Raw genomic sequence first — 105,636 nt, 5'->3', positions numbered from 1 at the left:
CAGTAGTGAAACGCAATCGCGCCGATGATAGTGTGGGGTCTCCCCATGTGAAAGTAGGTCATCGCCAAGCGCCTAATACTGATAAAGCCCTAACACAATGTGTTAGGGCTTTTTCTTTGCCTAAAAAAAGTTCAACCGCGGGTTTAGACACATCAACAGTTGATAGTGCGAGCGATATGCCCATGTACCCTTACAAGGATAGTAAAAAATAGGTCATTGCTAAGCGCCTAATTTCTCTTAAATGAGAGCAGATAGCCCGTTACTTACGTAGCGGGCTTTTTTGTGTCTGGAATTTGAGTGAGTTCGTTAACGGCTAAAGCTAATAAACAATATGGCTAGAATGCCCATGAGCTCTTACAAGGAAATGTAGGTTATCGTCATGCGCCTAATTTTTAAAGAATAAATAGCTCAGTTAGTGATTTTGTGAGTGTATTTGTCTCTGTGATTTGAAGTTCGAAGATAGTAATTATTATTTAAAACCTTACTATTATGAATTATTCCCTATTAATCGTTGATGTTTAATATAGGTCAGCTATCTTGATAGGCAATTCAAAGGTTTTATATATTTGGCTTAGTTTTCAAGTCAGCATTTTAGGGAAAAAAATGAAATTAGAAATGATTTGTACTGGTGAAGAAGTTTTATCTGGCCAGATTATTGATACCAATGCTGCGTGGGTTGCAAACACCATGATGGAGTTGGGAATTGAGACTCAACATAGAATCACGGTGGGTGATCGACTTGAAGATCTTAAGAACGCCTTTATTGAACGAAGCCATCATGCGGACGTAATCATTGTTAATGGTGGCTTAGGACCTACTAGTGACGACATGTCTGCAGAAGCTATGGCTTTGGCTAAGAGTGAAGAATTAGTTGAAAATATCGAGTGGCGTGAGACGCTCGTTAACTGGTTTGCTCGTAATAATAGAACAATGGCTAAGAGCAATTTAAAACAAGCTTGGTTGCCTGAGTCGGCTGTGATGGTAGATAACCCCGTGGGAACGGCCTGTGGCTTCAGAGTTAAGCTCAATAAGGCCTGGTTGTTCTTTACTCCAGGCGTGCCTTTCGAATTAAAGCACATGATTAAAGAGCAATTCATCCCTTTTATCAAAGAAGAGTATGGCATCAGCGAGAATACGTCGCTTAAAAAATTACTCACAATTGGTCATGGAGAATCCTCACTAGAGGATAGTTTGTCACCATTAAATCTTCCAGATGGGATTACGTTAGGTTATCGCTCTTCAATGCCGCACATTGAAATCAAGATTTTTGCACGTGGGGACAAAGCAATAAGCAAACTCCCTAGTGTGACTAAAAAAGTTAAATCAATTCTTGGAATCGCGGTTGTAGCAGAAGACAGGCCTACTTTAGCCGCTGAGATCCATAATAGATTATATCAGTCTGGTTTCAGCTTAAGCATTGCTGAATCTTGTACTGGAGGGTTGATCACCAGTCAATTAATTGATTTTGCAGGCAGCTCTTCTTATCTTCATCATGGATTGGTGACCTACAGTAATGAATCTAAGGTAAAAATATTGGGCGTAAATCCGCAAATACTTGATGATTATGGGGCTGTTTCTATTGCCACTGTGGAAGCGATGGCGAGAGGAGCAAGAGATATTCTAGACAGTGATTTTGCATTATCTACCAGCGGAATAGCAGGTCCAGATGGCGGTTCTGATGATAAGCCTGTTGGCACTGTTGCAATAGCTTTAGCCACTAAGCACGCAGTATATAGTCAGATGATTAAGTTACCGAGCCGATCTAGGCAACTGGTGCGAAGTATCAGTGCCGCAATTGCCTATGATATGTTACGCCGTGCTTTGCTTGGTGAAGCTGTCATTGTTGATTACCCATCAATATCTCGATTTGCAAAGTAAATTACACCGATAAATGATCTAGTTCGCTAGATCGTTTATCTAATAGTTAAAAACTGGTTGTTGTGACGACATCGTATAAATCTACTTGGTGTTGATTTATGCCATTAACGTCTTCATTTTCTGGTGCTTTGAGCAAGCTAATTTTATTGCTCACTTGAATCACTTCCAATAACGTTGGTTCATCTGGTGGCATTAGAGTGGACATCACGGTATTTCTTAACGGTATATTTTTAAGCTTGATATGTTGAAAGATATCGCCTTTTTTAACGCCATGCATAGTGCCGATATTTATAGTGATAAACTCATCATCTCGATTTATTACCGTTGCTTTAGTTGCCTCACAACTCAATGTTTGGTTAATGTCTTGCGAGACTTTAAACAGAGTATCAACGATGGCTTTACCGTATTCACTTCGCCAAAATAAACTATTTGATAAATCAACTTTAGAGTAAGAGTCGAAGCTCCAACCTCCCTCACCATGGTATTCATCTTCTAGAAGTATGCTGTCGCTAATTCTATCGTACATAAACACTTTAATAGTGAAGTTACGCTTTGGGTAAATCGTATTGGTTAATAAAGCAGACTTTATTTCATTATATAAACCTATATCGCGTATATAACCAAAGACTAAATATTGGCTTTGAAATTGGCTATTCAACCTATGTGAGATACTTTGAATGGTCTTTAGATTTATGCTGTCAAAGCTGGTCACAGGCTTAAACACCATCTGAGGTATCAGTTCTTCAACAAAGACGCTTGGTTGGTTGCTGAGTTCGTTTTTGAATCTAGAGGCTACATGAAATGGCAAAGTGTATATATCACCAGGCGCAGCCTGTTCAGGGGTCATCAAAGGAAACTGGGCAATGATTAGCTGTTTGGAATAAGCATCTTTAATGCAATTCGATTTAGAATGAAGATTCACCTTGAGATTAACGGTTAACTTACCTGCGGTTATCGTTTCATTAAGAATGACAATCTCACTGATTTGCTGTTTCGATACAATATTGCTTTTACTACTCGTAAGAATGCCATCTCTTACCGTATTTTCGATACTAATGTAACTACTTGCTTGAAGTGAGGCGTTTTCAATTGCTTGTTCAATAGCTAATTTACGCACGTCATTATAATCATCACCGTCATAGGGAATTGATGCTTGGCCTAAATACCACTGTGCATAGGACATTGATGGTAAGCAGAGCATTAATATTGCACATAGTATTTGCTTCATTGATTAGCCAAACACATTAAGCAGTTTAGAAATTAGCGATGGATCTTGATTGTCTTGTTGCTCTCCCTTGCCACTGACTTCAATCACTGTATTTCCGACCATGCTTGAATCAATTGAATGATCCGAGCCAATATCTGTCACTCTAATTTCACCTGAAAAGCGCACATATTCGTCGCCTTTATTCAGTTTTAGCCACTTTTCCCCAGCAACGACTAAGTTACCGTTAGGGAGTTTTTCTCTTACTGCAACAGTAATGGTACCAGAGAGAGAGTTATTGTGATTACTTGCAGAGGAGCTATCAAAGCTTTTATCTTGAGAGTAATCGGCGCTGAGATTGTTCTCATCGATGTTGATATTACCAGCGGTAATATTGGGGGATAACTCGAAATCATTGGAGCTATCTCTGGTATAGCTAACTGATTTTTTCGACGTCATCTCTTCATTTAATCTGATTAAGATCATATCACCAATATCATAACGATTATTGTTTTGATAAATATCATATACGCTGTCAGGGTTAAATATTGAGCCAGTAATTTGCTGCGCCTGTTGAATATTATTATTTCTGACAGGGCGATATTGAGGATCCCCTTTCATCACTTCGTCATCCGTTTCAATAACATTAACTGTGGTGTTTTCTTTAGTCGGTACTTTTATTTCAGCGACTTCAGTCGTTGTACAAGCTGACATACTTAATAGAATGAATGCTGCAAACGTGATTGTTAATTTCATTTCTGAACAACTGTGTTGAGGGTTTTATAAATTTTAACGTCAATTGAACTATGATATCTATCTTCTACACAGTAACTTCATTATCTTTACGCTTATTTACTAATATTAATGTTATTTGTTACTAACTATTGATATATATTGTTTGTGTGAGGTGTTGCATCTGTTTTAAAGTTTTTATATTTGAAAAGTAATATATGGATTTGTTGTGGATATATATTGTTTGGTGGGGTTTATACTTGCTTGCTATTAACTGTGTCATTTGTATTGGCTTTGTATTATTAATTGTATACTATAAATTTGCATGTGTATTTATATTTAAGCATGTTTTTGATGAATGAAATATTTTAAAAGTCTATTCTAACTTTACTTGGTTAAATACTATTATGACTCAGCAAGAATCTTTGTCTGCACTCTCTAGATCAACTGAATTAATCAAATCTGATACAATAATTCAATCCCAATCGAGTAGTGACTCCGATACATTTGCTGATATTCTGACAAGTGTCTCTAAAGTTAAGAGTGTCGGCAGTGCTGTGCTTGACTCTAGTTCAACCTCTGAAATATTTTCGGTAGACTCTTTGCAGCAACAAATACTGGCTGAGACTGGGCTAGGTAATTCAAGTATCTTATCGCTAAATATGAATAGCAGTATGATTACGGAGTTACAACAAGGCTTATTATCATCATTACAAACCAGTATGCTCAAAACTGCTGTCACCAATGCAGTAGGCGAAAATACATTAGTTTCAGCTAAGGTCAGTTCCGAAGAAGTAAGCTCGCTAAAAAGTAATGCGACACCAGAAGAATCTAATATTGGTGAGGATATTTATAAATTCTCTTTTGGTGAAGACGGTTTTGATCAAAAAGATGTTATCGATTCAGTGAATATCTTAAATCATACCCCAATATTATCTTATATTTATCAAGAAACCACCGATACTGAAATAAGCCCAGCTTCGACATTAGCAGGTAGTTTAATTTATTCTGATTATGTTGGTGCAGGTTCTACAGCGATTAAATTAATTATGGATTATTTTACAGAAACTAATGCTGGGGGTATTGCAGCAGGAGTTAGTTCTTTTCTTTCAGATGATAATGATAAAGGTGCTTAATATCTTTATTGCGTAGAATCGTGCAGTGTTTAATTCACGGGTTAAGTATATTCTATTTGTTTTTTTGATTTATTTATGAAATATTCTATTGGTAATTAATATGAAAATAATACTTCTTATGACTTGGTTTATATTAAGTGGTTGTGAAGCTTTAAATAGTCAACCAGCGCAATATCAGCCAACTGATTTTCCTGTTTTAAATGCTGTAGGTTATGCACCTATTGAGAAGCAACCTGCAGAAATGCGTTCAGAGCAGATTTTAATGGCTATGGAAGCGTCAAAAATCTTGGCATATAGAGAATTAGCCGAACAGGTCTACGGACTGCAGCTTAATTCGCAAACAGCAATACAAGGTCATTCGCTGAATAATATCGCCACCAAGATTAAAGTTTCTGGTGTGATCAAGGGAGCCAAAGTGGTCAAGACTTATCCGATAGACGGCTTTTATGTCACCGAATTGGAGCTAGATTTTAAGCTAGTGCGAGATTTGTATATGCAGTCAGAAAACCCTGTGCACACTAGCACCTTGGTGGTTGAGCCGGTCAAAAACTTTTAATCCTTTCGATCTTTGATTAATGTGGCTAGTTTTTATTGAAAGTAGACGATGTTTTGTTAATAGAACTTAGCTGCTTACTTTGAGTTTTCATGTTACCGGCGTTTTAGTTGCAGGTGTACTTTGTCACTTAGTTGCTCATTTTTAACATGGTTTTCTCTTCCTTTATGGGATTACTGACATAAAAAAGCGCCAGTTGGCGCTTTTAAAATAACGTAGGTTAGTTCAAATTAAAATGTTAGAACTTAATCACGATTTTACCTTTTTGTACTTCAATGGCTTTAGTCATCGAAGCCATTAGTGCTTGATTGGAGTCATTGGTGTCGAGCACATAGACGGGCTGTGATTCCAAAAACGTTCGCAAAAATATCATTAATTGTGGCGTAATCGGTTTAAGCATCTGTTCAATATCTGCAGGCTCAGATTTAACGCTAACCAAGTCGAGCTTCTTTAGAAAGATGCTTTTACTTTCTACGTCATACCATGGCTCTGCTTCAAAAGTGATTTCCATATCTGCTGAGATTGACTTAAAGGGATTTTTTACCCCCATCTCAGTTAATGCAGTAACAGAAATAGTATTTGGTTTATGACCTAATTCTACTTCCATATCATTGAGCTTAAGTTGTAATCCGAAGATTTGATTACCTTGAGAGACCTCATAATGCATTTCATTATTAAGATAATCTTCTACTTCCGACTCAGTGATACTGTACTGACTAGCACAGCCAGTCAGTAACAACATGCAACAGATTAGTATTGTTTTGAACAATGTCATTATCCTGTGTTTCTCATTCCTGCTGCTACACCAGCAATGGTGAGCATTAGTGCTAACTCCACTTGCTTTGAAGCTTGTTCTTCATTACGAGTACGGCTTAGCAGTTCTGCTTGTAAAAAGTTTAGCGGGTCAATGTAAGGGTTACGAAGCTTAACTGACTCTCTATTCCACGGAGTATGCGACATTAACTCTTCTGATTCCGTTAAAGATAATACTGCTTCAGTACCTAATTGTAGACTCGTACGGAGCTTTTTACCTAAATGATGTAAATCTTCTGGGACCAGCGTGCTTTCATAGTATCGTGCTAGGTTAGGCTCTGCTTTCATATAAACCATTTCTAGCATTGATATGCGGGTTTCAAAGAATGGCCATTGTTGTTCCATTTCTTTTAAAAGCTCAGTTTCACCACGCTCATTTGCCGCAGTTAATGCCTCGCCAGAGCCAAGCCAAGCAGGTAACATCAATCGGTTTTGTGACCATGCGAATATCCAAGGAATAGCGCGAAGGCTTTCAATCCCGCCATCAACTCTTCTTTTAGCTGGTCGGCTACCAAGAGGCAGTTTACCTAGCTCCACTTCAGGGGTTGCAGCTCTGAAGTAAGCCACAAAATCAGGCTCCTCACGAACGATTCCGCGATAAGCTTTAACTGAGTCATCCGCAATACGCTGCATGCAATCACGCCATTCTTGTTTTGGCTCTGGAGGAGGTAATAAAGTCGCCTCCATTACAGCTGATGTGTAAAGCGCTAAACTTTGTACGGCAACTTTGGGTAAGCCGAATTTAAAGCGGATCATCTCACCTTGTTCAGTAACTCGGATACGACCGTCAACTGAGCCCGGAGGTTGAGACAAAATTGCTTTGTGAGCTGGCCCGCCGCCACGACCAATAGAGCCACCGCGGCCATGGAAAAGCATTAGTTTAACGTCAGCTTTTTTACACACAGCGACGAGTTGTTCCTGAGCATGGTATTGCGCCCAAGCTGCTGCCATGACACCAGCATCTTTCGCTGAGTCTGAATAACCAATCATTACTTCTTGCATACCTTTGGTGTAACCACGGTACCAATCAATATCGAGTAATTTTGTCATACAGTCAGCGGCAGTGTTTAAATCGCTTAATGTTTCAAACAATGGCACTACACGCATTGGATGCTGGCAGCCCGTTTCTTTTAATAGCAATAATACAGCTAGCACGTCAGAAGGTTTACTCGCCATTGAGATAACGTACGAGCCCAGTGCCGTAGCTGGTTGAGTTGCGACTAGCTGACACGTTTTAATGACTTCTTGAACGTCAGCAGAAGGCTGCCAAGCAGAAGGGATCAATGGGCGACGACTGGTGAGCTCTCTGAGCAAGAAGGCTTGTTTTTCATTTTCGTCCCAATGGTCATAATCACCCATGCCTAAGTAGCGAGTTAGCTCAGCGATGACATCGCTATGACGTTCGGCATCTTGGCGAATGTCTAGTCGCAGCATATGAATGCCAAAACAGGCTAAACGGCGCAACATATCGAGTAATAAGCCATTGGCTATTAAACGCATGCCTGACTCTGACAAACTGCGATAAAGCAATTCAAGTGGCTGTTTTAAATCATCTAGTTCCCATACCAAATCATTATAGTTTACGTCGACTTGATGGCCTTCAAGGCGCGCATTTAGGTAGTCAATCGTGTTACGGAGTTTATGACGTAGGTGCCTTAATACATCGCGGTATGGCTCTTTACTGTTTGGAACGAGTGCCATTAACTCAGCGTTGGCATCTTCCATGGAGAGTTCATTAACCAATGAAACTACATCCTTTAAATATAATCTTGCCGCTGCATGGCGGTTCCGTAAAAGGACTTCCTCAGTCACGACGGAGGTGACAAATGGGTTACCATCTCTATCGCCACCCATCCAACTTGAGAATCTAACAGGGCAAATATCTGCTGGAATTTGTTGACCTGTTTTAGCTTCTACGTGATCATTTAATTGGCGTAAAAAGTCAGGTACTGCCTGCCATAGAGAAGCTTCAATAGTGCTTAACCCCCAGCGAGCTTCATCGACAGGTGTTGGTCGCTCATTACGAATTTCATTGGTATGCCAAATTTGGGCAATCAATTGACGTAATCTTAAATGAGATTGATTTCTTTCTCGCTCTGTTAATTGCTTATTTTCTTGCTCAGTTAGGCAATCGACAACGGCCGAATACTTTTGAATTAATGTTCGGCGGGAGATTTCTGTTGGATGCGCGGTTAACACCAAATCAATATCAAGTGTCTTTAAGCAATTGATAACATCTTGTTCATTGGCATTACTATTAAGCATTCTTCCAAGCAACTGCTCTACTGGGTCGGGCACACAAACTAGCTCGTCACAGTTACGGCTTATGGTGTGAAATTGTTCTGCAATATTGGCTAGATTTAAGAATTGGTTAAAGGCTTTCGCAAAAGGAACCAGTTCTTCGTCTGGTAAGGAATTCAATAAAGTGAGCATTTGCTGTCTTGAGTCAGCGTCGCCTTGGCGGGACTCTTTTGCAAGAATACGGATTTGCTCTACTTTTTCGAGAAATGCTTCGCCAAGGTGATCACGCATCGTATCACCCAGAATCTGCCCTAAGCTACTCACATTCGAACGCAAAGAAGCGTACATGTCGGCGGTTTGCTCTGCCATAATTACTCCATAAGTTAACTTAATTAGCCGTTACAATATCAGACTTTAGCTAGCACAATAGCGAGGTGCGAGGGTATCGGTCAATGGCTTCTTCTATTAATTAAAATACATAATCGATTAACGCTGATGTTCATCACAACTATTTAATACAAGCCTGATAAATAAGCTTTTTCATTAACTCAACAGTTGGCGTTAAATACTCTAAGCCAATGTATTCATCTGGCTGGTGGGCTTGATTAATACTGCCTGGTCCCATCACCAAAGTTTGACAGCCAAGCTGTTTAATATAGGGTGCTTCGGTGGCATAATTGACGACTTCAGCTTGAGTGTTAGATATTTCAGCGACTAACTCTGTCCAGTAGCTATCAACTTTGCCAGCGAATGACTCAGAACCAGGATATAAAGTCGATATTTCGATACTGCCTGGATACTGCTTATTAATTTCAGATAAATAGTTAATCACCATTAATTCTAAATCGGCTAATTCCATCCCAGGAAGAGGGCGAATATCTAAGTGTAAATCGCAGCAACCACATATACGGTTGGCGGCATCACCACCATGTATATGACCAAAATTCATGGTTGGATAAGGCACACTAAAAGCATCTTCGCGATAATTCTCACTTAAATGCTGTTTAAGCTTCATTAGTTGGCCAACCACTTGATGCATGATTTCGATGGCGTTTAAACCACGAGCAGGATCAGAAGAATGGCCGCTGCGGCCAATCACTCGGATCCCTTGAGCTAAATGCCCTTTATGCATATATACCGGTTTTAAACTGGTGGGCTCCCCAATGATGGCGTAGTCAGGCGCAATACTTTTAGCATCCGCAAATGCTTTAGCACCATTCATCGTTGTTTCTTCATCGGCGCTTGCAAAAATATGTAGCGGACGTTTTAACTCATGCAAAGGTATGCTTTTGAGTGCTTCCATAATGAGTGCAAAAAAACCTTTCATATCGCAGGTACCTAACCCATACCAGCGATTATCTTTTTCGGTTAGCTCAAATGGGCTTTGACTCCATCGGCCTTCATCGAAAGGTACTGTATCAGTGTGTCCAGCCAGCAATAACCCACCTTTACCTGAACCAATGGTCGCGACCAAATTTTGCTTACCACGACTGTCAGCAACAGTATGTACCGTGCAGTCAAAACCCATCTCTGAAAACCAAGATTGCAGAAGTTCAATAACTGCATGGTTACTCATATCCTGTTCTGCTTCTAATGCACTAATAGATGGTAGTGCAATCAGCTTTTTAAAAGCATCTTTTAGTTCTGGCAATGAATTCATAGGAACCTTTTTAGCTATCGCAATAAAATATGTATTCATTATTATTGCATAAGTAATAATTTGTGTTAGTCTAGCAAACAGCTAAGGTATTCACCATAACTTGATAACGATTTAAGAATTATAGATATGTATTTAATTGCGATTCAACTCACTGTAACAGATCCCAAGGTAAACTATCTTCGACGATAGTTTTATTCTCGAGCGCCCTGCTCACGTATTGATTCATCTTCAACATTTTACTTACTTAAAGACGACAAAATAATGAAAAATATCGCAATTATTGGTGCAAGTGGTTATACCGGCGCACAAATCACCGCTCTTATTGATGCTGACGCGTCATTATCAATTCAAGGCTTGTACGTGTCAGAGAACAGTCTTGATAAAGGTCGTTTACTTGCGGACTTGTATCCGACTTATCAACATATTCAAATTCCTTTGTCTCCATTATCTGCTGCTGAAAAACAGACCATTGTCGAGCAAGCTGATGCTGTGGTACTTGCCACTGAACATTCTGTTAGCTTAGAACTTGCTGCTTTCTTTTATCAACAGGGCTTAGCGGTATTTGATTTAAGTGGTGCGTATCGTTTTGCTGATGTTGAGCAGTACCCTAAATGGTATGGCTTTGAGCACACACAAGCTGCTGTACTCGCTGATGCGGTTTACGGTTTAGCTGAATGGAATCATGAGCAAATTGCACAAAGTAAAATGATTGCGGTTCCTGGTTGTTATCCAACAGCATCATTAACGGCGCTTAAACCTTTAAAACCAATGTTAACTGACGCATATCCAGTGATTAATGCCGTCAGTGGTGTGACTGGCGCGGGCAGAAAAGCACAGTTGCATACCAGTTTTTGTGAGGTGAGCTTAACGCCATATGGCGTTTTAGGTCATAGGCATCAACCTGAAATTGCCACGCAATTAGGGCAAGAAGTTATTTTTACGCCGCATTTAGGTAATTTTAAACGTGGGATTTTAGCTACGATTACTGTGCAATTAGCCAAAGGGACAACCGAAGCTGATATTGCTGCAGCATATCAAATCTATGACGATTGCCCGTTAGTCAGTGTGAAGCATAATCAATTTCCTAAAGTTGATGATGTCGTTAACACACCCAATTGTATCGTCGGTTGGAAATATGATCCGCAAAGCAATTACCTTGTGGTTGCCAGTGCAATCGATAACTTAATGAAAGGTGCTGCTAGCCAAGGCTTACAGTGCATTAAAATTCACTTTGGTCTTTAACAGGAAGTAACAATATGTCAAATAACAAGCCTGTTATTGTGCTTAAAGTGGGCGGCGCATTATTACAATCAGCTTCAGGCATGGCAGAGTTAATGTCTGTTGTCGCAGAAATGATGTCACAGAAGCAAAAGGTTATTTTTGTTCATGGTGGTGGTTGCTTGGTGGATGAGCAATTAACTGCAAACGGAAAAGAAACGATTAAGCTTGATGGCTTACGGGTAACACCTGCCGATCAAATCCCAATTGTTGTTGGTGCACTAGCTGGAACAGCTAACAAGTTATTACAAGCTGCAGCCATTGAGGCTGGCATTGTTTCAGTGGGTATGAGTTTAGCGGACGGTAATACTGTTCATGCATCAATAAAAAATGAAAACCTAGGCTTAGTAGGTGAAGTATCCCCGAACGACCCTAGTTATTTAAATTATTTACTATCACAGGGCTGGCTGCCGATTTGTAGCTCGATTGCTGTCTCTTCGCAAGGTGAAATGCTCAATGTCAATGCAGATCAAGCTGCGACAGCACTTGCCAAATTAGTTGAAGGTCAATTAGTGCTGTTATCTGATGTACCAGGTGTATTAGATGGCAATAAAGAGTTAATTACTGAGCTAAATCAACAACAGATTTCAGATTTAGTTCAGCAAGGCGTGATAGAAAAAGGAATGAAGGTCAAAGTAGAAGCGGCATTAGAAGTTGCTCAGTGGATGGGTAAACCAGTGCAAGTTGCATCTTGGAAACAACCTCAACAATTAATTGCCTTAACGAACGGACAGTCCGTTGGCACCCAAATTAAGCCATAGGAGTACAACACTCATGGAACATTTACTATCAATAAAAGATCTGTCGCAAACAGAACTGCTCGATTTATTAGCGTTAGCGAAAAAAATTAAAGCTAATCCAGCAGATTACAACCAAGCATTAGCAGGCAAAAGTGTCGTAATGCTGTTTGAAAAACCTTCGCTGCGAACCCGCGTTAGCTTTGACATTGGTATTAATAAACTCGGTGGCCATGCTGTTTATCTTGATCAGCAAAATGGCGCATTAGGTAAACGTGAACCTGTTTCAGATTTTGCGACTAATATTTCTTGTTGGGCAGACGCGATAGTCGCGAGAACCTTTTCGCATACTACCATTGCGGGCTTAGCCGAACATGCTTCAGTTCCTGTTATTAATGCCTTATGTAACTTATACCACCCGTGCCAAGGTTTAGCTGATTTTCTGACCTTATCTGAAAAGTTTGATGATGTAAGCAAAGTAAAACTCGCTTACTTAGGTGATGGTAATAATGTCACTCACTCTTTGATGTATGGCGCAGCGATTCTGGGCGCGACGATGACAGTCGTGTGTCCTCCAGGGCATTTCCCTGATGGCCAAGTAGTTTGTGAAGTTCAAGCATTAGCGGCTAAACATGGCGGTCAGCTTATTTTGACCTCAGACGTTAATGAAATGGGGCCGCAAGATGCGATTTATACTGATACTTGGATCTCTATGGGTGATGACACTTCAATGGCAGAGATTGAAGCTAAATTTAAACCATACCAAGTAAACATTGGGCTGATGACAAAAGTGGGCGCTAACTTCTTTATGCATTGTTTACCAGCATACAGAGAAGTAGAAGCAACTGCGGAAGTGGTTGATGGTGAAGGCTCACTCATTCTGCAACAAGCTGAAAATAGAATGCATGCGCAAAATGCAGTGCTAGTGACCTTGTTGGGTTAATTGAAAATTTCGTTGGTTGGCTAAAAGCGAACCTACTTTACACAGTTTATGTTAGGAAAAATTAAAGATGTCAATTGAAACACAAACCAGTATTAAGAAAGTTGTATTAGCGTATTCAGGTGGTTTAGATACCTCAGCCATTATCCCATGGTTGAAGGAGACCTACGATAACTGCGAAATTATCGCATTTTGTGCTGATGTCGGTCAGGGGGCAGAAGAGCTTGAAGGTTTGCATGAAAAAGCTATCGAGTCTGGTGCTTCTGAATGTTATATCGTCGACTTAAAAGAAGAGCTGGTGGCTGATTACATCTACCCAACGATTGCAACGGGCGCAATTTACGAAGGGACTTATTTACTAGGAACGTCAATGGCGCGTCCTATTATTGCTAAAGCACAAGTCGAAGTGGCTCGTAAAGTGGGTGCTGATGCAGTTTGTCATGGTTGTACTGGTAAAGGTAATGACCAAGTTCGTTTTGAAGGCTGTTTTGCTGCGCTTGCTCCAGATTTAAAAGTCATTGCACCTTGGCGTGAGTGGTCAATGGTGAGCCGTGAAGATTTATTAGATTACTTAGCTGAAAGAAACATTGAAACCACAGCTTCGGCGACCAAAATCTATAGTCGTGATGCTAATGCTTGGCATATCTCGCATGAAGGTGGCGAGCTAGAAGACCCATGGAACGAGCCAAGCAAAGAAGTGTGGACCATGACGGTTGCACCAGAAGATGCACCGAATACGCCAGAGTATGTTGCGTTAAACATTGAAAATGGCCGTGTGACTCATGTTGACGGTGTGGCTTTATCTCCATACGCAGCATTAATGCAGTTAAACGAACTTGCTGCCGCACATGGTGTAGGCCGTATCGACATTACTGAGAACCGTTTGGTTGGCATGAAGTCTCGTGGTTGTTATGAAACGCCAGGCGGCACTGTGATGTTTGCTGGCCTTCGTGCCATTGAAGAGTTAGTGCTTGATAAAACAAGTCGTGAGTGGCGTGAACAGGTTGGCGCTCAAATGGCTCATTTGGTCTATGACGGTCGTTGGTTTACACCGCTGTGTAATTCATTGATTGCTGCGTCAGAAGCATTAGCTGGGCTGGTTAACGGTGAAGTTGTGGTTAAGCTTTACAAAGGTCAAGCAAGTGTTGTTAAAAAGCGTTCTCCAAATAGCTTATATTCAGAAGAGTTTGCGACGTTTGGTGACGATAATGTTTACGACCAAAAAGATGCTGAAGGCTTTATTCGCCTTTATTCTTTATCAAGCCGTATCAGAGCACTTAACAGCAAATAAGCTCAACTGTTAAGAGTAAACAAACGGGGCTGATATAAGCCCCGTTTTTGTCAGATTAATGTAATTGAATTAAAGAATTTAAAGAGGGTATCGACATGGCGTTATGGGGCGGAAGATTCAGTCAAGAAAGCAGCGCATTATTTAAGTTATTTAATGACTCACTGCCAGTAGATTATCGTTTAATTGAAGAAGATATTGTCGGCTCGATTGCTTGGGCTACGGCGATTACTTCAGTGGGTATTTTAACCCAACAGGAATGTGAGCAATTACATGCAGCATTAAACGAGCTACTTGCTGAAGTTGCTGATAAGCCAGAAGCCATTATTGCTTCAGGTGCTGAAGATATTCATAGTTTTGTGGAACAATCTTTGATTGCTAAAGTGGGCGATTTAGGTAAAAAACTGCACACAGGACGCTCTCGTAATGACCAAGTGGCGACAGATTTAAAGCTATGGTGTAGAAAAGAGGGTGAGCAATCACTTGCGCTGCTGCAAAAGCTTAGAGGTGCATTAATTGACCTTGCTGCACGTGAAATAGATGCTGTTATGCCAGGTTACACCCATTTACAAAGAGCTCAGCCAGTATTATTTGGTCACTGGTGTTTAGCTTATGTAGAAATGTTTGAACGTGATATTAGTCGTTTAGAAGATGCATTAAAGCGTGCTGACACGTGTCCTTTAGGTTCAGGCGCATTAGCTGGTACAGCTTATCCTATGGATAGACATGCCATTGCTGAATCTCTCGGGTTTGCGACGCCAACATTAAATAGCCTTGATACCGTATCAGATCGCGACCATGTGATTGAGTTATGCAGTGATGCATCTATCAGCATGATGCACTTAAGCCGTATGGCTGAAGATTTAATTTTCTTTAACAGCGGTGAAGCGGGTTTTATTGATTTAGATGATGAAGTGACATCTGGTTCATCATTAATGCCACAAAAGAAAAACCCTGATGCACTTGAGCTTATTAGAGGTAAAACTGGCCGTGTTTATGGCAGCTTAATGGGCATTTTAACCACCATGAAAGCATTACCTTTGGCTTATAACAAAGACATGCAGGAAGATAAAGAAGGCTTATTCGATGTGATGGATAGCTGGTCTATCTGTCTTGAGATGGCTGCACTTGTGTTAAGCGGCCTACAAGTTAATCGTGAAAGAACCTTAGCTGCAGCGCAACAGGGTTACGCTAACTCTACAGAATTAGCTGATTATCTTGTTGCTAAAGGAATGCCATTCAGAGAAGCGCATCATGTAGTGGGCGAGGTGGTAGTGGTTGCTATTGGTAAGCAAACACCGTTAGAAGAATTACCACTTGCTGAATTAAAGCAATTTAGCGACGTCATTGAAGATGATGTATATGCCTGTTTAACTATTGAATCTTGTTTGGAAAAACGTGAAGCATTAGGTGGTACATCTATTCTTCAAGTGAAACAAGCATTGGCTGTAAAGCAAGGTCAGTAATCACCAGTGTTAGCTGAATAGGTAACGCTTAAAATTATAAAAGCCCTGAGTTAATCATTAACTCAGGGCTTTTTGTTATGTCAGATTAACTTTTAGAATAAAGCGATTACTGAAATAAATCATCTGTTGGGTTTTCGATGAAAATATTTTCATCTGTTATCTCTTCTTTTGCGTATTCTTTTGGCTCAGTGCCCTCAACAAAATACTCAAAAGAGGTGGTATGATCCGTCTTACGGGTCAGTAGACCCGTTGCCAAATCGATACGTGCGGAGATAATGCCTTTAGGCGGAATCGTTGTCTTTTCCTCAGTGCCTTTGAGCGCCTGATTCATAAAGTCATTCCAACCCGGCCCTGCGGTTTTCGCACCCGCTTCAGCACCTGATATTTGGTTTTCTGGCCCATCAGCTACCCAACTTGTGCGACCGAGTCTGCGGCTATGATCATCAAATCCAACCCAGAACGTAGAGGTTAATGTTGGATTAAATCCACTAAACCAAGTGTCACGAGATTCATTGGTTGTGCCAGTTTTACCCGCAATATCACGGCGCTTTATCAAGCGAGATGCACGCCATGCTGTACCATTCCAGCCTGTACCTTTACTCCAGTCGCCACCACCCCAAATTACACTTTTAAGAGCTTCAGTCACTAAGAACGCAGTTTGCTCAGTAATAATTCTTGGGGCAAAGCGGCTATTTTCATCACCACACAGTGGTAATGTGTTGTTGCTACTTTCAGTCTCAATGCTCTCCTCAAGTTCAGCGCCTTGAGAGCGTGCAAATTCAGCCGCCATAGCCGCAAAAGGGTCATTCTCATCACTTGCTACTTCAGCCATTTTATCAAGGACAGCAGGCGTGCAAGCTAATAGTGGATTGGCTTCCTCGATGACATTATCAAATGAATCGGTTACTTGTGTAATGAAATATGGCTCAACTAAGTAGCCGCCATTAGTAAATACATTGAATGCAGTAACCACTTGCAAAGGTGTAACCGAAGGTGAACCTAGCGCGACAGATTCATTACGAGGTAAGTCGTCAGGATCAAAACCAAACTCAACTAACTTGGCTATGGTGTTATCTAAACCAATATGTCTCATTGTACGTACAGACATGACATTAACTGACTGGGCCAGACCTACACGTAAACGAGTTGGGCCACCATAAATATCCGGCGAGTTTTTAGGACGCCAAGCTGTACCTTGTCGAGTATCTGGTTTATTGATTGGCGCATTATTAATTAATGTTGCCAAAGTATAGTCGTCTTCAAGTGCAGCAGAGTATATGAAAGGTTTAATATTAGAACCTAACTGACGTTTGGCTTGAGTGACACGGTTATACTGACTTTGGGTAAAGCTAAAACCGCCTACAAGAGTTTTAATCGCACCATCACTTGGTTCAAGTGAAACTGTGGCACTAGAGACTTGAGGAATTTGAGAGAGTTGCCAATATTCGCCATTATTTCTAATCCACACTTTTTGACCAACAGCTAAAATATCTTCCGCTTTCTTTGGTGGTTTTCCTTGGCGTCTATCTGATATAAATTTACGAGCCCACTTTAAGCCATTCCATTCCAACAGAATTTCTTCGCCTGCGGCATTCAATACAGTTGCTTGTTGCTCATTTATCGCAATAACAGCAGCCGGCATAATGCCTTGCATAGGGCGCGTTTTCTTCAAATTAGCGATAATATCGCTGGTGGCCATACTTTCAACTGTAGGTTCTGAAGGCCATAATTCGGCGATAGACCCTCGGTAACCGTGACGCTGATCGTAAGCAAATACATTATCTCGTAATGCACTTTGGGCTTTTAATTGTAAATCAGAAGATATGGTGGTGTAGACGTTATAGCCATTGGTATAGGCTTCTTCTTCACCGTATTGACTTACCATATACTCACGAGCCATTTCAGAAATATAGGGTGCATATAAATCAATTTCAGCACCGTGATATTTTGCTGTGATCGGTGAATTAATGGCTTCTTGATATTGCGACTCAGTGATATTGCGTTTTTCAAGCATTCTACTGAGTACCCAATTACGACGTGTTTTAGCTCGCTCTGGGTTACGAATAGGGTTTGCTGCAGAAGGCGCTTGGGGTAAGCCTGCAATCATTGCCATTTCTGGTAATGTCAGTTGAATTAAATCTTTACCGTAATAAACTTGAGCAGCAGCACCGACACCATATGCGCGGTTACCTAAGAATGAACGATTCAAATAGAGTGTTAAGATTTCTTCTTTAGTAAGTGCTTTTTCAATTTTTAATGCTAAGAAAATTTCTTTGGTTTTTCGAATATAGGTTTTTTCACGTGATAAAAAGAACCCTCGGGCTACCTGTTGAGTAATCGTACTCGCACCTTGGCTTTTTTTACCCGTGGTAATTAAAATGACCGCAGCACGAACAATACCGATAGGATCGATGCCTTTATGTTCAAAAAAACGAGCATCTTCGGTATCCAAAACAGCATTTATTAATTGCTCAGGTACATCCTGATATTCAATTGGGATTCTTCTTTTTTCACCAAACTGAGAAATAAGCAGCCCGTCACTGCTGTATATTCTTAATGGTGTCTGTAATTTTACCGTTTTGAGTGTATTTACATCCGGTAATTCAGGCAAAAGATAATAATAAGCTGCGACAATAGTGCCGACGCCTAATAAAGTTAAGCTAAATATAGCAATAAGTATTCGTTTTAACCACTTCACCGAAATATTCCAAAAATCATAAATATGCTCGCTAGTATATAAGCGGGAGGGTTTTTGGTGAAGTAAAAACATGAAAACAAAAAAAAACAAGTTGTAAAATTTAGAAACATTTAATACAAATACTTATAACGAGTTGATTTTGTGCTAATCTATTTTAAAATATAAAAAAATAAATGCGATGACGGAATATGCTTTCTAAATTTTGGAAGCGTCAGGCTCCGCAAATGGTTGGAATCGATATTGGTTCTCATGAAGTAAAAGCCATTTTGCTTAGCAAGACCGCTGATGGATATAAAATTCTAAACTATATATCTGCTCCTTTGAGAAAAGGTGCAGTTGTCGATCATGAGATCCGTGATGCTGAAGCGGTAATTGAATCATTAAGGCATATAAGGCGTGGACTGCCAAAAGGAATTAAGTCTGCTGCTGTTGCGGTCTCTGGCTCTGCTGTAATGACGAAAGTGATTTACATGGACGCTTCACTAAATGAAGAAGAAATGGAAGCACAAATTGAAATTGAAGCAGATAACCTTATCCCTTATTCACTCGATGAAGTGAGTATCGATTTTGAAACACTCAATGCCAACACAACTGACCCGACGAAAGTTGATGTGCTATTAAGTGCTTGTCGTACCGATAATATTGATTCCAGAATGGATTCTTTGGATGCAATTGAACTTGATACTAAGGTTGTCGATGTTGAAGCTTATGCTTTAGGTCGGTCATCTGAGTTGATTCTTGCTCAGCTACCTGAAGGTGCTAACGAAAAATCTGTGGTTTTGGTGGATATTGGTGCCAATATGACTACCTTTGCAGTGGTTGAGCATGGTGAAACAACCTTTATTCGTGAGCAAGCATTTGGTGGTGAACTATTTACCCAATCAATTCTATCGTTTTACGGCATGTCTTATGATGAAGCTGAAAATGCCAAAATAACCGGTGAGTTACCACGCAATTATATGTTTGAGGTGTTATCACCTTTCCAAACACAGTTATTGCAGCAAATTAAACGAACGCTTCAAATTTATTGTACAGCCAGTGGTAAAGATAAAGTTGATTATATTGTCTTAAGTGGCGGAACGGCAAAACTTGAAGGCATGACAGCATTATTAACTAATGAATTAGGGGTGCATTCAATTGTTGCAGACCCATTCCAAGGTTGTTTACATGCTGATGTTGATATTAAAAACCAGCTAGAGCCTAGTATTAGTAAATATATGGTTGCCTGTGGTTTAGCGCTTAGGAGTTACGCTCAATGGCGAACATAAACTTACTTCCATGGCGTGAAGAGGCCAGAGAAAAACAAAAACGAGATTATATAGGTATATTAGCGTTAGTTTTCTTAGTGACGTGTTTAATTGTATTTTTAGCATTAAGCTTTATTGAGGTTGTGACTGATGATCAACGTCAACGAAATGCATATCTTCAGACTGAAATATCTTTTCTTGATAGCCAAATCGCAGAAATAAGAAAAATTACTGCACGCAAGAAAGATATTGAAAGACGTACTAAGATTATATTAAACCTACAGCAATCTCGTAATTTGCCGACACATGTTTTAGATGAACTCGTGCGTATCGTTCCACCAGGAATATATCTTTCAAGTATTGAAAAGAAAGGTAGCTTACTTTGGATTGAAGGTCGCAGTGAATCAAATAACAACGTTGCGAATATGATGAGAAAAGTCAAAACATCGCAATATTTAAATGATCCAAGCATGCAGTCGATCATTAGCCAAAACGAAAATTTAAGACAATTACAGAAGTTCAGATTAAGAGTGACCATTTTTGATGACACTCTACCAATGGATTCAACTGAAGGAGGTCGAAAATGAATCTCGACTTAGAGCAGTTTAATGATATTGATTTTGAAAACATTGGTGGTTGGCCTACTTTAGTCAAAGTTGTTTTTGCCGTTTTTCTTTCATTGACAGTGATGGGAGCGAGTTATTACTTGTTCGTATCTGATGCATTAGATGTACTCGATACAGAAGAAAGAAAAGAAATTACCTTAAGGGAAGACTTTCAAAGTAAATATCGTCTAGCTGCAAATTTGAAATTATATCGTGAGCAGTTAGTGGTAATGGAAGCGCAATTTGCAGAATTGCTAAAAATGCTACCTTCTGAAAATGAAATGCCAGGCCTATTGGATGACACCACCTTTGTTGCGACCGATGCAGGTTTACGTATTAACAGTCTGGATTGGGATACTGAAATCGAACGCGACTTCTATTTGGAGTTCCCAATTAAGCTGGCCGTAGTCGGTGATTATCACCAACTAGGTAATATGGTCAGCGGTGTAGCAAAATTACCTCGTATCGTTAGCTTGCATGACTTTGTTATCAAGCGTGATGAAAGTGGAAGTTTATCGATGGATATTCTCGCGAAAACCTATCGATTTAAAGAAGGTGCACAATTACCAGCAGATCAAAATAAGGGGAAGAAATAATGAAATTCTTGCCTTTGATGTTGGTGGTATTGATGTTAACTGGCTGTATTGGTGATCGCAGTGATTTAGAGTTGTTTGTGACAACAACTAAAGCGCAGCATATTGCTCGTATTCCTCCGTTAAAAGAAACACCTAAGTTTGAACACTTTGCCTATCAAGCAGAGTTAATGCGCAGTCCTTTTGTACCACCTTCACGAGAGCTTACCGAAGAAGTGGTGGATACCAGTAGAAATTGTCTACAACCTGATTTGAAACGCCGTAAGGGGCGCTTAGAAACATATGCGATAGACAATTTAAGAATGCGCGGTACGTTAAGTGAAGATGGCACGACTTGGGCTTTAGTAGAGTCATCTGATGCAAACGTATATCGCTTAGGGGTCGGTGAGTATCTTGGACTTTATCATGGGAAAATCGATAAAGTGACACCGCAATATATTGAAATTATAGAATTAATTCCTGATGGTTCTGGTTGCTGGGCTGAAAGAGCAAGTAACTTAGAATTAACAGGCAAATAATGTGCGAAGGATGAGGGAATAATGAAATCTTCTGCCGCGATGCAAACATCGACAAACAAAGTCTCACTATTTAAAGCAGTATTAAGTGTTGTTTTAATGATGGGCGCACTTCCAAGTGCAATAGCCGCCAATAAGTTAATGGATGTAAAATACCATTCTGTTGTCGATCACCAATTAGAATTAGAACTTGTATTCGAGTCAGCGCTCGATAAACCTGAGGTTGATTTATCAGGATCACCAGCACAAATCATTTTAAGTTTTGAAGACAGTATTTCAAACCTTGAAAAAGATGACATCACTATTGATAGAGTCGGTGTTGAGGGGTTAAAAACAACTCAAGTTGATGGGTCTTTAAATGTTGTTGTCGATTTAACAGAAGTGAAACCCTATCAAGGGAAAGTGGTTGGCAATACCTACCGCTTAACTGTCAATGATACGGCTTCAGGCCCTGATAATGCTGATAACCCTTTTGTTAATGGCATTGATACTATTGATTTTCGCCGTAACAAAGCGGGTGGTGGAGACTTACTGATACATTTGAATAATCGCTCGGTTGCAGCCAATGTTGCCCAAGTGGGTTCGAAGTTAGAAGTGAAGCTTTATAATACAGATATTAAAAATGAGCATCTGTATGTCATGGATGTACAAGACTTTAATACTCCAGTGACCAGTTTTGAAACGTTTAAAGATGATTTAACTTCTCGTATTATGGTTGATGTCGATGGCAACTACGATTACAACTACAAACAAGAAGGCAATGTTTTTAAAGTTAGTATTAATAAAGTTGAGCGCGCTGCAGTAGCTAAAGAAGATAAAAAATATAATGGCCGCTCATTATCGCTGAACTTTCAAAATATCTCGGTGAGAACCGTTTTACAGATTATTGCTGATTATAATGATTTTAACTTAGTTACAAGTGACACTGTCGAGGGCAACATTACCCTTCGTTTAGATGATGTACCTTGGGATCAGGCGCTAGACTTAATTTTACAAACAAAAGGTCTTGATAAGCGTATTGAAGGTAATATCTTGATGGTTGCGCCAAGTGAAGAGTTGGCAATACGAGAAAGACAAGATTTAGCAAATCAACAAGAAGTTAAAGAGTTAGCTCCGCTTTATTCTGAATACATTCAAGTAAACTATGCAAAAGCAGTTGATATTGCTGAATTGATGAAGAGTGCAGATTCAAGCTTGCTATCGAATCGGGGCAGCGTTGCTGTTGATGAGCGAACCAATACTTTGTTAGTTAAAGATACTGCCGAGTCTTTAGAGACAATTCATCGTCTAGTTGAAGTCCTTGATATACCGATTAAGCAGGTGTTGATTGAAGCCCGTATGGTGACTGTTAAGGATAACGTTTCAGAAGATTTAGGAATACGTTGGGGCATCACAGATCAGCAAGGTGATAAAGGGACTTCAGGCTCACTGGAAGGTGCAAATGATATTGTAACAGGTGTTATTCCTGCATTGAGCGATCGCTTAAATGTGAATTTACCTTCTTCAGCGACTAATGCGGCAAGTATTGCATTTAGTGTTGCGAAAATGGCAGATGGTACGGTACTTGATTTAGAGTTAAGTGCATTAGAACAGGAAAACAAAGGCGAGATTATTGCTAGCCCGCGTATTACAACGTCAAATCAAAAGTCAGCCTATATCGAACAAGGTGTTGAGATCCCATATGTTGAGTCAGCATCAAGTGGCGCAACAACGGTAACCTTTAAGAAAGCGGTATTATCCCTAAAAGTTACACCACAAATTACCCCTGATGACCGTGTCATTCTTGATTTAGAGATTACTCAAGATACTCGAGGTGAAACCGTTCAGACAGGTACAGGTGAAGCTGTATCGATTGATACACAACGTATCGGAACCCAGGTATTAGTTGATAATGGGGAAACGATTGTGCTTGGTGGTATTTATCAGCAAAGTTTGATTAGCCGAGTCAGTAAAGTCCCAGTTTTAGGCGATATTCCTCTAGTGGGTTTCTTATTCAGAAATACGTCTGATAGTAATGAGCGTCAAGAACTACTTATTTTTGTAACACCAAAAATTGTAACTGAAAAACTTTAAAATTAGTTTGATAAAAATACCAGCTTTTGCTGGTATTTTTTTGTCTGAAATTTAGGTAGCTGATTAATTTTATTAGTAAAAGCTTAATCTTCTCATTCTGTGCTGTTGAGGGTTTTAACTTGCATGATGGATTTATTTTGAAGAATCTGTGTTTAATTCATCAACATGACTTGCAACAATAGCCCTATAACTGAGATAATCCGTCGTCAAGTCTCATTAGAGCAAGGTTAAATTATAGGTCGGCTTGAGTTTAAGTCGATAAGGCATACATTTCATATAAGATTCAGACGTATATATAATGGCTGAAAAACGCAATATTTTTCTGGTAGGCCCAATGGGCGCAGGCAAAAGCACAATTGGTCGCCATTTGGCCCAAATGCTGCATTTAGATTTCCACGATTCAGATCACGAGATTGAGCAACGCACAGGTGCAGATATTGCCTGGGTGTTTGACGTAGAAGGCGAAGAAGGCTTTCGTGTACGTGAAGCTCAAGTCATCGCCGACCTGTCGGAAAAGCAGGGCATTGTCCTAGCTACTGGCGGCGGATCTGTACAAAGTAAAGACATTCGTAATCATTTGTCGGCTCGAGGTATTGTTGTATACCTAGAGACTACAATCGATAAGCAAGTGGCTCGTACTCAACGTGATAAACGTCGACCGTTACTACAGGTTGATGATCCACGGGAAGTACTTGAAAATCTTGCTGATGTTCGTAATCCTTTATACGAAGAGATTGCAGACGTTATCGTTAAGACAGATGAGCAAAGTGCGAAAATAGTCGCAAATCAAATCATTGAGCAACTCGGTTTTTAGGTAGGTTTATGCAACAAGTTCAGGTTGAATTAGGTATAAGAAGTTATCCCATTTTTATTGGCCAGAATTTATTGCAGCAAAATACTTATCTCTCCGATTACCTTTCTGGTAAAAAAGCACTCATAGTCACCAATGACACTATAGCTCCGTTGTACTTAGAACAAGTCCAACAAGCTATGGTCAGTTGTGGTGAACTGGGTGTTGTTGTGCTTCCAGATGGTGAGAAATATAAAGATCTCACGCATTTGGATTTAATATTTTCTGCGTTACTAGAAAATAATTTTGCACGTGATTGTGTGATAGTTGCATTAGGTGGCGGTGTCGTTGGTGACATGGCTGGCTTTGCTGCATCTTGCTATCAGCGAGGTGTGGAGTTTATACAGCTCCCCACAACACTGCTGTCCCAGGTTGACTCTTCTGTTGGCGGTAAAACCGCTGTGAATCATCCTTTGGGGAAAAATATGATTGGGGCATTTTATCAACCTCAATCAGTACTAATTGACACCAATTGTTTATCAACTTTACCTGCAAAAGAGTTTGCTGCGGGAATGGCTGAAGTCATTAAGTACGGTATCATTTGGGATGCTGACTTTTTTAGCTGGCTAGAGCAAAATGTTGAGCCGCTTAAGGCGCTTGATAAAGATGCGTTAACCTATGCCATTGCTAGATGTTGTCAAATTAAAGCGGATGTCGTTGCTGAAGATGAAACTGAACGTGGTGTTAGAGCGTTATTGAACCTCGGGCATACATTTGGTCATGCGATTGAAGCTGAAATGGGCTATGGCGTATGGTTGCATGGTGAAGCTGTGGCAACGGGCACGATTATGGCCGCTTTAACATCATTAAAGTTAGGCTTAATTCAGCAAACCGACTTTGATAGAGTCACTCGCATAATGCAAGCGTTTGACTTACCAATAACTTCGCCTGAAAACATGACGTTTGATAGTTATATCAAACACATGCGACGAGATAAAAAAGTGTTAGCGGGCCAAATTCGTTTGGTGTTACCGACTTCAATAGGCACTGCTGAAGTATTCTCTGATGTAAAAGAGTCACTGCTCGCAGAAGTCATCAGTCAAGTTTAAGTTGTAGCGCAGTTTAAACGTTAGTGTAAGTCTAATGGTGGGCTTGTGGATATCCAACAAACGCTTTTGTTACCTTCGCAAGAATCATTAGTTCAGCGACTAGAGCATATCGCGAGTTATAGTGAGCAACTTGTGCTTGTTTCAGGGGTAAGAGGTTCAGGTAAAACAACCTTAGTGACAGCCCTCGCAAGTGAGCTTGATAACTATAATTCAGCATTAGTTATCTGTCCTATGCATGCTGAAAGTGCTGAAATTCGTCGAAAAATCCTCATTCAATTGATCTCATCGCCCATTTTCGATGACGCATTACCCTTGGCAGATACTTTGCTGAGGATCCAGTCGAGTTTAACTAAACCGTTACACATTATTATTGACGATGCGCAATATATGCCGCGAGAGTTATGGGCAGAATGTTTAGTGCTAACGCAATTGAAATGTGCGGGTAAACCTATTTCAATTACTTTTACGATTGAGCCAGATTCTTTAACTGAACTCAATCTTGAGCTCACAGATTCGATGCAATCATTGCTATTGAATGTAGAAGTGGAACCGTTATCGCTTGCAGAACGTGAAGGGCTTTATCGGACATTATTAATTAGAAGTCATAAAACCCCCTTTATTCCTCGTGAAATAATACAAGCACAAATTGAAAAGCAACTTGGCACACCTGCAGAAGTTCTCGATTTATTGAAAAAAGCTTTGGAAGATAAGCCCGAAGAAATAAAGTCATGGCCCAAATACTTGCATTGGTTAGTCTCACTTTTTGTATTTATGGCAATGGCAGGAATAGGCATTGCCATCTATTTAACTCAAAACGATCAACAAGCTGAAAATGAGCCAAAAATCGTATTTGCAGAGTATCAGCTACCAACGAGCCGCGCTCAATGGTTCATACATCATTATGGCCTGTCATTAATATCTGCTGCTATTAAGATCCAGCCTGAAGAAATACCATCCAAGCAAGGCTCTAATTTAGTGGGTGATAAAGTTATTGAATCAATGCTTCCTATTAATCCCTCGCTGGATGATGAGGGGAGTGAGCCAGTTGACAAAATGGGTTTATCTTCACAAGAGGATAGCGCGAGCAATAATATACATCTCTCAATGAGTGATGCTGACGTGGACAGTAACGTAAATCATGATGTTCAAGTTGCTGATGTTGATGAAGATATCACTATTGTTGAACGAGATAAGCTTGAAGTCAGTAGCATTGATGTGGCAGTACAACAAGATTCAGCTTTATTAACTGGCAGAGCAGGATATACCTTACAAATTGCCAGTGTGCGTGATGAAAAATCGTTAGAAGCTATCGTGTCAAAACTAAGTCAGATACAGCAAAACGAACTGCAATTAGTACAAGCAAACTTCAAGCAGCGCCATATTGTCCTGTTTGGTCAATTTGATAGTGTTATAGAGGCTCAAAAACAATCTGACAATTTACAACAGGATCTGGGTTTGAGTGCACCATGGATAAGGAAGTGGAGCGATCTTAAGGGATATGAAATCAAATCGAATTAATCGCTTAAAAAGCCATTCGTTTCTATGATTCAAACAATGATTATTCTTATTAAAAAGAGTACAATCATCAGCTTTAATTTTGCTAGTAACTGGTATTCATGACTAAAAAGCATAGAGCCTTTCTTAAGTGGGCGGGTGGAAAATTTAAACTCGTTGACGAGCTAGCAAAACACTTGCCGCAAGGTAAGAGGTTAATAGAGCCCTTTGTTGGTGCAGGATCTGTATTTTTAAATACGGAATATGAAGAGTATCTGCTGTGCGATATTAATCATGACCTGATTAATCTTTATAATATTGTCAAAAATGAACCGGAAACCTACATTGCAGCAGCGAAAGCGATGTTTGTACCGGAAATGAATGACAAAGAACAATATTACCGCATTCGAACTGAGTTTAATCAAACCAAAGATCCCTTTAAGCGTTCAGTTTACTTTCTTTATATGAACCGACATGGTTTTAATGGCTTATGCCGCTATAACAGAAAAGGCGGTTTTAATGTTCCTTTTGGTTCTTATAAAAAACCGTATTTCCCAGAAGATGAACTTCGCTACTTTTCCATTAAAGCGCAAAAGGCAACATTTCACTGTGTGAGTTATGAACAAGCATTTGAGATGTCTACAACAGGTGATGTGATTTATTGCGACCCGCCATATGCGCCTTTATCAACAACTGCTAGCTTTACAACATACGTAGGGCCAGGCTTTAGTCTTGATGACCAAGCGCTTTTAGCGAGACAATCTCGTCATACAGCTCTTGAACGTGATATTCCTGTGTTGATCAGTAATCATGACATTCCGCTTACTCGCGAGCTTTATCGCGGCGCAAAGTTAGCCTCGATTGCAGTGCAGCGTAATATCAGTCAAAAAGGCAGTTCGCGTAAGAAAGTCGATGAAATCATGGCGCTATATGATCATCACTATCAAGAAGTGATAGATTAATCTCGTTCAAGCTTTGAGAATAATGAATGGTTAACTTTGGCTTACTTTCTTTGGCTTATGGTCTTTAGCTTAATACTTGATTGACGATAAAGATTAACGACAAGATCATTAGTGCGGCTAAAGCGATTCCCATAAAGATAAAAGGCAGTGGCGAATTATTTTTCTGAAAATCACGCTGGCGATTATCTTCAGTTTGCACCCCAAAAAATGCGGCTACAGTGCTGGTAAATACTCGCCAAATAGACATTAAATGGTGTTTGGATTATTTGCAGGTATATCACTGATAGGTTTGCTTTTTTCGCTACCATGTAGGAGTTCGAGCAAGTCTAAAAAATGGAATTGACTTGAGCGGCTATTACCTGTCACCCAGCTTCCCCAGCTGACATTATCAGATTGAGTTGCACAACGGTTGTTAGGGTGGCTGCTCGGGAGACTTGAGTTGTAGGTTGCAGTGTCTGAACATGCGCAGTTTTCAGCTAGTAGCTGGTCGCGACTATCTGATGCTGCAAAGTATGCAACGAACATTAATGCACTAGCAGAAAAAATACTTAACACAGGCTTTAACGTCACCTTACCTGTTTGGTGGGTGTTCATTTTTCGCTGACTGCACATCATAAGGGCTATCCTTGTCTCATACTTTCAGAATCAATAAATAAACATGTCTCGAATAACGGTATACGATCCAACAAGATGTAGAGATCAGAAACTATATATTCATAAAAGACACAGTGACGTAAGTCGCATTATAGCAAATTTGTCTAGTTAATGAACATCCATTGAGTGTGATCTAGATCAATTTAATACTTACAGATTATTAATATTTACATTTATTGGACTTAGCAAAGTTTTATTACTGTTTGTGACTAGAGCGTTTTCTCTGCAGAGGGTAAAATAATGCCACTTTTAATCGCTTCGAGAAGACTATGCGTCCATTTCTGATTGCCCCATCTATTTTATCAGCCGATTTCGCCCGTTTAGGTGATGATGTTCAAGCCGTATTAGATGCAGGGGCTGACGTTGTTCACTTTGATGTTATGGATAACCATTATGTGCCTAACTTAACGATTGGGCCTATGGTTTGTCAGGCGCTACGTGATTTCGGCATAACTGCTGATATTGATGTGCATTTAATGGTGAAGCCAGTTGATCGTATTATTCCTGATTTTGCCAAAGCCGGCGCTTCTATCATCACTTTCCATCCTGAAGCATCAGAGCATGTAGACCGCAGTCTACAACTTATTAAAGAATCAGGTTGTAAAGCTGGTTTAGTATTTAACCCAGGTACACCACTGCATTATCTTGACCATGTCATGGACAAACTAGATGTCATCCTATTGATGTCAGTTAATCCAGGTTTTGGCGGACAATCATTTATTCCATCAACGCTAGATAAGCTTAAACAAGTTCGCGCCAAAATCGATGCGAGTGGTTTTGATATTCGTCTTGAAGTTGATGGCGGTGTTAAAGTTGATAATATTGCAAAAATCGCAGCTGCAGGTGCAGATATGTTTGTAGCAGGTTCGGCTATTTTCAATCAACCAGATTATAAAACTGTGGTTGATGAAATGCGCAGTGAACTGGCTAAAGTTGACGCGTAATTATGGCTGACTTCTCTAAAATTAAAGCCATCGCTTTTGATTTAGATGGCACGCTTATCGATAGCGTGCCAGATTTGGCTGCGGCAACGCAGGCCACATTGGCCGAGCTCAATCTTTCCACTTGTACTGAACAACAAGTTAGAAACTGGGTTGGCAATGGCGCTCGGGTATTAATGCTGCGTGCATTACATCATGCCTATACTGCAGGTGAGATACTATCGCCTTCTGTTGCAGAGTCTACATCAGTTTCTGAAGACGCGCTTGATGCTGCAATGCCTGTTTTTATGAAGCATTACCAGCTGCACTTGCAAAAGCATAGTCAGCTTTATGTGGGTGTACTAGAGACATTAAGCACCCTTAAAGTTTCAGGTTACCCGCTAGCAATCGTGACCAATAAGCCTTATCGATTTACCGTTCCGCTATTAACGGCGTTTGAAATAGATAAATTATTTAGTTTGGTTTTGGGAGGGGATTCGCTGGATAAAATGAAACCAGACCCTCTGCCATTAACGCATATTTTAAATGAATGGCAACTTGAACCCGAACAACTATTAATGGTTGGGGATTCAAAAAATGACATATTTGCGGCAAAAGCAGCCGGAGTAAGCTCAATAGGCTTGACCTATGGGTACAACTACGGTGAAGATATTGGGCTGAGCGGCCCAACTGCGGTATGCGAACAATTTAATCAGATTTTAGCCTTATTACCTTCAGTTAACACTAACGGCTAAAACAAACTGCTAGATCAATGGAGCAATAAAACAAATGACTGCAAAACCTATCGTGTTTAGTGGTGCTCAACCATCAGGTGAGCTAAGTATCGGAAACTACATGGGCGCGCTTCGTCAGTGGGTTAACATGCAAGATAGCCACGATTGTATTTATTGTGTAGTTGATTTACATGCAATTACTGTACGACAAGATCCTGAAAAACTGCGTGCAGCTTGTTATGACACGTTAGCAGTTTATCTTGCTTGTGGTATCGACCCTGACAAAAGTACTGTGTTCCTACAGTCACAAGTGCCGCAGCACACGCAATTAAGCTGGGCGTTAAATTGTTACACCCAAATGGGTGAACTGAACCGCATGACGCAGTTTAAAGACAAGTCGCAAAAACATGCCAATAACATCAATGTGGGTTTATTTGATTACCCTGTATTGATGGCAGCTGATATTTTGCTTTATCAAGCAAATGAAGTGCCTGTAGGTCAAGATCAGAAACAGCATTTAGAACTGACTCGTGATATCGCGACACGTTTTAATAATGCTTATGGTGATACGTTTGCAGTACCTGAGCCATTTATTCCAGAAACGGGCGCTAAGGTGATGTCACTGCAAGAGCCAACCAAAAAAATGTCTAAGTCAGATGATAACCGTAATAACGTTATTGGTTTACTTGATGATCCTAAAGCGATTATGAAGAAAGTTAAAAAAGCGATGACAGACAGCGAAGAGCCACCTGTTGTTCGTTTCGATGTTGACGAAAAACCGGGTGTATCAAACTTATTGAGCCTAATGTCAGGTTGTAACGGTCAGTCAATTGAGTCTATTGAGAAAGACTTTGAAGGCAAAATGTATGGCCATTTAAAAGTGGCAACGGGTGAAGCGGTTGTTGAAATGCTTGAACCACTGCAGGAGCGTTTCCGTCAGTTTAGAGCAGATGAAGAGTACCTTGATGCGGTATTTAAAGCTGGTGCTGAAAAAGCGCAAGCTCGTGCAGAAGAAACGATTAAAAAAGTGTACGAAAAAATCGGTATGATCGTCTAACGATTAGCTAAGTATTTTAATTGTAAAAACAAGCCAGCATAAATGCTGGCTTTTTTGTCTCTGATTTTGCTGCGACTTTATCAAGCCTTGAGACTTTTTGAGATTGCATTTTTAGTCGTTAATAAAGCACGCTATTGTAAGTTCATTTTAGCTACATTGCTGACAACTAAAGTTAAACCCGATTAAAATCTCAGGTAAATTAAGTGCGGCTAATCGGCCTGACTCAATATCATGTTTAACCATAAAGTCATAAGCGAGTGCTATATCTTGATTAACAGCGCTTAATCAGCGTCTATATATTCAAATACTTTAATCACTTTTCTCACACCAGAGGTGTTACGAGTCACCTCAACTGCAAGATCTGCTTGATCGCGAGCAATTATGCCAAGCAGAAACACTTCACCATTTTCGGTGACCACTTTTACCCGAGTGACATCTAACTCTGTTTCATTCAACATGCGGGTTTTAACTTTAGTGGTGATCCACGTATCGTTACTGCGTGTAGTAAATGAAGTGGGGTTACCAATACGAATTTGGTTATGCAGCTTACCGCCAATTTCTAACTCTTGTACTACTCTTACGGCTTTGTCGCGGAGCATAGAATTAGGAGACTGGCCAATCATCAACACATTACTGTTTAACACCACACCAGTAATGTTGGTCTGGCTATTAATATCTTGATGTTTTGATAGTGCACTGGTGATATTAAAGTCGGCATTAGTATCACTGATTTGCGTAGACATACTACGCTCATCATTGGCCATTTTTGCACCGCCAACAGCACCAACCATTACAACACCTGCACAGCCTTGAAGCAGGAACAGTATTGCAATGGCAAGAACTGCTTTTATCATGCTTGCTCGTCCTGAGGGAACAGAGTGCGGTCAATATTGTCACATAAACAGTGAATGACTAATAAGTGAACTTCCTGAATACGTGCAGTCACGTTAGAAGGTACGCGAACTTCAACATCGCCTTCACTCATAAATCCTGCCATTGCGCCGCCATCTTTACCGGTTAACGCAACAATAGTCATATCGCGACCTAAAGCTGCTTCCATCGCTTTAATTACGTTACCAGAGTTACCACTGGTTGAAATCGCCAATAAAATATCACCAGGTTGTCCTAGTGCCATGATTTGCTTAGAGTAAATCTCATCGTAGCTATAGTCGTTGGCGATAGCAGTAATCGTTGAAGTGTCACAGCTTAAAGCAATGGCTGGTAACGGTGGGCGTTCAATTTCGTAGCGGTTAAGTAATTCTGCTGAGAAATGCTGTGCATCGCCAGCGCTACCGCCATTACCACATGCAAGAATCTTGTTACCGCTTAACAGGCATTGAACCATCATTTCAGCCGCTTTTTCAATCGACTCTGGTAATGCTTCAGCAGCATCAATTTTAGTTTGAATTGACTCTGTGAAGCTGTCTTTAATACGTTCTAACATGGTTAATCCTTACTCGGTAAAGTGTTGCTATCATGCTTAAATCACTATCTAGGCAGCATTATAGCTAAAATTGTCTATTTAAAAACACCCTTGTAACCATTGTATGTCTTGGCCATTAATGGCAATGACATCAAAGCGGCATGGGGCATTGATTTTGTGAGTTTGTAAATATTGCTCAGCAGCTTTTCTAATACGAGATATTTGGCCTGCCGATAATGCATTTAACGCACCACCAAATTGAGTTGAAGAGCGAAATTTAACTTCAATAAAAACCCAATATTGCTTATCTCGCATGATTAAATCTATTTCACCAAAACGATAACGCTGGTTCTGAGTCACAAACTGTAGACCTTGTTGTTCAAGGTAAGTTCGAGCTAATGATTCAGCTTGTTGCCCAGCGTTAGTTTGGCTCATTTGTATTTAACGGATATCCATCTAAATTCAGTTGCTTGTTATAGCGGACGAAGTTGTCCACGTTGGTATTTACCCCAGCTCAGTGTTCGCTCAATAACACCATTTTGATCAACAGAAAGCGCGCCACTGCGGCCATTAAATTGATAACCTGGGAATGCGCGCATTTGTGCTAAACGACTTACCAAATCTAGTGAATCATAGCCCATGATATACAAACGCTTTTGACCATTATTCCAATTGCTCCATAGTTGATTCACCATGGTGGTTTCGGTGTTGGCGCCCATTAACCAAGGGATATCACTGATCATCAGGTTATTGAGTTCTTGTGCCGATTGCGTAGAGTTACCACTGAGTCGACTGCGGCTGGTGGTATAAAGTGCAACAGGATCAGCAAAAACGCTAAAATTAACATCTAAGAAAGGCTTAAGCAGCACCAGGTCTTTTGCGGCAGAAATCATATAAATGGCATCAATATCGCGACGTGAACGAAAATCTGCTTCGATATTATTCCCTATCAATTCTTTCATTCGTGCAATGCGCGCTTGGCTGTCTTTAACGCCTAGGGCTTCTTGCACGGTTAACTTCATTTGATCGCCGCCATCGTAATAATGGATTTCAGCATTTTCTTCGGTTAACTCAAGCCATTTACTGTTAAAGCTTTCAGCCATGCGTTTACCGGTTGAGTCATTACTGACTAATAGCAGTGGCAAACTAATGCCATCGTTATACAGCTTTTGCGCAGCATCACTGGCTTCTTGAGCTGGTGATAGAGCGAAATAAAACTGATCACTATTAGGAGTGAAATTTTCAGTTTGATTCAAATAAAGTTGCGGAACCGTCATAAGCTCTTGCTCGTTTAGTGCTTGCATTTCTTCAACGGCATTAGGTAAAAGTGGGCCAATGACAAATTCAGCGCCAGCGGCTAAAGCATCTTGATAAGCGGTTTCAACGCCAAGGTTAGTATCAAAAAAGTTAAGTTCAATTTGATCATCAAATGCAGCCATATAGCTGGCTAAAATGCCTTGCCTAATTGGCTCTGCCACAGCAGCTCGTCTACCTGTTAATGGCAAAAGCACAGCAATATTTTGCGGCTTATACGGTTTAGCATTTAAGGCTTTTTCTAAATCAGACGGTAATTTCATCGCACCAGGGTGATTAGGATTGGCTTGTTGCCATTCACCTAAATATCGCACTAATTGTGATGGGTCTACTGCATAGTGTTTGGCTATGTAAGCTAACTGCAACCAACCTGAAAAGGTCGGGTTACTGTTATCACGCATAAAGCTTTTAATGGTTTCTTCGTGCAATGGCTGTAACGTACGCCAAATGGTGTCGTTGACTTCAAACGACTGCTCTTTTGGTAAGTACAAGCTCAGTGAACTAAGTTGTCTTAATTCATCAATTGGTTGCTTAGTTTGATTAAACAAACGTGCTTTATATTGATGATAAGTCACACGTTGCCAATCTGGCAGCTTCCAGGTATTAGGATAAGTGAGAATTGATAGGGCATCAGCGTCAGAGCGAGTTTGCTCAGCCACGCGTGCAGAAAGGTACAACCATTCTGCTTGCAGTGTTGGCTCAGGCTGTAATTGAGGCTTCATCGAGACAAGTAACTTATCTGCAGCACTCACATTGGCTTCATTAATGTAAGCATGCGCGGCTAATAACAGGTATTTGTCACGCTCTTGTGGCTGTTTAGCGTTACTGGCTGCAGATAAATAGATATTGGCCGATTGCGTCACGGATGCCAATGAACTATCAATAGCCTGTTTATTTTCAGTAGTTTGAGTTGCACAACCCACTAATACTGTCGATAAAATAGCTGCGAAAACGAATTTTGTTGTAATCAGTCTTTTTAACACAGGGCTTCACTCTGGTAAGATGCTGTCTCTAGTTTAACCTGCTCTTTCACTTGGCGAAAGTCTTGATGATACTCAATACAGAGGTAGTTATGGACCTATCGGTCGCACTTTATATCGTTCCCACCCCAATTGGTAACTTAGGGGATATCAGCAGCCGTGCAATAGAGGTACTTAATAACGTTAAACTCATTGCCTGTGAAGACACACGTCACAGTGGAAAATTATTAAGCCACTTTGGCATCGAGACCCGTAAAACAGCACTGCATGATCATAACGAACGTGACAGAGCGCAGTGGATTATTCAAAAACTAAGTAACGGTGAAGCGGTTGCATTGATTTCAGATGCGGGCACACCTTTAATTTCAGATCCTGGATATCACTTAGTTAAACAAGTGCGTGAGGCAGGGTACAACGTAGTGCCATTGCCTGGCCCTTGTGCTGCCATCACCGCATTAAGCGCATCAGGTTTGCCGTCTGATCGTTTTTCATTTGAAGGATTTTTACCGTCTAAAGAAAAAGGACGGTTAGATAAACTTGCGGCGTTAAAAGAAGATCCGCGTACGTTGATTTTTTACGAATCTCCGCATCGTATTGTCCATAGCCTTGAATCCATTGTGACAGCGTTAGGTGACGATCGTGAAATAGTTATGGCTCGTGAAGTCACTAAAACCTTTGAAACTTTTTTATCTGGTTCAGTGGTAGAGGTGTTACAAACAGTAAAAGACGATCCGAATCAGCAAAAAGGTGAAATCGTCATCATGATCCATGGTCATCGCATCGACACTGAATCAGAAATTCCAACCGTTGTGATTAATACTCTAAAGCTGTTATGCCAAGAGTTACCGCTTAAAAAGGCTTCAGCGTTAACGGGTGAAATATACGGGCTTAAAAAGAATGCACTTTATAAATACGGTTTAGAAATCGGACTGTAATTAAAATGCGAATGGTTTAGCCCAAAGCTATTTTTTAGATGGTGTGTTGCAGTCGCTTACGCTATAATCCGCGCCGAGTTGGCCAGACAGTTGCTGCGTTCGCAAGAACGGGGAGGAAAGTCCGGGCTTCAAAGAGCAGGATACCAGGTAACGCCTGGGCGGTGTAAACCGACGACAAGTGCAGCAGAGAGGAGACCGCCAACTTCGGTTGGTAAGGGTGAAAGGGTGCGGTAAGAGCGCACCGGGCCACTGGTAACAGTTGGTTGCAAGGTAAACTCTATCCGAAGCAAGACCAAATAGGGTCCCGTATGGCGCTGCTCGCGTTGGGACCGGGTAGGTCGCTTGAGCCTGTGAGCGATTGCAGGCCTAGATGAATAACTGTCCAAGACAGGACCCGGCTTATCGGCCAGCTCACCTCATAAATTAAAAGCCCGTTTATCGAAAGATAAGCGGGCTTTTTATTGTTTGAAATACGGTGTAATTCTAATCTGCCCATACTGAAGGCAACAAACTCATCCTTTTAGTTTTATAGTTATGTGCACAAATATGCTGAGTAGGGTTTTGTAATAAGGCTTTATCTGCATTTGTTTCACATCGCCAATGAATTCCATAACCACTTTCTGTTGGGGTCAGGTGAACAACGGTGCCAGCGGCAAACTCAAAGTCTAAAACAATTGCGATGCCTTGTTTGTTAGAAATGAAAGCTTCCTTAATACCTATTTGCTCTTCTAAATTATCAATGACTTTTCTTACCTCTTTATTACTTTTAGGGAGGCGCTGGTGTTGTCGATAGAAATCGTTGATAGATTTGCCAGCACTTGATAATTCACGAGTTAAGCTTTGAAATAACCACTTTTTATTGTTATCTTCAAAAAAATGTTGGCTGTTAATATTATGTTCTTCAATTTGTTTTTGAACATTTTCTAACATGACGGCTTTTTGCTGTTCAAATACTGCTTGTTTTTGCTGGTTTTCATTAACTAACTCTTGGTTCACCAGTTTGACACGTAAATCATTAGTCATCATATGCACTAACACTGCGAAAATTATGAGTAAGCTAGATGCTATAAGCAGTTTATAAATTGAAAAACCTTTCGAAAAATCTTTCATGAAGGAGCTGAAAGAGCGGTGTTCTTGACGTTGCCATATCTCTTGTTGCTCTATTTGGCGCCTTTGCTGGGGAGACATGGACAGAGTTTGAGGGTTTTTATGCTTTGAAATTACTTCTTTTGCAATGTTTTCAATTTCTTGTCGTTCAAGCTTTGTTACGTCATCGAGAATATCTAAATAATCAATGCCTAGAGGCGGTAATCTATTTCTTTTAATGCCATAACGCTCGTAATCAAGAGCAAGTACAACATCCTTAATTTCATTAATAATAGCATCACTTGAACTGTTCAAGTTGCCTCCATATCCATTCATCATTTTCATCCTTGAACTACCGCAAAGCTACTATTGTCACGACTGACAATTTTAAACGTATTTTCATTACTATGAAAATATCTAAATACATAGACATTCATTTTATTTATCAATTATAAAAGAAGCAATAAGTCATCAAGTTACTTGTATTTTCATTCATGCTTTACCAGAAGGTAAGCGTGATTATTGTTTGCTTTTATGTAGTCTATTCAAAGTTACGAGTAATAAATGACATGACCACCATGATAAATGGTTAATGAAAGGTTGGTTTCAGCGGCAGCATAAGCGTCATACCGATGATATCCAAGATAAAATGAGTAAAATTAACATAATAACTTTCGATATTTCGAATTTTTGAGCAGTAATTGTTATTAACGAAGAGAGTTGTTGGGTTGTATTTTAGAAGTGGGTGTCATGATAATTTGCTATCTGTAATATAGGTTTACAGATTCAAAAAGTAAAATCCCACTTTTATTCCGCAAATTACTATTCTAAATAGGCTGTTATTCTCTAGTGAAAAATATCAGTACATTATAAAAGGCTATCGAATCTTAATATGAATTAAGGTTGTTAAATCAAAGTGTAACGACTCCTTCTGGGCGTCGGTGGAGTCAAGTTTTTTAGTTTACTATGATCCAATAGTTATGACTTAACCTTTCTAGGCCACTTTTTCATGTATCTACAAAGGTGTTTCGAGTGGAAAAAGTGACAAAGTAAAGCCTGTTTAAAAATCAACCATTCTGTCAATTGACCCTTCAAGCCCACATGAGTATGGTAAAAATCAATGTAATACATTGAAGAGCAAATCCTAATATCCCTAAATACAATTAAATCTACAATTAAATCTACAATTAAATCTGCAATTAAACCGCAATAAAACGGGTGGATATCGTTAGCTGTAGGAAAGCTAAAATCATTAGACTGGCTCCGATGGCAGCAATAGGGGCTTAAGCATAAGAGCAAGATTAAGCTAACCAATTCTTGAACCTTGTTGCGGTAGGATCGTTTATGTGGGCAATGAATTCAAAAGGTGATGGCAACCTTGTGTTAATTAAACATGATGACGAATATTTTAGCGCTTATGCACGCAATGATAAGGTCTTGGTAAGCGGACAAAGAAGGGCTGTAAATTGCAACAATGGGCTATTTAGGCGCGAGTGAATTTATATTGCATTTTGAAACCCGAAAAAGGCAAATCGCGTGATCCATTTCTCTATCTACTCAAACTGTAGCTGTACCAAAGGATACCAGTGAGAGATTTCACTGCCCTTTACACCAATCGGAGATGCCCCTTGTGGTCACTCATCACTCCGATTCAAAAAGCATACTCAAAATGAACCTAGCGGTTTAACTAAGGAGCAAAAGGTGAAAAAACAACTTTCAGTAGTAATAATGGTAATAGTGATTTGTATATTGCCATTTCAATCAGCCCAAGCTAGGACCTGGTTTCAAATTGATAAGCAGAGCTATCTTGACGAAGCTAAAAAGAAATGGAAGCCAAATCAACCTGAGCCTGTCCATCATGCTCATGCGCTCACATCAGGAAAAATAGTGTATTTCTATGATGCTTGGGGAGGTATTAATATTGCTCCTGTGGGGATCTTGTCAGATGGTTCAAATCTTTATGGGCCGACCAGTCAGAATGGTAGAGAGGGGGAGTATATGGTGGAGGTTCTTGGTGACCACAGCACCACAAACGATCTTGTTATACGGTTAATTACCACAAAGATAGGTAATGAAAATAGGTTCTTGAAGTGGGCTCCGCCCTCGGAGAGCGAGTCAAATGTTCTTAGTGACGATATTGCACCTGAAAACAGTCCAATGAACAGAAAGGCTGGGAAATTAGATCGTGCCTACGAAATGAAATTGGAAAAATTCGAGCCTGACGGCAATCGCTTCCGCATTTCCTTTCTTCAAGGTGATGAGGATGGCAGGTTTCGTAAAAAATACTACTTGCACTCCGAGAGAGATGCTAGTGGCGTTCGCAGTCTTGGCTATACCTCAGCAGCTGCTAATTCGGGAGGTAGTTCTAATCGAGCTCCCGCAAACACAGGCTCGCGCCGCTATGATTTTTTCTTTGACATCGTTTCCTTAGCAGTTACAGACACACTTCAGGGAAAACCTAAACGGACTGGAGAGCCTGAAGTGGTCTATTCTTCTAAGAAACTTGGTTCTGGACGATTAAAAGGTGCAAAGTATTTAGCAGAAAACCCTGCAAGTGAAAGCCTTCTTCAGGTTCAAGCTGTTGTGGCAAAGTTTATTCCACAGAATACAACGAGCCACGAGTATCATTGGGAAGTGGGTATGACGATCGAAACAGGTATTAGCTACGGAATAGGTAGTGTCAATATGTCGGTTACGGCGAGCGGAGGCGAATCTAGGAGCACCTCAGATTCGACGACAAGCGAAACTCAAATACCTATCCCTGGAACAACTATTCCACCGAGACATAGTAAGAAAATGAATGCAGACCTTGAAATAGAAATGCTAAATACACCATGGAGAGCGAGGATACTTCGCACTATTAGAACTAGAACGTCAGATCGAGATGAAGAATACGAAATGGATCTAATCATCGAAGTGATAAGCAGGACAGAAAGTGTAAAAGTAATAGGCTGGGGGGATCCGGTATCACTCAATTAACTTAGCTCAGACGTAACGGCAATGTTAAGCTAAACTTATTTCAATAAAGCGATTGTTATTTAAAATAGCAACCGCTTATTTTTCGAATTTTTAGGGTGAAATTATTAAAATCAATAGTGTGAGCAATAGTATGGCCCCCCATAATTAATGATCTTTACACATAAATGACAGTAGGCAGTCTCGTTACCATAGGATAAAAGAAGTTTATAAAGGTGTCGGCTATGGATTGTAAAGCAACATAGCCACCCATGATTAATTGCTATATATCAAACTCCCTACTCACTTTCGTTGCTGCTGAATATTTGTGACTTAATATTCAGTGATTAAAATACTGAGGTTAATGAAGGCCAGAACTGAAAAATCGCTTTTCAGCCAGTCGTCGCATTCAATAAAAAGCCCGCTTATCTTTCGATAGCGGGCTTTTTGATGTCTAAATCATTACCTAAACTATTATCTAAGTTCAGGCATTAATAACTATTTGCAACTATTTGCAACTATTTGCAACTATTTGCAACTATTTGCAACTATAAACAACGGTTAACAAGGCCTAAAAATAGTAACCGAAGTTAATATTGAATCGTTTATTGGTGTCACCATCACCGACCATTGTGCCGCCGATGAATGGTTGGTTCTCAGCTACTACATAGTCGAAGTAGGTGTATAAACCGCCGGCTGAAACCGCCATACCGGTGACATTCATAAAGGTGTCTTCAAGTGAGGCTGACTTACCCGTCACTAAAGAATAATCATTGTAGAAGGTGAGGTTAGATACTGGGCCAAAATCGACTGGTAAGCTGTAAGCCACATTAGCGATGTAAGTGGTCGCTTCTGCTGGGATTGAGTCATAGAAGTGATAAGCGGCAACCACAATACGGTCGACATCCATGCCATCAACATCGTATTCGTAATCTGTTACTTGTAATTTCACGTTCCAGCGATCGTAATCGAGAATACCGTGAATAGCTGCTGCAAAGTTGTCACCATCGGTGCCGTTGGCTATTTCCAACTGGCCTGCTTGTACAGAACCACCGAGCTCAACACCCAGTTTATCGAAGGTAAAGTTGTGTGCATAACGCAGGTTAAAGGTATTCACCTCACCTGCTTCATAACCTGCCGTTGGTGCATCGTAAGCATCTTCACCGTCTAGACGAATACCCACAACATCGTAGGCGTAACGGTCTGTACGATCTGACACATATCCGTCTATACCACCTTGTTCATCGTTTTTGTAAAAGGCAATGTCAAAACGGTTAGCGTCGCTTTTATAGGTGTAGTTCAAACCCATATCGTGGTCATCTTCAAGGCCAAGATAAAAGTTAGAGCTAAAAAAGTAGTTGTTTGATGCGTAAGTTAGCATGCCGAATGGTACTTGAGTGACACCGATTTTACCTTGTTGGTGTTCATCAAAGTTATAACCAATCCAAGCGTGTTGCACTACATTCATGTACTCAAACCAGCGGTACTGAGCTGAATAAATTAAGTCACCGTAACTGCCGGAAACATCGATACGGAATAGGTCAAAGTCAAAGTCGCCACCGCGATCGGCGTTGGTGTCATTAAAATCTTCATAGGAATAATTAACACGGACAGCGCCGCCAAAATTAACTTTGGCCTCTGTTGTTTCGCTGACCTCAACTTCTTCGACGACTTCGTTAACAACTGCAACTTCCACTTCTTCAATAACCTGTGGTTGTTCGGCTGCTTTTTTCTGTTGAGCTTCTAATTGCTCAATGCGCTCTTTTAATGCTTTCAGTTCTTCTTCAACAGTGGTTGCATTGGCACTAGTTGATAATGCTAAAGCGATACAAGTCGCGGCAAGGGTATAACGAGTCATCATTTTTCCTTTGGGGGGAAGTTAAGGAATGTGTAATGTATGTTAGCAGAAATGGGGTTTTGCTAATAGGATGTTTGCTTGATGCTGTTGTCTGTTATTGAGTGCGATGGTTGATGTAGGTCACACTTATGGCATAAAACCGTGTTTAGAAGAGGTGCTGTATTCTAATTATGATGGCATTAATAGGATTAGATAAATGACGACTCATGGTTCAGAGCCAGATACATTGTTAGGGCAAAGGTGTCGTTTGGGAAAGAGAGCTTATTAATGCTGCAAAGGGGATTCAATGTATCCCCTTTTATTCAAACTTGAGGAGTTAGGACGCGTCTTGGTCGTGATGTTGCTTTAATTTTTGGAACAATACATCTTTTAAATTAGCACGCTGTACTTTTAACTGATGCATATGCTCATCATCAGTTGGGCTTCCTTCAACTTCTAACTCGCGTATCTCGTAATCTAATAAGTGATATTGCTTGGATAAGGTTTCGAACGCTTCGTCTTTGTGATTCAAATAAACAATGTCTTTCTTAAACTCAGGAAAGTCGAAAATAAGTGCATGATTCTCATTTAACATAGGCAACCCTTGAAATGGTGAATTGAAATTCTTTATTTTGAAACTGAATTTACTATAGCACTATGAGGTTTAGGAAAGGGAGAAGTTTGAACGGTTTAGCGATCTGGCTAGCAAAAATAATAGCCATGAATATGCAAGGAAGAGTCGTCAGTGGAAGAATGTAAAACGCCTTATTAAATGCTTAATAAGGCGTGGAATACAGCAAATAACACATTATATAATCGGCATTTTCGTGCTAAATCGCACGTTTACTGTATTGCTGCTCGAAATTAAATGAACTCATTTTCATGGTGCGGATAGAGTCAATCCAGCCAACAACAAACGGCACCAAAGTCCAGCTGAATACTAAGTAAAGACTGCCTTTTAGGTATTGACCTAAATAGAATTTATGTAGCCCTAAGCCGCCAAATAAGAACCCAAACCATATTGCCCATTTCTGATTTTTAATACGGATATTCGGATCGATCCCAGCAAGTGCGTCTAATCCTTGAGTTGCCTGACATTGAGGGCAGCTGATTAAGTTCGCGTCGATTGTCTGGCTGCATTGTGTGCAGGTTATTTGAGGCATTACAAACTCCAATGGTCAATATTGCTAATGAGGCATTATGAGTACAAGTGTGCGCTCAGTTCTAGTGTTCTAGATCTCACTATTAAAATAAAAAATTGAGCTAACAATATAAAAGGGAGTTTATGGTGCTGGTGGCTAACTTGGGTTTAATTTAATTAGCTTAGGTTAATGTGTTTTATTGTTTTAACCGATTGTAATTTAATAATTTAATTTTAATGCTACATCAGGGTTGAGCTACGAATATTTTGATAATTTATTACCTTATGTTAATTCGTTCATGCCGATGTCGCTTTCACTTTTTTATGTAAAAAAATACACTTGTTAATTTTGTTGGGGGCGGTTGTGTATGTTGTTGCGGTGGTTTTGTAAACAATTAGTCAATTAGCGTAATTTGAGTGAGCGACGGAAAATCATTAAGTCATTTTTGCTGATAGAGTCAATCAATCATGGATCTATTCAGTATTGAAATGACCCTATTGTACTGCTATTTGAGACAATTAAACTCACGAATGCCCCTTATTTTCTTACCTTGTTCTCTCGTAAGATAGCGCCCTATTTTTTAAGGGGCTCATTCAGGTGAAACATAACATATGGTTGCTACAGATTTGGTTGCTACAGATCTGGCTGCAAAACGTTTGGAGGCAAAAAGCTAAGGCGCAACAGTTAATGGTGCGGTTTACAATATGTTTAATCACGCTGTGTGGTTTTTCCCCCACCCTAGTTTACGCACAAAGCGATGTACTCGCCTCAAAGAGCGAGTTAACAAATGTCGCTCCTCAATGGGTCGAAGCGCCATTATTAGAAACGGCTATACCTCAAAAAGACGTTGATAGCAGTCATATTGAAGTCGATAAATCACCACGTTTAAAAGTTGGGTTAGCGCTGAGCGGCGGCGGAGCTAAAGGTGCAGCCCATGTTGGGGTGTTGCGCTATCTTGAAGAAAATCAGATTGCGGTAGATTATATTGCTGGCACCAGTATTGGTGCTTATGTTGGTGGGCTTTATGCGTTGGGCTATAGTGCTGATGATATTGAAGAAATCATGCTAAACCTAGATTGGACCAGTGGTTTTGATGATGCCGTGCCGCGTAAGGCATTAAACTATCATGATAAACAAGATTTTGATCGGTTTAATCTTCCTTTTGAATTTGGCTCGCTTGATGGTGAGATTCTTATGCCTCAGGGCGTACTTCGTGGCCAGACAATGGGTAATCTATATATTCGCTCAGCAGGCTTGGTGCCTAAGCAAGACTCGTTTGACAACCTTGCAATTCCGTTTAAAGCGATAGCCACTGATATCAGTAGCGGTAATGCCGTGGTACTTGAATCTGGTAACTTGTTAAAGGCATTGCAGGCGTCTGCTTCTGTTCCTGGCATATTACAACCTGTAGAAATAGCGGGGATGTATTTAGTTGATGGTGGGATGGTGAGTAACATGCCAGCGGATACCGTTAGAAAAATGGGCGCAGATGTCGTTATTGCGATTGATATTGGCGCAGAACTAGCGCCTAAAACTGAGCTAAAAGATAGCTTCTCCATATTAGGCCAGCTTTCTACCATCATGACTCGCGCGAATGCGGTTCAGCAAATCGAAAATTTACAACCACAAGATATTCTTATTCGACCAGACATCAGCCTGCTAGATACGACAGACTTTAGCAGCATGCCACTGGGTTTTAGTAATGGTGAGCAGGCGGCGATTGAGCATCAACAACAATTATTATCACTGCAAGCAACGCCGGAATACTATCAGCAATATCAATCTCAACGCCTAGCTTATAAGCAGTCATTACTTTCTTTCCAGCAGCAGTCTATCCACCAGATAACAATGGTCAATAACAGTATGGTGGATAACAAGCAGATTGAATCGGCTTTTGCAGTCAAAGAGGGTGATAGACCTAAGGCTGAAGATATCGTTGCAGCAATAGATAGAGTTTACGCATTAAATGAATTTGAGCGAGTTGAAGTCGAAACTGTCCGTGACGACGATAATAATAAACAACTGGTACTCAACGCGCAGCAAAAAAGTTGGGGGCCTAATTTTTTTGATATTGGCTTTTCATGGGAAGAAGACTTTGGTGAAGTGTCTGATTTGAAGCTTGATTTGATGTATACGATGAATAATGTGGCCAGCACTCGTGCTCAATTGCGTTTCGAACTCACCTCTGGGCGAGAAAAGTTACTGGCCGCTGAATACCGCTTACCTTTAGATGCGCTCGATACTTACTACTGGAAAACGCGATATCAATTCTCTCAAGAGGAGCAATTGTATTACTGGGATAACGAACGTGGTCTCAGTACAGATAATAGTGCTCACCATGTCAGCACAGCGATTGGCATTAATTTGATTAATGACATGATTTTTGAGTTAGGTTTTTCGACTGAAAAGGGCAATATTGAAACCGATTCAGTGTTTAACTTAGATATTGATTATGACACTTATTCTAGTTTTGCATTGCTAAGCTATGACTCATTAGACAGTTATAGTTTCCCCCGTGAAGGCACCTTGCTTTATCTTAGAGGCGCCTATAACAAAGATAACTTAGCACCTGTTGTCGTACCTATTCTAGGCGAGATGCTTGATGATACTGAACTGTTTAATTATGAGTTTGTTTTCAAACATGCTCAAAGTTACAGGCAACATACATTAATCAGTAAAGTTAATCTTAGTGGTACTGACAGCAACCAAGTAAGCTTAATTCATACCCATAAATTGGGTGGTTTTCTCAACTTATCCGGCTTACATAAAGATGCCTTAGTCGGCTCACAGTTAGCTTATGGGTCTTTAGTGTACCAATATCGTATTGATTGGCATGGGTTCGGAGGTAAAGCCATTCCAATATATCTCGGTGTCTCAGCTGAGATGGGCAATGTTTGGCAGTATAAGAGTGAACGAGATTTAGGCGACCTCATTTATGCGTCGAGCATTTTTGTCGGTACTGAAACTGGGTTCGGGCCTGCAGTTTTGGGGGTTGGTATAAATGACTTGCATCATAAAACGGTATACTTGACCCTAGGGAAGATCTTTTAAATCAGCTTAAGTTGGTTTTACTTACCTGCAAAATGATGCGGGTCACAGTTATCAAAACTCACCATTGTAGAGTGTGAACAACATTACAGTATAGAGGCGTGAAAGCGCGTTAATCTGAATATAGATAAGGTTTGCCGCAAAGTCGGCACACTAATGGCTCATTATTAAGGACCTAAGCATGTCAGATTCAGCTCCAAATAAAGCATTTTACGATCGTGCAAACCAGTTTATTAACGTGGCTAATGAGCACAACCAAGACCCAGAAATTAAAACTGGTGAAATTAGCGCTTCTTTTATGTATTCACTATCGCGCTATAACGCTTGGTTCGGTTCTACAGGTTTTGAGAGTGCAGAACAAATGCAGCAGAAAAAAGCGGATATGATGGAGTATTACGTCGAAGAGTATCGCAAGATGCTTGAAGGTAACATGGACGACTATATCGCTAATTTCGATCAATACCGTAAAACGCAAAAGTAAGCCTGTTGCTGCACAGCGCTAGGTTATGATTTAAAAAATCCACTATCAGAGTATCGTTAAGATAATCGACAGTGGATTTTTTTATCGTTAATTACCCCGGTAACAACGGCATCGCAGTATTGTTTCCAATACAAACGGGCAAGACAAGATGACCAAGTCCCTATATCGCGTTGTGCTTAGTCCTACTGAGTACTCTGCCACCTGCAATCAACACTCAACACTCAACACTCAACACTCAACACTCAACAATCAAGAATGTGAAATGGGCTCATCAATAGGTACTATAGCGCTAATTGTTGTCGATGCAGCCATGCTACCGGATTGCCTAACAGTGGTAACTGCCATACACCATAATGCTCATCATCTTGTAGGCGGTAGTAGCGAATATCATTATCGAACAATAGGCTGCGGCGCAACGAGCTGTAAAAAGTGAACAGTTCGCCTTGTTTTCCTAAATGTTGATCTGGAGTGAGGTGTTGATGGTCAACGGTCATGAAAAATACACTTATGTTGTGACCTTCTTGCTCTATTTGTTGCTCATTAAATTGATAACGAGCTTGAAACTGTATCGATGCCCCATCGCAATTTAACAGGCTAATACAGGCATCAACCGTCATAATGCCTGCTTTGTCTTCGTTGTAGAGCAAGGCCATCCTAAAATCGACTCTTACGATGCCACCAGATTCAGTCGGATAATAAATATAATTATTATAATGTTGCTCGGTTAATTCAGTTGTTTGTACAGCCGCTTTGGGTAAGGTTAATTGATTTCTGGACGGCGTGGTGGTGAGCTGTATCTTTTGCGTCAGCTGCTGTAATTGTACTGAAGATATTAAGGCGTTATGGCTAACGGTATTGAGCAAGCCCGTTTGAGCGCAATCACCTTCTGGGCACATTGCTAAACTGTAGTAATGATTGTGTTGTCCTAGCCATTGGGGCTGGGATGGATTAATGATGGGCAGCGGCAATGAATCACAGTGATCTTCTGAGGTCGCCTCAATTACTGCTGTTAATGGATGTTGTTGGCATAACGTAAAAGGCAGGTTTACTGAGGACGGTTGCCATAATCTATACCCTATAACGGCGATAATGATACTCAAAAATATCAATATAACCATAGCCTTCATGGTTAGGGTTGCACGGGGATTTTTGTTTTGCTTTGTTGCCTGTGGCGCGCTTAATGCGTAACCATGACGCGGAATGGTTTTAAGCTCTATTGACTCATCGCTAGCAAGCTTTCGTCTTAAGGTACTGATGCATTGATTGAGAGATGCATCAGTCGCATTGCGGTTAGGCCAACCAGCTGATTGTAAATCGGTTTTAGTGGCGACACCTTCAGCCAGTATTAGATGTTTTAATACTGCATTTTCTGAAAACGATAATGAGTGCTGCTCACCTGTTCTAGCATCCGTCAGGGTTTGTTTGTCAGAATCGAATAGCAAGTTGGCCAGCAACAACATGAAAATTCCTGAGTGCGTTAGAAGAGATATAATATAGCGAAATGTGGTTGATATTGATGTGAAAGTGGTCAAAAAAAATGACCTTCCTCAAATAAAAGGGGCATAAATGCCCCTTTGGTGGAGTGATGATGAATTTGGGGATTAATTCAATTTATGCTGTTGTTTGAGTTTGTCTAATTTATGGCAAGTCACACAGGATTCTGTTTCCAGTTCATCCTTAGGGACACCAAAACGACCGCCATTTTGCTCCATATGCGCACGTACATGGGGCTTAATTACCATGGTATTGCTGTCTTCGTCATACCGCTTGGCATGGCATGAATAACAAGTTGCCGACACTGGGCTCACATAAGCATCGACGTTAACATCAGTGGCCGGATATGCTCTGCTATCAGGATCATAAGTCAGATCCAATGCTAAGGGTTTGCCTTCTTCAGTTAAACGCTCTGCACCAAAAGTGTCACCTTCATGACAACGGTAACAGTTGGCTTGGTTAGCGGGGTAATTTACTGAGCGGATCCAATCCGGTTGTTTCTGAGTTGCCCGCTGGTTGTTATGTAATGAATGCATCCAGATTTTATGATCTGGGTGACTCACAACGAGTTGCTCAACAAAGTCTTTGTCACCTTGCACAGTATGACGTTCGCGAATGGCTTGGGTCGGCGGAGTATTGGGATTATGACATGCGACACATGCATCAACGATATCAGCAGTTGAGGTGCCGTAGCCTTTACCGCGAGGCATCATAGGCTTAAATGCAATAGCTTCTTCACCGTCATTACCGGAGAAACAGGTCGTATTCGCCAGCTCGAGGTTTGACTCAGTATTGCGAGAGTGACAACTGCGGCAATTTAGCTCGGTAGTATCCGTTTCTTCATTGTAACCATGACAAGAACCGCAATTTTTGTTTGACACAATTGGGCGACGTTTAATTTCATCACGCAGGCCATTGGCATCAAAGAACCAACGTTTGTTATAAGTAGCATTGCTCTTAACGCCTTCGGCACCACAGGTCGCTGATTGACCTAAATCATCCGTACAGAAAAAGACTCGATTCGAGATAAAGCCATAATTGTCTGAGGTGTCACCTGCAAAGGTATCATTCATCTCAATTGGCCCGACCCGGTAAACAAGATTGCCATCAACTAATGCATGCACAGGCGTTAAGGGACGTAATCCGCTTTGCTCTGACGTCATTCGTTTGGTGGTTTTACCGTAAACAGTATAGCCGCGGCCTTGTCCCATGTGACCAGCAAGCCCTATACCGTCTTGTTGCCCTTGGGTGAAATTAACATCAATGCCCCAGTTTACGTACAACTCAAGCCCGGATAAATAATCCCAATCTTTCGCTTCTGTGCTAGTAAAAGGCAGCGGTTGGCCTTGTTGATCTTCAAGTCCAACCACGATTTCTGCAAAGGATTCACCTTCAACATCAACAATCTTCGCATCGCTAATGTTGACATTCATTAGGCTGCGGCCAGCGATACCGGCATCGGCTTTGCCTCGGTGTTTATCATAGACATGCTCGGCACTATGGCAGCTTGAGCACTGGCTGTTATCACTCATACCGCTATGATCTATGTTGGCTTCTTCTAAGTTATGACAACTAGAGCAATTTTCACGAGTTGGCATTGTTTGCCAGTTTAGCGCTTCAGTGTGTTCGGTTGTTTCTTCATTGTTGTGACAAGCTAAACAGTTACCAACGGTCTCAGAGCTAACACCAATATGAGCTTGATGAGCAATGATAGGCCATGTTTTATCATCATCGACTCTGCCTGCTGAGTGGCAAGTGGCACAGTTTTCTAGGCTATCACCGCCATGTTTAATGCTGGCAATGTCTTCATGACAGCTTAAACATGTTTGACTATCGACAATATTACGGGTGAACGATAGCTCAGAACCATCGACCATGTAATCAGTGTTTTGATATGTGGTCGGCACTAACTCAGTGCCATTTACGCGGAGGATAACGCGTTGGGGTAAACTTGCATCATAGCCATTTGGAAAGTAACTGCTATCGGCTAGGTTGGTACCCATGGTGTATTGGTATTGGCCGTTAGCAAAGTCGGTTAACTCTCCAGGGCACTCTTCATTGCAGGTTTCGTTGAGCAGATATTGCCAAGCAGAGCTATCACCATTACTTGGTGCGAGTAACTGAGCGGCTTCCACTCTAATGCTGTTAATTTTTGTGACTGGCGTACCTTGTTCATTTTCAGCAGAGAATTTAAGAGTAATATTACCCTCAGAGACAGAAACATCTTCAATATCTAGGGATAAAACCTTTGCTGAAGGGCTGCTAGGTGGTGGTGAAATACCGTCTTCACCATCACGGCCATCGTTACCACACCCTGCCATAACAAGAGCGGCCAGTGACATGCTATATGCCAATATGTGCTTTTTATTGTTCATCATTATCATCTTAATTTTAGGATTATTAGTATTGCTTCCGCCGAGGACATTAGCTAAAGATGGGCAGATTTGATGAGTGAACTGTTTTAAAAATAGAGTTTTTTAGAGGGTTTGGCCTGATTTTAGATATTTTTAGCTTTTTTAACTGAAGCTGTTGATGGTTTGGCTTTGAAATAGGGCTCTCTAATAAAAATCCACTATCAGAGTATCGCTAAGATAATCGACAGTGGATTTTTTTGATTCCGTTTTTTGATTCAGTTTTTTGATTTAGTTTGATGACTCATCACCACTAACCACTAACCATTAAGCCAATCAGCCTTTAATGTTATAGGCCCCAGTCGTGCTGAGTACCACGGTAATGGCAGCATCGCTGGTGTTTTTCCAATACCAACCATGGGCACCTGCAAAAGGGGTGGTTAATGAGCCAGTCACTTTATTTGCAGTACTAATGTTGTAGCTTTCATAATAGCCAGTGGTATCGCCTTGGGGCTCACCGTGAAAGTCAAAAAACAACGGGGCTTCATCAAGGGTGTGCCATTGATAGGTTAAATGAGTAAATTGATTGAGCAGTAATTTATATTCCAAGCCTTTGCCTGCAGGAATAACCACATTGACGCTATCCGATCTTACCGCTGACGTTTTTCGGGCTTGTTTAATGTCGGCAACTAAGGGCGCGGTGACAATGACTAATTCTGCACTCTCAATACCATCTACACTTTCTTCATTAATCACACTTCCTGCATTTTCAATAGTCCCTATTTCAGCTGCTTGAGCTATTTTGGTTAACCCTAAGGCTGTGCCAATACCGGTCGGATCGATGCTGTATTCAGCAGGTAATATGGCGACCGCGAGTACTAAAATACCGATAACGGTAGCGATGACGCTGGCTTTGATTAGTGTGGCTGTTGACTGCACTTGCACGTCATTATTGTCAGAATGTTGCATGGTCAATCCTTTTTAAATCAATTTATTAACGTTATGGGTAAAGCGTGTGGATAATTAAGCTAATAACGCCATTAACTGACGAAATACCCCGTTAGTTGAAAGCCCACGAGCATAAGGCCTGCGCTCATTAACCCAGTGTTAGTCGCGACTGAAAAACGCATAAAACTCGGACTTCGACGCCATGCACTCATTAGAATTAACACCAAGGCTAGGGCCATGAATTGACCTATTTCGACACCGACATTAAACGCAATAATGTTGGTGACTAAACCATCTTGCGGCAAATTAAATTCTTGTATTTTGGTGGCTAAACCAAAGCCGTGAAACAAGCCAAAAATTAGTACGGCCAGTTTGGTATTGGGCTGAATTCCCCATAAACGTTTAAAACCTCCCAAGTTATCAAAACCTTTATAAATAATAGAAAACCCAATAATGGCATCGATTAAATAGGCATTGATATTGATGTCGTTAAATACGCCCCACAATAAAGTAACACTATGACCTAAGGTGAAAAGGCTGACATATAACAGGACATCCTTGGCACGATATAAAAAGAAAATCACTCCTACTAGAAACAGTAAGTGATCGTAACCTGTCACCATATGTTTAGCGCCAATATAGATAAAGGGCAGTATTGATACCCCTTGATTTTGGGTTAAAAACTGTCGAGTAGTTTCATCTACTCCGTGGGCAAATAAGGAAAATGAAGCGAAAAGCCCCATGAATATCACGGCCATTTTTATGGCTGTGGCCAGTGGTTGGCTCATTGTTGTAACTCCAATAAGTCACGCACAAACGCGCGTTATAAATATCACTTTACGACTGAGCTTAATCATTGAGATTAGGCTGAAATAATTCAGTTTGGCCTCGATGACTGCACAGTCAGTTAAATCACTCTTATTAAGAATATGATTATAAAGTCGGTGACTTATTGATGTGGTGGCGGGATTGGGGGAGAAAGTTGGTGACTTTGATAATTGACTGGATTATCTGAAAGGGTGCTCGAATGAGAAAATTCAGCGGTAAAAGTGGATTCGAACGGTGGATGAGCTGCTGAGTGCGAATGGCTAGAATGTTCATGATCTGCAGCGGACTGAGCAGGGTGATTCGCCGTCAGTATTTCTGCCTGTGACTCAGTGGCATTAAAGGGCAGGTTAAGCGTAATGTCAGCGTAATGGTAAGGATGAGAGTGCTGTGATAAATGGGCATGATGATGAGCAAGCACAACACCTGATGGATGTTCTCCGTGAGGATATTGCACTGAGAATGCACTGCTCATGGTAAATAACTGACACAGCAATACCATTAACACTATCGATAGTGTCATTGGGGATAATGGCCTAGATCGAAATTTGGCCTGATGGTTATTGAAGTTCAGTTGTTTGAGCCTTGGCACCAAGTTGCGTCATTTATTAAAGTGATTAAGGTGATTAAATCAGATAAACCCAAAAACTGCCAGTGCAGCTGTTATAGGTCATAGTAAATCATGGTTAACGCTCACTAGACTTGAACAGTCGTTCATTATAAAATTGAGCAATCGTTCAAAACATTGACCTTAATACGTGATGAAAGTACGTTGTGAGAGTCCGTGATAAGGGGAGTTTTATGAGTAAACCAGCCAAGTTCAATCGTGACGAAACGATTCAAAAAGCGGCCAACCTATATTGGGAAAAAGGTTTTCACGCCACTTCAATGCGCAACCTGCAAGAAGTGATCGATCTACGCCCTGGTAGTATTTATGCCAGCTTTGGTAGTAAAGAAGGACTGTTTAAAGAGGCTTTACAATACTATGCTCAAATGGGTGTTGAGATGCTAGCGAAGTGTCGCGTCGATGCTGGCTCGCCAATAAAAGCATTAAAACTGTTTATTGAACGCTCTGTCATTTGTAATAAACCTGCAGCCCCGAGCGGTATGTGTATGTTGGTGAAAACAGTTGCAGAATTAACTGAAGATAATGCCGATTTATTAGCAGAAACCAAAAATGCATTAGCAATGGTTGAGTCAGAATTTGCCGCGTTATTATCTGAAGCACAAGCATTGGGCGAGCTAGATGCTAAACAAGATCCACAAGCATTAGCGCGTTTTATTCAGGTGCAAATTATAGGTATAAGAACCTATGCACATGCGAATCAAGACGATAAAACGATTCAAGATCTAATCGATGCTGTTTTTGATAGCTCACAGCTAAAAGCATGTCGTTAACCATTTTCTGTTAAATTAAACGCCTAGCCTATTGATGGCTTTTTTGGGGAGCTAGCATGGCTACAACACTCGCATTTGATGTTTATGGCACCTTAATTAATACCCATGGTGTATTAGCGCAGTTGCACACTATGATGGGTGACAAAGCTTATTTATTTTCCACTACCTGGCGTGAGAAACAATTAGAGTATTCTTTTCGTCGAGGGTTGATGAAAAACTATGTTCCTTTTAGTGAGTGTACCCGCCAAGCGCTAGATTATAGCTGCCTGTATTATCAAATCGAATTAACTCAAGCTCAAAAACATACCTTACTCGAAAGCTATAAAACCTTGCCAGCATTTGATGACGTTAAACCCAGCTTGCTTGCCCTTAAAGCCGAAGGGTATCGTTTATTTGCTTTCTCAAATGGCACTAATGAAGCGGTTGAAACCTTATTAACCTCGGCAGGTATTGCAGAATTTTTTGAAGGTGTAGTGAGCGCTGATGAAATTCAAACCTTTAAGCCTAACCCTGCTATTTATCAGCACTTTTTAAGCCGAGCAGACAGTGTTGCAGCTAACACATGGCTCATCTCCAGTAACCCATTTGATGTGACTGGCGCCATATCAGCTGGCATGTACGCCGCATGGGTTCAGCGTAGTCCTCAAGCTATATTTGACCCGTGGGAGATTAAGCCGACACGGGTCGTTAATAGTTTACAAGGCTTGTCTGAGAAATTAGCCTCTGATGAATAAAAAGCTAATTAACGCATGCAGTTTAGGAGTCAGTTAAGGTGAGTGAGTCTAAAATACCTTGGCCACTGTGAATACCGCCTTCATTTTCGCTCGCAGGTTTACTGCGGATCAAGTACCCAGCATAACCATCAAACTCCGTCATTGAATCACAGAGTACAAGCCTGCTTGGGTAGTGCTCTGTGCATCCTAAGTCATCTCGCTTTATACTAGCTACTCACTCCCATCATATTGCAACAACGAGCACAGCTAAATGCCGACCATTAACCAAGCTGGGTTAACTGAAGTTACTGCTTCAGAACAAGCGCCAAATTCTGAAACAACCCAAACTCATCAGCATTTTAAAATCTTTAAACCCTTTGGTTTTTTAAGTCAGTTTGTGCCTGAAACTCGTAAGAAAAAGCACTTACTGGGGGAGCTGCATGCTTTTCCTGAAAAAACCATGGCAATTGGCCGATTAGACCATGACTCAGAAGGACTGTTGCTACTGACAACAGACGGCATGATGAGTCATAAGGTTCGCAGTAAAGGCATCGAGAAAGAATACTATGTGCAGGTTGACGGTGATATTACCCCTGAGGCGATTTTACTGTTACAAAGCGGCGTTGAAATTGGCATAAATGGCAGTAAATATCTCACCTTACCTTGCAAAGCCTTTAAGTTAAAAGCCGACCCAGAATTACCTAGTCGAGGGCGTAAAATCCGCGACCCAAGACATGGGCCAACCAGCTGGGTATCAATTACTTTGTGTGAAGGCAAGAATCGTCAAATACGTAAAATGACAGCTGCAGTGGGGTTTGCAACATTGCGATTAGTGAGAGTACGGATTGGGGATATCCATATTGATGATATGGATGCAGGGGAAGTGATTGAGCTAGATGGGTTTGATGAAGCACTGGGTAGTTAATAGTTAATCGTTAATAGTTAATTGGAAGGGATTGGTAGTTGGATGGGATAAATTGAATCGATAAAACCCTTTTAAATGAATAGTTTTAGTTTGAAAGTCGTGGCGCTTCGCCCACACCAGAGTCAAGGGGTAAAGCGCTAGTACCCCTTAACAAACCCTCAGCGCCCCGACGAAAAATGCTGAAAAGCGCATGATTTTCGATGGGGATTGATCCAGCTTTTGACTTCGTTTGATTACTGCTTCGGCCTTCTTCGAAAATGCTAACGCTTCCGATGGTGCATCCCTGCACCTCGAAAGCTAGCCTGACGTCCTGTCAGGCTCACGCTATTTTCTTCAACGTCCTCAATTCAAATGGAATTTTTGGGCAGGTAAAACTATTGATATTTGTGCTTTTATCTTTTTTCTTCTACATATAAAGTTAAATCGAAGAGACAGAAATCCCAGTGTAGATGCAGCAGCGAGCTTCTGATTGCCAAGGATGGCAGGAATGTCATTATTGTCGGGAACAAATTTGACCAAAACATCGATGTTTTGGCAGAGCTTTCAGGGACCTTTTGATTTCTATAAAACGTGTAGCGTCTAGCAGTTGTATCAGCACATAAGCCTGCGGCAGGCAATAGATTAGATTGAAGTTGTGGGTTTAGATAAATTAGCCAATATCAATAGGGTTACGTTACAACGACCAATAAAGCCGTCAGGCTTAAATCCTAGTCATCATAAAGAGTCTGCAGTGCATTTCTGTCGTTTCAATGGGAACGTATGAACCTTATGCAGGCAATTGCATTTTTATTTAAGTACTTTTAAACCAAACATGTAGCGTGTGATATTAAGTGGCCTAATTAGGAAGTAACAAATTGTGCTGCAGGTTATTAGCGATAGGAGTAAAACTGATATTGATTTTATAGCAATGCCAGCATCCCACTGAACGATATAGAAAGCAAAAACCACGATGATGGTTTGATGCAAAATGTAGAAGGGGTAAATCAATTCGTTAGTGGTGCGCAGCCATTTGGGTGTGCTACTACAAATGGCGCTTGCATAGCCAAATAATGCTAATAACCCCGACCATGACACTAGAGTGCAGACTAACCACCAAATCTGCCAGCGAACTGCTAGTGAAGCGTACTCACTGAGATCTGGTGAATAGTAATACCCATAGAAAAGTACTGAACTCAGCATAAAAATGATTAAGTTTAGTTTTCGACTTTCGCGTAGTGACTGCCATATTTGGGGGCTGTTTATAAAGCACATACCTGCTAGAAAGAAAAAGAAATAGAACAAAGAAATAGATAGGTTTTCAATATTATGATCTTGTGAAGGCATCCAATGCTTGCAGCCTAATCGGATGATAATTAGAGTAATCACTAACGAAAACAACCCATATCTAGACTTAGTAATGTGTTCGATGACGCGAATAAAAGCATTTCCAGTTTGAGAATGTAGAATCTTATTCAGCGGAATTGCGAGCACCATAAACACAATTAGAAACTCAATAAACCACAAATGATTCGCGTTAAATGAAAGCGCTAATTGCTGGTAAGCGGTAGTTAAATTTTTATAATCATTAATATGTTCATAATAAATTTGTGGCGGCACAATGAGTATCATGCCAATAATTAAAGGGACAAATAAACGGTGGAATTTGCTTAGTAAAAACTTGCTAGCGGGCAGTTTTTTCAATAATAACAAACTGCCAGCACCGGCTATAAAGAATAGAGAAGGTAAGCGTAATTGCTCAAAATAAACCATGATATCGTCAAGTAATTTGCTCGACTCATTGTTCATCACATGCCAACCATCACCATTGAATGGCATAAAAACATGATGTAAAAAAACGCCAAAAATTAAAATGACTCTTAGCCAGTCTAATTCTGAAAACCTATCATTATCCATTGATAAACTTACCTTCCATTGCTTTATTACTTGGTTAAGCTCACTTTATTAAGTGCAATGATGCTTTATACCACTTCAACAATACATTGTATTTTATTAGAAAAAAACTAAACCATCTTTGACAGTTCTGCCTTAATTTTACTAAACAGTGGATGCTTACTCTTTAATTGTGCAACGTTCTTCGATGTCTCAAATGTGGCAAGGGTAGAAGCCTCCCATATTAGATTGTGACATCCAATGAAGTAAGTTGAAGTTATGAGTTTAAGCAAAGCGCTAATACCGACTTTTGACGTTAGCTCATGACTCGTCAATAACATCTAATTCTCGACTAACGCGTCAATTATTTTTTGTTTTATAATTCATTGAGATAGATGAAATTATTTGATTCTTTAGTTTGGTGTCAATAATGAAATAAAATGCTGTAACTAAGCTGATGCTCTTTAGTTTATTCTATTAAAATTCAATGGATTAGCATAAGTTACATTTTGACGTAGGTGTCAAAATATTGCTAGTTGAAACAGTGATTATTACGCTAGATAATTGCTTCGACTTTATCAGAGTATCAGCTCCTATAGTTCACTCCATTTAGTCTTTTTCCTTATTTTACTTTATCTCTTTAACTCCCAAGGAGTGACTTGCTGTGTCAAAGCAAATATTTAAACTTTCATCAATTCTTACTGCCATGTATTTCATCGTGCCTACTACAGTTCAAGCTCATGGCTGGGTAGAGTTTCCTGAGGCGAGACAATCAATCTGTTATGAGCAAGGTGGACTTTGGACTGGTAATCCACCTAATGCAGCTTGTGCTGCGGCACTGCAAGAGTCGGGCACCTACCCATTTATTCAACGTAATGAAGTGGCTATTAACATTCAAGCGCCAGATTACCTTGATCAAAACATTGTTAAAGCAGCCATTCCAGACGGTTCATTATGTTATGCCAATGACTCGCAAAAAAGTGGTTTAGGTATCGCGCATTCAGACTGGACGCGCACTGAAATCGCGCCAGGGACGTTTGAATTTGTTTTCAATGCAACAGCGCCACATAACCCGTCATACTGGGAAATCTATCTAACAAAACCCGGTGTTGATGTATCACAGACTCTTAAGTGGGATGATTTAGAATTAATTCAAGAGTACGGTGATATTACTGTAGGTGCTGATAAAAAGTATCGCATGAACGTGACTATTCCAGCAGATCGCAGTGGTGATGCCGTGTTGTATACAAGATGGCAGCGTATCGACCCTGTGGGTGAAGGTTTCTATAACTGTAGCGACATTACCATTACTGGTGATGAACAGCCTCCGGTTGATCCAGACTTACCTTACTTAAATAAAGGTGAGCAATTTATCCCGAGTGACATCAGCATTAATACCCCTCAAATCGGTGAGTCGGTTAAATATGATGTGCTGAATCAATATGGTGAAGTACATAACTCATTTAGCATTAAAATCACTACTGATAATCAACTCGATTGGGATCGCTTATTAGCATCGCAAATCAGTGGCTACTACGAAACTAATCACAGTGGTCATGTGTTTATTGGTGATTGGCATGCTGAAATGAATCACTACATGTATTTTAGAGATAACCTACATGCTAATTACTTTAATTCAAAAGATGAGCGTGCTTCAGGTGTATTCAGTATTGTTGCTGAAGAAATTGACCCACAATTAAAAGCTGTTATCACGCCACAGGCTTTACAAGAAATTGAAATTGCTGAGGTAGAGCACGGCACTGTAGTCGTGCTTCATCCACATAATACCCAAGGTGAGTTTGATAGTGTGCAATGGGCGCAATTAAGTGGTCCTGCCGTAAATGTTGAGCAAGGTTTGTATAGCGAACTAATGGTTAATACTCAGCAATTAGATAACCAAGGTGAGCATGAGTTGTCGTTTAGATTAACGGTATCAAACGGCGAAGGCAGTGACAGTTCAGTATATGGATTCACTGTAATCGGTGAAGAGGAAACGCCAGAAGTTCCTCCAGTTGAAGGTGATTGGGATGCGGATAAGGTTTATGTTGAAGGGGATACAGTAACGTTTGATGGCCGAACTTGGACAGCGAAATGGTGGACCCAAGGTGAGCAACCTGGTACGACAGGTGAGTGGGGCGTTTGGCGATAATATCGCTTTGCTAATAGCCATTATTGGTAAAAACTAGAGCCACTTAATCAATGACATTAAAGCCAGTTTAGTTAGCTAAACTGGCTTTTTATTTTTTAGCATTTCCTGATCTGCTTTATCGAGTAGTTCAACAAAGTCAGTATTAAGATCCACGTCAATAATGCCGATGGAAACACTGTAATCAGGTAGATTAGGGCTGTGTCTGGCCGATAAAAAACCTTTCTGTAATCGCTGTTTGATCACCGTTTGGTCGTTCTTATTTTCTAATAGCACTAATGCGACAAATTCATCGCCACCAATGCGGCCAATAACGTCGCTTTGACGCACAGTTGCTTTTAACACCACACCGATATGTTGGATTAATTCATCTCCCACTTTATGGCCAAATTGGTCATTGATCTGTTTAAAGTTATCCACATCTAAATAGCATAACCCTAGTTTGGCTTGATTGCGTTTTGCTAAAGATATGCGTTGTTTACCTAAGACTTCAAAGCCTCGGCGGTTATTAATTTCTGATAGCGGGTCGGTAATCGCAAGTTGCTGCATTCGGCCATATAGGTCGATTAAGGTGAGATCGGATTCAAGGATATCTTTTAACTGTTCAATGAGCTCCAGATAGCTGGGTTCATATTCTGTTTGGTCGTAGTCCATCACACAAAAAGTGCCAAAAGGCGTGCCGTCGGGCCAAAAAACCGGTACACCTAAGTATGAAGTAAAGCCATCATTATGGACTTCAGGATTGGTGTCCCAGCAGGGATCAATAGGTGCATTTGGAACATAAAGTGGCTTGCCCGTTTCGACGATTTTTCGGCAAAAGATATTGGCTGCAGGTTCAATGACAATGCCTGCTGAATATGGGTTTGTGCTTTGCTGACTGGCAATCGTGACTTGGAAACCCTCTTCTGGGGTAAATTGCACTAGAAACCCAGCGGGAGCATGAAACACTTTGGCGAGAAGGTTGACTGTTTTTTGCCATTTATCGAGCGAAATTAGCTCATTAGGTTTATCAAGTAGGAAAGTTTTGGGATCAAGTATTGTTTTTTTATTCATTGATCAGTCCGTCATACGTTCATGAATAATTTAATTATAGTGCAAAAAGCTCAATATCAATTTAGGGCTGATGTCATGGTGATGAATATAGATTAACAGCAGCTTAATGAGCTGCTGTTAAGGGGGATTTGCAATTTTACTGTTGGCGAATTGAGATTGCGAATTGCCGATTGCTATTGTTTAGCGAGCAGCTCAGTCAGCACTTGCTTGTAAGTCTCAACTGGGTGAGCGCCATTTAATGCGCTGGTGCGATTAAACACGACCGTCGGAACAGACGATATACCTGCAGCCGTCCATTGATCTTTTTCTGCTTTTAGATGTGCTCTGACTTCTGGTTTATCCTGTAATGCCATGGCTTCGTCGGCATCTAGCCCGACTGCGGCAACTTCACTGGCTAATACATTTCTGTCGGAGACATCTTTATGCTCGGTAAAATAGGCACTGAATAAACGCAGTTTTAGCGCTGTTTGCTTACCTTGAGATTTAGCATAATCCAGTAAGATATGAGCATCAAAGGTGTTAACGATTTTTGAATCGTCATTAAAGTTAAATGCAAACCCTTGATCGGCGCCACGTTGGGTGATGTTTTCTCGAGCTTTAGCGCTGTCTTGTGCGCTAGAACCGTATTTACGCGCAACGTGATCACGTAAGTTTTCCCCTTCTGCTGGCATATCGGGATTGAGTTCGAACGGTTGCCATTCAAGCTCAATTTGATCTTCCATACCGAGTTCAACAATCGCCTGGTTTAAGCTGTTGTAACCAATGATGCACCATGGACATACGACGTCTGAGACAACGTCGAGTTTAATTTTTGTCGACATAAAAGACCTTATACTGCTGAATAGAAAGAGGGCAGTAAAACATTAAAGAGTGGATAATGCACCACTCTTTTCTAGTATGTTATTTACTTAGTCGCTTGCCAGTTAAACTGTTGGAATGGCTCATCAACGGGGGTTTTAGCCACATGGTTTACATAGTTACTGATCACTTTTTGCGATAATCCTAAAATGATTTCCAGTAATTGTTGTTGGCCATAACCTGCTGCAAAAAAGGCTTCCATTTCAGCATCAGATAACACGCCGCGGTTGCGCACCATTAATAATGTGGTGTCATGCAGCGCTTGCAGTTTAGCTGTTGGCATTGCGCCGCGGTTTCTTAATGCTTCAGTTAACGCAGCATCGACCTTCATCGAGTGAGCAATCCCAGTGTGAGCCGGTACGCAATAAGTACACTCATGCTCAACATTGATGGTTTGCCATACAACCGTTAACTCTTCAGCATCAAAAGATGACTGAGTGAAGAGATTATGCAGTGACTGATACGCTTCAAATGTTGCTGGTGATTCAGCTAATACACCGTGCAGATTTGGCACCATACCATAGGCTTTTTGAGAACCTTCTAGCATGGCCTTACTCGCTTGTGGTGCAGTCTCGATACTGTGAATAGTAAATTTGCTCATGGTATTACTCCAATTTTTATTTAATAGGGCTTAAGCTGACAAAACCCTAAAACAGGATGTCATTTAAAAAGTGCCGGGGTTAATCGCTCGGTATGGAAATACTATACCTTTAATTTGAACGTTCGTTCAAGCTGTATTTTGAACAAGTGTTCAAAAATAAGGTTGTGACTGCTTATCTCTATGATTTATCGTTATAATTTTTTTGGTGAGATTGAAGTGGCAGAACGATAAATAACCATCATGGCATGTGCTAAATAGCCTTCGAGCTTTATGTTTAAGTGTTAACTTGCTATACATAATAATGACTTACTGATATTTCATCGTGTCACCCTATCATTTGAGATTTTGGATAGATTTTATGAAAGGCCAATCGCCTTATAGCCGAATAGAACGCGTGCTTGATTATATTCATCACAATAGTGATAAGACGCTCGGCTTAGATGAGCTTGCTGAAGTGTGCCAGCTTTCTCGCTGGCAATTACAACGTATTTTTCAGCAGCAAACGGGCTTGAATGTGGCGCAGTATGTTCGAGAACTAAAGTTAAGTCTGGCTGCGGATAAAGTGGTGACTACTGATGATCGAATGTTGGATATTGCCTATCAATTTGGCTTTACCTCAGAGGTGAGTTTTAGTCGTTCTTTTAAGCAACTTTTTGGGCTTAGCCCTAGCCAATATCGCAGACGTGGTACCAAAGTCGGCTTGCGCAATGCAATAACTCAACGTGCTGAGCACTTTATTGATAGCACCTCATTACAAACCCGTATTGAACATAGGCCGGGCTTTACCGTTTATGGTGTATCTACTCCTGTGAATGGTTTACTGGCTGAGGCGCCGAATTTTGCGACCATAGTGCCGATTACATGGGCGTCGTTATTCAATCTGATTGACGATGAAGGGGCTTTAACGGCGCAAATGATTGGCGTTGTTGATACCCGATTACCTAAAGACCTGCATTACTGGGCTGCGCTTACGGTCGATATTGAGTTGCCTTTGGCGATTCAGGCGTTAGTCGAGTCGGAGCAATTAACCTGTTTAACAATACCAAGCCAAGAATATGCAGTGGTGTCTTATCATGGCTTGCTAAGCGGTTTTGGTCAGCTAGTTGAATGGTTAATTTGTGACTGGTTACCTCAATCAGGTTTTGAGGGCGTTGATGGTTTTGATTTAGAGCATTATGGTGCCCTAAGTATCAACACGGATGAACCTTCCCATATGGAGTATTGGCTGCCGATTAAAAGCGTGACTTAATTTACTTCTATTGCCTCTCTCTTTGCATCTTGTAAGTGTGACACTTCTCTCGAAATAACATTTATTTTATAAATTCCTCCCTTCATGCACCAAATTGTTAAATGTATCTAGTTGAAACACTATATCATCCGCGCTTGATAATCATTCTCATTAGTATTCATGTTTACTGACATGGAATTGAACGTTAAAAAGGCAGAGGGCGGTATGGTCTCATCTAACAGTAGTAAGTCATTTAAATTATCCATGGTTGCAGCAGCAATGAGCGCATCTATGGTTTATAGCCAGCAAGTGTTAGCTGAAGACATTAATGACTTATCGATTGAAATCCCAAAGTTTGAAACCATTACAGTTCTTGGCCAAGCCTATCGAAATACAGCGACTAAAACATCGCTAACGCCGCTTGAAACACCTCAAGGCGTCACTGTAATAGACAGCGAATTACTTGAGCAACGCGGTGTTAAGTCATTAAACCAAGCTCTGCGATATGTGCCAGGCGTGACCACTGAGCAAAAAGGTGGCGCTGTCACCATGTATGACACCTTTAATATTCGTGGTTTTGATGTTAACCAAAGCTACTATGACGGCTTAGTACTGCAGTCACTAACGGGTTGGAACTTACAGCCTCAAATTGACCCTGTAGCGCTTGAGCAAGTTGAAGTGTTTAAAGGACCAACGTCAGTACTTTACGGTTCAATGCCACCAGGTGGCATGGTCAACATGATTGCTAAAACCCCACAAGATGCACGCAGCACTGAAGTGAATGTGGCGGCAGGTTCTGATAATTTAATCGAAGCCTCTATTGATACCACTGGCCAAATTGGTGACAGTGATTTTTCTTATCGCGTGATTGCCTTAGCGCGCAGCAAAGATGGTCAAGTTGATCATACCGAAGAAGAACGTTTTGTGTTCGCACCTTCGATTGATTGGAACGTGTCGGACAGTACCTACGTAAACTTCAATCTGTACTACCAGAACGATCCATCAATGGGAATGAACTCATCATTGCCGTCATCAGGCATGATTTATGACAATCCAAACGGCAGCACTAGCTCATCGACTTTCGCTGGCGACAAAAACTGGTCTGAGTTTGAGCGTGAGTTTGTATTAGCGGGTTATAAAATCAATCATGATTTCAACGATAACTGGTCTTTTTTGCAAAACTTCCGCTATATGGATGCGACGTTAACGCAAAAGAATACTTACCATTTAGGTGATAACTTTGATCCTGAAACAGGCATCCTAGATCGTAACATTTACAGTACTGAAGAAAGCTCAACAGGTTTCACCATTGATAACCAATTATCAGGTTTAGTTTATACCGGTGATGTTGAGCATAACTTGTTGTTCGGTCTTGATTACCAAAAACTTGATGGTGTTTCGGCTTATTCAGAATATGGGATGACCAGCCAGTTTGGTACGTTCAACATCTTTAATCCGAATAACGACATGATTAACCCGTCCGAATTAACTTCGACTTATGATGCGACGGATGACGTTAAAGTTGAGCAAACGGGTTTGTATTTCCAAAACCAAATGCGCTACGACAATCTAATTATGATTTTGGGTGGCCGCTACGATGACTACAGCTCATCGAGTGAATATTCAGATGATTATGCTGATACAAACTCAGCTGCTGATCATCAAGAGTTCTCATACCGCGTTGGCGCAATGTACGAGTTTGAAAATGGGATTTCGCCATTTGTTAGCTATGCCACCAGTTTTGAGCCAGTTGCGGGGACTAAAACCGATGGTTCAACTTACAAACCTGAAATGGGCGAGCAGTTTGAGTTCGGTTTGAAGTATGGCTCAGCAGATCAAAGCAAAACGGCGGCCTTGTCATTCTTTAACATTGTTAAAAGTGATGCCTTAATGGCAAACCCTGATGATCCTTGGGGCGATAAACTGCAAATTGGTGAGATTGAATCTCGCGGCGCTGAATTCGAAGGCCAGTGGTTTGTTAATGACAATGTCGATGTTGCGGTTAATTACACCTATATCGATATGGAAATTACCAAAGACAGCGGTAACGGTCTGCAAGGTACTCAACCTATTTATGTACCGAAACATGCAGCATCATTGTGGACTAACTACCACATTGATGATGGTGCGCTAGCGGGTATGCGTATTGGCGGTGGTGTGCGTTATGTGGGCGAAATGCAAATGGACGCGATGAACACTGACCAAGTTGAATCATACACCTTAGTGGATTTATCAGTAGGTTATGATCTTGGCGAGTTCAGCAGCAGTTTATTAGGTGCTAGCGTTAATTTAGTTGCTAATAACCTATTCAACGAAGAGTACTACACCTGTTATGACTCAGTGAATTGTTGGTACGGCGCAGAACGTAACGTTGAATTAAACTTCAAATATAACTTCTAATTGCGTTTACGATAGCCATAAATACGGGGCGAAAGCCTCGTTTTATGGTTTTACTTATTTATGAAAGCTATTAGTAATAAAAGCTATTAGTAATGAATGCTAACTGACCAATGTAATAAGTGGCGATGCAATGAGTTTATCTGTTTTTAACGATATTTATCAGCAATGCGAACAAATCTCTCCTTACCTTAAAGGGGAGATTTTGGTTTCTGACGCTCCCGATTCATCACTGATTTCATCTCAGCAATCGAACTTACAAAACATTCGTTCTCTGCATCAAAGTATTAGGCAGCAATCGCCTGAAGCGGGCCAAGCTTATTGGCTGACTCGCAGCTGGGATTTACTGACTTGGCAGCCGCTATATGTTGCTATTACAGCGATTTATCATTGCCAAGCCCTACCTGATTTATGCAATATGTCCCAGCGTCATCAAGACGGTGTAGTGGCAGGATTTTGCTTTTCGTGCACTGACTGCAGCACGGGCGAGTACCATCAGTTAGTGAGCGCAGCAGGTCAGCAATTACTGACTATCTTTGAGCATTTTCGCCAAGAATTAGATCAATCAGTCCGTTGTCGGCCTCGATTTGTAGAGCATTTAATTGCAGATGCCTTATTGAATCGTCTACTCTTGTTGCAACAGACTAACCCTGAGTTTTCAGCCTATTTTATCCGTCAGCAGGCGGCATTATGGTTAAATGCGTTGTCATTGCCAGACGAACATCTTAAGAAAATTCAGCTATCACCTATAACCAACCAATTAGTATTTACTCGTTCAAGTTGCTGCTCGGTGTATAAAACCGTCACTGGCCAGAAATGCGCTAATTGTCCCAAGCTAAAACAGAAGAGTGTTTAATGTACCAACTGAACGACGTCAAAGTTAACCGCGATCAACGTACCATTCTTGATATCGAGCAACTCAATATTGACCCTCATGCACTGACTGTGGTCCTTGGGCATAATGGCTCGGGTAAGTCGACACTGGTTAACTTACTTGCCAATCAATTTCAGCCTGAGCAAGGTGAAATCACCTTGGCAGATAAAACGTTAAGTAAATACAGCGCGAAAGACTTAGCTCGTACTGTGGCATATTTGCCACAAAAACTGCCTGAGGTGGCAGGGCTCAACGTGGCTGAATTAGTGCGTTTAGGGCGTTTCCCTTGGCGCGGTACTTTAGGGCGCTGGCGCGATGAAGACCAAGCGATTATTGAGCAAGCAATGGCAGAAACCGGCGTTTCTGAATTTAAAGATACTTTAGCGGATCAGTTATCAGGTGGTGAGCGTCAACGTACTTGGGTGGCGATGTTACTGGCGCAGCAAGCCAAATTGATGATTCTAGATGAACCCACCTCTGCGCTTGATATTCAGCATCAGTACCAGTTAATGGAATTACTCAGCCGTCTTAATAAAGAGACAGGGGTTGGCGTGATTGTTATTTTGCACGACTTGAACCTTGCACTGCGCTTTGCTACCCAAATTATTGCACTAAAGAAAGGCAAAATCGCTTTTCAAGGTGATACCGATATTTTGTTAGATGAAACCTTACTCAGTGATTTATACGCGACACCAGTGACATTAGTCGATCACCCAAGCAAGCCGCATAAGGTGGCGATTGTATGCTAAGAGTCGTGGTTTTATTGTGCTTAACCGCTGTCCTGATGATGCCACATAAAGGCTTTACGGATCAGCTCAGCAGTACTAACTCAATGATTGAAATTAAAGATAGCAATGGTATTCAGCAGTTTGCCAGCATTCCCACTCGAGTTGCCGCGTTGAATTGGGATGTTGCTGAGCAAGTACTTGAATTAGGCGTAACGCCCATCGCAATGCCTGATGTCGCTGGCTACAAAGAGTGGGTAATGAATCCTGCTGTGCCTGATGAGGTGATGGATGTGGGCACTCGCGTTGAACCGAACTTTCAACGTTTGGCTGCGCTGAAACCTGATGTGATTATTATCGCTTCACCACAATTAGATTTATTGCCACGACTTGAACAAATCGCGCCAGTGTTATTTTTTCAAACCTACAGTGAACACCATGATAATGCTCAAGCTGCATTAGATAACTTTTTGAGCATAGCCAAGCTATTAGGCAAAGAGCCTGAGGCGCAAACGAGAATTGCTCAAATGCATGCGGTGATAGCCGAGCAAAAACAGCAATTGCTGAGTGCCTATAACGGCACTTTGCCAAAAGTGAGTACGTTTCGTTTTGCCAGTATGACTTCGGTATATTTATACGGTGATAACTCGACAGCGCAATACGCACTTAAATTATTAGGCATTGAACCCGCATTAAAAGTTGAAGCCACTCAATGGGGCCTTAAACAGCAGCGTTTAAAATCACTGCGTTATATTGGTGATGGTGTCGCGTTGTATTTTGAGCCATTTGCCCAAGAAACTGAACTTAGCCAGAGCGTGATGTGGAATGCCATGCCATTTGTGCGTCATAACAAGATGAACAGTATTGCCCCTGCATGGAACTACGGAGGGGCGATTTCAATTGAATATATGGCACAAGCCCTGACTAAAAGCTTATTAGCTATTGCCCCCAATTCAGTTAATACAGCGCCAATGGCCATCGACGCAGAGTTAATGAGCTCTGATAAATCAGCGATTGAAGGAGAGCTTTAATGAGCCAGCCTTTAATTAATCGATATGCATTAACCTTTATTGGCTTGGTCCTCGCCGTGCTGGTGTCGGCTCAAATTGATACCCAAATTCAAGTTTCCAAGCAGCTCAGTTTATTGATGCATTTTGCTGACAGACAAGCATTGGCAGATAATTTTGATGCCATCATGTTTGTAGAGTCTCAACTACCTCGTATTGTCATGGCGATTATGGTCGGCGCGATGCTGGGGTTAGTGGGCAGTTTAATGCAGCAATTGACCCAAAACCCGCTGGTGTCACCGATGACCTTAGGTACCGCCTCTGGCGCCTGGCTTGCGTTAGTGATTATGAATGTGTGGTTTCCAACGCTGGTGGGCGATTATGCCTCTGTAGCGGCGTTAATTGGCGCCATGCTGACCCTTGGCTTAGTGATATTGATTGCAGGTGTGCGTAACCTTGCAGGCTTACCTGTGGTACTAGCGGGTATGGCAGTTAATATTCTATTGGGCGCAATAGCAACGGCGATCATTTTGCTGAATGATCAATATGCTAAAAACCTATTCATATGGGGCGCGGGCGATTTAGCACAAAATGGCTGGCAGCAAGTGCAATGGTTACTCCCTAAGTTGTCAGCTGCAATATTGATTTTCTTATTTGCGCCAAGAGTACTGGCTTTATTGCGCATGGGCCAAGCGAGTGCTTCAGCTCGTGGATTAAACATTATTCCGGCGATTCTCGGTTTATTTGCCATTGGCTTATGGTTAGTCGCTGCTAGCATTACCACTGTGGGCGTCATTAGTTTTATAGGTTTGTTGGCGCCTAATATTGCCCGTCAACTTGGGGCAAGAACCCCTAAAGATGAACTGTTTTATAGCATGTTGTTAGGCTGCGTTATCTTAGTGATTACCGACGCTTTAGCTGTGGGGTTAAGTGTACTCACATTTGATCTGGTTCCTTCTGGTACCGCCGCAGCCTTGATTGGTGCGCCAGCATTAATATGGTTCACCCGTCGTAAGCTATCGGCGCAAGATCAATTGTCATTTTCAATGCCGAAAAGTCATTATGCAATGAGCCAACCTAAGTTATTGGGCTTATTGTTTGTCTTGGTGGCCCTTGGAGTATTTACTACCTTGTTTAATCAAGTCACTCATGGTCAAGGCGTGACAAACGGACAAGAAGTCAGCTGGATATGGGCAATCCCTGATGCCTTTGGCTGGCAAATTCAATGGCCAAGATTGATAACATCAGCTGCTGCTGGTGCAGGGCTTGCGGTAGCAGGGGTGTTATTACAGCGTTTGATCTATAACCCGCTTGCCAGCCCAGATATTTTAGGTATTTCTGCGGGGGCAACGTTGGCATTGGTTGGCGGGGCGATTTTTATTGGGTTAAACATCTTTAGCACCGCACCTGTGATTGCCTTTCTAGGCAGTATGTCGGTGCTAGGGGTATTGCTTGTACTGGGTAAGCGTCACCAGTACGCGCCTTCAATGCTGATTTTAATTGGTATTGCGCTGACTGCATTGATTGAAGCCATAGTGCAGTTTGCCTTAGCTAAGGGTGATGAAACCTCCTACATTATTTTAAGTTGGCTTGCGGGCTCAACCTACCGAGTCACGCCGTCATCGGCAGTAATGCTAGCCGCGATTGTAATTGGTTTGATTGGCTTTGCATTAGTCACATGTCGTTGGCTGACGCTGATTTCAACAGGGCGTGAGTTTGCTAAAGCGCGTGGTTTAAATGTGCCGCGGGCGTTTGTGTTATTGCTGTGTTGTGTGGCTTTATTGTGTGCTGCGGTTACGGCAACCATGGGACCGGTTTCTTTCATTGGATTGTTAGCGCCGCACATGGCGGTGATTTTGGGCGCGAAAAAAGTGGAGATGCAATTGCCCACGGCGGCAATACTAGGCGCGAGTTTGATGGTGTTTTCTGATTGGCTAGGGCAAAACTTAGTCTATCCATCGCAAATTGCAGCGGGCACTATCGTGTCGATAGTTGGTGGCATTTACTTTATTTTATTGCTGCTTAAAGGCAGGCGCTCGATGAGTTAGCTTTGATGAATTAATAAAGAGCTCACTGCAATCATTATAAGTGAGCCTTATTGTCTTTCAGATCAAGTTTGTTGTGGCTGAGAGCAGCAACAATCGTGACTTAGCTGCTAAGATGGATAAAATACGATGCTTAATACGCTTTGTTTTATCTACACTTATCAGTATAGGAATTAACTTATGTCATCCACCACCAAGCAATTAGCCCTTTTTCTTGATGTGGTTCAGCAAGGTTCTTTTACAAAAGCTGCCACCTTGCATGATATGGATAATTCGCTACTGTCGAAGCAGATTAAAAAGCTTGAAACTGAGCTTGGGGTGCAACTGCTCAACCGTTCTACACGTTCTTTTTCGCTGACTTCTGCAGGGGAAGAGATTTTAGAACAAACTCAAAATTTGATGGAAACCTTAACCCAAATTCAAAATATTGCTGACTCCTATCAGTCAGAACCCAAAGGCATCATTCGTATTTCATCAGCCATTTATTTCGGCCAGCAGTACTTACAACCTGTGATTGCCAAGTTCATGACCTTGTATCCCAATGTCAAAGTCACGCTGTCACTTGATGATAAGCGGACCGATATTATTTCTGATCACTTTGATGTGGCATTTAGAGTGGGCAAGTTGGCTGAATCAAATTTAATCGCCAAAAAAATTGCTAAAACCCATTTTGCGATAGTGGCATCAGAATCATTTATCGAGCAACATGGAATACCGCAAACTCCTGAGGAGTTAATTCAGTTACCAGCTGTCATTTACAGCAATGGTAATGTCAGTTTAGATCAGATGTGCCTGACGGAAGCGCCTCATGGCGAGCAATACAAGATGTATAAAATGCGTGGCAATTACAAAGTCAGCGATGTGCGCACATTGATTGAAGCAGTGAAATCAGGTTTAGGTTATAGCTTAATTGATTTGTTTAATTTGGATGAGCCAATCACCCAATCTCAGTTGTTACCGTTATTGACCAATCACGGCTTATCGACTGTAGATACTGGCATTTATGCCGTTTACCCACACCGTAAACAAACCTTATTAGTCAGTGAATTTATCAAAGCGGTGCAAGAACATATTGGGACTCCGCCATTTTGGCTTGATCATATGCCTGGCTATAAAAATATGTATAAGTGAGGCAAATTGGGCTGCTTTGCAGCCCAATATTCGATGAGAGTTTAGCTGCTCTCATCCATTTAACCTGAATAAATTTATATTTCAGTGACAAAATTCATATATTGCTGCATATCACCTACCACAGCTTGCTCCATCAAGGCGCCAGTGATCTTGGCATAAGGCTGCTGAAAGTGAATGTCCCATACGTCCGATTCCTTGCGCCAATGCTCATACACAGCTAACGTGCTGTCGTCACCTTCGACGGTGTACAAATCAAACAACAAGTTACCTTGTTCAGTACGAGAGTGTTTAATATGCTCTTCAAATTGAGCCAATAATTGCTGGCGCATTTGTGGATTGATTTTGAAAATGAAAAAGATAATAAATACTTCATCTTCAGGATCAGCAGGCTTTATTGCTATAGGCAATGGGTTGGTTTCGCCTAAGTGAAACACTTCTACAGGTTGCTCTAGTGCCAATTCAAATAAAGCGATCATTGCAGCTGTGTGCGGTAGTGTCATGTGATGTTCAAGGGCTGCCTTATCTGCCCAGCGTTCATAGGCAAAAAATACATTTGGATTGCTATTATCAACAAACAGTTTCATTTCAACATTGCCAGCTTCATTCGCGGCGCCTTGCTTATTTGTCATTAAAGCTGCTTTAAATTCTGCTTGGTATTCTGCCTTTACCGTAAATTTTACAATTTGATTTAACATCGTCATTTCCTTGATGCCGCATTGAGTAAGCCCAATGTGGTGTGGATTAAATAGTACTTAATAGGCGATTGTGTCATGGTCAAATTCGATGACTTGCTCGATAACTGATCCCAAGACTTATGCGCCGCCTTATGCGAGAAGCTAAAAGCCTTCTAAAACGATTTTTCCTTTGGCTTTTTGGCTCTCAAGTAATTGATGAGCCTGACGTAAATTTGTGGCATTTATAGTGCCGAAATGATTGCCAACCGTAGTTTTGATGACGCTATCATCGATCAAAGTAGAAACAGCATTAAGTAACTCATGTTGCGCTTGCATATCTTCAGTTTTAAATAAAGAGCGAGTAAACATCATTTCCCAATGTACAGATACCGACTTCATTTTAAACGGCATGATATTGAGCGTATCAGGGTCATCAATTAAGGCGAACTTGCCTTGAGGTTTAATGACTTTTTCTATTTCGACTAAATGTTGCTCGGTATTATTTAAACTCACCACATAGTCAACTTCAGCCAACGATTGCACGGTAAATTCTTCACTTAATGGATTACGATGGTTGATAATATGATCAGCGCCTAAATCTTCTAACCATGAAACGGTTTCAGGTCGTGACGCCGTTGCAATGAGCTCAAGATTAGTTAACTGCTTAATTAATTGCACCATTACTGAGCCTACGCCTCCAGCTGCACCAATCACTAGAATGCGTTTTTTAGCAGGCAGCTCTTGTGCAGAACTATCTGAACTATTTTCTTGCTGGCGCTGACCTTGTAAGCGTTCAACATCTAATCGATCAACATCTAATCGATCAACATCTAATCGATCAAATAGTAATTCCCATGCAGTAATCGTCGTAAGAGGAAGTGCAGCAGCTTCAGCATAAGAAAGGCTATTTGGCATTTTGCCTACAATGCGTTCATCAACTAACTGAAATTGTGCATTGCTACCTGTACGAGTGATGTCGCCGGCGTACCACACTTTATCGCCTACGTTAAATAAACTCACTTCATCGCCAACCGCTTTTACAATACCAGCTGCATCCCAGCCTAATACTTTCCATTGGTCTTTTTCTGCTGGCATATCTTGGCGAATTTTATAATCTGCTGGGTTAACAGACACGGCTTTTACTTCAACTAAAATATCTCGGCCACTCACAACTGGTGTTGGCAGTTCAATGTCTTGTAATGCGTTAACATCAGTAATAGGCAAATTTTGTTGGTATCCGATGGCTTTCATAATCTAGCTCCAATGCCTGTTTGATGAAGTTATAGTGCCGTGTTTTTCTATTGTGAAAAAGAGACGTAATCACCAATTATTATGGTGATTAAAGTCCGTAATCGATTGGGAGGTTATTGAGTTAACGAGATGGTTAAGTGGGTTATTTGCATCAAACGGCTGTTTGAGGAAGAGGCAGAGATAAAAAATCCCCACTTAATCGAGCAGGGATTTTGATGATTATCAATGATGAATAATAGGGCTTATTACTCTTTTGTTTCAGGGTAGAGCGTGTTCCACCATTGTGGTTCATCTTTTAGATGTAAATCGAACCATGCCAATGTGGCATCCCACCAGTCAAAGCGTGCTTGGCGGCCATTAATGTGATGATCTTGCCCATTGAACTCAATCAGTTCAACCGGCTTATCCAGCATTTTGAGGGCCGTGTACATATAATGGCTTTCGCCTACTGGTACGTTAGTATCGGCATTGCCGTGAAGCAGTAACATCGGTGTATTGATTTTATCTGCATGATACAACGGGCTGTGGTCGACGTATAAATCGCGATTATTCCACGGGAAGCTGCCTTTACTAGCTACGCCTGAGTAGCCGTAACCCCACCAACCATGGCCCCAATAAGCCGATAAGTTACTGATCCCTGCGTGTGCCATAGATGCTGCAAAAATGTCAGTTTTAGTGGCTAAATACATGGTCATAAAGCCGCCGTAAGAGGCGCCCATGTTACCTACACGTTTAGGGTCAACAAAGGTGTGCTCTTTCAAGAAAGCTTGCGTACCTTCGATAATATCGTCAGCACTGTAATCACCCCAGGCGTTAACATGACGACCACTGAATGCTTGACCGTAACCGGTTGCGCCGTTTGGTTGGAGTACATATACCACGTAACCTTTTGCAGCCCAGAGGTTAAATGGCCAGCGACCTGTGAAGTTACGGGTTACAGGTGAGGTGCCACCGTAGTAATACACTAAGGCTGGGTATTGTTTGTTGGCGTCAAAATCGACGGGTAAATACACACGGCCGTCGATGTTGTGTCCATGCTTGTTGGTGAAATCGAAATCTTCAATTTTACCTAAGCGTGTATCCGCATAACTGGCAGCTTTGCTATCAAACAGTAGCGATTTTTTACCTGACTTCATAAAGTAGGCTTTTTGCGGCACTGTTGCAGAGGTGCCAGCATAAGCAATGACTGGTTTTGATAAGTCACTTGCCACACTGTAGCGGTTAACCATGTCCATGCCAGCGCTAATTTTACTGAAGCGTTTTTTGCTTAAATCAAACAAATACAGCTGGCCACGATCGCCTTCACCAACACGCAATACTAAGTCATCATTACTGAGTTTTGCCGCGCCGCCAATGGCTGGGTCAAAATCTTTACTCAGTGCAATGACCTTACCGTTAGCATCACGCCAGTAAAGCTGACCGTCATAATTATTAACCACCACTTTGGGGTCCTGAACGCCTAAGCCATTCATAAAGTCTGGCCCTGCCATGATGTACATACCGTCATCGGTATAAGTGGCTGAATTAAAGGTGCGGTACTCGCCAATCTGGGTTTCAGTTAAGTCAGCAAGATTAAGCTCAACTAGCTGAGTCAGGCCGTGAGCGGGTTGTTTATAATCCACTGGGTTACGGGTGAGTAGTAGGGTGTTGTTGTCGATGTGGCTATCGACTAGGTTACTACTGAGCTCGCCATCAGTCAGTTGGCGGATAAAACCTGAATCTTTGTCCAATAAATAAATCTGGCTGTTATTACGCCAGTAACTCCATCTATCTTCTAATGCTTTAAAGCGTTTGTTAGTGGCTTTTTCGTCTGCTTTGAATGGTTTTTGCCAGCTGAATAATAAATTGTCGCCATACCAATGCAGGTTAGAGACGTTTTCCATATCAGTTGCTGCGATATCAATACTGATGTCTGAAACTGTCAGCAATTGAATTTGATTATCAGCAACATATGCTAGCTGCTTGCTGTTGTTTGACCAGGCTGCACTTGCTGGTGCGCTGTCTTGCCAGCGATAAATCACTTCTTTATCTGAAGTGTCTATTAACTCTGTCACTGCAACGGGTTTGTTGTCATTGTTGGCTGGATAATGACTTTTGGTTTGCAGTAAATATTTACCGTTTGGCGATAAATTAAGGCTAGTAATGACTTCAGAGTCAAATAACTGCTCAGCCGATACCCGTTGGGTTTTAGTTTGGCTAAAGCTTGGCGCATCAATATCGGTTTCACCTTGCCAGTCTAGACTGAAATCGGTTTCAGTATCGTTGCCATCGGCAAGGATAAGGACTTGATGATCGCCACTTGGCAGTTTAAGTTTTGCTTCATTCGCTGCGTTAAATAAAGTGCCGTTGAGATAAATTTTCGGTGCGTGTAGACCATTGACCGTTAAGGTTCCTTGGGTAAAGCGATCCACACTCAGCTGCACTTTATAACCTAACCAGCCTTTGTCAGCTGCCGCAGTTGCTGATTGCCATGGGTAGTCTTGGCCAAATATGCGGATGTCGTCATTATCTTGTGCCAGCGCTGCGGCAAGGTTTGCGCTTAACGCATCACTATGGCTGCCAGCAGATAAGGTTTGTGAAGTGATAGTGGCGACTGGGCCAATTTGTTGAATGTTATTTCTGTCAATGTCTGCGCTATGGCTAAAGCCTGAAAACGCCAAAGCGATACTGGCACAAACCAGAGAAAGTGCTTTCATGGGGCATCCTTGTTGTTATTGATTCTGTGCTTGATTTTTTATTTTGTTTTTTATTTTGTTCTAAACCCAATATTTGACCTCACAGTGTGTCAAATCTGTTGTGAAAATGCACTGGGTTTGAGGTGGAAAAGGTTATTGAATTGCAAAAGAATATGTCAGTAATGAATTGAAATCATCTTAGCCATGAAACTGTTAGAAACACATTAACTGTCAGGCTCGATTATTAGTCTCAACTATCAGGCTCGATTATTAGTCTCGATTATTAGTCTCGATTATTAGTCTCGATTATTAGTCTCGATTATTAGTCTCAACTGTCAGCCTCGATTATCAGGCTCGATTATTAGTCTCAACTGTCAGCCTCAATTATCAGGCTTAATTATCAGCCTAAACTATCAGTTTCAACTATCTGTTTAATTAGGGGGAGTGGATCAGTGCAGCGGTATGCGATAAATATCAGCGTCATTAATCCCTTGCATGCTCACGATGATGGTATCGTCGCTTGCTGCTGCAATACTGCGCTCATTACGAATGCTCATTGCGGGTAATTTAAACGCTATCTCGCTTTCTCCATTGGAGGTTAAGCGCTTAATTAAATCATTTTCGTCGCTACGCTCAAGATAATACAACGCATTATTTTGGAAGAAAAAGCTGCCCCAATCTTTGGATCTTAATGTGTTATTAACCTTAATGGGCTGTGTTGAACCTGCTGCTAAATAGTAAATGCCTGCGACATTGTCTAAGGTGTAATACATGCCTTGATTATTATCTTCAACGGCATATTTAATGTTGTCATTGAGGATGAGTTTTACCTGTTCACTGGCTAAGTCATATTGATAAAACCCCCACTGCTCATCAATCAGCGAGGAGTAATAAACGCGACTGCCATCAACCGAGAAAGAAGCGTAACGAACGTTACCTTTAACTTGTGGAATTTTCACTAAGCTTTGGTTGGCGGTATCGCCTAAATACAGTTCGTTGTAATCCAAGCCTTTGGTTCTTATCGGGGCGACATACATTGAATTCTGGGGCGATGTTGCAGGAATACTGACCATTCCCATTCCATCTGTCAGCATGGTATTTTTATTATCTTCTTTTAACCATAACTCCCAGTCTCCTGAACGATTAGAAAGAAAAATGAGCCCATCTGTTTTGGCAAAGTATTGGCCGTATAAATCCCGTGATGATGAAATCAGTTGTTTGACGATACTGCCATCTGTCAATGAACGCTGGGTAATGAATTCCTGTGAAATATGTCGCGAATAATACAAGTCATTGGTGGCTTCACTGATAGTGATACTGCTGATAGTTTCATCTTGGTGGAAGCTTGATAATGTTTGTGTGTCAAAGTCGTAGCGTTGGATGATAAATGCCGCTTCTCTTAATGCAGTAAAATACAATAAATTGCTGTTGTGATCCCAATCTAAGCCAATGACTAAGGTTTCATTATCTGCAATGACCTCAGTTGTATTGGTGCTAAGAGTATGGAGCATGACTTTGGCTATCATATTTTCTTGTGATCGCATGATGGCTAATTGACTTGAGTCAGCTGACCAAGTCACCATCAAATCGTGTTCACCGGCAATAGGCGAGGTGAGCGCCGTGACGGTGTTGTCGCTGAAGCGGTATTGATGAATGACTGAACGATTTTCTTTTGCTTTTGAATATGCTAAATATTGGCCGTTGGGCGACCATTCAAGGCTGTGTAAATAGCCTTTACTTATACACCCTGAATCTATTTGTTTATCTTGGTTGGTAATTAAATCCCGTACATGTATGAAGCACTGATTATCTGCAGTATGGCGCATGTATGCCAATGAGTGTCCATCAGGCGACCAAGTCGGTACGCCTTCAGTGTCTTTACTCATCGAAATTTGCCTCAATGGCGCTTTATCATCATCAAGATCTTTAATATACAAGTGGCCCTTTGCATTGGCTTTACGCCATTGAAATGCCATAAAACGTCCGTCTGGCGAAATCGCTGCGCGCTCTTCCACTCCTTCAAAGTTGGTAATGCGCTGTGGCGTGATAGACGTGTTTACTGTATTTGATTGGGTCAGTTTATTAGCTGATTGCACCGCAAATAAGCCTATTGCGGCTAGCATTAACACGGTAACAGCGATGAAAACATTTTTTTTATGTTCGACGGTTTCGCGAATGACGTTGCTATTCGTTTTTATGATGGGAGTGGGCTGTATTAATAACTGATAACCGACTTTAGTGACGGTTTTAAAATAATGTTCAGGCTGTTGCCCTAGCTCTGAAAAGGACTTCCTCAGCTGCCAAATCGCATTACCAGTGCCACGTTTTCCGACTTCAATATTACCTTGCCATACCTGTTCAATTGCCTGTTCTTTAGTGACAGTTTGTTCAGGGTACAAGATCAGTAACTTCAAAAATTCGAATACTTTTGCAGGTAACGCAACCGTATTGTCATTTGAAGTGATGGTCATGTCATAACAGTTGATAGTGCATTGACCAATTTGATATCGCTGATATGGAAGAGAAATCATGAATGCAGCATAAACTCCTGAGTATTTTCTAATTATTATTATGTTCAGAGGATTATTTTGTCATAGCGGCTAAAAATGAAGTTTTATTTGATTTTCATTTAGTCGTCATATTTGATTGATGCGTTTTACGCATTACTAAATAACCTTGAGTAACATAACCGATCTATTAATTTTTGAAACAAACAATGAGTTTTTAAATTTGAGGAGATGAAACTAATTGCTATTTTTAGCCTTTAATAACATGGGTTTAATTGTTATTAAGTAAATGTTAATTATATGTTTCAATTTGTATCCTAAAGAATAAAAAAGCGCCCTGAGGCGCTTTTTATTCACTTTGATGAGATTAACTCATTATTTCTGTCTACGGCGTAAACCGAATAAAGCTAATAAGCTAAGGCTTAAAAAGCCTAGGCTACCGCCATCATCATTATCCGCTTCTGGCTCTGGTACAACTACAGGAGCATTAATGGTCATGGTGAAACTGGCTTCAGTTTTATTAACCATATCATCAGCTGTTACTACAACATCATAAACACCTGCAGCAGCGGTACCTGCTATCATACCTGTCTTGCTATCAATGTTAATGCCTTCTGGTAAGCCTGTGGCGCTAAATGTTAATGCATCACCTTCAGCGTCGCTAAAGTACATTGATGCATCAATTTCAGCAGCTTGTTGGTCAGCCATAGTGACCGCAGGCATAGCTTCATTTAATACAGGAGCAATATCATTAACATTATTGATGTTAATCATCACTTTAGATACTGCCGTGAAAACTTGACCTTGCTTGCCGATCACTTCCAACTCATAGCTAGTGTTGCCAGCATCATAGTCTAATGCTTCAGGGTTATTGACCACAATCTCACCGATATTGGTCACAGTGAATGGGTCGCCAGGGATCGCTTTAGCCAAAGAAATAGAGTAAGGAGACCATTCTGCTTCAAAGTTACCGTTGGCAAAGAAGGTTTCAGCATCTAATTCAACCGTTGCAACAACACTGCCCATTTCTGCGTCTTCATTGATGCTATGCATTTGACCATCTTTTGGATGCGGTATAAATGCATATGAGCCTTGGCCAGAAGGTACAGCCATTGCCCAGTTATCTTCAAGGCTCATCATTAGCATGCCATGGTTATCACAACCTATGCTGCCAAAACCGAAGGTAAAGCTACAGGTGCTCGCCACACCTAGCTCAACACTTTCACCTGGCGCTAAAGTTTCCATGGGACTGTATTGCTTGGTTTCACCTTCTTCAATAAGGCGAGATATCATTGGAAGTGCACCAGAATTTGTTTCCACCTCCTTCATTTCACCCGTCATCCAATCAAAGTAACTTGAGGCTTCAGTTTTGCCGTATTTAACCGGGTTAAAGAGAATGATCGGCTCACCTAAGTTGGCAGCGGCATCACGGTCAGTACCAAATATCCAACCCTGATTTTGATCAAAGTCTTCAACGCTTGCCATGTTTTCGCCGTGGTAAAGTTCATCCATACAATATTGAGCGACGAAATTCTTACCATGTGCAGTGACATAAGTCGGTAAGCTTGATTTAGTGTAACGGCCATAATGGTCGGTCCAATCATATTCTTTTTTGAAATCAATGTACCAAGATTGTGGCTGACCATTTTCATCGACTTCAATGAAACCGCTCATGCCGACTTGGGTGGCTTCATCCCATGCATATGGGTCGCCAGTGACTTCTTGATCTAATCCTTGATCAATAACAAATTGTTCTTGATAAGCGCTCCAATAAACTAGGGCTACGCCCGCTTTATCAAAGTGGTTTGCCATGCCAACATCGTTAGGTTTAAAAAACTGACCAGCCACAACCATCTTTTTACCTGATGAACACATGGCTTCATCATAAACACCACCCGCCACAGTTTTTAACATGTTGCCTTGGGTGTTTTCTTTGCCTACAGGAACTTGTGTGCGGTTATACATGGCAGGGAATACTGCATAGGTGGTGTCAGTAGTACTTTCATTAGTAAACTGCTGAACATGGGCGCCAGCGTCAGCGGAAAACTTAGCCGTCAGTTCAGTACTATGTTGTTCTTCAAAGGTATTAAAGTTGCGGGATATTTTACTGCTGTTACGTGGCTTGGCTAACCAGCTAATGGCAATAGTTGGCACTTCATCTGCGGTTAATTGTAATTGACCCGATAGTTCAATCGCCTGCCAATTTTCTATGGTTAAGTCTGTACCCATTTTCATTGGCCAGTTTTCAAGTTGGTCAAAATTAACCACCATGGTCACTGGGAATACAACAGTTTGACCTGCTGGTACGCTGATGGTTGAAGGGTATTCCCATGTTAGAGCTGGAGTGCCACTTTTCTCTATGCTATTTAAAGCAACATCATAGGTTACTGTTTCTTCTGATAAGTTTTTAAGTTGCACTTCTTTCATGAAGCGCTGAGTACCAGTGCCTTCGTGGAAGCCAAAATTTAAATTCGGCTGATAGCTACCTTTCTCCCAAGCTACGGCATTTGACATTAATGCAGCGTCAATGTTCTCGACACCGCTACCTATGAGGGTAATTTCACCTTGCTTGTCATTACGATCCATAATCGCGTTGTTGGCCGTGTTCATCAATAAAGCTTTGATTTCGATCATTGATAATTCAGGGCGTTTAGATTTTAGTATCGCAGCGGCAGCAGCCACTCGTGCAGCAGCCATGACGGTATCAGACTCGGTGTCCATCTCATCACCGCCACCGACAACAGCCACGTCGATGTTTTCAGCATAACTGACCATATCAGGTTTAGTGTAATTGGTTGCTCCACGCACAGGACCATAAGGTGTTTTCTCAGTCACCATCATATTGTCTTCAGCGTCAGCTGTGATACCGCCAACACTTAGGGCACTAGGTGCCGCGCCACGCCATGTCATATTGAAGTTATTGTCGTACCACTCTCCGCCGTTACCTGCATTAACCACGACTAAACTGCCTAATGCTGAGGCCATTTGAATAGCATATGCTTCAATCACAGCGCTAGAAACGCCATCATCATGCTCGGCATAGAATGCATTACCGCCGAGGGCGTCAACGACAATGATGTCGGCTCTGTCATCAAAACTACCATCTTGATTTGGATCCAGTGCGTACTCAAGTGCCATTATGAAGCTACTTGAAGTTTCTGCAGTTAAGCTATATCCATTACCCCATGGGTCAGAAACGTTTGAGGTTTTGTAGGCTGCAATTTTAGCACTAGGCGCTAAGGCATGTACTACACTGGCTAAGCGAGTACCGTGTCCTGTATTGTGAGTTGCACCATCATAATCACGAGTAAAGTACACGTTTTGATCTATTGGGTTAGGATCAAATCCCCAACCTGCATCACTGGCTAAATCCATACCTTCAACCACGACTTCAGTCGGGAAACCATCAAACGCATTGACTGAGTTCTCCATCGCTGTGGCATAAGTTTCCACCGTGCCATCGCCGCCTAATGACGTGTGAGTATAATCCACACCACTACCAATAATGGCGACTTTAACGCCTTCGCCAGCGGTTAAATCATCTGATAATGCAGGTGCTTTAATTGAATCAGTTGCTGGTATTGCAGTATTGGCTGTTTTAAGGGCATTGCGAGGAACTTGAATAGGAGCAGCTGCGACGACAACCGATTGAACACCTGGCATTTTTTTGATTGTTTCGATGTAGCTGGTGTCTGCCTGAACTCGAATAAAGTTACTGACAAGCTTTGAGCCTGGTAGGGTTTTAATGTTGCCATCAAGGGCTTTTATGTCGTTAATGATTGCTTGTTGATTGGTTTCGATTTGCTGTAAAGATGCAGCAAATTTTTGCTTGTTGTTAATAGTTGCCTTAGTCAATGAACCCTGTTCTGACAGATAAACAAATAGAGTGGCATTTTGTGTTTGCGCTACTGAACTTGAGAATGCAGATAAGGTATCTGTTTGTGTGGCGGCATAGACTGCAGTAGGTGCTAATGCTGCTAGCGCGATACAGCTTGCGAGTTTTGACTTCTTAAATGACATAGGGTTTCCCTTCAAAGTTAACGTTTAATCGTTTTATTATTTTTTTGCTTGAGTAGCCTCTTGCTTCCTCGGCGAGTTAAGTCAGAACAGTCCTGCTCAACACTCGTACATAAGGTTTTCATTCAATTGCAGCTAAACCACAAGTTAAACGCTGTTGATTTTGTTTCTTTTATGTTTCATAAAACTTTCAATTGCTTTTAAAACAATAAGATACAGATTGCATTTTTTGAGGTTTCTTTGATGAGTTACCAGATAATTGTCATATTTTTGTGTTAGGAGCCATAATGACTTTTTTTAGTGATAGTTTGATACATATGGATACAAGTGTGGTTTGTAACTGCATGAAAAAAAAGGAATTGAAAGAAAATTGAAGCTTAAATGAAATCGAATAGTCGCCGTATATTTGCCTCGCAATAAATCAATCGAGTATCAAGGTTATAGCAAACAACAACATTCCAATTTGCAGGCTAACACTCAAGATTATCCGCGGTCGGTTTGTGAGATAAATAATAATGATAACGAGGAAGACATTGTGACGTCGATTTATAAAAAGAGCTTAATAGCCGCTGCATTATCTTTAGCTTTCGCCCCTAGCATCAATGCCAATGTTATTGATACTCGAGGGTTGGATACGGATGGAAATGTACCTAATCTGCGCTTAGCTACAACAAGTAAGCGTAATATTGAAAATCTTTATATTGTGCTTTTAGATGATCAGCCATTGGCAACATACCGTGGTGATGTTGATAATTTAGCGGCGACGAGCTTGCTAAGTAATCCAACTAATAGCCGTAAAGGTAATGGCGTATTAAATATTAACAGTGCCGCCAGCCAGAACTATATTCAGTATTTGAAAAGCCAAAGACAACAAACGCTTGCTCAAGCCAAGTCACGACTCAATCGTCAAATCGAAATTAAAAGTGAATACCAAATTGCCTTAAATGGGTTTAGTACTGAACTATCAGATAAAGAAGCACAAACGCTTGCTTCAGTTGCTGGGATTAAAAGCGTTAAAAAAGTCGAATTACGTCACATCAATACAGATAGCGGCCCGTCACATATTGAAGCACCAAGTGCATGGGATGGCACTGCAACTGGTGTTAGCAGCATGGGTGAAGGTATCACAGTAGCAATTTTTGATACCGGTATTAATGCAATGCATCCTTCATTTGCTGACGTTGGTGCAGATGGTTATGACCACACTAATCCATTAGGCGAAGGAGTTTACACCGGTGATTGTGCCAAGTCAGAGTTAGCACATTATTGTAATGACAAGCTCATCGGCATTTGGGGGCATCCTGAACTTCTTGCTGATTATACCCCTGAAGGTGATGATTTAATTGCCATAGATCATAACGGCCATGGCTCTCATGTAGCATCAACCACAGCTGGTAATGTGGTTAAAAATGTCCCAGTGTTTAATGCTGTCGGCGAGGAAGCAGAATTTAGCCTAGGCGAAATCAGTGGTGTTGCTCCTCATGCAAATATTATTTCATATCAGGTGTGTGTGGCTGATGGTAGTTGTTGGACTGATATCACTGCTGATGCCGTAGAGCATGCAATTGAGCATGGTGTAAAAGCCATTAACTATTCAATCGGTGGCGGCGCAAGCGATCCATGGAATGATAGCGATGCAATGGCATTTCTAGCAGCACGTGAAGCGGGCATTCATGTTGCTGTGGCAGCGGGCAATGACGGCCCTGGCGCTGAAACTGTTGGCTCTCCGGGTAATGCTCCGTGGTTAACCACCGTAGCGGCTTATACCCATGATCGTAACTTCACAGACAAGGACGTCACCCTAACAGGAGGAGATTACGACTTAGAAGCACTATCAGGTAAAGGAGCGACTAGCGGAATATCAGGGGATATTGTGTTTGCTGGTGACTTTGGGGATGCGGGTTGTCTTGAGCCATTTGATGCAGGCACATTCTCAGATCAAATTGTTGTATGTGAACGTGGTGAAATTGCTCGAGTGAGTAAGGGAACAAATGTGCTTGCTGGTGGTGCAAGTGGTTTAGTGCTTGTTAATGTCACCAGTGTTGATGAAACCGTTGATGCAGATTTACATGTATTACCCGCGATTCATCTGGATATTGACCAAGGTCAGTCGCTCATGGATTGGTTAGCACTAGGCAGTGACCACACCGCCACCATTGGTGCATCAGTGATGGAAAAAGATCCTTCTAAAGCCGATATTGCCGCTTCGTTTACATCTCGCGGTCCAGAATCAATTATGAATCGTTGGTTAACGCCACATATTGCAGCGCCTGGTGTGGCAATTTATGCGGCTAATACCGAGTACCAACCTTGGCATGACGACGCTAATAAAAACGAATCACCATTCACCTTCATGGATGGTACATCAATGGCGACACCACATATTACTGGTGCTTATGCCTTGATTGCCGCATTGCGACCTGAATGGACACCTGCGCAGGCTCAGTCAGCGCTAATGCTCAGTGCTGAAACCGACACTTTACTAGAAGATGGCGTGACCCCTTCTGACTTCTTCGTTGCTGGAGCAGGTAGTGCACGTATTAATGCTGCGCTAAATGCCGGTTTATTAATGGACATGTCTCATGATGATTACCTTAATGCAAACCCTGGCTTAGACGGTGTCCCTGAAGACATGAACATAGCATCTGCATTACAAAATGAATGCATGATGGAATGTAATTGGACTCGTACCTTTACAGCAACTGCAGACTCAACTTGGGCTGTGACTGGTTCTTCTGATACAACGGGTATGTCGGTAAGTGCTACACCAAGTAGCTTTACATTAGCAGCGGGTGAAAGTATTACTCTCGATGTGACAGCATCTATTGGTAATGGCTACGCATCAGAATATGGCATGGGGCATTTAGTATTAACCCCAAGCGATAATGGTTTAACACCCTCAAAAATGCCGATTATTGGTAGCTTTGTTGCAGGGAGTTTCCCAAGCGATGTGCAATTATCAACAGCAAAAGATAATGGCAGTGCAGAAATCTCAGGAATTACTACCGTTGGATCAAGTGATTTACAGGTAGGTGTATTTGAATTAGCTGAAGTGGAAGTGATTGAAACGACCATTCCGCGTGATGACAGTGATAACTCATACTGGCCAACTAATGTCTATAATGACCCTAGTAAATATTATTCTCAGTTAATTAATGTGACCCCAAATACTAAACGTATTGTGGCAAGAGTAAAGCATACTAGTTCACCAGATTTAGATATGTATATTGGTCGAGATAGTAACTATAACGGCCGTCCTGATAATGCATTAGAGATGGACCCTCTGATATGTATGAGTGCAACAGAAACTGCTTATGAAGTGTGTGAGATTAATGATCCAGAGCCAGGTTCATATTACGTAACAGTGCATAACTTCGGTGACTTTTCAGCACCTTCAGATGTTGAAGATGAAATGATTTTAGAGCTTGCAATCATTGGTAAAGATGATGGCGCGTTGACAGTAGATTATAAGTCGGAAGTCGGTAGTAATGAAGATATTGAACTGGTGCTAAATTGGAATAAGCCGTTAAAGTCAGACACCTTATATACTACGGTATTGGAGTTAGGTACTGGTGTAGATGTGAAAGACAATATCGGTTTAATGCCTATTGAGCTTTATCGCACTCCAAGTTTTGCTTTTAGTAGTATTGATGTTGATGCTGCCGATACAGGTGATATCGTCACTTTATCTATTGCCTTAACAGATAATATCACTGATGAAGAGCGTACCATTACTGTGTCAGCAACCATTCCACAAGGGTTAAGTATTGATAGTGATAGCCATGAAGGAACACTTGAAGGTGATATGATCAGCTGGGAAATGGTTCAAGCAGCGAATGAAGCTGGGCAAACGATTGTTGTAGCTTTTGATACTCAAGCCATTGTGATGTCGCAAGCATTAACGTTTAACGTGTCTCATCAGGTAGGAGAGCTAAGCTTATCTGATGAACTTGCTCCAGTGATGCTTGAAGGGATCCCTGTTGCCATGATTAATGGTGCCACTTCGGTGTCATTAACCGCTGATGAGTCTACTAGCGTGACATTAACTGCTGCTGGTAGTACAGCACCAAATACTGACGACGAGCTGACTTACACTTGGACTCAAGTTTCTGGCCCTGTGGTAACCTTTGCTGATGCAACAGCGATGGAAACTGAGCTAACGCTACCTGCCGTTGATGCTGACGGTACGGCAGTAATTGAGCTAGTGGTGAGTAACGGTAATAAAACCGCAGTAGCGGCAGTGGCTAATATTGCCATCACGGCTGAGGTGATTGCACCGACACCAGAGCCTGAATCAGGTTCAGATTCAAGTGGTGGTGCAATGGGAGGATTTATCCTATTAGCAGGTTTATTAGGCTTTAGACGTAAAAAAGCGTCAAAATAAACCGAATCTAAGAGGCATAAACTTGTTACCAAACCGCATCTTTTGATGCGGTTTTTTTATTTTTAAGGGTTTGAATACTTACTTGAAAAAGCTTGGCTGTTTTTATGTCAGCGACTTGATATCAAAGATTTTATATCATTGACTTGGCACTTAGTCGGAAACAGGAATTCAACTCAATACATCATTTAAAATCTAGCTATGGAATGATGTAATCGCATTAACTTCTTAAAAGTGCATTGAGTGATCTTTTTTCACTATACTCAAATATATATTAAAGGTGCTATTGTTTATTTTCATATAAATGTCATAACGTTAGAGCATGGTGATGGCTAATTAAGTCGATTAAGTCGATTAAGTCGATTAAGTCGATTAAGTCGATTAAGTCGATTAAGTCGATTAAGTCGATTAAGGTGAAAGGGGATGTTTATGATTAAAAGATTAATACTTATCTGCTCAATGCTGCTACTGACAGCCTGTACAGCATCTGAGTCAGCACAAAAGAAAGCTGCGCTTTATCAATTTGATGAGCTGGTTGAAGTCAATTCAATCGATAATTTTCGTATGGATGGCTGGCGCACTATGGATAACCGAACCGTGTTTGTTGATAGTCGTCCTCGGGAAACATATTTGTTGGTATTAAATGGTGTTGATAGTAATTTGAAGTTTGCTCAAGCTTTAGTAGTCTCGTCCAGAATGGGTAAAGTGACTGTCGGCTTTGATAGCGTTATGACAGGATCAGAGCCAAGATCTAGAACCCAGATTAAGAAAATTTATCGCATCGAAAGTAAAGAACAAGAGCAACAGGTTAGAGCGAAAATTGAATCGTTTTCTGAAAAAGACTAATTGATTAAGATATTTCACTCACCCTGTCTGTGTGGGATATCAGAAGAAGCCACATTGCATATGTGGCTTTTTTGTTATTATCAGCCATAATCTATGGTTAGACTTAATTAGTGGAAGTTGCTGCAATTTAATTTCCATAAACTACGCTATATAGATGCGTATCTACTATTTATTCAGTTCGATATAAAATTATACTAATAAGAATGGAATTGGAGTTCACATTGTTAGCTAAAACATCATTTACTTATAAGGTCTTAAAATTCACATTTGCCATTCTGAGTTCAATATTGAATCTTGCTCAAACTACTAAATCTATAGTGAGTAAAATCATACTAGCGTTGCCAATGATAATCTTGAGCCAACAAACTGTGGCTGAGGGCTATCATTTTGTGGGAGTTGAAGGCTCTTCTATTCAAAATATCGGTAAGTTAGTTTTTCAACAGTTGTGCATTGAACAACAATTAAATTGCGATGTTGAAATGCTACCTGCACCTCGTGCTGAGCGCAGTATGGTTGCTTCACAGGCTGTAGGTGAAGTGATGCGAGTGTGGAGTTACGGTGAAGAACATCCCACCTTTATTAGAGTACCTACATCTTATTACAGTGTTAAAACGGCAGTGTATGTTCGAACTGGAAGTAACATTAACGTTCAAACCTCCGCAGATTTAAAGGGGCTGACTATAGGAGTGTTAGAAGGCGTTAAGCATAGCCAAAACTTAGCTATTGAGGCAAAAAGTGTGATTAAGGCTTCAACGCCAGAGCAGTTGGTGAACTTGCTTACCAGAAAGCGTGTTGATGCCATAGTGAGCAGTTATGTTGATGGAAAAGCCACCATTGCAGCAATGAATGCTGATAAGACCGTTGAGTTGTCAGCGGTAACAGATACTCATCCTGTGTATATTTATATTCACCCTAACCATGCTGAATTAGCGCCAATTATTGATAATACAATCAACAAGCTTATGGCATCAGGTGAGATGAACAATATTATTTTAGAAGCTGAAAGCAATTCTTTTTAAAATACTGCTTTGTGTTTTACATGTCATGCTCGTGTCATTCTATAGTGCTGACTTGTGTAGAGTAGGCATGCGCTTATCATTTAATATTTAGCATTAAAGGTTTACCTAGAAGCGGTTTCTAACCTGAAATCGCCATTCCCAATCATCGACATTTTCGCCGTTGGTAAAAGGCACCGCTAAATCAATATGGCCAACACTGCCGTAACTCGATTTAGAAGAATATATCCGAGCACCAATCCCAACACTGCCAATGGGAGTCGTGACTTCATTGTTTGCATCTGTTCCGCCAAAGGCATGCCCCATGTCCACGAAAGTTGCCCAGCCTAATTCGGCTAGCTGATACAAATTAATGTTTGGGTAATATCTGACTTCGCCAGTGACCAGCCATTGATTATCACCGTATTGATAATTATTGGGGTAGCCACGTACGCCGGTGTCATCACCTAAAGCAAATGGCTTATCGAGATAGTTATTTTGTGAGGTCGCAATACGGGTTTTGGCATAGGCTGTCCACTTGGGGTGAATTTTATAAAAGTATTCAGCTTGTGCACTGATGTTATAAAAGTCTTTTTGGCTGGTGTTAAAGCTGGCTTGGCCACTAAAGTTTAGGAGTAGCAGGTTTTTATCTTGTTGATACCCCCTGCTAGAACTCATATTCAGATGGTAGCCTACAGAGGAGTTTTCATCGACATCGTTAGTCTCAATCCCAAGCCGTGCATAATGGCGCCAGCCTAGGTTAAAGTCTTCGTTGTTATTAATAAGATGGATATTAGTAAATACATGATAATCATCTTGTAGGTATTCAAACCCAAGCCAAGGATACATAAAGTCGCGGTCTTGAGGTAAAGCGCCATTTGGAAAAGTGTTACTGGGGGCAAATTGATGCTTGTCTTGGGTGATACCTAGGGTGATCCTTGATAAGTCTGCTTCAGTTTTATTTAACAGCCAACCATAAGATAGAGCGGCATAATCAACATTATGTTCAAATTCATTAATGTCTTCGCCATTTTGCCTTAGGGTATCGAGTCTTTGGTCTGTTAAATACTCAGCAAAATACTGATTTTGACTATCTAGCGAATAAAATGGCTTATTAAAATAAAGATGTACTGCTTGACCGTCACTATTATCATAAATATTGGCTGAAACAGTGGCGTGTTTAATGACTTTAAGGGGCGCGCTAACACCAAATTTATAACCGGTTCTATCAGCATTTGATTGATATTTTAGGCGCGTTTTAATCCCCAGTCCCATGAGGTTATCTTCTTTTATCCCTACTGAATATTTAGTTTCACCGCCGCTAGAGCTTAAGCTAAAAGTGGGGAGTAAAGACCAGTTATCCCAGGTTTCGACAACCACAGTTTGTTCGTGGGTATCGGCATCAGGGGCTTTTTTCGAAGTATATATTTTGGCGTCACGTAAATATGGTTCAGCGCGTAATAGGCGTTGGGATTCTGCAAAGGTTTTCTCGCTGACAACATCACCTTCTTCAAAAGTGAGTTTGTCTAAGATAGTGGGTTCAGTGGTATTAATGTGTAGCCAATTAGCCCAGTGATGGATAAAAAAAGCATCGGGATCGGTTTCATCGAAAATAGCATTACTGACCACGACAATGTTATCGACTGTCATAGGGGCTTGTTGGTTTTTTTCAGCTACCGCTTTTTCTGCTTTTGGCTGCTGGTTAGCATTTGCCGTATGAATGGGCAGAAGGAGTATGCTGACAACGATAAGTCTCAGTGCGCATTGAGATAAATTTATCGCTATTTGTTTTGTTTTTATTATTAATACCTACCCAATTATTATTAAAGGTGATGCTAATTAAGCTATTGAGTAAATAGAGGTTTAATCTTGAACCTTGAAATTATTTACCTTTAACAAGTATGGCGGGTATTCAAAGTTTCGCTGATTTTTTACAATAATAATTACGGGTTGTAGATCCTTCAAGATTGTTTTTGCTGCGAGCTGTTGTTCACTTAGACTGGCTAAAGCTGTGTGGTGTAGTCATGCTACAGAAAAAGCCTATAAGGTAATAAAATGAGCAACAAACGCTGCCTGAAGGGGCGGCTATAAACGGATTATGCTTGGTTGAGTTAATTCTTGCGAACAAAGAGTGTTTAGATTGTTAGGCAGAAATACACTCAACGCGCTTAACTTGTTTTGTTTCGAACAAAAAATAACCAGCAAAGCTCAACCTGCAAAGGTCAGCTGGCCCTAGCGCTTTTTGATTAAAGCTGCGCAGCGATGAACTTTATCATCCGTATTGTAAACGTAAAAAAGGAGCCTCATCAGGGCTCCTTTTAGAAGGGGTCACCATGGACGATGAGCATCATCCATTGTTAAGATTGCAATTAATGTTTAGAAACGACCTACAATACCGATACCAGCGCCGAAACCATCAGCATCAGAATCAAGTACTTTTGATAGTTCAAACGTTGCAGAGAAAGAATCTGACATACGTAACCAGTAAGCTGTTTTTAGTGCAAAGTTATTATCTGAACCGTCATCTGAATAACCAGCACCAACAGACCATGCTTTAGTAACATACCAATCAGCATTTAAGTCGAAAGTGTCATTATCATCAGTATGGAGCCACATAGCGCCTAAATCGACACCTGAAGTGCTTTCAAGCGCAAGGAAACTACGGATTTCTGCACCAAAAGATGATTCTATATTATCACTACCGTCAGTGTAGAAAACTGCAACTTTTGAGCTGTCATTGAAGTAATAACCTACATCAACTTTGTATACACTGAAATCGACAACGTCAAAATCAAGTTTCTGATATGCGCCGCCAACGAACCATTTATTATCAAATACATAAGTACCATCAATACCAATGCTATCAAAATCAGCAGCATCAAACATTGAGTAGTCAGCACCAATGTTTGTTGTTTGGGCTAAGAAGCCATTTAGCGCATATGGACTTTCATCTTGAGAAACAGGAGCGGTGTAATAACGGTAGTTAACATTCCATGCTCCGTCGCCGAATTCTTCAGAATTAGCAGAGTATTTAAGACCCGCTTCATGTTGAAATGGTGCATCTTGAGCTGCCATAGCAGGTAATGCGAATAAACTAGTTAAAAGTGCTAAAGCTGTAACGTTTTTCATCAATCATTCCTTTATTTGATTTATTGTCGCTAGGTAATTCAAGCAAGATAGGCAATGGTGAAGTCAAAAAAAGGTTATTCATCCATAAACCTAAATGCAGCCTAACGTCATAGTCGGGCCACATGCTTTCCTAGCGGCGCACAAGGTAATATAGATTGATAAACAAAGAAACGATTTTATTTAAATTGCTGAAAATAAATGATTTTTACTAATTATTTAGGGTGGGTGTAACCGTTGGGTACAACAAATAGTATTAGTGAAGGGCGTTATTTTTAGCGGAAACGAGAGATGACTATTTTGCTTAAACAAAAAAAAGGGAGCTAAATGCTCCCTTAATGATCAAGCGCTAACCGTTAAGTTACAAGCTTCTTCTCGGTGGCACGATAACGTTGGCAAAAATCAACCCTGCGATCAAGGACATGAAAATTAAGAAGATTTGGGTGCCAATATGCGCTTGATCCAGCATGGTTTCACCCGAAATCATCGTATTTAAGCCTATATAGGTTTTACTTCCGGGCACTAAGATAACGATACCTTGAAGCAGGGCGATAGAAACTGGCGCTTTCATCCAACGAGCATAAAGGTTTGAGTATATGCCAACAGCCAATGCACCGACGAAAATACCAATAGATTCGCCTAAATAAAGGCCACCTAACATGGCTGAAAAATAAGCCACGATACCAGCGCAAATGCCCCATGGTGAATCTTTAATGCGGGCTTTAAAGATGATAACTAATGCCATTGATAATAGCGGAACAGCCGCCCAAGAGGCGTAGCGAGGCAAGGCGTCTGGTTCAATATATACCGATTCGCCGAACATTACTTTACCCAGTGTCATCCCAAGCACGGCGCCAAAATACAGTTTAAATAACAGCATTATCGCATCCATGATGCGCGCGGTTCCTGATATTAAATCGCGAGCAGCAAGCTCAGCAAGACCGAGTGTTAACGCTAAACCGGGCACAAAAATAATGATGCCAGATAAAATCACCACCGGAATATTGATGCTGGGGTCAATCACAGCAGCAATGCCGCAGGTTAAAATTGCACAAACAACCGCGGCTAACGGTTCGAGCATTTCTGCAACACGCTTAGATCTTTCAGCCCAAAAAACCAAACCGTAAACAAGTAATCCGAGCATGCCTGACCAAAATACGTCATTCCAGCTGGTATCCATCAGCATGGCAAAAGCACCCGCACTAATGCCAAATGACATCAAGGTTAAGCCGTGCCCATAAGGATTAGGTTTGTTAGCTATTTCTTCTAATCGGTCTAATGCTTCAGATAGTGTGCGTTGACCCGTGCTGAGCTCTTCCACCAAATCAAAGGTACGAGCCAATGAGCCTAAATCTAAATCGCCAGGTTTTACTCGCGCAACATGGTTATATTCTTGCTCGGTGTCATGTTGCAATACAAAGGTCATCGAAGTCGGGGAAATTAGAAAGTATCCCTCAATTCCCAGTGTAGAAGACACGGTTTGTAAATGAGATTCGAGTCGATATGCAGGGGTACCAAATTTATGCAGGGCTTTGCCTAATCTTATGATAAATCTGCGTTTTTCAATGAAGCTGGAATCGTTCATTAGGCCTGTATCACTCTAGTCAATTTGGGTAGTGGTTAGTTGGCGCGAATAGTAACCGAAATGGGGGTGGCTGAATACCTTCAAATCATCAAATCTTTGTTAAAAATGTGATAATTCCATTTTGGCTCAATCTGTATAGAATGAATACTCCATTGTAGTCACTAAATGGCTTTATGCTGTAAAAAATAACAATAAGGAAATATCGAACATGTCATTGATGATTTCAGGCTTTTACGCAAGTATCACAGCGTTATTAGCCATTGGGCTATCGATACGAGTGATTAAACAAAGACGGCTTAACAAAGTCGGTATCGGCACTGGTGGCAATAGCGATTTAGCCTTAGCAAAACGAGTACACGAGAACCTACTTGAAAACGCACCTATGGTGCTGATTTTGTTCTTGCTGGCAGAATATAATGGTTTGTCTGCGGCACTATTACATTGTTTTGGTACGGTTTGGATTGTGGCGCGGTTATTACATGCTATCGGACTGACAGCAGGAAAAGGCGGCGTGCATTTTGGACGGATCTGGGGTGTTTTACTGACTTGGGTGGTGACTATCGGCTTAGCGATTGTAAATATTGGTTTTTTTATCGGTTTATAAGATAGTTAAGCTGCAAAATTTATAAAGTCATTGTTTTTAATAAGGTTATAATATTATCCTAAAACAACAAAAACACCATAATTGGTGTTTTTTTAGTCACACTTGCTGTGGCGTAACTGCTATACTCCGCCTCCAGAAAAAAGTTGGGTGAGTTGAACTAAACTTGATGTAGTGCAACTCACCAGATTGATGATGTTTTAATGTAGGCAAATCTCATGCAAGTTGAATCCACGTTATTTAATTACCCAAGATACTGGGCCGAATGCTATGGCACGGCGCCGTTTCTTCCTATGTCTCGAAAAGAGATGGATCAACTTGGTTGGGATAGTTGCGACATTATCATTGTCAGCGGCGACGCTTATGTCGACCATCCAAGCTTTGGTATGGCTGTTATTGGTCGTATGCTCGAAGCCCAAGGTTTCCGTGTTGGTATTATTTGTCAGCCTGACTGGTCGAATAAAAATGACTTTATGAAGCTAGGCCGCCCGAATTTATTTTTCGGTGTTACCGCAGGCAACATGGACTCGATGATTAACCGTTACACTGCCGATCGCCGTATTCGCAGTGATGATGCTTACACCCCAAATGATGAAGGCGGTAAACGTCCAGATCGCGCAGTGACTGTTTACACCCAGCGCTGTAAAGAAGCCTTTAAAGAAGTGCCAGTAGTAATTGGTGGTATTGAGGCAAGCTTACGCCGTATCGCCCATTATGATTATTGGTCTGACAAAGTGCGTCGTAGTGTCATTTTCGATGCCAAAGCCGATATCTTGATATACGGTAATGCCGAGCGTCCGCTGGTGGAAGTGGCTCATCGCATTGCTAACGGCGAGAAAATGGCCGATTTACACGACATTCGTGGTACAGCCGTCATTCGTCACGAGCCATTGCCGGGCTGGAAAGGCATGGATTCTCGCAAGCTCGACCAACTGCATAAAATCGATCCAATTCCTAACCCCTATGGCGCGGATGATGTGGGTTGTGAAAAGCTTTCTGGCCCAACAGATAAGAAAATTTTTGATAATGATGCGCCTAAAGCCATCAGTGTGCAGCCTGCAAGACCAAAGCCATGGGAAAAAACCTATGTGTTGCTGCCAGCATATGAAAAGGTGGCTGACGATAAATTTTTGTATGCCCATGCTTCACGTATTTTACATCAAGAGCAAAACCCAGGTTGTGCTCGGGCATTATTTCAAGCTCAAGGAAATCGCTCTGTGTGGGTTAACCCGCCAGCATGGCCATTAAATACTGATGAAATGGATGCGGTATTTGATTTACCGTATCAGCGTGTGCCGCATCCAAGTTATGGTAAGGCGGTCATTCCAGCTTATGACATGATTAAAACCTCGATTAACATTATGCGAGGTTGTTTTGGTGGCTGTTCATTCTGTTCTATTACAGAGCATGAAGGACGGATTATTCAAAGCCGCTCGCAAGAGTCAATCATCAAAGAAATCAAAGATATTCAAGAAAAAGTGCCTGGTTTTACTGGGGTTATTTCTGACTTAGGCGGTCCTACAGCCAACATGTATCGTTTGGGCTGTACCAGTGTTAAGGCTGAAACCACGTGTCGTCGTTTATCTTGTGTTTATCCGAGTATTTGTGGCCATTTAGGTACAGACCATAAACACACCATTGATTTATATCGCGCAGCTCGTGATGTCCCTGGGATTAAAAAGGTCTTAATTGCATCAGGTGTGCGTTACGATTTAGCCACTGAAGATCCGCGCTACGTTAAAGAGTTAGCCAAACATCATGTGGGTGGTTATTTAAAAATTGCTCCTGAGCATACCGAAGATGGCCCATTAAGTAAGATGATGAAGCCGGGTATGGGCAGTTATCATAAATTCAAAGAGTTATTTGATTTTTACTCGAAAGAAGCGGGTAAAAAACAGTACCTGATCCCGTATTTTATCTCGGCGCATCCAGGTACTACCGATGAAGATATGTTGAACTTGGCGCTTTGGCTGAAATCAGAAAAATTCAAGCTTGATCAAGTACAAAACTTCTACCCATCGCCAATGGCGAATGCCACTACGATTTATCATACTGAGCTGAACTCGCTCAAAAATGTAAAACATACCAGTGAAGAAGTCACCGTGCCTAAAAAGGGTCGTCAACGCCGCTTACATAAAGCATTACTGCGTTATCACGACCCAGCAGGCTGGCCACTTATACGTGAAGCGCTGGTTGCTATGGGCAAAGAGCACTTAATTGGTAATGGCGTGCAGCATATCGTACCGCCAGAGTCGCGCAATGAACGTCAAAGTTATCGAAATGGTAAAGGTGGCGGTAAGAATGATGGCAGTAAAAAAGCGTTCACTCGCTTCTCGGGTAATCAGTTTGATGATAGAAAGTCATCAGGTAAAAAGCCAACCGCTGCGAATAAAGCCAAGGCAGCTGGTGAAGGTCATGGTAAAGATAACACTGCGGGCAAAGCAAAAACGGGATGGTCGCAAAAGAAAAAGCCATTCGGAGCTAAAAGTTCAGGCCCATCAAAAGGGGCTAACAATGGTGCTAACTCCAGCCATAAGCAAGGTAAACGACCAGCTAAAGCGAAATAAAGCCTGATAGCTAGTCATGAGTCTCATATAAAAAACCGTCTTTGCAGGCGGTTTTTTTTCAGGTTAAATTAAACAATCACTGTTACTGTGGTGTGTTAATAAAAGTTAATTGATCGATACCAAAAGGAATAATAATGAAAAAAATATTGGTCGCTGGTGTAATCAGCAGCATGGTGCCTGCGATGGCTATGGCTCATGCCCCTAAAGAAAACCCGCAACATCAATATTTTGATGCCATTGCTGCCCATTGCGGTAAAGCGTTCGCAGGTGAAGTGACCGCAGGCAATGAAGCTGACTCAGCATTCAGCAACAAAGCATTGGTTATGCATGTGCGTGAATGCAGCAATACAGAACTTAAAATCCCATTTCATGTGGGTGATGATCACTCGCGTACTTGGGTTATTACTAAAACAGAGACTGGCTTGCGCTTAAAGCATGATCATCGCCATGAAGATGGCACTGAAGACAAAGTGACTATGTACGGCGGTGATACTGCAGATATGGGCACTGCTACACAGCAATCATTTCCTGTGGATGCTGAATCGATTGATAACTTTAACGAAAATGGTTTAACAGCTTCAGTAACTAACGTGTGGCACATGTATATTGAACCTGAGACGTTTACTTATCGTTTAACACGCGAAAACCGTGATTTTAGAGTCGATTTTGACTTAACTAAGCCAGTGGCATTACCGCCAACGCCTTGGGGTAATGAGTAACCGTTGCTTAAAGCATAAGCCTGCATAAATGACATCATAGGCAGCTAAAACACGCGAAAATCGTGACTAAAGAGTCGATTTTGAGATACCTGCCTAGGCGCTAAAACCTCTTCTTACTTTGTGTGGGAAGAGGTTTTTTATTGTCTTAATATTTTTAGCCCCGAGTAGAGCTCGTAGTGGCCAGATTAACTAAGACACTGAAACCTGGTAGGTTCAATCTTTACAGTACCTCTAAAGCTTAATGAATTAGTTACGGCTGCGGATTCTGTAGTACTTAAGTTGTTGACTATTTGTTGCTTTGATGTATATTTCGTGACGAAATTAAGCGGTGTAATACACTAGTCAATCAAAGTGTAATTTCTATTCTAAAAACAATATTTAATGGATTAAATTTAAAGACATGGATTCTGGTCTTCATTCACTTGTCGCAATTGCGCGATTTCATCAGTTGCCTGCTGAGCCTGAACAAATATCACATGAATTTGGTCAGCCAGGAAAGCTCTTTTCTGATACCGATATTTTACTTGCTGCTAAAGCACTTACTCTAAAGGCAAAGAAATTAACATTATCAATAACTGAGTTAAATAATAGTGTGTTACCTGCTATCGCAAAAGATAGAGACGGTCACTATTTCATCATTGCAAGATTACCCTCTGATAAACTCAAAGATACTAATAGTGCCGTTGTGGCTCCTGATGGGGAGCCTGAAAAGAAACAAAGTATATTAATTCATGACCTTAATCATGGGTCTCCGCAATCGATATCAGTCGATGAATTAAAGCAACGTTGGTCTGGGGAGTTAATAGCACTAGTTAGACGTCAAGGTTTTGGTGAAAGCCTTCAACAGAAGTTTGATATTTCATGGTTCATTCCTTCACTGGTTAAATACAGAAAGCTCTTCGGGGAAGTGTTAGTCGCTTCTTTTTTCTTGCAGATATTTGCATTAGTTATTCCGTTGTTCTTTCAAGTTGTCATGGATAAAGTCTTAGTTCATCGAGGTTTTACAACTTTAGATGTGCTCGCTGTTGGTTTCTTTGTGGTTGTGGTGTTCGAAGCCATACTTGGCGGCATAAGAAATTATACTTTTAGTCATACAACAAATAGGGTTGATGTAGAGCTGGGGTCACGGCTTTTCCAGCATTTACTAAATCTTCCTTTATCATATTTTGAGTCTAGACAGGTTGGACAGAATGTAGCGAGAGTAAGAGAGCTTGATACGATACGTAATTTTATAACAGGAACTGCACTAACATTAGTGATAGATCTTCTGTTTGTTTTCGTTTTCTTAGCCGTGATGTGGTACTACAGCCCGACTTTGACATGGATAGTTTTGGCTAGTATTCCTTTCTATATTATTTTATCTGTATTTATTACACCTATTTTACGCCGCCGCCTTGATGAAAAGTTCAAGCACGGAGCTGCTAATACCGCATTTTTAACTGAGTCGATTACAGGTATTGGTACCGTCAAGTCGATGGCGGTTGAACCTCAGATGCGCAGGAAGTTAGAAGACCATCTTTCAAGTTATGTCCATGCTTCTTTTAAAAGCCAAAACTTAGGTAATGTAGCCGGACAAATTGCGGGTTTAATAAATAAGTTAGTCACCCTAGGTATTATTTGGGTTGGAGCTCATTTAGTAATAGATGGAGCAATCACTGTCGGCCAACTCGTTGCATTTAACATGCTAGCGGGACGTGTGAGTGGACCTATTCTTAAGTTGGTTCAACTTTGGCAGGATTTCCAGCAAGCAGGGATCTCTATTGAACGTTTAGGGGATATTTTAAATACTCCCAAAGAGCCTGGGTTTAACCCTAACCGTTCTCGTTTACCCTCTCTTCAAGGTGCAATTACTTTAGAACATGTTCGTTTTCGCTACAGGCCTGATGGTCCAGTAATTCTGAATGAGATCAATTTACAGACTAGGCCCGGCGAGGTGATAGGCATTGTGGGTCGTTCCGGTTCAGGGAAAAGTACCATCACGAAATTAGTCCAAAGATTATATATTCCAGAGTCGGGGCGAGTGTTAGTTGATGGTGTTGATTTGTCTATGATTGATACGGCTTGGCTACGCAAACAGATAGGCGTAGTCCTGCAAGAGAACTTTCTGTTTAACCGAACAGTTCGAGAAAATATTGCTTTATCAGATCCTGCTATTTCGATGGAACGCGTGGTTGCTGCAGCAAAGATGGCAGGCGCACATGAGTTTATCGTTGAACTACCAGAAGGGTATGACAACATCGTAGGAGAGCAAGGAAGTAACTTATCTGGTGGTCAAAGGCAAAGGTTGGCTATTGCTCGGGCACTTATTAGTAATCCACGTATTTTGATTTTTGATGAGGCCACAAGTGCCCTTGATTATGAGTCTGAGAGACTAGTGCAGGATAATATGGCCAGAATTTGTAAAGGTCGTACAGTATTTATTATCGCTCACAGGTTAACAACAGTGCGCCAGTGTGATCGAATTATTGTCATGGATAAGGGGCGTATTGTTGAACAAGGTTCGCATGATAATTTAGTGGATCTAAATGGCTATTATGCCAAATTGTACAGTTACCAAAGTCACACGCCTAATTTACACCCAGTAAAACATAATCAGCCTAATTACGCCCAAACTCAGCAGGGGGGCGCTAAAGTAAATAACCTTGCTTCAACTCATTCTTCAGTAAATACAAGCCAAGCTGAGGATAAGTTATGAATGCTTGGATGATTTTAAAAGATGCTTGGCAAAACCGCGATAAATTGGGCGAAAGCAATAATAGCCGTGATTTAGCAGCGTTTTTGCCTGCCGCGCTTGAAATTCAAGAGACCCCGCCAAATCCACTTGCGCGTAAGCTTGGTTGGAGCTTACTGGTTTTATTGGTTATTGGGATTATCTGGGCTTGTTTGGGCGAGGTGAATATAGTTGCTTCAGCGGAAGGGAAAATCATTCCAAGCTCAAAAGTTAAGCAAATTCAGCCCTTAGAAAAGGCTGTAGTAAAAAATATCCTGGTGCGTGAAGGTCAATTTGTTCATCACGGTGAGGCACTTATTGAATTAGACAGTACCTCTACTGCAGCGGATGAAAATAGACTAACAAGTGAGTTGCATTCAGCGAAACTGAGTTTAGCTGGTAGTCAGGCTTTACTATCGATGTTAGCTAAGGACATCACTATGAAAGGTATAGACTCTAGCACCGTAATTTTTCCGGATGTTAAGAATGCCTCACCAATAGAGATTGACCTTCATCGGCGACTATTATGGCAACAATGGCTGCAATACCTTGCCCAGTGGCAAACGCTTAAGAGTAATTTATTACAAACTCAGGCTGAGCAAGCAGGAAGTGGTGAAGTCATTGCCAAGCTTGAAAAAATCCTCCCTATTATCACCAAACGTGCGAGTAAGATGAAAGGGCTACACAGCCAAAATTATGCCTCAGAAAACGATTATTTAGCGCTTGAGCAGGAGCGCATTCAATTTACACATGATTTAGCCGCTGAACGTCAGAGATACAAACAGCTTGAAGCATCTGAAGCTGAAGTTAGACAGCAGTTTCATACTTTAAAAGCACAAACCTCAGTTACAGAATTGACAAAAACACACCAACTGCAGCAACAGATATCCTCGTTACAAGAGGAGTTGGCTAAGGCGGTTGATCGTAATCGAAAACAAATATTATATGCGCCTGTTTCTGGCCAAGTTCAGGAACTATCTATTGGTACCGTTGGTGGTGTTGTAACTGAAGCGCAGCAGCTGATGTTAATTGTTCCAGATGAAGTACAGCTCGATGTTGAAGTGTTCTTAGAGAATAAAGATATAGGTTTTGTGCGTGAGCAGATGCTCGCTGAAATAAAGATCCACACTTTTCCCTTTACTAAATACGGAGTCATTGATGGTGAGGTTATTTCAATGTCAGATGATGCCACTGTTGATGAACAGCGTGGCTTAATCTATGGCATGCGTTTGAAAATGAAGCAGAGCACCATCATGGTTGAGGGTAAAGAGATAAAACTGATGCCTGGCATGGCGGTGACTGCAGAAGTCCAAACGGGCAAGCGGCATATTATCGAGTTTTTTATGGCGCCGTTATTACGGTATAGGCAAGAAAGTATTAGAGAACGATAGTTTATGGATATTGAAGAGCAAGCAGTTGATGTATGCAATTTGGCTTTGCAGAGGTTGCATGTGCATTTAGAATTATGGGAAAGCATAAAAAATGATGCTGATTATGAGTGGTTATATATTTGTGCGCGAATAAAAGGAAAAAAGTTACATTCAATATGGATTCATAAGTTAGAAAGTACGGATGAGAGAATTGAAAAAGAATTCGGAGAGGAACTTAATATAGCAACTTCTTTTGAATTGGAAATGTTGTATTCACAAGAAACTCGTCAGCAGAATTCTAATATAGGGAGTAATTGGAATAGTTTACGTGGCTGTAGAGCAATGCATTTAGAGTACGGTGGTAGTATAAAAAAGTGGGCAGCGACTGAAATGCTTGCTCAAAATTTAAATTTTAATAGAGCTTTGGCGATATATTCAAATAGACTGGATGGAGTTATCTCGCCATCATCTATTAACGTTACTTTATTTAAAACAAAACAATTCTTTTGTGATAACCGAATTGATTCACATCTTTTACCTGTCGTAACAGAGATGAAAAGGGGTAATCAGTTAGTAAAAATTGAGTCGATCTCTAGAGTAAGTGTGCTTAAAAGTGCAAAAGCAATGACTCGATGGCTAGCATCCCAAGTTGATGGTCAAGGCTCTGCAAATTATAAGTATTGGCCTAGTAGGGGGGGGTATTCAACTGCAAATAATGCCATAAGGCAGTGGATGGCTACTGTTTGTCTCAATAGAGCCGCTAGACTATTTAAATGCGATATAATCGCGTCAATAGCTGCTAAAAATCTTGAGTATAATTTATCCGCTACTTTTCGAAGTAATAAAAACTTGGGTTACATTTGGATGGATGGCACCGCAAAACTAGGTGCTGCAGGGTTAGCGGCATTAGCAATAATTGAAATGCCCCATCGCGAAAAGTATCTAAGTAAAGAACACTCTTTATATGCTTTGATTAAATCACTTAGTCATAAAAATGGTTCATTTGAAACATTTTATATCCCTCGCTCTCGTAAAGATAATCAAAACTTTTACTCTGGAGAGGCTTTACTTTATCTAGCAACTCGTTTTATAGCTTCGAAAGACCTTATAGAATTAGCGAGTATAATGAAATCTTTCCATTTTTACAGGGATTGGCATCGCCTTAATCGTAACCCCGCATTTGTTCCATGGCACACTCAAGCATATTTCCTAGTTTGGCAAGTAACGAAGGATGATGAACTTAAGTCATTTATATTTGAAATGAACGATTGGCTACTTTCAATGCAGGAATGGGGTAATGCAACTTCAGCAGATATGCAGGGGAGATTTTATGATGCTAAACGTCCATTTTTTGGGCCGCCACATGCCTCTGCTACAGGGGTATATTTAGAAGGGTTGATTGATGCTTATGAATTAGCAAAACAAACTGGAGAAATAGAACGTGCGAATAACTATCGAATTGTAATTTTGCGTGGGCTGCGGAGTATAATGCAACTCCAATTTAAAGATGAAGTTGATTGCTTTTATATTCAGGATGTCAATCGTGTATTAGGCGGGGTAAGGACTACCGTTTATGATAACACTATACGGATCGATAATGTACAGCATGCATTGATGGCAATGTTAAAAATAACTTCTAGATTTGAATTAAATGATTATAGCCTTAGTAGTAAAGATATTTCACATGATTTTCAAAAGAGACATAAAACAAGTAAAAAAAACATAACCAAGAAAAATAAAATAAATCCTAATAGAAATATTCATAATATTGAACTTCGTTGGAGTAAATGGATTTTTAATAATTTAGTTAATGGCTGCAGTCCAGAAAGTTTAGCAGATAAAATAAATCTAGGAGGTGATTCGAATAAAGAGTTTTTAATTGCTGAAGTTTATCGTGTAGCGGCTGATCCTTACATATGTGTAGCTAAAGACATGAAACTTACAATAGATAAAAGAAACTGGCTATTAGATACTTACGATAAATTGTCGGCACTTGATAAGCGTTACTCTACACGTATAGAGACGCGTACTGTACCTGAGTTTTCTGAATTTATAAGGGAATATTACAGTAAGAGTTTACCTTCAGTATTTACAGGAGGTATCGAGCTATGGTCTGCGTTAGAGAAATGGAATCCTGAATATTTTGTTAAACAAGTCGGAAGTAAGCTAGTTGAAGTACAATTTAATCGTTCAGAGGATAAGAAATATGAAAGGAATTCTATAAAATACAAAAAGATCATGAGGATGGATGATTTTTGTTATTTGGTTTCTGAAGGTGGTGTTAGTAATGATTATTACTTGACAGCTAATAATAATGAAGCAAATCTTTCTGAATTAGCAGTATTATTTGAAGATTTGGGCGATTTTGGTCAGGGATACCGAATGCCGCAGACTATAAAAGATCGAAGCCATTTGTGGTTTGGTCCCAAAGGTGCTTTTACTCCATTACATCATGATCTAACTAATAATATGTTAGTGCAAATATATGGTAGGAAAAAAATCACATTAATCCCAGGGTTTCAGGTGCCTAATATTTATAATGACCAGCATGTGTATAGTGCTACTGATTTTCCAATGATTGATTTGAAAAAATTCCCTAAATTGAAGGGTGTTACTCCAATTGAAGTTATATTGAATCCAGGTGAGGCAATATTTATTCCTATAGGTTGGTGGCATTGTGTTGAAAGTCTTGATATCTCAATTAGTATTAGTTTCACTGATTTTAATGTGTCGAATAATTTTCATTCTAGTTATCCAAAGTTATTTTAAATAGAGATAGTAAGCCATAAATATAATTTATATTATTTAATGCTAGGGGTTTGTAATGAGTGGGAATAATGCAGGGCGAAAAATATTATTTTTAAAGTATAAGGGGAAGCAGCGAAAGTTGATGTTGTTAGTTTTTGCTTGTCCAGCTTTTTTACCTTTATTGTTTAATTTTTTATGTGTGTGGGGGGGGAATAATTATGATGATTTTTTTCTCTTTTTAGAAAATGTTGAAGTTATTAGGTATGCCAATACTGTATTGGATGATACGGAACATAAGTGTAATTTAGCATCGGGGTACTTGTTCTCATTTTTGTATATTTTCCTTATTACCCCGTACATATATTCTTATCAAATTGATAGGTTGCGTATGGGATTCAGGTTGAATCGTCGGGTAAATAAATACCTTATGTGGTTCTGTTTTTTGTGTTTGTGCCTTTTTGTTTATTTAAACTTGTTTGATATTTCTACAGGTGGTAGTGAACGGGTTCATAAATTGATAGAACTTTCTTTTTATATGTGGCCGCTTTTTTTTATGTTATTTATTTTTCCGGTATATATGTTTTTGTTTTTATTTATTTTCTGGTTAGTTAATTTTCGTGATTAGTTTATATGTATTAATCAAGCTCTTTGGCTTAAAGAACTTAAGTTTTAGTTGTTTAGTTGTTTAGTTGTTTAGTTGTTTAGTTGTTTAGTTGTTTAGTTGTTTAGTTGTTTAATTTTTTGATTATCTTGAATTATAAGATGGTTGAAAGTATGGATACACTTTTATAATTTTATTGTAGGGATACATTTTGAGTAATTTAAACGAAGAAGCCCAAGAGTTTATTGATTCAGAGGAAGGGCAAAGACTACTAACTTGTGCTGAAGATATTGCTAGTTTTCTGGCGAGTATGACCGATAGTGAATCTGCCATAGTCACAGGTGCTGTAAAAACGGTAGGGAATATCCAGAATGCAGTTGCAGATGGTAAGACCGACGAACAAATTTTGCTAATGATGAGAGATGGTCTGGCTGATGATTACTGGGAGCTGGCAGATGAGGCTATTGAAAGGAGAGATATTGCCTTATATAACAATGATGTTGAGCTGGCCAATAGTTATGAACGTGCAGCAATGGATGCTCAAGAGCTTGCTGTTAAATATGAAGGTATTCAGAGTTATGGTGAATTCAATGATATATACAATAAGTATAGTTTACCTGCAGCAAAACTAGCTGGTTTTGTTGGCACCGTTTTTGATGCTTCGCAGTTTATTTCTCTGATTAGGGAAGGTAATGGCGAAGGAGCCACTAAAAAGTTTGTTCAAATGGCAGTAATAGGTACTGTCGGAATATTTACAGCCGGTGCAGCTGGGGCTGCCGTTACTGCAGCCGTAGCTGCAGGTGTTCCTGTCGCAGCCGCCGTTGTTGTAGTGGGTGTCCTTGCTGGAGTTGCATACACTGCTTTAGATATTGTTATTGGTAGTGTGGTGGATATTGTCCATAAAAACACCGACTGGTTAGAGCATATTGATGGATTTTGGTTGGATGCTAAGGAATACTTCCTAGATTTGTGGGATGAAATACCTGGTACGGAAGAAGGACAAACACCTACACCGGAGCCAACACCTACACCGGAGCCAACACCTACACCGGAGCCAACACCTACACCGGAGCCAACACCTACACCGGAGCCAACAC

The 105,636-nt window shown here is 40.9% G+C and carries 80 protein-coding genes, 1 other RNA gene and 1 pseudogene; 48 read left to right on the top strand and 34 right to left on the bottom strand.

The annotated features are described in order from the left end of the window. Positions 1–212 (top strand): hypothetical protein (locus Q4600_RS17205; RefSeq protein ID WP_303524420.1); only part of this gene is annotated, 212 nt, incomplete at its 5' end. A gap of 391 nt (positions 213–603) precedes the next feature. Beyond that, positions 604–1,878: a CinA family nicotinamide mononucleotide deamidase-related protein gene (locus Q4600_RS17200; protein WP_102527717.1), complete on the top strand. Its 1,275-nt coding sequence runs from the start codon at positions 604–606 to the stop codon at positions 1,876–1,878. 46 nt (positions 1,879–1,924) lie between these two features. Here the strand turns inward: Q4600_RS17200 and Q4600_RS17195 are convergent, their stop codons facing one another. Both Q4600_RS17195 and Q4600_RS17190 read right to left on the bottom strand, forming a co-directional pair. Next, positions 1,925–3,106 (bottom strand): flagellar assembly protein T N-terminal domain-containing protein, encoded by a 1,182-nt coding sequence (locus tag Q4600_RS17195; RefSeq protein ID WP_102527716.1) that lies wholly within the window; start codon positions 3,104–3,106, stop codon positions 1,925–1,927. A 3-nt stretch (positions 3,107–3,109) separates the two neighbouring features. Continuing rightward, positions 3,110–3,838, bottom strand: a complete 729-nt coding sequence (locus tag Q4600_RS17190) for a flagellar basal body L-ring protein FlgH (RefSeq protein WP_102527715.1) — start codon at positions 3,836–3,838, stop codon at positions 3,110–3,112. Positions 3,839–4,221: 383 nt separating this feature from the next. On the opposite strand from Q4600_RS17190, the gene Q4600_RS17185 reads away from it, so the two are divergent. Together Q4600_RS17185 and Q4600_RS17180 are read left to right on the top strand one after the other, a co-directional pair. After that, positions 4,222–4,950 carry a hypothetical protein gene (locus Q4600_RS17185; RefSeq protein WP_303517291.1) on the top strand — a complete coding sequence of 243 codons (729 nt, stop codon included), beginning with the start codon at positions 4,222–4,224 and terminating at the stop codon, positions 4,948–4,950. A gap of 100 nt (positions 4,951–5,050) precedes the next feature. Further along, the gene (locus tag Q4600_RS17180; protein ID WP_303517290.1) at positions 5,051–5,506 is read left to right on the top strand and encodes an LPP20 family lipoprotein; all 456 of its coding nucleotides are present in this window, start codon (positions 5,051–5,053) and stop codon (positions 5,504–5,506) included. A gap of 235 nt (positions 5,507–5,741) precedes the next feature. On the opposite strand, the gene Q4600_RS17175 is transcribed toward Q4600_RS17180, so the two are convergent. The 3 genes from Q4600_RS17175 to argE all read right to left on the bottom strand — a co-directional run bounded on the left by Q4600_RS17175 (position 5,742) and on the right by argE (position 10,217). Then, positions 5,742–6,278 (bottom strand): DUF1439 domain-containing protein, encoded by a 537-nt coding sequence (locus Q4600_RS17175; protein ID WP_102527712.1) that lies wholly within the window; start codon positions 6,276–6,278, stop codon positions 5,742–5,744. After that, a complete protein-coding gene (gene ppc / locus Q4600_RS17170; protein ID WP_303517289.1) occupies positions 6,278–8,926 on the bottom strand; it encodes a phosphoenolpyruvate carboxylase in 2,649 nt (882 codons plus the stop codon). Before ppc ends, Q4600_RS17175 begins: the two co-directional genes overlap by 1 nt. A gap of 139 nt (positions 8,927–9,065) precedes the next feature. Beyond that, positions 9,066–10,217, bottom strand: coding sequence for an acetylornithine deacetylase (gene argE, locus Q4600_RS17165; protein WP_303517293.1), 1,152 nt, complete (start codon positions 10,215–10,217; stop codon positions 9,066–9,068). Positions 10,218–10,478: 261 nt separating this feature from the next. Between argE and argC the strand changes: the two genes are divergently transcribed. From argC to argH, 5 genes are all read left to right on the top strand, one after another. Beyond that, on the top strand, positions 10,479–11,459 hold the full coding sequence (gene argC, locus Q4600_RS17160) for an N-acetyl-gamma-glutamyl-phosphate reductase (RefSeq protein WP_102527709.1): 981 nt from the start codon (positions 10,479–10,481) through the stop codon (positions 11,457–11,459). A gap of 14 nt (positions 11,460–11,473) precedes the next feature. Beyond that, the gene (gene argB, locus Q4600_RS17155; protein WP_229370933.1) at positions 11,474–12,256 is read left to right on the top strand and encodes an acetylglutamate kinase; all 783 of its coding nucleotides are present in this window, start codon (positions 11,474–11,476) and stop codon (positions 12,254–12,256) included. Positions 12,257–12,269: 13 nt separating this feature from the next. Then, positions 12,270–13,175: an ornithine carbamoyltransferase gene (locus tag Q4600_RS17150; RefSeq protein ID WP_303517288.1), complete on the top strand. Its 906-nt coding sequence runs from the start codon at positions 12,270–12,272 to the stop codon at positions 13,173–13,175. A gap of 67 nt (positions 13,176–13,242) precedes the next feature. Further along, positions 13,243–14,463, top strand: coding sequence for an argininosuccinate synthase (locus Q4600_RS17145; RefSeq protein WP_229370928.1), 1,221 nt, complete (start codon positions 13,243–13,245; stop codon positions 14,461–14,463). Positions 14,464–14,558: 95 nt separating this feature from the next. Then, entirely contained in the window at positions 14,559–15,926 is a 1,368-nt protein-coding gene (gene argH, locus Q4600_RS17140; protein ID WP_303517287.1) for an argininosuccinate lyase, read from the top strand. Between the two features lie 106 nt (positions 15,927–16,032). Here argH and Q4600_RS17135 read toward each other — a convergent pair whose 3' ends face one another. Continuing rightward, positions 16,033–18,624, bottom strand: a complete 2,592-nt coding sequence (locus Q4600_RS17135) for a penicillin-binding protein 1A (RefSeq protein ID WP_303517286.1) — start codon at positions 18,622–18,624, stop codon at positions 16,033–16,035. A gap of 188 nt (positions 18,625–18,812) precedes the next feature. On the opposite strand from Q4600_RS17135, the gene Q4600_RS17130 reads away from it, so the two are divergent. The 9 genes from Q4600_RS17130 to Q4600_RS17090 all read left to right on the top strand — a co-directional run bounded on the left by Q4600_RS17130 (position 18,813) and on the right by Q4600_RS17090 (position 28,012). Continuing rightward, positions 18,813–19,892, top strand: a complete 1,080-nt coding sequence (locus Q4600_RS17130; RefSeq protein WP_102527703.1) for a pilus assembly protein PilM — start codon at positions 18,813–18,815, stop codon at positions 19,890–19,892. Beyond that, on the top strand, positions 19,880–20,458 hold the full coding sequence (locus tag Q4600_RS17125; RefSeq protein WP_102527702.1) for a PilN domain-containing protein: 579 nt from the start codon (positions 19,880–19,882) through the stop codon (positions 20,456–20,458). The genes Q4600_RS17130 and Q4600_RS17125 overlap by 13 nt, the downstream gene beginning before the upstream one ends. Further along, a complete protein-coding gene (locus tag Q4600_RS17120; protein WP_102527701.1) occupies positions 20,455–21,072 on the top strand; it encodes a type 4a pilus biogenesis protein PilO in 618 nt (205 codons plus the stop codon). The genes Q4600_RS17125 and Q4600_RS17120 overlap by 4 nt, the downstream gene beginning before the upstream one ends. Then, the gene (locus Q4600_RS17115) at positions 21,072–21,587 is read left to right on the top strand and encodes a pilus assembly protein PilP (RefSeq protein WP_102527700.1); all 516 of its coding nucleotides are present in this window, start codon (positions 21,072–21,074) and stop codon (positions 21,585–21,587) included. Before Q4600_RS17120 ends, Q4600_RS17115 begins: the two co-directional genes overlap by 1 nt. Before the next feature lie 21 nt (positions 21,588–21,608). Next, positions 21,609–23,657, top strand: coding sequence for a type IV pilus secretin PilQ (locus tag Q4600_RS17110; RefSeq protein ID WP_303517285.1), 2,049 nt, complete (start codon positions 21,609–21,611; stop codon positions 23,655–23,657). 298 nt (positions 23,658–23,955) lie between these two features. Next, positions 23,956–24,471, top strand: a complete 516-nt coding sequence (gene aroK / locus Q4600_RS17105) for a shikimate kinase AroK (RefSeq protein ID WP_102527698.1) — start codon at positions 23,956–23,958, stop codon at positions 24,469–24,471. An 8-nt stretch (positions 24,472–24,479) separates the two neighbouring features. Next, entirely contained in the window at positions 24,480–25,556 is a 1,077-nt protein-coding gene (gene aroB / locus Q4600_RS17100; RefSeq protein ID WP_303517284.1) for a 3-dehydroquinate synthase, read from the top strand. Between the two features lie 45 nt (positions 25,557–25,601). Then, positions 25,602–27,074 carry an ATP-binding protein gene (locus Q4600_RS17095; protein WP_303517283.1) on the top strand — a complete coding sequence of 491 codons (1,473 nt, stop codon included), beginning with the start codon at positions 25,602–25,604 and terminating at the stop codon, positions 27,072–27,074. A 98-nt stretch (positions 27,075–27,172) separates the two neighbouring features. Continuing rightward, positions 27,173–28,012 (top strand): Dam family site-specific DNA-(adenine-N6)-methyltransferase, encoded by an 840-nt coding sequence (locus Q4600_RS17090; protein WP_248956550.1) that lies wholly within the window; start codon positions 27,173–27,175, stop codon positions 28,010–28,012. 64 nt (positions 28,013–28,076) lie between these two features. On the opposite strand, the gene Q4600_RS17085 is transcribed toward Q4600_RS17090, so the two are convergent. Together Q4600_RS17085 and Q4600_RS17080 are read right to left on the bottom strand one after the other, a co-directional pair. Further along, the gene (locus tag Q4600_RS17085; protein WP_102527694.1) at positions 28,077–28,259 is read right to left on the bottom strand and encodes a DUF2970 domain-containing protein; all 183 of its coding nucleotides are present in this window, start codon (positions 28,257–28,259) and stop codon (positions 28,077–28,079) included. Continuing rightward, on the bottom strand, positions 28,259–28,627 hold the full coding sequence (locus Q4600_RS17080; RefSeq protein WP_229370911.1) for a hypothetical protein: 369 nt from the start codon (positions 28,625–28,627) through the stop codon (positions 28,259–28,261). Before Q4600_RS17080 ends, Q4600_RS17085 begins: the two co-directional genes overlap by 1 nt. Positions 28,628–28,935: 308 nt before the next feature. Here Q4600_RS17080 and rpe point away from each other — a divergent pair, with 308 nt between their 5' ends. Genes rpe through trpS form a run of 3 tightly spaced genes read left to right on the top strand, consistent with a single transcriptional unit; the run spans position 28,936 to position 31,377 of the window. Next, complete coding sequence (rpe, locus tag Q4600_RS17075; protein ID WP_303517282.1) at positions 28,936–29,610, top strand: ribulose-phosphate 3-epimerase; 675 nt, start codon at positions 28,936–28,938, stop codon at positions 29,608–29,610. Between the two features lie 2 nt (positions 29,611–29,612). Continuing rightward, positions 29,613–30,341: a phosphoglycolate phosphatase gene (locus Q4600_RS17070; RefSeq protein ID WP_303517281.1), complete on the top strand. Its 729-nt coding sequence runs from the start codon at positions 29,613–29,615 to the stop codon at positions 30,339–30,341. A gap of 34 nt (positions 30,342–30,375) precedes the next feature. Continuing rightward, positions 30,376–31,377, top strand: a complete 1,002-nt coding sequence (gene trpS, locus Q4600_RS17065; protein ID WP_102527690.1) for a tryptophan--tRNA ligase — start codon at positions 30,376–30,378, stop codon at positions 31,375–31,377. Positions 31,378–31,658: 281 nt separating this feature from the next. On the opposite strand, the gene Q4600_RS17060 is transcribed toward trpS, so the two are convergent. From Q4600_RS17060 to Q4600_RS17045, 4 genes are all read right to left on the bottom strand, one after another. Then, positions 31,659–32,231, bottom strand: coding sequence for a BON domain-containing protein (locus Q4600_RS17060; RefSeq protein ID WP_102527689.1), 573 nt, complete (start codon positions 32,229–32,231; stop codon positions 31,659–31,661). Next, positions 32,228–32,821, bottom strand: a complete 594-nt coding sequence (locus Q4600_RS17055; RefSeq protein WP_102527688.1) for a phosphoheptose isomerase — start codon at positions 32,819–32,821, stop codon at positions 32,228–32,230. The genes Q4600_RS17060 and Q4600_RS17055 overlap by 4 nt, the downstream gene beginning before the upstream one ends. A gap of 78 nt (positions 32,822–32,899) precedes the next feature. Continuing rightward, the gene (locus tag Q4600_RS17050) at positions 32,900–33,235 is read right to left on the bottom strand and encodes a YraN family protein (RefSeq protein WP_102527687.1); all 336 of its coding nucleotides are present in this window, start codon (positions 33,233–33,235) and stop codon (positions 32,900–32,902) included. Between the two features lie 38 nt (positions 33,236–33,273). After that, entirely contained in the window at positions 33,274–35,097 is a 1,824-nt protein-coding gene (locus Q4600_RS17045; RefSeq protein ID WP_303517280.1) for a penicillin-binding protein activator, read from the bottom strand. 89 nt (positions 35,098–35,186) lie between these two features. Between Q4600_RS17045 and rsmI the strand changes: the two genes are divergently transcribed. After that, positions 35,187–36,029, top strand: a complete 843-nt coding sequence (gene rsmI / locus Q4600_RS17040) for a 16S rRNA (cytidine(1402)-2'-O)-methyltransferase (protein WP_303517279.1) — start codon at positions 35,187–35,189, stop codon at positions 36,027–36,029. Positions 36,030–36,103: 74 nt separating this feature from the next. Then, positions 36,104–36,447: RNase P RNA component class A (gene rnpB / locus Q4600_RS17035), an RNA gene on the top strand. Between the two features lie 65 nt (positions 36,448–36,512). Here rnpB and Q4600_RS17030 read toward each other — a convergent pair. Further along, entirely contained in the window at positions 36,513–37,454 is a 942-nt protein-coding gene (locus Q4600_RS17030) for a hypothetical protein (protein ID WP_303524418.1), read from the bottom strand. 1,362 nt (positions 37,455–38,816) lie between these two features. Between Q4600_RS17030 and Q4600_RS17025 the strand changes: the two genes are divergently transcribed. Next, entirely contained in the window at positions 38,817–40,094 is a 1,278-nt protein-coding gene (locus tag Q4600_RS17025) for a hypothetical protein (protein WP_303517277.1), read from the top strand. A 547-nt stretch (positions 40,095–40,641) separates the two neighbouring features. Here Q4600_RS17025 and Q4600_RS17020 read toward each other — a convergent pair. The 3 genes from Q4600_RS17020 to Q4600_RS17010 form a co-directional block, all read right to left on the bottom strand. Then, entirely contained in the window at positions 40,642–41,928 is a 1,287-nt protein-coding gene (locus Q4600_RS17020) for a carbohydrate porin (RefSeq protein ID WP_303517276.1), read from the bottom strand. Positions 41,929–42,244: 316 nt separating this feature from the next. Continuing rightward, positions 42,245–42,502 (bottom strand): YdcH family protein, encoded by a 258-nt coding sequence (locus tag Q4600_RS17015; RefSeq protein WP_102527681.1) that lies wholly within the window; start codon positions 42,500–42,502, stop codon positions 42,245–42,247. Between the two features lie 235 nt (positions 42,503–42,737). Next, entirely contained in the window at positions 42,738–43,070 is a 333-nt protein-coding gene (locus Q4600_RS17010; protein WP_102527680.1) for a TM2 domain-containing protein, read from the bottom strand. A gap of 666 nt (positions 43,071–43,736) precedes the next feature. On the opposite strand from Q4600_RS17010, the gene Q4600_RS17005 reads away from it, so the two are divergent. Next, positions 43,737–46,100 carry a patatin-like phospholipase family protein gene (locus Q4600_RS17005; RefSeq protein ID WP_303517275.1) on the top strand — a complete coding sequence of 788 codons (2,364 nt, stop codon included), beginning with the start codon at positions 43,737–43,739 and terminating at the stop codon, positions 46,098–46,100. Positions 46,101–46,278: 178 nt separating this feature from the next. After that, the gene (locus tag Q4600_RS17000) at positions 46,279–46,578 is read left to right on the top strand and encodes a DUF3144 domain-containing protein (protein WP_229370896.1); all 300 of its coding nucleotides are present in this window, start codon (positions 46,279–46,281) and stop codon (positions 46,576–46,578) included. Positions 46,579–46,859: 281 nt separating this feature from the next. Here Q4600_RS17000 and Q4600_RS16995 read toward each other — a convergent pair whose 3' ends face one another. From Q4600_RS16995 to Q4600_RS16975, 5 genes are all read right to left on the bottom strand, one after another. After that, a complete protein-coding gene (locus Q4600_RS16995) occupies positions 46,860–48,038 on the bottom strand; it encodes a winged helix-turn-helix domain-containing protein (protein ID WP_303517274.1) in 1,179 nt (392 codons plus the stop codon). 141 nt (positions 48,039–48,179) lie between these two features. Continuing rightward, on the bottom strand, positions 48,180–50,450 hold the full coding sequence (locus tag Q4600_RS16990) for an OmcA/MtrC family decaheme c-type cytochrome (protein ID WP_303517273.1): 2,271 nt from the start codon (positions 50,448–50,450) through the stop codon (positions 48,180–48,182). Positions 50,451–50,759: 309 nt separating this feature from the next. Further along, on the bottom strand, positions 50,760–51,392 hold the full coding sequence (locus Q4600_RS16985) for a hypothetical protein (protein WP_303517272.1): 633 nt from the start codon (positions 51,390–51,392) through the stop codon (positions 50,760–50,762). A 71-nt stretch (positions 51,393–51,463) separates the two neighbouring features. Then, on the bottom strand, positions 51,464–52,159 hold the full coding sequence (locus Q4600_RS16980; RefSeq protein ID WP_102527674.1) for a HupE/UreJ family protein: 696 nt from the start codon (positions 52,157–52,159) through the stop codon (positions 51,464–51,466). Between the two features lie 161 nt (positions 52,160–52,320). Further along, positions 52,321–52,719 carry a hypothetical protein gene (locus Q4600_RS16975; protein ID WP_303517271.1) on the bottom strand — a complete coding sequence of 133 codons (399 nt, stop codon included), beginning with the start codon at positions 52,717–52,719 and terminating at the stop codon, positions 52,321–52,323. A 278-nt stretch (positions 52,720–52,997) separates the two neighbouring features. Between Q4600_RS16975 and Q4600_RS16970 the strand changes: the two genes are divergently transcribed. Together Q4600_RS16970 and Q4600_RS16965 are read left to right on the top strand one after the other, a co-directional pair. After that, positions 52,998–53,594 (top strand): TetR/AcrR family transcriptional regulator, encoded by a 597-nt coding sequence (locus tag Q4600_RS16970; protein ID WP_303517270.1) that lies wholly within the window; start codon positions 52,998–53,000, stop codon positions 53,592–53,594. Positions 53,595–53,650: 56 nt separating this feature from the next. Further along, complete coding sequence (locus Q4600_RS16965) at positions 53,651–54,328, top strand: haloacid dehalogenase type II (RefSeq protein ID WP_102527671.1); 678 nt, start codon at positions 53,651–53,653, stop codon at positions 54,326–54,328. A 22-nt stretch (positions 54,329–54,350) separates the two neighbouring features. Here the strand turns inward: Q4600_RS16965 and Q4600_RS16960 are convergent. Beyond that, a pseudogene (locus Q4600_RS16960) lies at positions 54,351–54,467 on the bottom strand (hypothetical protein); the annotation flags it as partial. 111 nt (positions 54,468–54,578) lie between these two features. Between Q4600_RS16960 and Q4600_RS16955 the strand changes: the two are divergent. Next, a complete protein-coding gene (locus Q4600_RS16955) occupies positions 54,579–55,232 on the top strand; it encodes a pseudouridine synthase (protein WP_102527670.1) in 654 nt (217 codons plus the stop codon). Between the two features lie 786 nt (positions 55,233–56,018). Here the strand turns inward: Q4600_RS16955 and Q4600_RS16950 are convergent. Continuing rightward, positions 56,019–57,125: an acyltransferase gene (locus Q4600_RS16950; protein ID WP_303517269.1), complete on the bottom strand. Its 1,107-nt coding sequence runs from the start codon at positions 57,123–57,125 to the stop codon at positions 56,019–56,021. A 640-nt stretch (positions 57,126–57,765) separates the two neighbouring features. Here Q4600_RS16950 and Q4600_RS16945 point away from each other — a divergent pair. Next, positions 57,766–59,250 carry a lytic polysaccharide monooxygenase gene (locus tag Q4600_RS16945; RefSeq protein WP_303517268.1) on the top strand — a complete coding sequence of 495 codons (1,485 nt, stop codon included), beginning with the start codon at positions 57,766–57,768 and terminating at the stop codon, positions 59,248–59,250. Positions 59,251–59,325: 75 nt separating this feature from the next. Here the strand turns inward: Q4600_RS16945 and Q4600_RS16940 are convergent, their stop codons facing one another. The 3 genes from Q4600_RS16940 to Q4600_RS16930 form a co-directional block, all read right to left on the bottom strand. Further along, a complete protein-coding gene (locus tag Q4600_RS16940) occupies positions 59,326–60,300 on the bottom strand; it encodes a sensor domain-containing diguanylate cyclase (protein ID WP_303517267.1) in 975 nt (324 codons plus the stop codon). Positions 60,301–60,473: 173 nt separating this feature from the next. After that, positions 60,474–61,121: a DsbA family oxidoreductase gene (locus tag Q4600_RS16935; protein WP_303517266.1), complete on the bottom strand. Its 648-nt coding sequence runs from the start codon at positions 61,119–61,121 to the stop codon at positions 60,474–60,476. Between the two features lie 83 nt (positions 61,122–61,204). Continuing rightward, complete coding sequence (locus tag Q4600_RS16930) at positions 61,205–61,759, bottom strand: carboxymuconolactone decarboxylase family protein (RefSeq protein WP_229370867.1); 555 nt, start codon at positions 61,757–61,759, stop codon at positions 61,205–61,207. Between the two features lie 358 nt (positions 61,760–62,117). Here Q4600_RS16930 and Q4600_RS16925 point away from each other — a divergent pair, with 358 nt between their 5' ends. From Q4600_RS16925 to Q4600_RS16895, 7 genes are all read left to right on the top strand, one after another. Further along, positions 62,118–63,008, top strand: coding sequence for an AraC family transcriptional regulator (locus Q4600_RS16925; RefSeq protein ID WP_229370866.1), 891 nt, complete (start codon positions 62,118–62,120; stop codon positions 63,006–63,008). Between the two features lie 171 nt (positions 63,009–63,179). Beyond that, positions 63,180–65,387: a TonB-dependent siderophore receptor gene (locus Q4600_RS16920; protein ID WP_198589550.1), complete on the top strand. Its 2,208-nt coding sequence runs from the start codon at positions 63,180–63,182 to the stop codon at positions 65,385–65,387. Between the two features lie 130 nt (positions 65,388–65,517). Further along, positions 65,518–66,240, top strand: coding sequence for a siderophore ferric iron reductase (locus Q4600_RS16915; RefSeq protein WP_303517265.1), 723 nt, complete (start codon positions 65,518–65,520; stop codon positions 66,238–66,240). Beyond that, entirely contained in the window at positions 66,240–67,007 is a 768-nt protein-coding gene (locus Q4600_RS16910) for an ABC transporter ATP-binding protein (protein WP_303517264.1), read from the top strand. The genes Q4600_RS16915 and Q4600_RS16910 overlap by 1 nt, the downstream gene beginning before the upstream one ends. Beyond that, complete coding sequence (locus Q4600_RS16905) at positions 67,001–68,014, top strand: iron-siderophore ABC transporter substrate-binding protein (protein ID WP_303517263.1); 1,014 nt, start codon at positions 67,001–67,003, stop codon at positions 68,012–68,014. The genes Q4600_RS16910 and Q4600_RS16905 overlap by 7 nt, the downstream gene beginning before the upstream one ends. Then, the gene (fhuB, locus tag Q4600_RS16900) at positions 68,014–70,038 is read left to right on the top strand and encodes a Fe(3+)-hydroxamate ABC transporter permease FhuB (protein WP_303517262.1); all 2,025 of its coding nucleotides are present in this window, start codon (positions 68,014–68,016) and stop codon (positions 70,036–70,038) included. The genes Q4600_RS16905 and fhuB overlap by 1 nt, the downstream gene beginning before the upstream one ends. Positions 70,039–70,215: 177 nt before the next feature. Beyond that, positions 70,216–71,166, top strand: a complete 951-nt coding sequence (locus tag Q4600_RS16895; RefSeq protein ID WP_102527659.1) for a LysR family transcriptional regulator — start codon at positions 70,216–70,218, stop codon at positions 71,164–71,166. A 74-nt stretch (positions 71,167–71,240) separates the two neighbouring features. Here Q4600_RS16895 and Q4600_RS16890 read toward each other — a convergent pair whose 3' ends face one another. From Q4600_RS16890 to Q4600_RS16870, 5 genes are all read right to left on the bottom strand, one after another. After that, positions 71,241–71,861, bottom strand: coding sequence for a putative quinol monooxygenase (locus tag Q4600_RS16890; RefSeq protein ID WP_303517261.1), 621 nt, complete (start codon positions 71,859–71,861; stop codon positions 71,241–71,243). 141 nt (positions 71,862–72,002) lie between these two features. Beyond that, complete coding sequence (locus tag Q4600_RS16885) at positions 72,003–73,091, bottom strand: zinc-binding alcohol dehydrogenase family protein (protein WP_303517260.1); 1,089 nt, start codon at positions 73,089–73,091, stop codon at positions 72,003–72,005. Between the two features lie 245 nt (positions 73,092–73,336). Continuing rightward, positions 73,337–75,787, bottom strand: coding sequence for a S9 family peptidase (locus Q4600_RS16880; RefSeq protein WP_303517259.1), 2,451 nt, complete (start codon positions 75,785–75,787; stop codon positions 73,337–73,339). A 428-nt stretch (positions 75,788–76,215) separates the two neighbouring features. Next, positions 76,216–78,297, bottom strand: a complete 2,082-nt coding sequence (locus tag Q4600_RS16875) for a winged helix-turn-helix domain-containing protein (RefSeq protein WP_303517258.1) — start codon at positions 78,295–78,297, stop codon at positions 76,216–76,218. A 351-nt stretch (positions 78,298–78,648) separates the two neighbouring features. Next, positions 78,649–82,293 (bottom strand): S8 family serine peptidase, encoded by a 3,645-nt coding sequence (locus Q4600_RS16870; protein ID WP_303517257.1) that lies wholly within the window; start codon positions 82,291–82,293, stop codon positions 78,649–78,651. 532 nt (positions 82,294–82,825) lie between these two features. On the opposite strand from Q4600_RS16870, the gene Q4600_RS16865 reads away from it, so the two are divergent. From Q4600_RS16865 to Q4600_RS16855, 3 genes are all read left to right on the top strand, one after another. Next, entirely contained in the window at positions 82,826–86,674 is a 3,849-nt protein-coding gene (locus tag Q4600_RS16865) for a S8 family serine peptidase (RefSeq protein WP_303517256.1), read from the top strand. A 426-nt stretch (positions 86,675–87,100) separates the two neighbouring features. After that, positions 87,101–87,517, top strand: a complete 417-nt coding sequence (locus Q4600_RS16860) for a DUF6491 family protein (protein WP_303517255.1) — start codon at positions 87,101–87,103, stop codon at positions 87,515–87,517. A 353-nt stretch (positions 87,518–87,870) separates the two neighbouring features. Continuing rightward, complete coding sequence (locus Q4600_RS16855) at positions 87,871–88,536, top strand: ABC transporter substrate-binding protein (RefSeq protein WP_303517254.1); 666 nt, start codon at positions 87,871–87,873, stop codon at positions 88,534–88,536. Positions 88,537–88,641: 105 nt separating this feature from the next. Here the strand turns inward: Q4600_RS16855 and Q4600_RS16850 are convergent, their stop codons facing one another. The 3 genes from Q4600_RS16850 to Q4600_RS16840 form a co-directional block, all read right to left on the bottom strand. Then, entirely contained in the window at positions 88,642–90,162 is a 1,521-nt protein-coding gene (locus Q4600_RS16850) for a ShlB/FhaC/HecB family hemolysin secretion/activation protein (protein WP_303517253.1), read from the bottom strand. 726 nt (positions 90,163–90,888) lie between these two features. Next, entirely contained in the window at positions 90,889–91,641 is a 753-nt protein-coding gene (locus Q4600_RS16845) for a putative porin (protein WP_303517252.1), read from the bottom strand. A gap of 358 nt (positions 91,642–91,999) precedes the next feature. Then, a complete protein-coding gene (locus Q4600_RS16840) occupies positions 92,000–93,223 on the bottom strand; it encodes a threonine/serine exporter ThrE family protein (protein WP_303517251.1) in 1,224 nt (407 codons plus the stop codon). A gap of 208 nt (positions 93,224–93,431) precedes the next feature. Here Q4600_RS16840 and Q4600_RS16835 point away from each other — a divergent pair, with 208 nt between their 5' ends. The 8 genes from Q4600_RS16835 to Q4600_RS16800 form a co-directional block, all read left to right on the top strand. Then, positions 93,432–93,827 carry an MAPEG family protein gene (locus Q4600_RS16835; protein ID WP_102527648.1) on the top strand — a complete coding sequence of 132 codons (396 nt, stop codon included), beginning with the start codon at positions 93,432–93,434 and terminating at the stop codon, positions 93,825–93,827. Between the two features lie 215 nt (positions 93,828–94,042). Continuing rightward, on the top strand, positions 94,043–96,391 hold the full coding sequence (locus Q4600_RS16830) for a YgiQ family radical SAM protein (protein ID WP_303517250.1): 2,349 nt from the start codon (positions 94,043–94,045) through the stop codon (positions 96,389–96,391). 170 nt (positions 96,392–96,561) lie between these two features. After that, complete coding sequence (locus Q4600_RS16825; RefSeq protein WP_303517292.1) at positions 96,562–97,110, top strand: hypothetical protein; 549 nt, start codon at positions 96,562–96,564, stop codon at positions 97,108–97,110. Positions 97,111–97,510: 400 nt separating this feature from the next. Beyond that, positions 97,511–99,805 (top strand): type I secretion system permease/ATPase, encoded by a 2,295-nt coding sequence (locus Q4600_RS16820; RefSeq protein WP_303517249.1) that lies wholly within the window; start codon positions 97,511–97,513, stop codon positions 99,803–99,805. Further along, the gene (locus Q4600_RS16815) at positions 99,802–101,211 is read left to right on the top strand and encodes an HlyD family type I secretion periplasmic adaptor subunit (RefSeq protein ID WP_303517248.1); all 1,410 of its coding nucleotides are present in this window, start codon (positions 99,802–99,804) and stop codon (positions 101,209–101,211) included. The genes Q4600_RS16820 and Q4600_RS16815 overlap by 4 nt, the downstream gene beginning before the upstream one ends. A 3-nt stretch (positions 101,212–101,214) precedes the next feature. Beyond that, entirely contained in the window at positions 101,215–103,959 is a 2,745-nt protein-coding gene (locus Q4600_RS16810; protein ID WP_303517247.1) for a cupin-like domain-containing protein, read from the top strand. A 55-nt stretch (positions 103,960–104,014) separates the two neighbouring features. Next, positions 104,015–104,563 carry a hypothetical protein gene (locus Q4600_RS16805; protein ID WP_303517246.1) on the top strand — a complete coding sequence of 183 codons (549 nt, stop codon included), beginning with the start codon at positions 104,015–104,017 and terminating at the stop codon, positions 104,561–104,563. Between the two features lie 187 nt (positions 104,564–104,750). Beyond that, on the top strand, positions 104,751–105,636 hold an 886-nt coding region (locus Q4600_RS16800; protein ID WP_303517245.1), incomplete at its 3' end, for a hypothetical protein.

The sequence above is a fragment of the Shewanella sp. 2_MG-2023 genome, from assembly GCF_030548905.1.
Classification (GTDB): domain Bacteria; phylum Pseudomonadota; class Gammaproteobacteria; order Enterobacterales; family Shewanellaceae; genus Shewanella; species Shewanella electrodiphila.
The sequence above is the reverse complement of the archived record's forward strand: the minus strand, read 5'-3'. Positions and strand labels throughout refer to the sequence as shown.

Bases quoted from the DNA above. Each gene is read 5' to 3' on its own strand.
- Q4600_RS17120 (WP_102527701.1), top strand. From the start codon at position 20,455: ATGAATCTCGACTTAGAGCAGTTTAATGATATTGATTTTGAAAACATT.
- trpS (WP_102527690.1), top strand. From the start codon at position 30,376: ATGACTGCAAAACCTATCGTGTTTAGTGGTGCTCAACCATCAGGTGAG.
- Q4600_RS16910 (WP_303517264.1), top strand. From the start codon at position 66,240: ATGTACCAACTGAACGACGTCAAAGTTAACCGCGATCAACGTACCATT.
- Q4600_RS17090 (WP_248956550.1), top strand. From the start codon at position 27,173: ATGACTAAAAAGCATAGAGCCTTTCTTAAGTGGGCGGGTGGAAAATTT.
- Q4600_RS16975 (WP_303517271.1), bottom strand. From the start codon at position 52,719: ATGACACTATCGATAGTGTTAATGGTATTGCTGTGTCAGTTATTTACC.
- rpe (WP_303517282.1), top strand. From the start codon at position 28,936: ATGCGTCCATTTCTGATTGCCCCATCTATTTTATCAGCCGATTTCGCC.
- Q4600_RS16820 (WP_303517249.1), top strand. From the start codon at position 97,511: ATGGATTCTGGTCTTCATTCACTTGTCGCAATTGCGCGATTTCATCAG.
- Q4600_RS17005 (WP_303517275.1), top strand. From the start codon at position 43,737: ATGGTGCGGTTTACAATATGTTTAATCACGCTGTGTGGTTTTTCCCCC.
- Q4600_RS16920 (WP_198589550.1), top strand. From the start codon at position 63,180: ATGGAATTGAACGTTAAAAAGGCAGAGGGCGGTATGGTCTCATCTAAC.
- argE (WP_303517293.1), bottom strand. From the start codon at position 10,217: ATGAATTCATTGCCAGAACTAAAAGATGCTTTTAAAAAGCTGATTGCA.
- Q4600_RS17015 (WP_102527681.1), bottom strand. From the start codon at position 42,502: ATGTTAAATGAGAATCATGCACTTATTTTCGACTTTCCTGAGTTTAAG.
- Q4600_RS16965 (WP_102527671.1), top strand. From the start codon at position 53,651: ATGGCTACAACACTCGCATTTGATGTTTATGGCACCTTAATTAATACC.
- aroK (WP_102527698.1), top strand. From the start codon at position 23,956: ATGGCTGAAAAACGCAATATTTTTCTGGTAGGCCCAATGGGCGCAGGC.
- Q4600_RS16835 (WP_102527648.1), top strand. From the start codon at position 93,432: ATGTCATTGATGATTTCAGGCTTTTACGCAAGTATCACAGCGTTATTA.
- Q4600_RS17030 (WP_303524418.1), bottom strand. From the start codon at position 37,454: ATGATGAATGGATATGGAGGCAACTTGAACAGTTCAAGTGATGCTATT.
- Q4600_RS17130 (WP_102527703.1), top strand. From the start codon at position 18,813: ATGCTTTCTAAATTTTGGAAGCGTCAGGCTCCGCAAATGGTTGGAATC.
- Q4600_RS17050 (WP_102527687.1), bottom strand. From the start codon at position 33,235: ATGAGCCAAACTAACGCTGGGCAACAAGCTGAATCATTAGCTCGAACT.
- Q4600_RS16950 (WP_303517269.1), bottom strand. From the start codon at position 57,125: ATGGATAATGATAGGTTTTCAGAATTAGACTGGCTAAGAGTCATTTTA.
- Q4600_RS16955 (WP_102527670.1), top strand. From the start codon at position 54,579: ATGCCGACCATTAACCAAGCTGGGTTAACTGAAGTTACTGCTTCAGAA.
- Q4600_RS16915 (WP_303517265.1), top strand. From the start codon at position 65,518: ATGAGTTTATCTGTTTTTAACGATATTTATCAGCAATGCGAACAAATC.
- Q4600_RS16895 (WP_102527659.1), top strand. From the start codon at position 70,216: ATGTCATCCACCACCAAGCAATTAGCCCTTTTTCTTGATGTGGTTCAG.
- Q4600_RS17000 (WP_229370896.1), top strand. From the start codon at position 46,279: ATGTCAGATTCAGCTCCAAATAAAGCATTTTACGATCGTGCAAACCAG.
- Q4600_RS16830 (WP_303517250.1), top strand. From the start codon at position 94,043: ATGCAAGTTGAATCCACGTTATTTAATTACCCAAGATACTGGGCCGAA.
- Q4600_RS17185 (WP_303517291.1), top strand. From the start codon at position 4,222: ATGACTCAGCAAGAATCTTTGTCTGCACTCTCTAGATCAACTGAATTA.
- Q4600_RS17200 (WP_102527717.1), top strand. From the start codon at position 604: ATGAAATTAGAAATGATTTGTACTGGTGAAGAAGTTTTATCTGGCCAG.
- Q4600_RS17055 (WP_102527688.1), bottom strand. From the start codon at position 32,821: ATGTTAGAACGTATTAAAGACAGCTTCACAGAGTCAATTCAAACTAAA.
- Q4600_RS17125 (WP_102527702.1), top strand. From the start codon at position 19,880: ATGGCGAACATAAACTTACTTCCATGGCGTGAAGAGGCCAGAGAAAAA.
- Q4600_RS16925 (WP_229370866.1), top strand. From the start codon at position 62,118: ATGAAAGGCCAATCGCCTTATAGCCGAATAGAACGCGTGCTTGATTAT.
- Q4600_RS16860 (WP_303517255.1), top strand. From the start codon at position 87,101: ATGATTAAAAGATTAATACTTATCTGCTCAATGCTGCTACTGACAGCC.
- Q4600_RS16875 (WP_303517258.1), bottom strand. From the start codon at position 78,297: ATGATTTCTCTTCCATATCAGCGATATCAAATTGGTCAATGCACTATC.
- argC (WP_102527709.1), top strand. From the start codon at position 10,479: ATGAAAAATATCGCAATTATTGGTGCAAGTGGTTATACCGGCGCACAA.
- Q4600_RS17145 (WP_229370928.1), top strand. From the start codon at position 13,243: ATGTCAATTGAAACACAAACCAGTATTAAGAAAGTTGTATTAGCGTAT.
- Q4600_RS16805 (WP_303517246.1), top strand. From the start codon at position 104,015: ATGAGTGGGAATAATGCAGGGCGAAAAATATTATTTTTAAAGTATAAG.
- Q4600_RS17080 (WP_229370911.1), bottom strand. From the start codon at position 28,627: ATGATGTGCAGTCAGCGAAAAATGAACACCCACCAAACAGGTAAGGTG.
- rsmI (WP_303517279.1), top strand. From the start codon at position 35,187: ATGGACCTATCGGTCGCACTTTATATCGTTCCCACCCCAATTGGTAAC.
- ppc (WP_303517289.1), bottom strand. From the start codon at position 8,926: ATGGCAGAGCAAACCGCCGACATGTACGCTTCTTTGCGTTCGAATGTG.
- Q4600_RS17115 (WP_102527700.1), top strand. From the start codon at position 21,072: ATGAAATTCTTGCCTTTGATGTTGGTGGTATTGATGTTAACTGGCTGT.
- Q4600_RS16970 (WP_303517270.1), top strand. From the start codon at position 52,998: ATGAGTAAACCAGCCAAGTTCAATCGTGACGAAACGATTCAAAAAGCG.
- Q4600_RS17085 (WP_102527694.1), bottom strand. From the start codon at position 28,259: ATGTCTATTTGGCGAGTATTTACCAGCACTGTAGCCGCATTTTTTGGG.
- Q4600_RS16845 (WP_303517252.1), bottom strand. From the start codon at position 91,641: ATGAAAAACGTTACAGCTTTAGCACTTTTAACTAGTTTATTCGCATTA.
- Q4600_RS16940 (WP_303517267.1), bottom strand. From the start codon at position 60,300: ATGAATAAAAAAACAATACTTGATCCCAAAACTTTCCTACTTGATAAA.
- Q4600_RS16930 (WP_229370867.1), bottom strand. From the start codon at position 61,759: ATGAGCAAATTTACTATTCACAGTATCGAGACTGCACCACAAGCGAGT.
- Q4600_RS17020 (WP_303517276.1), bottom strand. From the start codon at position 41,928: ATGACTCGTTATACCCTTGCCGCGACTTGTATCGCTTTAGCATTATCA.
- argH (WP_303517287.1), top strand. From the start codon at position 14,559: ATGGCGTTATGGGGCGGAAGATTCAGTCAAGAAAGCAGCGCATTATTT.
- Q4600_RS16850 (WP_303517253.1), bottom strand. From the start codon at position 90,162: ATGACAGTCGATAACATTGTCGTGGTCAGTAATGCTATTTTCGATGAA.
- Q4600_RS17195 (WP_102527716.1), bottom strand. From the start codon at position 3,106: ATGAAGCAAATACTATGTGCAATATTAATGCTCTGCTTACCATCAATG.
- Q4600_RS16980 (WP_102527674.1), bottom strand. From the start codon at position 52,159: ATGAGCCAACCACTGGCCACAGCCATAAAAATGGCCGTGATATTCATG.
- Q4600_RS16990 (WP_303517273.1), bottom strand. From the start codon at position 50,450: ATGATGAACAATAAAAAGCACATATTGGCATATAGCATGTCACTGGCC.
- Q4600_RS16810 (WP_303517247.1), top strand. From the start codon at position 101,215: ATGGATATTGAAGAGCAAGCAGTTGATGTATGCAATTTGGCTTTGCAG.
- Q4600_RS16840 (WP_303517251.1), bottom strand. From the start codon at position 93,223: ATGAACGATTCCAGCTTCATTGAAAAACGCAGATTTATCATAAGATTA.
- Q4600_RS17060 (WP_102527689.1), bottom strand. From the start codon at position 32,231: ATGATAAAAGCAGTTCTTGCCATTGCAATACTGTTCCTGCTTCAAGGC.
- Q4600_RS17150 (WP_303517288.1), top strand. From the start codon at position 12,270: ATGGAACATTTACTATCAATAAAAGATCTGTCGCAAACAGAACTGCTC.
- Q4600_RS16985 (WP_303517272.1), bottom strand. From the start codon at position 51,392: ATGCAACATTCTGACAATAATGACGTGCAAGTGCAGTCAACAGCCACA.
- Q4600_RS17180 (WP_303517290.1), top strand. From the start codon at position 5,051: ATGAAAATAATACTTCTTATGACTTGGTTTATATTAAGTGGTTGTGAA.
- Q4600_RS16890 (WP_303517261.1), bottom strand. From the start codon at position 71,861: ATGTTAAATCAAATTGTAAAATTTACGGTAAAGGCAGAATACCAAGCA.
- Q4600_RS16935 (WP_303517266.1), bottom strand. From the start codon at position 61,121: ATGTCGACAAAAATTAAACTCGACGTTGTCTCAGACGTCGTATGTCCA.
- Q4600_RS16885 (WP_303517260.1), bottom strand. From the start codon at position 73,091: ATGAAAGCCATCGGATACCAACAAAATTTGCCTATTACTGATGTTAAC.
- Q4600_RS17190 (WP_102527715.1), bottom strand. From the start codon at position 3,838: ATGAAATTAACAATCACGTTTGCAGCATTCATTCTATTAAGTATGTCA.
- Q4600_RS17110 (WP_303517285.1), top strand. From the start codon at position 21,609: ATGAAATCTTCTGCCGCGATGCAAACATCGACAAACAAAGTCTCACTA.
- aroB (WP_303517284.1), top strand. From the start codon at position 24,480: ATGCAACAAGTTCAGGTTGAATTAGGTATAAGAAGTTATCCCATTTTT.
- Q4600_RS16825 (WP_303517292.1), top strand. From the start codon at position 96,562: ATGGTGCCTGCGATGGCTATGGCTCATGCCCCTAAAGAAAACCCGCAA.
- Q4600_RS17070 (WP_303517281.1), top strand. From the start codon at position 29,613: ATGGCTGACTTCTCTAAAATTAAAGCCATCGCTTTTGATTTAGATGGC.
- Q4600_RS16995 (WP_303517274.1), bottom strand. From the start codon at position 48,038: ATGTTGTTGCTGGCCAACTTGCTATTCGATTCTGACAAACAAACCCTG.
- Q4600_RS16870 (WP_303517257.1), bottom strand. From the start codon at position 82,293: ATGTCATTTAAGAAGTCAAAACTCGCAAGCTGTATCGCGCTAGCAGCA.
- Q4600_RS16905 (WP_303517263.1), top strand. From the start codon at position 67,001: ATGCTAAGAGTCGTGGTTTTATTGTGCTTAACCGCTGTCCTGATGATG.
- fhuB (WP_303517262.1), top strand. From the start codon at position 68,014: ATGAGCCAGCCTTTAATTAATCGATATGCATTAACCTTTATTGGCTTG.
- Q4600_RS16880 (WP_303517259.1), bottom strand. From the start codon at position 75,787: ATGAAAGCACTTTCTCTGGTTTGTGCCAGTATCGCTTTGGCGTTTTCA.
- Q4600_RS17010 (WP_102527680.1), bottom strand. From the start codon at position 43,070: ATGCCTCAAATAACCTGCACACAATGCAGCCAGACAATCGACGCGAAC.
- argB (WP_229370933.1), top strand. From the start codon at position 11,474: ATGTCAAATAACAAGCCTGTTATTGTGCTTAAAGTGGGCGGCGCATTA.
- Q4600_RS16815 (WP_303517248.1), top strand. From the start codon at position 99,802: ATGAATGCTTGGATGATTTTAAAAGATGCTTGGCAAAACCGCGATAAA.
- Q4600_RS17175 (WP_102527712.1), bottom strand. From the start codon at position 6,278: ATGACATTGTTCAAAACAATACTAATCTGTTGCATGTTGTTACTGACT.